The following is a 111,245-nucleotide window of genomic DNA, read 5'->3' on the forward strand; positions in this document are numbered from 1 at the left end:
GCCGACATGGTCGACGACGCCGAGCTGATGGAGCTCGTCGAGATGGAAGTGCGCGAGCTGCTGTCGAAGTACGACTTCCCGGGCGACGACACCCCGATCATCAAGGGTTCGGCGCTGAAGGCGCTGGAAGGCGACCAGTCGGAGATCGGCGTTCCGGCGATCATCCAGCTGGTGGACGCGCTGGACACCTGGATCCCGGAGCCGCAGCGCGACGTGGACAAGGCGTTCCTGATGCCGGTGGAAGACGTGTTCTCGATCTCGGGACGCGGCACGGTGGTGACCGGCCGCATCGAGCGCGGCGTGATCAAGGTGGGCGAGGAAATCGAGATCGTCGGTATCCGCCCGACCCAGAAGACCACGGTCACCGGCGTGGAGATGTTCCGCAAGCTGCTGGACCAGGGCCAGGCGGGCGACAACGCGGGTCTGCTGCTGCGCGGCACCAAGCGTGACGACGTCGAGCGCGGCCAGGTGCTGGCGAAGCCGGGTTCGATCACCCCGCACACCGAGTTCGAGGCCGAGGTGTACGTGCTGTCGAAGGACGAGGGCGGCCGCCACACGCCGTTCTTCAAGGGCTACCGCCCGCAGTTCTACTTCCGCACCACCGACATCACCGGTGCCGTGACCCTGCCGGAAGGCGTGGAGATGGTGATGCCGGGCGACAACGTGAAGATGGTGGTCCAGCTGATCAACCCGATCGCGATGGACGAGGGTCTGCGCTTCGCGATCCGCGAGGGTGGCCGTACGGTCGGCGCGGGCGTCGTCGCCAAGATCATCAAGTAAGGTCGCGTATCCCGGCGGCCTTTGGCCGTCGTGATACGGGTCGCCGTTGATCCGGTCCGCCCACGGCGGACCGGATAACGCCGACAAGGGCCATCGGCGGTACGCCGACGGCTTGTGGTGACGCCGGGCGAGTCGTTAGCGGCTCGCCGTTGGCGTCTATGAGGTTCGGAAAATCTGTACACGCCAGTAGCTCAATTGGCAGAGCAGCGGTCTCCAAAACCGCAGGTTGGGGGTTCGAGTCCCTCCTGGCGTGCCATGCAGCAACGAGGGCGATAGCCACTTGAACAGCAGGGTCGAACACACGAGGAACCAGGCTTCGGCGGGCGACATCGCCAAGTACGTGGTCGCTGCCCTGCTGCTGGTCGGCGGGCTGGTCGCGTTCTACTGGTTCGAGGGGCAGTGGCCGATGCCGCTGCGCGTGCTGGCCGTGATCGGAGGCGCGGCCGCCGCGCTGGTGGTCTTCCTGACCAGTGCCAGGGGCCTGCAGACGCGCGAATTCCTGTCCGAAGCGCGCTTCGAACTGCGCAAGGTGGTCTGGCCCACCCGCCAGGAAGCCATGCGCATGAGCTGGGTCGTCATGCTGGTCGTGGTGATCATCAGCCTGCTGCTGGCGGGCATGGACCTGGTCATCCAGTGGGCCATCCGCCTGCTGCTCGGCAACTGACGGAGGCTCTTCAAGTCGATGGAAAGCGAAATCACCAAGCGCTGGTACGTGGTACACGCCTATTCCGGCTTCGAGAAGTCGGTGGCCCAGGCGCTGCGTGACCGCATCGCGCGCATGGGTATGGAGGAGAAGTTCGGCGACGTGATGGTGCCGACCGAGGAAGTGATCGAAATGCGCTCCGGCCAGAAGCGCCGTTCCGAGCGCAAGTTCTTCCCCGGCTACGTCCTCGTCCAGATCGCGACCCGCGACGAAGGCGGGATCCCGCGGATGGACAGCGAGAGCTGGCACCTGGTCAAGGAAACCCCGAAGGTCATGGGCTTCATCGGCGGCACCGCCGCCCAGCCGCTGCCGATCCGCGACGACGAGGCCGATGCCATCCTCGCCCGCGTCCAGGAAGGTGTCGAGAAGCCGCGTCCGAAGGTCCTGTTCGAGGCCGGCCAGATGGTCAGGGTCATCGACGGCCCCTTCAACGACTTCAACGGCGTGGTCGAGGAAGTCAACTACGAGAAGAGCCGCCTGCGCGTGGCCGTGCTCATCTTCGGTCGCTCCACGCCGGTCGAGCTGGAGTTCGGGCAGGTCGAGAAGGCCTGACGCCGCGCCCCTTGGCGGGGAACCCCGGAAGCTGCTACAGTACGCGGCTTCCCGCCCGGATTCCGGGCAGAACGCACTGGCCGCCGCCCTGGCGGCCTTTGCGCGTGACGACGCGATACCGGGACGCGTGTTCATTCCCGGCCCGATGGGGAGCCTGACAGGCGTTCGCACCCGGAGAGGACAATGGCAAAGAAAGTAGTCGGTTACATCAAGCTGCAGGTCAAGGCCGGGCAGGCGAACCCGTCGCCGCCGGTGGGTCCTGCCCTCGGCCAGCGCGGCCTGAACATCATGGAGTTCTGCAAGGCGTTCAACGCCGCCACGCAGAAGCTCGAGCCGGGCCTGCCGACGCCGGTCATCATCACCGCGTACTCCGACCGCACCTTCACCTTCATCACCAAGTCGACCCCGGCCGCGGTGCTGCTGAAGAAGGCTGCCGGCGTGCAGTCCGGCTCCAAGCGCCCGAACACCGAGAAGGTGGGCAAGGTCACCCGCGCCCAGCTGGAGGAGATCGCGAAGATGAAGGAGGCCGACCTCACGGCGGCCGACCTGGACGCGGCGGTACGTACCATCGAGGGCTCCGCCCGCTCGATGGGCCTGGCGGTGGAGGGCTGAGACCATGGCACAGACCAAGCGACAGAAGAACATCAGGGCCGCGACCGTTCCGGGCAAGGCCTATGCCATTGACGAAGCGCTGAAGATCGTCAAGGACAACAGCAAGGCCAAGTTCGTCGAGGCCGTCGACGTGGCCGTGCGCCTGGGTGTCGACGCCCGCAAGTCGGACCAGCAGGTCCGCGGCTCGACCGTGCTGCCCCAGGGCACCGGCAAGAGCGTGCGCGTGGCCGTGTTCGCCCCCGCGGGCGCCAAGGCCGACGAGGCCCTGGCCGCCGGCGCCGACGCCGTGGGCATGGACGACCTGGCCGAGAAGATGCAGGCCGGCGACCTCAGCTACGACGTCGTGATCGCCACCCCGGACGCCATGCGCGTCGTCGGCAAGCTCGGCACCCTGCTCGGCCCGCGCGGCCTGATGCCCAACCCGAAGGTCGGCACCGTGTCGCCGAACCCGGGCGAGGCGGTCAAGAACGCCAAGGGCGGCCAGGTCCGCTACCGCACCGACAAGGCCGGCATCATCCACTGCACCATCGGCAAGGCCGACTTCGAGGCCGAGCGCCTGAAGGAGAACCTGCAGGCGCTTCTGGCGGACCTGGTGAAGGCCAAGCCGGCCACCGCCAAGGGCCAGTACCTGCAGAAGATCTCGGTCAGCTCGACGATGGGCCCCGGCGTCACCGTCGACCAGTCGACGCTGTCGCTCAAGTAATCAAGGTTTTGAGGGCGTCGCCGAGGGCCTCCGGGCCGGACGCGAAGCCGTCAAAGACCGCAGGCGCGGCCTGCGCGGCAACGACGACGGGCAGGGATGCTCGAACTGGCATGGAATCGCCGTCGTTGCCCGGGCAGGTCGCTTAATCCTCGAACCGCGCGAGCGGGGACGGGCCTGCGCAGATGGTTGCCGACCCTCCCAAAGATCAAGGCTTCATCGATCCAGACGGAAAACGGCCACCAACGGGATGCCGCTCGCGGCGTCCCCGGCACCGAAGGACCGGTGTCGCCCAGGACCGGTCCGGTGCGGATGCGCCTGACCGGATTGCGAAGTACGGAGGAATGCAATGGCTCTGAATCTGAACCAGAAGAAGGAAGTCGTTGCCGAACTGGCCGAGGTCGCCGCATCGGCGCACTCGCTGGTTGCCGCGGAGTACGCGGGCCTGACCGTCGAGCAGCTGACCAGCATGCGCAAGCAGGCGCGCGCCGAAGGCGTGTACCTGAAGGTCGCGAAGAACACGCTGGTCTCGCGTGCAGTTGAGAACACCGATTACGCCATCGTCCAGGACGAGCTGACCGGTCCCCTGCTGTACGCCTTCTCGAAGGAAGACCCCGGCGCCGCCGGACGCCTGATCAAGGAGTTCGCCAAGGCGAACGACAAGCTGAAGCCGCGCCTCGTGGCGATCGGCGGGCAGAAGTACCCGGGCACCCACGTGGATGTCCTGGCTTCGCTCCCGACCCGCGACCAGGCGCTGTCGATGCTGCTCAGCGTCATGGTCCAGCCCGCCACCATGCTGGTGCGCGTGCTGGCCGAGCCGGCCTCGCAGGTCGCCCGCGTCACCAACGCGGTCGGCCAGCAGAAGGCCGCCTGAGGCAACAGTTCGGTCGACAGCCGACCACAGACGTTTTCCAACATTAGATAACCAGAGGTATCGAGATGTCCCTTTCCAACGAGCAGATCATCGAAGCGATCAGCAGCAAGACCCTCGTCGAGGTGATGGAGCTGGTCAAGGCGATGGAAGAGAAGTTCGGCGTGTCCGCCGCCGCCCCGGTCGCCGTGGCCGCTGGCCCGGCCGCCGCCGCCGCTCCCGTCGAAGAGCAGACCGAGTTCAACGTCACCCTGAAGTCGGCCGGCGAGAAGAAGGTCGAGGTCATCAAGGTGGTCCGCGCGATCACCGGCCTGGGCCTGAAGGAAGCCAAGGACCTGACCGAGGCCGGTGGCCTCGTGAAGGAAGGCGCTTCGAAGGAAGACGCCGAGAAGATCAAGAAGGACCTGGAAGCGGCCGGCGCCACGGTCGAAGTCAAGTAAGCGTTGTCGCGTCGCCAGTGTGACCGGCGACCACCGGGGCTGGGGGCGAAAGCCCCCGGCCTTCGGCCGTTGTAGCGGCCTGATGTAGAACCGACACCGAGTCGGCAGTTGGAAGTGGCGGGAGAAGGCGTGCTGGTGCCGGCAATACCAGCAACTTCCAACTGGCGGTTCATCGTTCCCCCTGGGTCGCGCCACGCGCGGCCCGCAGATGCCAAAGGCGGTAGCTCCCCATGACGACGATGTATTCGTTCACCGAGAAGAAGCGCATCCGCAAGGACTTCGGCAAGCGCCGTTCGATCCTCGAAGTGCCGTTCCTGCTCGCCATCCAGGTCGACTCGTACCGCGAGTTCCTGCAGGCCGACAGGGATCCGGCGCGCCGCGAGGACCGGGGCCTGCACGCCGCCCTCAAGTCCGTGTTCCCGATCACCAGCTACAACGGCTACGCGGCGCTGGAGTACGTCGGCTACAAGCTCGGCGACCCGGTGTTCGACGAGCGCGAGTGCCGCAATCGCGGCCTCAGCTACGGCGCCCCGCTGCGCGTGACCGTGCGTCTGGTGATCTACGACCGCGAGTCGTCGTCGAAGGCCATCAAGTACGTGAAGGAGCAGGAGGTCTACATGGGCGAGATCCCGCTCATGACCGAGAACGGCACCTTCATCGTCAACGGCACCGAGCGCGTCATCGTCTCCCAGCTGCACCGCTCGCCGGGCGTGTTCTTCGACCACGACCGCGGCAAGACCCACAGCTCGGGCAAGCTGCTGTACAGCGCCCGCATCATCCCTTACCGCGGTTCCTGGCTCGACTTCGAGTTCGACCCCAAGGACGCGCTGTTCACCCGCATCGACCGCCGCCGCAAGCTGCCGGTCAGCGTGCTGCTGCGTGCGCTGGGCTACTCCAACGAGGAGATGCTCCACGAATTCTTCGAGATCAACCACTTCCACATCGATCCCGAGGAAGGCGTGCAGCTGGCGCTGGTGCCCGAGCGCCTGCGCGGCGAAACCCTGGACTTCGACCTGGCCGACGGCGACCGCGTGATCGTCGAGGCCGGGCGCCGCATCACGGCGCGCCACGTCAAGCAGCTGGTCGATTCCGGCATCGAGGCGCTGGCCGTGCCCGATGCGTACCTCGTCGGCCGCATCCTGTCGCATGACGTGGTCGACGCCGCGACGGGCGAGCTCATCGCCTCGGCCAACGACGAGATCACCGACGAGATGCTGGAGGCGCTGCGCAAGGCCGGCGTCGACCACGTGGGCACGATCTGGATCAACGACCTCGATCGCGGCCCCTACCTGTCCAACACCCTGCGCATCGACCCGACCCGGACCCAGCTCGAGGCCCTGGTCGAGATCTACCGCATGATGCGCCCCGGCGAGCCGCCGACCAAGGACGCCGCGCAGAACCTGTTCCACAACCTGTTCTTCACCTTCGAGCGCTACGACCTGTCCGCCGTGGGCCGGATGAAGTTCAACCGCCGCATCGGCCGCAAGGAGACCACGGGCGCGCCGGTGCTCTATGACGCCAAGTACTTCTCCGAGCGCAAGGACGACGATTCGGCGCGCCTGCGCGAGCAGTGCGGAGACAGCTCCGACATCCTCGACGTGCTCAAGGTGCTGACCGAGATCCGCAACGGCCGCGGGGTGGTGGACGACATCGACCACCTCGGCAACCGTCGCGTGCGTTCGGTGGGCGAGATGGCCGAGAACGTGTTCCGCGTCGGCCTGGTGCGCGTCGAGCGCGCCGTGCGCGAGCGCCTGACCATGGCCGAAGCCGATGGCCTGACCCCGCAGGAGCTGATCAACGCCAAGCCGGTCGCGGCGGCGGTGAAGGAGTTCTTCGGTTCGTCGCAGCTGTCGCAGTTCATGGACCAGAACAATCCGCTGTCCGAGGTCACCCACAAGCGCCGCGTCTCTGCGCTCGGCCCGGGCGGCCTGACCCGCGAGCGCGCGGGCTTCGAGGTGCGCGACGTCCATCCGACCCACTACGGACGCGTCTGCACGATCGAGACGCCGGAAGGCCCGAACATCGGCCTGATCAACTCCCTGGCCGTGTTCGCGCGCACCAACGACTACGGCTTCCTCGAGACGCCGTACCGCAAGGTCGTGGATGGCAAGGTCACCGACGAAGTCGAGTTCCTCTCCGCGATCGAGGAGAACGAGTACGTCATCGCGCAGGTGAACGCGCCGCAGGACGAGAAGGGCAGGCTGGACGCTCCGTTCGTCGCCTGCCGCTTCCAGGGCGAAAACCTGCTGAAGCCGCCGAGCGAGATCGACTACATGGACGTCTCGCCGATGCAGACCGTGTCGGTGGCGGCCGCGCTGGTGCCCTTCCTCGAGCACGACGACGCCAACCGCGCCCTGATGGGCGCCAACATGCAGCGCCAGGCCGTGCCGACGCTGAAGAGCGAGAAGCCGCTGGTCGGCACCGGCATCGAGCGCGCCGTGGCGCGCGACTCGGGCGTGACGGTGAATGCGCGCCGCGGCGGCGTGGTCGAGCAGATCGACGCCGGCCGCGTGGTGGTCAAGGTCTTCGACGACGAGATCTCGGGCGAGACCGACGCCGGCGTCGACATCTACAACCTGATCAAGTACACCCGCTCCAACCAGAACACCTGCATCAACCAGACCCCGCTGGTGAAGGTGGGCGACGTGGTGGCGCGCGGCGACGTGCTGGCCGACGGGCCCTCGACCGACATCGGCGAGCTGGCCCTGGGCCAGAACATGCTGGTCGCGTTCATGCCCTGGAACGGCTACAACTTCGAGGACTCGATCCTGCTGTCGGAGCGCGTCGTCAAGGAGGACCGCTACACCACGATCCACATCGAGGAGCTGACCGCGGTCGCCCGCGACACCAAGCTCGGCCCTGAGGAAATCTCGGCCGACATCCCGAACGTCTCCGAGAGCGCGCTCAACCGCCTCGACGAGTCCGGCGTGGTGTACATCGGCGCCGAGGTCCGTGCCGGCGACATCCTGGTCGGCAAGGTCACGCCCAAGGGCGAGAGCCAGCTGACCCCCGAGGAGAAGCTGCTGCGCGCGATCTTCGGCGAGAAGGCGTCCGACGTGAAGGACAGCTCGCTGCGCGTGCCGCCGGGCATGGACGGCACTGTCATCGACGTGCAGGTCTTCACCCGCGACGGCATCGAGAAGGACAAGCGCGCCAAGCAGATCGAAGAGTCCGAGATCAAGCGCGTCAAGAAGGACTTCGACGACCAGTTCCGGATCCTCGAGTCGGCGATCTACGCCCGCCTGCGCGAGCAGCTGCTGGGCAAGGTCGCCAACGGTGGCCCGGGCGTGAAGAAGGGCGACACCGTGTCCTCGCTGGTGCTCGACGGCCTGAAGAAGTCCGACTGGCTGCAGCTGCGCATGAAGGACGACGACGCCGCCGACGCGATCGAGCGCGCCGCCAAGCAGATCCAGGTGCACGAGGAGGAGTTCGAGCGCCGGTTCCAGGACAAGCGCGGCAAGATCACCCAGGGCGACGACCTCGCGCCGGGCGTGCTGAAGATGGTCAAGGTCTACCTGGCGGTGAAGCGCCGCATCCAGCCGGGCGACAAGATGGCCGGCCGCCACGGCAACAAGGGTGTGGTGTCGACCATCGTCCCGGTGGAGGACATGCCCTACATGGCCGACGGCCAGACGGTCGACATCGTCCTGAACCCGCTGGGCGTGCCGAGCCGGATGAACATCGGCCAGATCCTCGAGGTTCACCTGGGCTGGGCGGCCAAGGGCCTGGGCGAGAAGATCGACCGCATGCTGCAGGCCCAGGCCAAGGTGGCCGACCTGCGCAAGTTCCTCGACCAGATCTACAACCACGACAACAAGCTGCACGGCCAGCGCGTCGACCTCAAGCAGTTCTCCGACGGGGAGCTGTTGGAGCTGGCGCGGAACCTGACCAGCGGCGTGCCGATGGCCACCCCGGTGTTCGACGGCGCGGCGGAGGCCGAGATCAAGCACATGCTCGAGCTCGCCGACCTGCCGACCAGCGGCCAGGCGCAGCTGTACGACGGCCGCACCGGAGATGCCTTCGAGCGCAAGGTGACCGTGGGCTACATGCACATGCTGAAGCTCAACCACCTGGTCGACGACAAGATGCACGCGCGCTCGACCGGTCCGTACTCGCTCGTCACCCAGCAGCCGCTGGGCGGAAAGGCGCAGTTCGGCGGCCAGCGCTTCGGCGAGATGGAAGTCTGGGCGCTGGAAGCCTACGGCGCGGCCTACACCCTGCAGGAGATGCTGACGGTGAAGTCCGACGACGTGCAGGGCCGCAACCAGATGTACAAGAACATCGTCGACGGCGAACACGAGATGGTCGCGGGCATGCCCGAGTCCTTCAACGTGCTGGTCAAGGAAATCCGCTCGCTCGCGATCAACATGGAGCTGGAAGAGAACTGAGGACGCAGCCCGGGGCGGGCCGCGCGAGTCGCGCCCGCCACCGGTGAGCACCGCAGCCCCGTCCTCGATTCCCGATCCCGGAGAAACTCATGAAAGACCTTCTGAACCTGTTCAACCAGCAGCGCCCGACGCTCGACTTCGACGCGATCAAGATCGCGCTGGCCTCGCCCGACCTGATCCGTTCGTGGTCGTTCGGCGAAGTGAAGAAGCCCGAGACCATCAACTACCGGACCTTCAAGCCCGAGCGCGACGGCCTGTTCTGCGCCGCCATCTTCGGGCCGGTGAAGGACTACGAGTGCCTGTGCGGCAAGTACAAGCGCATGAAGCACCGCGGCGTGGTCTGCGAGAAGTGCGGCACCGAGGTCACCCTGGCCAAGGTGCGCCGCGAGCGCATGGGTCACATCGACCTGGCCAGCCCCACCGCGCACATCTGGTTCCTCAAGTCGCTGCCCTCGCGCATCGGCCTGATGCTCGACATGACCCTGCGCGACATCGAGCGCATCCTGTACTTCGAGGCCTTCGTGGTCACCGAGCCGGGCCTGACCCCGCTGGAGCGCGGCCAGCTGCTCAACGAAGAGCAGTACATGCAGATGCGCCAGGAGCACCAGGACGACTTCGACGCCGCGATGGGCGCCGAGGCCGTGTTCGATCTGCTGCGTACGATCGACCTGCAGGCCGAGATGGTGAAGCTCAAGGAGGAGATCGCCGCCACCGGCTCCGAGACCAAGCTCAAGCGCCTCACCAAGCGCATCAAGCTCGTGGAAGCGTTCATCGAGTCGGGCAACCGTCCCGAGTGGATGGTCATGACCGTGCTGCCGGTGCTGCCGCCGGACCTGCGCCCGCTGGTGCCGCTGGACGGCGGCCGCTTCGCGACTTCGGACCTGAACGACCTGTACCGCCGCGTCATCAACCGCAACAACCGCCTGCGCCGCCTGCTCGAACTCAACGCGCCCGACATCATCGTGCGCAACGAGAAGCGCATGCTGCAGGAGTCGGTGGATGCGCTGATGGACAACGGCCGTCGCGGCCGCGCCATCACCGGCACCAACAAGCGCCCGCTCAAGTCGCTGGCCGACATGATCAAGGGCAAGCAGGGCCGGTTCCGCCAGAACCTGCTCGGCAAGCGCGTCGACTATTCGGGCCGTTCGGTCATCGTGGTCGGCCCGACCCTGCGCCTGCACGAGTGCGGCCTGCCGAAGAAGATGGCCCTGGAGCTGTTCAAGCCCTTCATCTTCGCCAAGCTGCAGCGCCGCGGCCTGGCCACCACCATCAAGGCGGCCAAGAAGCTCGTCGAGCGCGAAGAGGCGGAGGTCTGGGACATCCTCGAAGAGGTGATCCGCGAGCATCCGGTGCTGCTCAACCGCGCACCGACCCTGCACCGCCTGGGCATCCAGGCGTTCGAGCCGGTGCTGATCGAGGGCAAGGCGATCCAGCTGCACCCGCTGGTCTGCACCGCGTTCAACGCCGACTTCGACGGCGACCAGATGGCCGTGCACGTCCCGCTGAGCCTCGAGGCCCAGCTGGAGGCGCGCGCGCTGATGATGTCGTCGAACAACATCCTTTCGCCCGCCAACGGCGAGCCGATCATCGTGCCCTCGCAGGACGTGGTGCTGGGCCTGTACTACATGACCCGCGCGCTGGAGAACAGCACGGGCGAAGGCATGGCCTTCGCCAACGTGGCCGAGGTCAAGCGCGCCTATGACAACAAGGCCGTGGGCCTGCACGCCAAGGTCAAGGTGCGCATCAGCGAGACGCTGATCGACGAGGCCGGGAACCGCACGGGGAAGACCTCGATCGTGGACACCACGGTCGGGCGCGCGCTGCTGGCCGAGATCCTGCCGGAGGGCCTGCCCTTCGCGCTGGCCAACACCGAACTCAACAAGAAGAACATCAGCCGCCTGATCAACTCCTGCTACCGCATGCTGGGGCTGAAGGACACGGTCGTGTTCGCCGACAAGCTGATGTACACCGGTTTCGCGTACGCCACGCGCGCCGGCGTGTCGATCGGCATCGACGACATGATCATCCCCGAGGAGAAGAAGGGCATCCTCGCCGAGGCCGAGACCGAGGTGCTGGAGATCCAGCAGCAGTACCAGTCGGGTCTGGTGACCGCGGGCGAGCGCTACAACAAGGTGGTCGACATCTGGTCGCGCACCAACGAGCGCGTCGCGCAGGCGATGATGAAGACCATCGGCACAGAGGTGGTCACCAACGCCAAGGGCGAGCAGGTCGAGCAGAAGTCGATGAACTCGGTCTACATCATGGCCGACTCGGGCGCCCGTGGTTCGCAGGCGCAGATCCGCCAGCTGGCCGGCATGCGCGGCCTGATGGCCAAGCCCGACGGCTCGATCATCGAGACCCCGATCACCTCGAACTTCCGCGAGGGCCTGAACGTCCAGCAATACTTCATCTCGACCCACGGCGCCCGAAAGGGCCTCGCGGACACCGCGCTGAAGACCGCGAACTCCGGCTACCTGACCCGCCGCCTGGTCGACGTCGCCCAGGACGTGGTGATCACCGAGACCGACTGCGGCACCCACGACGGTCTGACCATGACCCCGATCGTGGAAGGCGGTGACGTGGTCGAGCCGCTGAAGGATCGCGTGCTGGGCCGCATCGTGGCCGAGGACGTGTTCCTGCCCGGCGACGACGAGGAGCCGGTGGTGACCCGCAACACACTGCTCGACGAAGCCTGGGTGCAGAAGCTCGAGGATGCCGGCGTGCAGGCCATCCAGGTCCGCTCGACCATCACCTGCGAGTCGTCCTTCGGCGTCTGCGCGCACTGCTACGGTCGCGACCTTGGCCGCGGCCACCTGGTCAACCTCGGCGAAGCCGTGGGCGTGGTTGCCGCGCAGTCGATCGGCGAGCCCGGCACCCAGCTGACCATGCGTACGTTCCACATCGGTGGCGCGGCTTCGCGAGCGGCTGCGATCGACAACGTGACGGTGAAGACCACCGGTTCGGTCAAGTTCAACAACGTCAAGTCGGTCGCGCACTCCGACGGTCATCTGGTGGGCGTGTCGCGTTCCGGCGAGATCTCGGTGCTCGACCAGCACGGCCGCGAGCGCGAGCGCTACAAGCTGCCCTACGGTGCGACGATCAACGCCAAGGACGGAATGTCGGTCAAGGCCGGCCAGACGGTCGCCACCTGGGATCCGCACAACCACCCGATCGTGTCGGAAGTGAAGGGCGTGGTGCGCTTCGTCGACTTCGTCGACGGCATCACCGTGATCGAGAAGACCGACGAGCTGACCGGCCTGGCCTCGCGCGAGATCACCGATCCCAAGCGTCGCGGCTCGCAGGGCAAGGACCTGCGCCCGCTGATCCGCATCGTCGACGCCAAGTCCGGCGAGGACCTCAACATCCCCGGCACCGACCTTCCCGCGCAGTACCTGCTGCCGCCGCGCTCGGTGGTGAACATGCAGGACGGCGATCCGGTTGGCGTGGGCGACGTGGTCGCCAAGATCCCGCAGGAAGCCTCCAAGACCCGCGACATCACCGGCGGCCTGCCGCGCGTGGCCGACCTGTTCGAGGCCCGCAAGCCCAAGGACCCGGCGATCCTGGCCGAGAAGTCGGGCGTCGTCAGCTTCGGCAAGGACACCAAGGGCAAGCAGCGCCTGATCATCAAGGGCGTGGATGGCGACGACCACGAGGAGCTGATCCCGAAGTACCGCCAGATCATCGTGTTCGAGGGCGAGCACGTGGAGAAGGGCGAGACCGTGGTGGACGGCGAGCCGAGCCCGCAGGACATCCTGCGCCTGAAGGGTGTCGAGGAGCTGGCGTCGTACCTGACCAAGGAAATCCAGGACGTCTATCGCCTGCAGGGCGTGAAGATCAACGACAAGCACATCGAGGTGATCATTCGCCAGATGCTGCGCAAGGTGGAGATCACCGACGCCGGCGACAGCAGGTTCCTCAACGGCGAACAGGCCGAGCGCCAGCGCGTGATCGAGGAGAATGCGAAGCTCAACGCCAGGAGCGAGCTGCCGGTGCACTTCAATCCGGTGTTGCTGGGCATCACCAAGGCGTCGCTGGCGACCGAGTCGTTCATCTCCGCTGCCTCCTTCCAGGAGACCACCCGCGTGCTGACCGAGGCCGCCGTTCGCGGCACCCGCGACAGCCTGCGCGGCCTCAAGGAGAACGTCATCGTCGGCCGCCTGATCCCGGCAGGCACCGGCCTGGCGTACCATACGCAGCGCCGCAAGAACGCCTCGGGGCTGACAGAGTCCGAGATGGAGACCCTGTCCGCGGTGACCGCGGGCGAGTCCCGGGTCGCGGAAGCCGCGCCGGTCGAGGGGAGCGATGCTTCCCTGGACGGGGGCGCGGAAGGCTGATCCAAGTCAGTGACGGTCCCTCCGGGGACCGTCCCAGATCCCGAAATGAGGTGCCAGGGAGGCGCTTCGTGTTCGGCCCAGGAAGGGCGGGAAAGATGACTGCGGCCCAGGCCGCGCCCCGGACGCCGGGGTGCCGCCTGCCGGGTCCTGGGCGGCGTTGACGCTTGTCGTCGGCGCCGGCTATACTTTTCCGTCTCGGCAGGCCGGGTTGATTCCGCCTGCCTTTAGTTTTCGCGCACGGAACCTGGACGTGCGGCCGGCAGGTCCTCCCGGGCCCGCCACCGAGCCGGGCCCAGGCCCGTTACAACCCAACAGCGGGCCGCGTGCCCGGAGCAGAAGACCGACACCGATGGCAACGATCAACCAGCTTGTGCGCAAGCCGCGCAGCCCGGAAACCTACAAGAGCAACTCGCCCGCGCTGCAGAACTGCCCGCAGCGCCGCGGCGTCTGCACCCGCGTGTACACGACCACGCCGAAGAAGCCGAACTCGGCCCTGCGCAAGGTCGCCAAGGTGCGCCTGACCAACGGCTACGAGGTCATCTCCTACATCGGTGGCGAGGGCCACAACCTGCAGGAGCACTCGGTTGTGCTGATCCGTGGAGGCCGCGTCAAGGACCTGCCGGGCGTGCGTTACCACACCGTCCGCGGCTCGCTCGACGCCGCCGGCGTCGCCAAGCGCAAGCAGGCCCGTTCCAAGTACGGCGCAAAGCGTCCGAAGGGCTGATTCCGGTCCTTTCCCGCCCTTCGAACAGATACTGAAAAGGCACAAGAACAATGTCGCGTAAAGGAAACACCCCGCAGCGCTCCGTGCTGCCCGACCCGAAGCACGGCAGCGAGACCATCGCCCGCTTCATCAACATGGTGATGTACAGCGGCAAGAAGTCGGTCGCCGAGAAGATCGTGTACGGCGCCATGGACGTCATCGGCGAGAGGAATCCGAATCCGCTCGAGGTCGTCGAGAAGGCGCTCGGCAACATCTCGCCGTCGGTCGAGGTGAAGTCCCGCCGCGTCGGTGGCGCCACCTACCAGGTGCCGGTCGAGGTGCGCGCGTCCCGCCGCATGGCGCTGGCGATGCGCTGGCTGATCGACTCCGCCCGCAAGCGCGGCGAGAACAGCATGCCGCGCAAGCTCGCCGCCGAGCTGATCGACGCCTCCGAGAACCGCGGCGGCGCGATCAAGAAGCGCGAAGAGACCCATCGCATGGCCGAGGCCAACAAGGCCTTCGCCCACTACCGCTGGTAACGGCGCCCGGCCGGCGCCTGCCGCCGGCCAGATGATCGCGTAGCCGGGTGCCGCCGCAGGGCGGCATTCGGCCATCCGGAACCATTCCGCAAGTCCGCGTCAGTGGACAAAAAATACAGAGAGACCGCCGTGGCCCGCACCACTCCCATCGACCGCTACCGCAACTTCGGCATCATGGCCCACATCGATGCCGGCAAGACCACCACGTCCGAGCGCATCCTGTTCTACACCGGCAAGAGCCACAAGCTGGGAGAGACCCACGACGGTTCGGCCACCATGGACTGGATGGAGCAGGAGCAGGAGCGCGGCATCACGATCCAGTCCGCGGCCACGACCGCGTTCTGGAAGGGCATGAACAAGGATCTGCCCGAGCACCGCTTCCAACATCATCGACACCCCCGGCCACGTCGACTTCACCATCGAGGTGGAGCGCTCGCTGCGCGTGCTCGACGGCGCCGTGTTCGTGCTCTGCGCGGTCGGCGGCGTCCAGCCGCAGTCGGAGACGGTGTGGCGCCAGGCCAACAAGTACCACGTGCCGCGCATCGCGTTCGTCAACAAGATGGACCGCACCGGCGCCAACTTCTTCAAGGTCCGCGACCAGCTGAAGACCCGCCTGGGCGCGGTGGCCGTGCCGATGCAGATCCCGGTCGGGGCCGAGGACAACTTCGAGGGCGTGGTCGACCTGCTGAAGATGAAGGCGATCCACTGGGACAGCTCGAACCACGGCCTGAGCTTCGAGTACCGGGACATCCCCGCCGACCTGGTCGACCAGGCCAACGAGGCGCGCGCGTTCATGGTCGAGTCCGCCGCCGAGGCCAACGAGGCGCTGATGGACAAGTACCTCGAGTCGGGCGAGCTGACCGAGGAGGAGATCATCGACGGCCTGCGCACGCGCACCCTGGCCACCGAGATCGTGCCGATGTTCTGCGGCTCGGCGTTCAAGAACAAGGGCGTCCAGGCGATGCTCGACGGCGTCGTGAAGCTGCTGCCCTCGCCGGTGGACGTGCCGTCCGTGCGCGGCACCGACGTCGACGACGAGTCGAAGGAGCTCACCCGCGAGTCCAGCGATGACGCTCCGTTCTCGGCGCTGGCGTTCAAGATCATCACCGACCCCTTTGTCGGCTCGCTGACCTTCTTCCGCGTCTACTCCGGCAAGCTCAACGCCGGCGACCAGGTGCTGAACTCGGTCAAGGGCAAGAAGGAGCGTATCGGCCGCCTGCTGCAGATGCACTCCAACAACCGCGAAGAAATCAAGGAAGTGCTGGCCGGCGACATCGCCTCGGCCGTCGGCCTGAAGGACGTCACCACCGGTGACACGCTGTGCTCGCAGGAGCATCCGATCGTGCTCGAGCGCATGGTCTTCCCGGAGCCGGTCATCTCGATGGCCGTCGAGCCGAAGACCAAGTCCGACCAGGAGAAGATGGGCGTCGCCCTCGGCCGCCTGGCGCAGGAAGATCCCTCGTTCCGCGTCCGCACCGACGAGGAGTCCGGGCAGACCATCATCGCCGGCATGGGCGAGCTGCACCTGGACATCATCGTCGACCGCATGAAGCGCGAGTTCAACGTCGAGGCCAACGTCGGCAAGCCGCAGGTCGCGTACCGGGAGACCATCCGCAAGACGGTCAAGTCCGAAGGCAAGTTCGTCCGCCAGTCGGGCGGCAAGGGCCAGTTCGGCCACGTCTGGCTCGAGATCTCGCCGCAGGAGCCGGGTGCCGGCTACGAGTTCGAGAACGCGATCGTCGGCGGCGTGGTGCCGAAGGAGTACATCCCGGCCGTCGACAAGGGCATCCAGGAGGCGGTCGCCAACGGCATCCTCGCCGGCTATCCGATCGTGGACGTCAAGGTGAAGCTGTACGACGGTTCGTACCATGAGGTCGACTCGTCGGAAATGGCGTTCAAGATCGCCGGCTCGATGGGTTTCAAGGAGGGCTTCAGCAGGGCCAGTCCGGTGCTGCTCGAGCCGATCATGAAGGTCGAGATCGTCAGCCCCGAGGACTACCTGGGCGACGTGATGGGCGACGTGAGCCGCCGCCGCGGCATCCTCCAGGGCCAGGACGACAGCCCCTCGGGCAAGATCATCAACGCGATGATCCCGCTGGGCGAGATGTTCGGCTACGCCACCAGCCTGCGCTCGATGTCGCAGGGCCGCGCGACCTTCACCATGGAGTTCGACCATTACGCGGAAGCGCCGGCGAACATCGCCGACGAAGTGGTGAAGAAGAAGTAACCGGCGCCGGCGACGGCAACCAGACCAACCAACTTTCGAGAGACTGCAATCATGGCCAAGGGTAAGTTCGAGCGCACCAAGCCCCACGTGAACGTGGGCACGATCGGTCACGTGGACCACGGCAAGACGACGCTGACGGCGGCGCTGACGAAGATCGGTGCGGAGCGTTTCGGTGGCGAGTTCCACGCCTACGACGCGATCGACAAGGCGCCGGAAGAGAAGGCCCGCGGCATCACGATCTCGACCTCGCACGTGGAGTACGAGAGCCCGACGCGCCACTACGCGCACGTCGACTGCCCGGGCCACGCCGACTACGTCAAGAACATGATCACCGGTGCGGCGCAGATGGACGGCGCGATCCTGGTGTGCTCGGCCGCGGACGGCCCGATGCCGCAGACGCGCGAGCACATCCTGCTGGCCCGTCAGGTCGGCGTGCCGTACATCGTGGTGTTCCTGAACAAGGCCGACATGGTCGACGACGCCGAGCTGATGGAGCTCGTCGAGATGGAAGTGCGCGAGCTGCTGTCGAAGTACGACTTCCCGGGCGACGACACCCCGATCATCAAGGGTTCGGCGCTGAAGGCGCTGGAAGGCGACCAGTCGGAGATCGGCGTTCCGGCGATCATCCAGCTGGTGGACGCGCTGGACACCTGGATCCCGGAGCCGCAGCGCGACGTGGACAAGGCGTTCCTGATGCCGGTGGAAGACGTGTTCTCGATCTCGGGTCGCGGCACGGTGGTGACCGGCCGCATCGAGCGCGGCGTGATCAAGGTGGGCGAGGAAATCGAGATCGTCGGTATCCGCCCGACCCAGAAGACCACGGTCACCGGCGTGGAGATGTTCCGCAAGCTGCTGGACCAGGGCCAGGCGGGCGACAACGCGGGTCTGCTGCTGCGCGGCACCAAGCGTGACGACGTCGAGCGCGGCCAGGTGCTGGCGAAGCCGGGTTCGATCACCCCGCACACCGAGTTCGAGGCCGAGGTGTACGTGCTGTCGAAGGACGAGGGCGGCCGCCACACGCCGTTCTTCAAGGGCTACCGCCCGCAGTTCTACTTCCGTACCACCGACATCACCGGTGCCGTGACCCTGCCGGAAGGCGTGGAGATGGTGATGCCGGGCGACAACGTGAAGATGGTGGTCCAGCTGATCAACCCGATCGCGATGGACGAGGGTCTGCGCTTCGCGATCCGCGAGGGCGGCCGTACGGTCGGCGCGGGCGTCGTCGCCAAGATCATCAAGTAAGGTCGCGTATCCCCGACGGCCCCTGGCCGTCGTGATACGGGTCGCCGTTGATCCGGTCCGCCCAGGGCGGGCCGGATAACGCCGACGGGACCATCGGCCTGCGGCCGACGGTTTTTTTGCTTTTCCGGGGTTGTGCTTCGTCCTGGGAAGCCGCTATAATCGCTGACCACTTCGGCGGAACCCTTCAGGGCTTTCGCCGGAACTGCGAAATGAGGTGCAGGATGCGCCTCGTCTTCGCCAGACAGGGAACACGTCGCGCGGCAGTACCCCGGTCCCTCCCGAAGATTTTCGGGAACCCAGCGGACCAGGGGAATCGTCGCGTTCGCTTCTCCGTCTGGGCGGGCCGGGTGACCGGCCTGCCGCGTTTTTTGCAGGGAAGGTTTCCTGGGACGCAGGGTCGATGTCCCGGGAAGTCATTGAATCCAATGGGGTTCCGCGCACCCAGCCGCGGGCCTGTCGCTCTTTAAACGAAGGAATTCCGTCATGGCGGACCAAAAGATCCGGATCCGGCTGAAGGCGTTCGATCATCGACTGATCGACCGTTCGGCCAGCGAGATCGTCGAAACGGCCAAGCGGACGGGCGCCCAGGTGCGCGGCCCGATCCCCCTGCCGACCAAGATCGAGCGTTACACCATCCTGACGTCGCCGCACGTCGACAAGGATGCGCGTGACCAGTACGAAACCCGCACGCACAAGCGCGTGCTCGACATCGTCGACCCCAACGACAAGACCGTGGACGCGCTGATGAAGCTCGAGCTCGCGGCCGGCGTCGACGTCCAGATCAAGCTGACCTGAGGCCGCTGACATGACTGCGAAGAAGCATTCGCTGGGTATCGTCGGTCGCAAGGCCGGCATGAGCCGGGTGTTCACCGAGGACGGCCAGTCCATCCCGGTGACCCTGATCGAAGCCACCCCAAACCGCATCACCCAGGTGAAGACCAGCGAGACCGACGGCTACAGCGCCGTGCAGGTCGCCGTCGGCAGCAAGCGCGCCGTGCTGGTGAACAAGCCCGAGGCCGGCCATCTGGCCAAGGCCAAGGTCGAGGCGGGTCGTGGCCTTTGGGAATTCCGCGTTGCCGACGACCAGATCGGCGGCTTCGAGGTTGGCGGTGAAGTGAAGGCCGACATCTTCGAAGTGGGCCAGATGGTCGACGTCCAGGGCGTGACCAAGGGCAAGGGCTTCCAGGGCACGGTCAAGCGCTGGAACTTCAGCATGGGCGACGCGACGCACGGCAACTCGCTGTCGCACCGCACGCCGGGCTCGATCGGCCAGCGCCAGACGCCGGGCCGCGTGTTCCCGGGCAAGAAGATGGCCGGTCACATGGGTGCCGTCCGCCAGAGCACGCAGAACCTCGAGGTGGTCCGGGTCGACGCTGAGCGCGGCCTGATCGCCGTCAAGGGTGCGGTTCCGGGCGCGCCGGGCGGAGACGTGATCGTGCGTCCCGCGAGCAAGGCATAAGGAGAGATGGCGATGGAACTCTCTATCACCGGTAGCAGCAACAAGATGTCGGTCTCGGACGTGGTGTTCGGTCGCGAGTTCAACCAGGACCTGGTCCACCAGGTCGTGGTCGCGTACCGCAACGCCGGTCGTGCCGGCACCAAGGCGCAGAAGACGCGCGCGGAAGTGAACGGCACGACCAAGAAGTCGAAGAAGCAGAAGGGCGGCGGCGCGCGTCATGGCGCACTGACGGCCCCGATCTTCGTCGGTGGCGGCGTGACGTTCGCAGCCAAGCCGCGCAGCTTCGACCAGAAGGTCAACCGCAAGATGTACCGCGCGGCGATGGCGGCGATCCTGTCCGAGCTCAACCGCCAGGGCCGGCTGCAGGTCGTCGAGTCCTTCGACGTCGCAGAGACGAAGACCAGCGGCCTGGTGGCGAAGCTCAAGGGCTTCGACCTCGGAAGGCGTCCGCTGATCGTCACCGAGGATGCTTCCGAGCACCTGTACCTGTCCGCGCGCAACCTGCCCTACGTCGAGATCCGCGACGTGCAGGGCCTGGACCCGGTCTCGCTGGTCGGTGCCGACAGCGTGCTGGTCACCGCCGACGCCGTGAAGAAGATCGAGGAGTGGCTGGCATGAACGACGCCAAGCTCTATGCACTGATCCGTGCGCCGCGCGTGTCCGAGAAGACGGCGCGCCTGCAGGAAGTGTCCAACCAGTACGCGTTCGAAGTGTCGACCGATGCCACCAAGGCCGACATCAAGTTCGCGGTCGAGAAGCTGTTCGACGTCAAGGTCGAGGCCGTCAACGTGGTCAACGTGAAGGGCAAGAACAAGTCCTTCCGCAACCGTGCGGGTCGCCGCGGCGACTGGCGCAAGGCCTACGTGAAGCTGGCCGACGGCCAGTCGATCGACGTCATGAACGCCAAGGCCTGAGGAAGACCCCATGCCACTGATGAAATTCAAGCCCACCTCCGCCGGTCGCCGCAGCGCGGTCCGCGTGGTCGCTCCGGAGCTGCACAAGGGTGCGCCGTACGCGCCGCTGGTCGAGAAGCAGAGCAGGAGCGGCGGCCGCAACCACCACGGCCGGATCACCACCCGCCACATCGGCGGTGGCCACAAGCAGCACTACCGGATCATCGACTTCAAGCGCGACAAGGAAGGCATCCCGGCGCGCGTGGAGCGGATCGAGTACGACCCCAACCGCACCGCGCACATCGCGCTGCTGGTCTACGTCGACGGCGAGCGCCGCTACATCATCGCGCCGAAGGGCCTGAAGGCCGGCGACCAGGTGATCGCGGGCAACGACGCCCCGATCCGTGCCGGCAACACCCTGCCGCTGCGCAACATCCCGGTGGGTTCCACCGTGCACTGCATCGAGATGAAGCCGGGCAAGGGCGCCCAGCTCGCCCGCGCCGCCGGCGCAGGCGTGCAGCTGGTGGCCCGCGAGGGCGTCTACGCCACGCTCCGCCTGCGTTCGGGCGAGATGCGCCGCGTGCCGGCCGAATGCCGCGCGACCATCGGCGAGGTCGGCAACGTCGAACACAACCTGCAGAAGCTGGGCAAGGCGGGCGCGAAGCGCTGGCGCGGCATCAAGCCGACCGTGCGCGGCGCCGCCATGAACCCGGTCGACCACCCGCACGGCGGCGGCGAGGCCAAGGCCGGCCAGGGCAACCCGCATCCGGTCACCCCGTGGGGCGTCCCGACCAAGGGCTACAAGACCCGCCACAACAAGCGGACGCAGCAGTTCATCGTGCGCGACCGCAGGAGCTAACCGACCATGGCACGTTCACTCAAGAAGGGTCCGTTCGTCGACCACCACCTCGTCAAGAAGGTGGAAGCGGCGGGCAACACCAAGCGCCCGATCAAGACCTGGTCGCGCCGTTCGATGGTGCTGCCCGAGATGGTCGGTTTCACCATCGCCGTGCACAACGGCCGCAACCACGTTCCGGTGCTCGTCAACGAGAACATGGTCGGCCACAAGCTCGGCGAGTTCGCCATGACCAGGACCTTCAAGGGTCATGGCGGCGACAAGAAGTCGCGTTGAGGAGATGACGATGGAAGCGAAGGCAATCCTGCGCACCGCGCGCATCTCCCCGCAGAAGGCGCGCCTGGTCGCCGACCAGGTCCGTGGCCTGTCGGCCGCTCGCGCCCTCGACCTGCTGAAGTTCAGCGACAAGAAGGCCGCGCACATGATCTACAAGGTCGTGTACTCGGCCACGTCGAACGCCGAGAACAATCTCGGTGCCGACGTCGACGAGCTCAGGGTCAAGGCGATCATGGTCGACGAAGGCCCGACGCTGAAGCGCTTCATGGCGCGCGCCAAGGGCCGCGGCACGCGCATCCTCAAGCGCACCAGCCACATCACCGTCGTTGTCGGCGAGGGGAAGTAAGCATATGGGTCACAAAGTTCACCCCACCGGCATCCGCCTCGGCATCGCCAAGGACTGGAACTCGAAGTGGTACGCCGGCAAGAAGGAATACGCCGAGTACCTGGCCTCGGACCTGAAGGTCCGCGACATGCTCCGCAAGAAGCTGGCCGCGGCCGGTATCAGCCGGATCATGATCGAGCGTCCGTCGAAGTCGGCCCGCGTCACCATCCACACCGCCCGCCCGGGCGTGGTGATCGGCAAGCGCGGCGAGGACATCGAGAAGCTGCGCAAGGAAGTGAGCCAGATGATGGGCGTCCCGGCGCACATCAACGTCACCGAGGTCCGCAAGCCCGAGCTCGACGCGCAGCTGGTCGCCGAGTCGATCGCGCAGCAGCTCGAGCGCCGCATCATGTTCCGCCGCGCGATGAAGCGCGCCGTCGGCAACGCGATGCGCCTGGGCGCGCTGGGCATCAAGGTCAACGTGGCCGGCCGCCTTAACGGCGCCGAGATCGCGCGCTCGGAGTGGTATCGCGAGGGTCGCGTGCCGCTGCACACGCTGCGCGCCGACGTCGACTACGGCTTCGCCGAGGCCCGCACGACCTACGGCATCATCGGAATCAAGACCTGGATCTACAAGGGCGAGATCTTCGACTTCGCCCAGGTCGGCCAGGAGAAGCAGGACGATTCGCCGCGTGGCGAGCGTGGCGACCGCGGTGACCGCGAGCGCCCGCGTGGCCCGCGCCGTGATCGCGAGGCGAGGGACTAAGTCATGCTGCAACCCAAGCGAACCAAATACCGCAAGATGCACAAGGGCCGCAACGAAGGCCTGTCGTGGAGCGCGAACGCCGTCAGCTTCGGCGAGTACGGCCTGAAGGCCACGGCCACCGGCCAGCTGACTGCCCGCCAGATCGAAGCCGCCCGCCGTGCCATCAGCCGCCATGTGAAGCGCGGTGGCAAGATGTGGATCCGTGTCTTCCCGGACAAGCCGATCAGCAAGAAGCCGATCGAGGTCCGCATGGGCTCGGGCAAGGGCAACGTGGAGTACTGGGTGGCCCAGATCCAGCCCGGCCGCATGATCTACGAGATCGAGGGCGTCGACGAGGCGACTGCGCGCGAGGCGTTCCGCCTGGCCGCTGCCAAGCTTTCGGTCACCACCACTTTCGTGACCCGGACGGTGCGCTGATGGACATCAAGGAACTCCGCCAGAAGTCTTCGGACGAACTGAAGGCGCACCTGCTCGAGCTGCAGAAGGAGCAGTTCTCGCTGCGCATGCAGAAGGCGACCGGCCAGCTCGCCAAGACCCACGACGCCCGTCGGGTGCGCCGCGAGATCGCTCGCGTCAACACCCTCCTCGGCGCGAAGCAGTAAGGACCGGGCAGACATGACCGAAAACACCGAGAAGAAGCTGCGCACGGTCGAAGGCCGCGTCGTCAGCAACAAGATGGACAAGACCGTGACGGTGCTCGTCGAGCGCCAGGTCAAGCACGCGCTGTACGGCAAGTACATCCGCCGCTCGACCAAGCTGCACGCGCACGACGCCGACAACTCCTGCAACGAGGGCGACACCGTCCGCGTGGTGGAGATCGCGCCGATGTCCAAGACCAAGAACTGGCGCGTCGTCGAGATCGTCGCGCGCGCGGCTGAATAAGGAGGCTCCGAAATGATCCAGATGCAGAGCCACCTGGGCGTGGCCGACAACTCCGGCGCCAAGGAAGTGATGTGCATCAAGGTGCTGGGCGGCTCGAAGCGCCGTTACGCCGGCATCGGCGACATCATCAAGGTGTCCGTGAAGGACGCCATTCCGCGCGGCAAGGTCAAGAAGGGCGAGATCTACGACGCCGTCGTGGTGCGCACCCGCAAGGGCGTGCGTCGCGCCGACGGCTCGCTGATCCGCTTCGACGGCAACGCCGCCGTGCTGCTCAACAACAAGCAGGAGCCGATCGGCACCCGCATCTTCGGGCCCGTGACCCGCGAGCTGCGCTCCGAGAAGTTCATGAAGATCGTCTCGCTCGCACCCGAAGTGCTCTGAGCCCGACGAAGAGGAAAACACATGAACCGCATCAAGAAAGGTGACCGCGTGATCGTCACCGCCGGCAAGGACAAGGGCAAGCAGGGCGAAATTGTCCGGGTGCTCGGCGAGAAGGTCGTCGTGTCCAACGTCAACATCGTCAAGCGCCACACCAAGCCGAATCCCCAGGCCAACCAGCCGGGCGGCGTGATCGAGCGCGAGGCGCCGATCGATGCTTCGAACGTGATGCACTTCAACCCTGCCAGCGGCAAGGGCGAGCGCATCGGAACCAAGGTCCTCGAGGATGGACGCCGCGTACGCGTGTTCCGCTCGAGCGGTGAGGCGATCGACGCCTGAGGAATGTGAAATGACCACCCGTCTGGAAAAGTTCTACAAGGAAGAAGTGGTGCCGAAGCTCACCGAGCAGTTCGGCTACACCAATCCGATGCAGGTGCCGCGTCTGGTGAAGATCACGCTCAACATGGGCGTGGGCGAGGCCGCGGCCAACAAGAAGATCCTCGAGAACGCCACCGCCGACATGGCGAAGATCTCCGGCCAGAAGCCTCTGGTCACGAAGTCGCGCGTGTCGGTGGCCTCGTTCAAGATCCGCGACGGCTGGCCGATCGGCTGCAAGGTCACGCTGCGCCGTGCGCACATGTACGAGTTCTTCGACCGCCTGGTCAACATCGCGCTGCCGCGCGTCCGCGACTTCCGCGGCGTGTCCGGCCGCTCGTTCGACGGCCGCGGCAACTACAACATGGGCGTCAAGGAGCAGATCATCTTCCCGGAGATCGACTTCGACCAGGTCGACGCGCTGCGTGGCATGGACATCGCCATCACCACCACCGCCAAGACCAACGAGGAAGCCCGCGCCCTGCTCGAGGCGTTCCGCTTCCCGTTCCGCAACTGACCGGAAAAAGATTATGGCCAAGACCTCAATGATCAACCGCGAAGTGAAGCGCGCGAAGCTGGCGAAGAAGTATGCCGCCAGGCGCGAGGCACTGAAGAAGATCGTCAGCAGCGAGTCGGCGAGCTACGAGGAGAAGATGGACGCGGCGGTGAAGCTGCAGAAGCTTCCGCGTGACTCGTCGCCCTCGCGCCAGACCACGCGTTGCGCCCTGACCGGCCGCCCGCGCGCCGTGTACAGCAAGTTCGGCCTGGGCCGCAACAAGCTGCGCGAAGCCACCATGCGTGGCGACGTGCCCGGCCTGCGCAAGGCCAGCTGGTAACAGCGACACGCCGGCCCCGGGCCGGCTTCAACGAATTCGCAATCCCGCGGATATCGGTGCACTCAAAGGTAACAATCAATGAGCATGACTGATCCCATCGCCGATATGCTGACCCGCATGCGCAATGCGGCGGCGGTCGGCAAGCCGACGGTGAAGATGCCGTCCTCCAGGACCAAGGTGGCGATCGCCAAGGTGCTGCAGGACGAAGGCTACATCGCCGGTTCGCGCGTGACCGAGAACGGCGCCAAGGCCGAGCTCGAGATCGAGCTGAAGTACTACGAGGGCCGCCCGGTCATCGAGCGCATGCAGCGCGTCTCGCGCTCGGGCCTGCGCCAGTACCGTGGCAAGTCCGAACTGCCGAAGGTCCTCAACGGCCTCGGTATCGCCATCATCTCCACCTCGAAGGGCATCATGACCGATGCGCAGGCGCGCCAGCAGGGCGTCGGCGGCGAGGTCCTGTGCTTCGTGGCCTAAGGGAGTAAACGCAATGTCCCGAATTGCCAAGAAGCCGATCGCCCTGCCAAAGGGCGTCGAGCTGAAGATCCAGGACGGCACCATCGCCGCCAAGGGCCCGAAGGGCAGCCTGACCATGGCGATGCCGGCCGGCGTCGAGTCCCGCATCGAGGACGGCCAGGCCGTGCTGTCGCCCGCGACCCCGGCCGACATGGCGATCACCGGCACCATGCGCTCGGTCATCGCCAACATGGTCCAGGGCGTCGCCCAGGGCTTCGAGCGCAAGCTCGAGCTGGTCGGCGTCGGCTATCGCGCCGCCATGCAGGGCCAGGACCTGAACCTGTCGCTGGGCTTCTCCCATCCGGTGCTGTTCAAGGCGCCGGCGGGAATCACCATCAGCACGCCGACCCAGACCGAGATTCTGGTCGCGGGCGCCGACAAGCAGGTGGTCGGCGAGGTCGCCGCGAAGATCCGCGGCTACCGCCCGCCGGAGCCGTACAAGGGCAAGGGCGTCAAGTACGCCGGCGAGAACATCATCCGCAAGGAAGCCAAGAAGGCCTGATCAGGCCGTTCAGCTTCCGGAGAACGAGACCATGCAGAAGAAGATTGCCCGCCTGCGCCGCGCGAAGTCCACGCGTGCGCACATCCGCGAACTGGGCGTGCCGCGCCTGTCGGTGCTGCGCACCGGCCAGCACCTGTACGCCCAGGTGTTCACCGCCGACGGCTCGAAGGTGCTGGCCGCCGCCAGCACGACCCAGGCCGAGGTCGGCGAGGGCCTGAAGAACCGCAACAACATCGAGGCCGCCGCCAAGGTCGGTCGAGCGATCGCCGAGAAGGCCAGGGCCGCCGGGATCGACGCGGTTGCCTTCGACCGCTCCGGTTACAGGTATCATGGCCGCATCAAGGCCCTGGCCGACGCCGCGCGCGAAGGCGGCCTGCAGTTCTGAGCATCACCGCGACACGTTGAAAGGGCGGGGCCACGGCCCCACCCATTGCCACCTGCCGATGCGGGCTGCATCGGACGCCGACCGGCTTCTGCCCGGGACCGCGGTCCACCGGACCATCCAACAACCATAAGCGGCGACACGCCGTACATCCCTCAACAGCACAGGCAGCATCGAGATGGCAGAAGAACGCGCCCCGCGCGGTCGTGACCGCGACCGCAACCGCGAGGAAATCGACGACGGCATGATCGAGAAGCTGATCGCGGTCAACCGCGTCAGCAAGACGGTCAAGGGTGGCCGCCAGTTCACCTTCACCGCGCTGACCGTCGTCGGCGACGGCGCCGGCAAGGTCGGCTTCGGCTACGGCAAGGCCCGCGAGGTCCCGGTCGCCATCCAGAAGTCGATGGAGCAGGCCCGCCGCAACATGTCCACCGTCGAGCTCAACGGCGGCACCCTGTACCACACCGTGAAGGCCGGCCACGGCGCCGCCCGCGTGTTCATGCAGCCCGCTTCCGAGGGTACCGGCGTGATCGCCGGTGGCGCCATGCGCGCCGTCCTCGAGGCCGTGGGCGTGAAGGACGTGCTGGCCAAGGCCGTCGGTTCGCGCAACCCGATCAACCTCGTCCGCGCCACGGTCAAGGGCCTGGCCGGCATGCACTCGCCTGGCGCCATCGCCGCCAAGCGCGGCAAGAAGGTGGAGGAGATCCTCAATGGCTAAGAACGAAGCCGGCACCGGCACCGTCAAGGTGCGCCTGGTCAAGGGCCTGCGCGGCTCGCAGGCCAAGCACCGCCTGTCCGTCAAGGCCCTGGGCCTGGGCAAGCTCAACTCCGTCCGTGAACTCAAGGACAGCCCGCAGGTCCGTGGACTGATCAACAAGGTCCATTACCTGGTCAGGGTCGAGGAATAAGCATATGAAGCTCAATACTCTGCAGCCCGCACCGGGCGCCCGCACCGAGCGCGTCCGCGTCGGTCGCGGCATCGGCTCCGGCCTCGGCAAGACCGCCGGCCGCGGCCACAAGGGTTCCTTCGCCCGCTCGGGCAAGGGCAAGATCAAGGCCGGCTTCGAGGGCGGCCAGATGCCGCTGCGCAAGCGCCTGCCGAAGGTCGGCTTCCGGTCGCGCATCGCAGGCGACACCGCCGAGGTCATGCTGTACCAGCTGGACCGCCTGGAGGGCGACATCGACTTCGCCGCGCTGCGCGCCGCGAAGCTGGTGCCGGCCACGGCGAAGCGCGCCAAGATCGTGAAGAAGGGCGACGTGGCCAAGGCCATCGTGCTCAAGGGCGTCCTGGCCACGGCCGGCGCGCGCGCGGCGATCGAAGCCGCCGGCGGCAAGGTCGAGGAGTAAGCGGCGCATGGCACGCAGCGGCGGCGCAATGGGCGGCATGGCGGGGCTCGGCAAGTTCACCGAGCTGCGCCAGCGCCTGCTGTTCGTCCTCGGGGCGCTGATCGTCTACCGCATCGGCTGCTACATCCCGGTGCCGGGCGTGAACCCCGACGCCATGCTGCGGCTGATGGAGCAGCAGGAAGGCACCATCGTGGACATGTTCAACATGTTCTCCGGTGGTGCCCTCGAGCGCTTCAGCCTGTTCGCGCTGAACGTGATCCCGTACATCTCGGCCTCGATCGTCATCCAGATGCTGGTGCAGATCGTGCCGAGCCTGAAGGCCATCCAGAAGGAAGGCGAGTCCGGCCGGCGCAGGATCACCCAATGGTCGCGCATCGGCTCGATCCCGCTGGCGATTTTCCAGTCCGCCGGCATCGCGACAATGCTGCAGAGCCAGGGTGTCGCCTACACCTCGGGCATCGGCTTCATCCTGACCGCGATCGTCGCGCTGACTGCCGGCACCATGTTCCTGGTCTGGCTCGGTGAGCAGGTGACCGAGCGCGGCGTGGGCAACGGCGTGTCGCTGATCATCTTCGCGGGCATCGTGGCCGGGCTGCCGAGCGCGATCATCACCACGTTCGAGGCCGCCCGCAACGGCGACATGAGCCCGATCTCGGTGATCCTGATCGCGGTGATCGTGGTCGCCTTCACCTACTTCGTGGTGTTCGTCGAGCGTGGCCAGCGCCGGATCACGGTGAACTACGCACGCCGCCAGGGCGGCCGCAACGCGTACATGAACCAGAGCTCGTTCCTGCCGCTCAAGCTCAACATGTCGGGCGTGATCCCGGCGATCTTCGCGTCGTCGATCATCATGTTCCCGGCCACCGCCTCGACCTGGTTCAGCCAGGCCGGCTCCGCCACCTGGCTGCAGCGTGTGAGCCAGGCGCTGTCGCCGGGCGAGCCGCTCTACATCATCCTCTACGCGGGGCTGATCGCCGGCTTCACCTTCTTCTACACGGCGCTGGTCTTCAATTCCCAGGAGACGGCCGACAACCTGAAGAAGTCCGGCGCCCTGATCCCGGGCATCCGTCCGGGCAAGGCGACGGCCGACTACATCGACGGGGTGCTGACCCGGCTCACCGCCGCGGGCGCCGCCTATCTGGTGCTGGTCTGCCTGCTGCCGGAGTTCATGCGCACCGAGCTGAACGCGTCGTTCTATTTCGGCGGCACCTCGCTGCTGATCGTGGTGGTCGTGGTGATGGACTTCATCTCCCAGATCCAGGCCCACCTGATGTCGCACCAGTACGAGAGCCTTCTCAAGAAGGCCAACCTCAAGGGTGGCGCGCGCGGCCTGCCGCGCGGCTGAAGATTCAAGACGGGTTCCGCAGGCCGGTTTCGGCCTCCCGGGATCCCGGCCTGGCCGTCCCACGGCCGGGCCTTGATGGGCGACCTGTGCGGCGGTCCCGCGCGCAGGTGGTTCCCAGGTCGGTCCCGGCGCCAGAGTAGCGCCGGGCGGAGCGGCCCCCGAAAGGGGTCCGATCCAGCCGGGAGCCGTCGCCGGAGCATGGGCACACTCCCCATGCCGGGCCGGTCGGACGCCTTTGGCGGCCGCGGGCTTCCTTGGAATCCGGGATCCTGATACAATTTCTTGTTCACTGCGTCGGATGAACCCGTCCGGCCGCCAATCAGTTGGAGATCCGCGCATGGCGCGTATTGCTGGTGTCAACCTGCCTGCCCAGAAGCACGTCTGGGTCGGGCTGCAAAGCATCTACGGCATCGGCCGTACCCGTTCGAAGCTCGTCTGCGACGCCGCCGGCGTGCCCTCGAGCACGAAGATCCGCGACCTGTCGGAGCCGGAAGTCGAGCGCCTGCGCGCCGAGGTCGGCAAGTACGTGGTGGAGGGCGACCTGCGCCGCGAGATCGGTATGGCCATCAAGCGCCTGATGGACCTGGCCTGCTATCGCGGCCTTCGCCATCGTCGCGGCCTCCCGCTGCGCGGCCAGCGCACCCGGACCAATGCCCGCACCCGCAAGGGTCCGCGCAAGGCCATCAGGAAATAAGGAAACAAGATCATGGCCAAGCCGGCAGCAAAGCCGAAGAAGAAGATCAAGCGCGTCGTCACCGACGGCATCGCCCACGTCCACGCTTCGTTCAACAACACCATCGTGACCATCACCGACCGTCAGGGCAACGCGCTCTCGTGGGCGACTTCGGGGGGCGCGGGCTTCCGCGGCTCGCGCAAGTCCACCCCGTTCGCCGCCCAGGTCGCCGCCGAGAAGGCCGGCAAGGCCGCGCTCGACTACGGCGTGAAGTCGCTTGAAGTCCGCATCAAGGGCCCGGGCCCCGGCCGCGAGTCGGCCGTCCGTTCGCTCAACAACGTGGGCTACAAGATCACCAACATCATCGACGTGACGCCGATCCCGCACAACGGGTGCCGTCCGCCGAAGAAGCGTCGCGTCTAAAGGGGGCGATAAGAAATGGCTCGTTATATCGGTCCCACCTGCAAGCTCGCCCGCCGCGAAGGCACCGACCTCGGTCTGAAGTCGCCGGCCCGCGCGCTCGACTCCAAGTGCAAGCTGGAGCAGAAGCCAGGCCAGCACGGCGCCGGCACCGGCGCGCGTCGCAGCAAGCTGTCCGACTACGCCCTGCAGCTTCGCGAGAAGCAGAAGGTCAAGCGCATCTACGGCCTGCTGGAGCGCCAGTTCCGCAACTACTACAAGAAGGCCTCGACGAAGAAGGGCAACACAGGCGAGAACCTGCTGCAGCTCCTCGAGACCCGTCTGGACAACGTCGTCTACCGCATGGGCTTCGCGGTCACCCGCCCGGCCGCCCGCCAGCTGGTCTCGCACCGCGGCGTGACGGTCAACGGCAAGCCCGTGAACCTGCCTTCGTACCAGGTCAAGGCCGGCGACGCGATCGCACTGTCCGAGAAGGCCCAGAAGCAGCTCCGCGTCCAGGAAGCCCTGACCGTGTCCTCCACGATGGATCTGTCGCCCTCCTGGATCGAGGTCGACTCGAAGAAGTTCGCAGGCGTGTTCAAGGCGGTCCCCGACCGCGGAGACCTGCCCGCCGACATCAACGAAGCGCTGATCGTCGAGCTGTACTCGAAGTAATTCACCCGGCCCGCCGGCCCCCTCCGGCAGGCCCCAGGAGACACCAAACATGACGGTTACCGCCAACCAGGTCCTGCGTCCGCGTGGCCCCCAGATCGAGCGCATTACCGGCAACCGCGCCAAGGTCGTGATCGAGCCGCTCGAGCGCGGCTACGGTCATACCCTCGGCAACGCGCTGCGCCGGGTGCTGCTGTCGTCGATCCCGGGCTTCGCCATCACCGAGGTCGAGATCGACGGCGTGCTGCACGAGTACAGCACGATCGAAGGCCTGCAGGAGGACGTGCTCGAGGTCCTGCTGAACCTCAAGGACGTCGCCATCCGCATGGGCACCGGCGACAGTGCCACGCTCACCCTGGCCAAGTCCGGCCCGGGCATCGTGACCGCCGCCGACATCAAGACCGACCATAACGTCGAGGTGCTCAACGGCGGGCACGTGATCTGCCATCTCACCAAGGATGCGTCGATCAACATGCGCCTGAAGATCGAGCGCGGCTTCGGCTACCAGCCGGCCGCCGCCCGCCGCCGCCCCGACGAGGAGACCCGCGCCATCGGTCGCCTGATGCTCGATGCATCCTTCTCGCCGGTCCGCCGCGTGGCTTACGAGGTCGAGGCCGCCCGCGTCGAGCAGCGCACCGACCTGGACAAGCTGGTGCTCGACATCGAGACGAACGGCACGATCGACGCCGAGGAAGCCGTGCGCACCGCCGCCGACATCCTCACCGACCAGCTCAGCGTGTTCGGCGACTTCACCCGTCGCGAGGGCGCCGGCCAGAAGCAGCAGGCCCCGGGCGTGGATCCGGTGCTGCTGCGCCCGATCGACGACCTCGAGCTGACGGTTCGTTCGGCCAACTGCCTCAAGGCCGAGAGCATCTACTACATCGGCGACCTGATCCAGAAGACGGAAGTCGAGCTGCTCAAGACCCCGAACCTCGGCAAGAAGTCGCTCACCGAGATCAAGGAAGTGCTGGCCCAGCGTGGCCTTTCGCTCGGCATGAAGCTCGAGAACTGGCCGCCGGCCGGCGTCTCGGCGCACGGCATGCTCGGCTAAGACAAGACAGACAGGAACCAAGACCATGCGCCACCAGAAATCCGGCCGCAAGTTCAGCCGCACCAGCGCACACCGCGATGCCATGTTCACCAACATGGCCGCGTCGCTGCTCAAGCATGAGCTGATCAAGACCACACTTCCCAAGGCCAAGGAGCTCCGCCGCGTCGCCGAGCCGCTGATCACCATGGGCAAGACCGACGGCGTCGCCAATCGCCGCCTGGCCTTCTCGCGCCTGCGCGACAAGGAAGCGGTGGGCAAGCTGTTCGTCGAACTGGGCCCGCGCTACCGCGAGCGCCCGGGCGGGTACCTCCGCATCATCAAGTGCGGTTTCCGGGACGGAGACAACGCACCGATGGCGTACGTCGAGCTGGTCGATCGCCCCGAGGCGGCCGCCCAGTAAGGCCTGCGGGCTGTCCGCATGCAGGAACCCCGGCCGCCGCGCCGGGGTTTTTGCTATCTTGGCCTCCGTTTCGCGCGAGCCGGTCGATGACCCTGAACCCCCTCCGCTGGTCGTTCCGCAGCCAGTGCCTCGCAGGCTTCGCCGTCTGTGCGGCCCTGATCGGCTTCGCGATCTTCTCCCAGTTCGTCTGGGGGCTGGAGCCATGCCCGCTGTGCATCTTCCAGCGCATCGCCTTTGCGGCGGTGGGCATCGTGTTCCTGGTCGCCGGCCTGCATGCGCCGCGCGCCGCGGCGGGCAGGGTGGCGTACGGGGCGCTCGGTTTCCTTGCCGCCGCGGTGGGCATGGCCATCGCCGGGCGGCACGTGTGGATCCAGTACAACCCTCCGGAGATACCCGGATGCGGCCCGCCGCTGTCCTTCATGCGCGAGACCATGTCCACGGGCAACGTGATCCGGAAAGTCCTCACCGGAAACGGTGACTGCGGTACGATCGACTGGACCTTCCTCGGGCTGTCGATGCCGGCGTGGAGCCTGATCTGGTTCGTGCTGCTCGGCCTGTTCTTCCTGGCCGTCGGATCCAGCGTGCGCACCGGGAACGCGCGCTGACGGGCATTGCGATAGCGGCGCGGGCGGCGGATGATGACCGTCGCTGCATTGCAACAAGACGAGTCCCGATGGCCGCCAACGAACGCATTCTCCGCCCCGTGAACCTGCCCGAGAACTGGAGTCCCGGCAGCTGGCGCGAGCGCCCGGCGCTGCAGATGCCGACCTGGCCGGACGCCGGGGAACTCGCGCGCGTCCAGGAGGAACTGCGGGCGTTGCCGCCGCTGGTCACGTCCTGGGAGATCATCGCGCTGAAGCAGCAGCTGGCCGAGGCCCAGGAAGGCAAGCGTTTCCTGCTCCAGGGCGGCGACTGCGCCGAGAACTTCCTCGACTGCAACTCGGAGGTGATCTCGAATCGGCTCAAGGTGCTGCTGCAGATGAGCCTGGTGCTGGTGCATGGCCTGCGCCAGCCGGTGGTGCGGGTGGGCCGCTTCGCCGGCCAGTATGCCAAGCCGCGCTCTGCCGCCACCGAAACCCGCGGCGGCGTGACCTTGCCGAGCTACCGCGGCGACATCGTCAATGGCCCGGGGTTCAGCGCCGAGGAGCGCACCCCCGACCCCCGGCGCATGGTCAAGGCGCATGCCCGGTCGGCGATGACGATGAACTTCGTGCGGGCGCTGGTCGACGGTGGTTTCGCCGATCTGCACCACCCCGAATACTGGGATCTCGGCTGGGTGACCCACTCGCCACTGGCGCACGACTACCAGCGCATGGTCGCCAACATCGGCGAAGCGGTGCGCTTCATGGAGACGCTGTCGGGCAACGAGGTGCACAACCTCAACCGGGTCGATTTCTTCACCTCGCACGAGGCACTGCTGCTGCCCTACGAAGAGTCGCAGACGCGCCAGGTGCCCCGGCAGTGGGGCTGGTTCAACCTCAGCACGCACTTCCCGTGGATCGGCATGCGCACGGCGGCGCTCGACGGTGCCCACGCCGAGTACTTCCGCGGCATCCGCAACCCGGTGGCCGTCAAGATCGGCCCCTCGGTCGGACCGGACGAACTGCTCCGCCTGATCGACCTGCTCAACCCCGACGAGGAGCCCGGTCACCTGGGGCTGATCTGCCGCATGGGCGCCGAGAATGTGGCCACCAGGCTGCCGCCGCTGCTCGACGCGGTGAAGCGCGAGGGGCGACGCGTGCTCTGGATCTGCGATCCGATGCACGGCAACACCGAGTCGACCAGCAACGGCTACAAGACCCGGCGCTTCGACAACATCCGCAGCGAGATCGAGCAGAGCTTCGACCTGCATGCCGCGGCCGGATCGCGCCTGGGCGGCGTGCATCTGGAACTCACCGGCGAGGATGTCACCGAGTGCACGGGCGGCGCCCGCGACCTGGGGGAGGTCGACCTCGAGCGGGCCTATCGCTCCACCGTGGACCCCCGGCTCAACTACGAACAGTCGCTGGAGATCGCGATGGCGATCGTGCACAAGCAGGCGCAGTTGAGGCCCCCCGGTCAGCGTCTGATCCACGCCCGGGCGGCGCGGCAGCGCGCACGCCCGGTCCTCAGAACAGCCGCGCCTGCTCCGGTTCCTCTGGAATCCCGGTCCCGGTCAAGGCCCACTCTCCCAGCGCTTCGTAGCGTCCGCCCGGGTTGAACAGCAGCTCGAACCGTTCGACTCGCAGCGTGCCGACCGCGCAGTCGATCCCGTCCAGCCATGGCTGCGCCGGCAGGTGGCGGCCGAGATAGGCCAGGGTCACATGCGGCTGCGTCGTCACCTGCAGCGGCCTGATGCCGCAGCGGCGGATGGCGTCGCGCGTGGCATCGCAGAGGGCCTGGAGGGTCGGGCAGTCATGCGGTAGCGCGACCACCGCGCCCGAGCCCGGCCAGTACGCGACGCGCTCGATGGTGAATCCGTGCGGCGGGATGTGCCGCGCCGCGTCGGCAAGGGCGTCCGCCAGGGCCGGCGTGACCAGCGAGATCGCGTCGTAGCCGATGAAGCACAGGGTCGCGTGCCACTGGTCCGGCCGGCGCGGCTGGAGCCGCGGCGCGCCGTCCGGCCGGGCTTCCCGCAGCCGGTCCGCCAGCGTGGCCACCTGCTCCCGGCCGCCGGCATCGGGCCGCCAGCCCGGGAACAGTGCCCCGCTCACGCCGCGCGGCTGGCCCGCTTGCGCTCGACCTCGGTGCGCAGCTTCTTGCGCAGGCGGATCTGCTTCGGCGTGACCTCGACCAGTTCGTCGTCGTCGATGAACTCCAGCGCCTGTTCCAGCGAGAACCTGATCGGCGGGATCAGCCCTTCGTCGTCGTCCTTGCCGGAGGCGCGGAAGTTGGTGAGCTGCTTGCCGCGCAGCGCGTTGACGGTCAGGTCGTTGTCCTTGGAGTTGATGCCGACGATCTGGCCTTCGTAGATCTCCTCGCCCGGCTCGATGAAGAGGCGGCCGCGCTCCTGCATCGCCATCTGGGCGTAGGCCGGCGACGGGCCGGTGCCGTTGGAGATCAGCACGCCGTTGTTGCGCTGGCCGATGTCGCCCTCGGTCTTCGGGCCGTAGTGGTCGAAGACATGGAAGAGCAGGCCGGTGCCGGCGGTGAGCGTCTTGAACTCGGTCTGGAAGCCGATCAGGCCGCGCGCCGGGATGATGTAGTCGAGCCTCACCCGGCCCTTGCCATCGGGCTCCATGTTCTGCAGCTGCGCCTTGCGCTCGCCGAGGCGGCCCATCACGCCGCCCTGGTACTGCTCGTCCATGTCGACGACCAGCGCTTCGTAGGGCTCCTCGAGCACGCCGTCGACCTCGCGCACGATCACTTCCGGGCGCGACACGGCCAGCTCGTAGCCCTCGCGCCGCATGTTCTCGATCAGGATCGAGAGATGCAGCTCGCCGCGGCCGGACACCTTGAACTTGTCGGCATCCCCGGTGTCCTCGACCCGCAGCGCCACGTTGTGCGCGGTCTCGCGGGTGAGGCGGTCGCGCAGCTGGCGGCTGGTGAGGAACTTGCCGCCGGAGCGGTCCTTGACCCCGGCAAAGGGCGAATCGTTGACCTGGAACGTCATCGAGATGGTCGGCTCGTCGACGGTCAGCACCGGGAGCTGCTCGACCGCGGACGGATCGCACAGCGTGTCCGAGATGCCCAGGCCTTCGATGCCCGAGAACGCGATGATGTCGCCCGCCTGCGCCTCGGCCACCTCGACGCGTTCCAGGCCCATGAAGCCCAGCACCTGCAGCACCTTGGCGTTGCGGCGGCTGCCGTCGGCGGCGACCACGGTCACCGACTGGTTGGTCTTCACCTTGCCGCGCTGGATGCGGCCGACGCCGATCACGCCGACGTAGTTGTTGTAATCGAGCGAGGTCACGCGCATCTGGAAGGGGCCGTCCGGATCGACCGGCGGCGCCGGCACGTGCTCGCAGATGGCCTCGAACAGCGGCGTCATGTCGCCGCCGCGCACGCTGTCCTCGAGGCCGGCGTAGCCGTTGAGGCCCGACGCGTAGACCACGGGGAAATCCAGCTGCTCGTCGGTCGCGCCGAGGCGGTCGAAAAGATCGAACGTCTGGTCCAGGACCCAGCTCGGGCGCGCGCCCGGGCGGTCGACCTTGTTCACCACCACGATCGGCCGGAAGCCCATCGCGAACGCCTTCTGGGTCACGAAGCGCGTCTGGGGCATCGGTCCGTCCATCGCGTCGACCAGGACCAGCACCGAATCGACCATCGACAGCACGCGCTCGACCTCGCCGCCGAAGTCGGCGTGGCCGGGAGTGTCGACGATGTTGATGCGCCAGACCTCCCCGGTCTCCGGATGGGTCCAGCGGATCGCCGTGTTCTTCGAGAGGATGGTGATGCCGCGCTCCTTCTCGATGTCGCCGCTGTCCATCACCCGGTCGGGGACGGCCGCGCGTTCGTCCAGGGTGCCGGACGACTTGAGCAGTTGGTCGACGAGGGTGGTCTTGCCATGGTCGACATGGGCGACGATGGCGATGTTGCGGAGGCGTTCGATGGACATCGGGAAAACCGCACCTCGTGCCTTCTTGGGGCAGGGCGCGCTGGGCCTTGTTGAGGGGAGCCCGACATTATACTTGCAGGCGGCCCGCGCCAGAAGTGTTGCAAAACAGGGCCGCGGCTCCACTTCAGGTCCGTGGCCCGCGCCGCGGGCCTTCCAGCCGACCCCACCAGGAAAACCGACATGTCCCTGAACGCCGTTTTCGACACCGACCGTGGCCTGATCAAGATCGAACTCTATCCCGACAAGGCGCCGCTGACCGTGGCCAGCTTCGTGAACCTCGCCCGCAAGGGCTTCTACGACGGCCTGAACTTCCACCGCGTGATCCCCGACTTCATGATCCAGGGCGGCTGCCCGAAGGGCACCGGCACCGGCGGCCCGGGCTACCGGTTCGAGGACGAGACGGATAACGGCGTGAAGCACGAACGCGGCGTGCTGTCCATGGCCAACGCCGGCCCGGGCACCAACGGCAGCCAGTTCTTCATCACCCATGTGAAGACCGACTGGCTGGACGGCAAGCACACCGTGTTCGGCAAGGTCACCGAGGGTCTCGAGGTGGTGGACGCGGTGAAGCAGGGCGACGCCATCAAGTCGGTGAAGATCGAGGGCGACGCCGAGGCGGCGCTGGCCGCCAGGGCCGACCGCGTGGCGGAATGGAACAGGGCGATGTCGGCCTGAAGCCCGGCCCCGGCGGGGGGCGCGATGCTAGAATGCGTGGCTGCCACGCGCGCTGCGGACGGCCGTCCGCGCGCCCCCCGCCACCCACTTCCGAGGTCTCCCGAATGCCCCAGCTTGCCAAGCGCATGGGTCGTGCCAAGCCCAGCGCGATCATGGTCGTGGCCGAGACGGCCCAGCGCCTGAAGGCCGAAGGCCGCGATATCATCAGTTTCTCGATCGGCGTCCCCAATTTCCTCCCCGGGGAGCATGTCTACGCCGCGGCACGCAAGGCGCTGGAGGCCGATTCCGGGCAGTACGGCAGCAACCGCGGCGCCAACGCGCTGCTGGATGCGTTCATCGGCCACCTGGGTCGCCTGGGGCTGGAGGGTTACACCCGCAACCACTGCGCCACGGGCGTCGGCGCCAAGCACATCCTGTACAACCTGGCCGAGGCGCTGTTGGACGAGGGCGACGGCTTCGCCTTCGCGACACCGTACTGGACCAGCTACATGGACATCGCCGAGATCGTCGGCGCCGATATCCAGCTGCTGCCGTGCCCGCCCGAGCAGGACTACAAGCTCACACCCGCCCAGCTCGACGCCGCCCTGGCGAAGAAGCCGAAGCTGTTCCTGTTCAACAACCCGTCCAATCCGACGGGCATGGTGTACACGAAAGACGAGATCGCCGCCCTGGCCGACGTCATCGCGCGCCATCCCGACACCTGGGTGATCACCGACGACATCTACAACACGATGGTGTTCGACGGCGTCGGCTACCACAACTTCGTGCAGGCCCGTCCCGAGCTGCGCGAGCGCGTGATCTTCGTCGACTCGCTGTCCAAGACCTACGGCATGCCCGGATGGCGCGTCGGCCTGATGGCCGGCCCGGAGTCCGTTGCGAGGGCGGTGACGGTCATGAACTCCAACCACATCACCAGCCTGCCGGAGGTCGTGTCCGCGGCCGCCACGGCCGCGCTGTCGGGTCCGCAGGACGTGCCGGCCCAGCGCTGCGCCGAGTTCCAGGCCAAGCGCGACCAGGTCGTGGCCGCGCTCAACGCCATTCCCGGCGTGGTCTGCCCGGTGCCGCAGGGTGCTTTCTATGCCTTCCCCGACGTCAGCGTCGCGTTCGGCAAGTCGCACGAGGGGAAGGTGATCGCGAACGACGTCGATCTCTGCAATGCGCTGCTGGAAGCCAAGGGAGTCGCCTGCGTGCCGGGCTCGGCCTTCGGCGAGCCGCGGGGCCTGCGCATCAGCTACACCTGCCCGACGCCGCAGCTGGCGCCGGGGCTGGCGCGCATCCAGGAGTTCTTCGCCGAACTCGCGTGAGTCGGCCCGGCGTCCGGACCCTCGCCCGGTCCGGACGCTCGCCGCGGCTATGGGCGGCGCGCCTGCTTTCCTCCAGTCCCACGAATCCGGAGCCACCCCACATGAAGACCCCCGTCCGTGTTGCCGTCACCGGCGCCGCCGGCCAGATCGGCTATGCCCTCCTGTTCCGCATCGCCTCCGGCGAGATGCTGGGCAAGGACCAGCCCGTCATCCTGCAGCTGCTCGAGCTGCCGCTGGACAAGGCCCAGGCCGCGCTCAAGGGCGTGATGATGGAGCTCGAGGACTGCGCATTCCCGCTGCTGGCGGGCATGGTCGGCACCGACGATCCGGAGGTTGCGTTCAAGGACGCCGACATCGCGCTGCTGGTCGGTGCGCGCCCGCGCGGCCCGGGCATGGAGCGCAAGGACCTGCTGCTGGAGAACGCGAAGATCTTCACCGCCCAGGGCGCGGCCCTGAACAAGGTGGCCTCGCGCGACGTCAAGGTGCTCGTCGTCGGCAATCCGGCCAATACAAACGCGTACATCGCGATGAAGTCGGCGCCGGACCTGCCGTCGAAGAACTTCACCGCCATGCTGCGCCTGGACCACAACCGCGCGCTCAGCCAGCTGGCCGGCAAGGCCGGCGTGGCCGTGGGCGACATCGACAGGCTGGTGGTCTGGGGCAACCACAGCCCGACCATGTATCCGGACTACCGCTTCGCCACCGTCAAGGGCGAGTCGCTGAAGGACCGCATCGATGATGCCGACTGGAACGCGAACGAGTTCATCCCGCAGGTGGGCAAGCGCGGCGCGGCGATCATCGAGGCCCGCGGCCTGTCCTCGGCCGCCTCGGCCGCCAACGCCGCCATCGACCACATCCGCGACTGGGTGCTGGGTTCGAACGGCAGGTGGGTGACCATGGGCGTGCCGTCGGACGGCAGCTACGACATCCCCGAGGGCCTGATCTACGGCGTCGCCGTGACCACCGGAAACGGTGAGTACACCCGCGTCCAGGGCCTGGAGATCGACGGGTTCAGCCGCGCGGCGATGGACAGGACGCTGGCGGAGCTGGAAGAGGAGCGCGCGGGCGTCGCCCACCTGCTGGGCTGAGCGCCATGCCGCGCCCCCCGCGGGACCGGTCGCCTTGGGGGGGGCGGGGCGGCCGGCTGACACGGCCGGTTAGAATGGGCGTCCCGCACGATCCAGGCCCGACATGTCCGACATGACCTCGGCGGGCGAGCGCTTCCGCGCCGCCCTCGCAGAAGAATCCCCGCTCCAGGTGATGGGCGCCATCACCGCCTATGCCGGCCTGATGGCGAAGCGCACGGGCTACAGGGCGCTGTACCTGTCCGGTGGCGGCGTGGCCGCGAATTCCCTGGGCATGCCCGACCTGGGCATCTCGACGATGGAGGACGTGCTTGTCGACGCCCGGCGCATCGTCGAAGCCACGGGCCTGCCGCTGCTGGTCGACATCGACACCGGCTGGGGCGGAGCGTTCAACATCGCGCGCACCATCCGCAGCTTCGAGCGCGCCGGCGTCGCCGCCGTGCACATGGAGGACCAGGTCGGGCAGAAGCGCTGCGGCCATCGTCCCAACAAGGAAGTCGTGCCCCAGGGCGAGATGGTCGACCGCGTCAAGGCCGCCGTCGATGGCCGCACCGACGCCGGTTTCGTGATCATGGCGCGCACCGACGCCGCCGCGGCCGAGGGCATCGACTCCGCCATCGAGCGCGCGGTGGCCTATGTCGAGGCCGGCGCCGACATGATCTTCCCCGAAGCGATGAAGACGCTCGAGGACTACCGCAGGTTCAAGGACGCGGTGAAGGTGCCGATCCTGGCCAACCTGACCGAGTTCGGCTCGACCCCGTTCTTCACCACCGACGAGCTGCGCGGTGCCGGCGTCGACATCGCTCTCTATTGCTGCGGCGCCTACCGCGCCATGAACAAGGCGGCGCTGAACTTCTACGAGACCGTCCGCCGCGAGGGCACGCAGAAGAACATCATCGACACCCTGCAGACTCGCGCCGAGCTCTATGACTTCCTGGGCTACCACGCCTACGAGGACAAGCTCGACGAACTGTTCTCGAAGGACTGAGCGGCGGCGCACGCCGCGCCACATTGCCGCGCAGTGCGCTGCGCGCCACCACACATGCGTCAACGGAGCATTCGATGAGCGAGACCACCTCCACCCTGCCGAAGCCGAAGAAGTCGGTGGCCCTGTCCGGCACCGCCGCCGGCAACACGGCCCTGTGCAGCGTCGGCCGCAGCGGCAACGACCTGCACTACCGCGGCTACGACATCACGCAGTTCGCGACCACGGCCGAGTTCGAGGAGGTCGCCTACCTGCTGGTCCATGGCAAGCTGCCGTCGAAGGCGGAGCTGGCCGGCTACAAGGCGAAGCTGAAGTCGCTGCGCGGCATCCCGGCCAGCGTCAAGGCCGCGCTCGAGGAACTGCCTCCGTCCGCGCACCCGATGGACGTGATGCGCACCGGTGTTTCAGTGCTTGGCTGCGTGGCGCCGGAGAAGGACGACCACAACCATCCCGGTGCTCGTGACATCGCCGACAAGCTGATGGCCTCGCTCGGCTCGATGCTGATGTACTGGTACCACTACAGCCACAACGGCCGGGTCATCGACGTCGAGACCGACGATGACTCGATCGGCGGCCACTTCCTGCACCTGCTGCACGGGGAGCCGCCGCCGGAGAGCTGGGTGCGGGCGATGCACACCTCGCTGATCCTCTACGCCGAGCACGAGTTCAATGCCTCGACCTTCGCCGCGCGCGTGATCGCTGGCACCGGCAGCGACATGCATTCCTGCGTCGCAGGCGCCATCGGCGCGCTGCGCGGACCGAAGCATGGCGGCGCCAACGAGGTCGCGTTCGAGGTGCAGAAGCGATACGACACGCCCGACGAGGCCGAGGCCGACATCCGCGAGCGCGTCGGCCGCAGGGAGGTCGTGATCGGATTCGGCCACCCGGTGTATACGGTGGGCGATCCGCGCAACGGCATCATCAAGCAGGTGGCGAAGGAGCTCTCGGACGAGCGTGGCGACCGCAAGATGTACGACATCGCCGAGCGCCTGGAATCGGTGATGTGGGACATCAAGAAGATGTTCCCGAACCTCGACTGGTTCAGCGCGGTGAGCTACCACATGATGGGTGTGCCGACGGCGATGTTCACGCCGCTGTTCGTGATCGCGCGCACCAGCGGCTGGAGCGCGCACGTGATCGAACAACGCATCGACGGCAAGATCATCCGTCCGAGCGCGAACTACACTGGTCCGGAAAACCGGCCGTGGCAGCCGCTCGACGAGCGCGGCTGAGCGTCGCGACCGCAGGCAGGGCAACGGCGCCCAGGGTCGCCGTTTTTCCTTGCGGGGAGGGCGGCAGGCGGGTGGTCAGTCCAGACTTTCGGCCTTCAGCGCCGCCTGGACGCCCGGGTCCGCCTCCATCCGCGCCCCGAAGGCGGCGATGTTGTCGAGGCCGGACAGGTCGACGCCGGTCCGGTCGGCCCAGCGCAGTGTCATGTAGAAGTACGGGTCGGCGTAGCTGCGGAAACAGGCCAGCCAGTCTCGGTCCGCCAGGCGCCGGTCGGCGGTTTCCATCAGTCCGCGCACCGCGGTGAGGGCCGCCGCCTTCAGCGCGGCATGGTGCGACTCCTCGCCGCTGTAGCGCGCAGGCGCGAACATCGGCTTGAACGCCGGATGCAGGTCGGAATTGACGAAGGCGAGCCAGCGCGTGGCTTCCGCGCGCTGGCGCGGCGAGCCGTCACCGGCCAGGCGGGCCTGTGGGCGGGTATCGGCCAGGTAGCCCATGATCGCGGCATTCTGGGTGAGCACGAAATCGCCATCGACGAGGGCCGGCACAGCGCCGGCGGGGTTGATGGCCAGGAAGTCCGGCGCCTTCATCGAAGCGCCGTCGAGGACCTCGACCTCGAACGGCTCGGCTGTCCACTGCAGTGCGATGTGGACGCCGGTCGAACAGGCGCCCGGCTTGGTGTACAGCTTCATCGTGCGACTCCGCAGGAAAGGAGCCGCCATCATCCGCGCTGCCTGGCGCGCACTCAATGCGCCGGCGGCAACGCTACGTCACGACTTCGGCTTCAGTGTCTGCACGCGCAGGAAGGTGTGATCGCCGATCGTGGCCACCTGGTAGGCGTTGCGCCAGCTCGGGCTGGCGATGGCGTGCGCCAGGAAGTGGCTGGCCCCCGGCACGACCTCCCTGCGCTCGCCGTCCGGCAGCGCCCAGTTGCGCTGGGAGTCCAGCGCGATGGTCACTGCCTGCGACCAGGCTTCGGTATTGGTCAGGCGCGTGCGCGGGGAGACGATGGTGGGCGCGAACTGTTTTCGCGCGGTCACCACATCACACACCGAATCACCCCACAGGCCGCTGTCGGTACGGCGCAGGGCGACCTCGGCCACGGCGCGCTGGCCGAGGACGGACTGGTCGCGGGCCTCGAGGTACAGCGTGGTGCTCAGGCACAGGGAATCTGCGGCCTGCGGGGGCAGGACCGATGCCAGCCACAGGATCCAGGCGAGTTTCATGACGGCTCCTTGCTCCGTTGCGCCGCGCCCGCGCAGCCTTGGCCGGACCCCGATCGGGATCCGGGCCAACGCGTCGCGGCACGGCCTGGCGTGTTGGGGAGGGCGGCAGCACTCTCTGGCGCTTTGCTGCCCGGGCGCGAAGCCCGCGGACTGGCGGGTCGTGCCGGTTCCGCCGAAGGGGCGGCGGAGAAAGTGCGCGCACCTTACTGCCGGTTTTCAAAATGCCAGCTGAACAGGGGGTGCCGCCTCCTGGCCGCTCACAGCCTGGCGGCCAGCCGGCTTCCCTCGTCGATGGCGCGCTTGGCATCGAGCTCGGCCGCCAGTCCGGCGCCGCCGATCACATGCACTTCGGGACAGCGTCCGCGAAGCAGGGTGGCCAATTCCCTGCGGGATTCCTGGCCCGCGCAGACCACCACATGGTCCACTTCGAGCACACGCTGCACCCCATCCACCACGACGTGCAGGCCGGCGTCGTCGATGCGCCGGTACTCCACGCCGCCGAGCATGTGGACGCCCTTGGCCCTGAGCGTGGCGCGGTGGATCCAGCCGGTCGTCCGGCCCAGGCGCGCACCGGGGCGGCCGGGACTGCGCTGCAGCAGCCAGACTTCGCGCGCCGGCGGCCCGGGCACCGCCGGCCTCAGCCCGCCCGGCGTCGACGAGTCCGGATCCACGCCCCACTCGACCATCCAGCGCGCCGGGTCGAGGCTGGGCGAAGGTCCCTGCTGGACCAGGAACGCGGCGACGTCGAAGCCGATGCCTCCGGCGCCGATGATCGCCACTCTCGGGCCCGCGACCACGCTGCCGCGCAGCAGTTCGTCGTAGGCGACCACGCTCGGATGATCGGCGCCCTCGAGGATGAGCGGGCGCGGCACCACGCCGGTGGCGAGGACCACGGCGTCATGGTCGGCCAGCAGTCCGGGCGTCGCGTGCGTCCCGAGTCGCAACTCGACTCCGGTTTCGTCGAGGCGATTCCGGAAGTAGCGGAGGGTCTCGTCGAACTCCTCCTTGCCGGGGATCTTCCGGGCCAGATTGAATTGACCACCGATGTCCGCTGCGGCTTCGAACAGGGTGACCGCATGGCCGCGTCCCGCGGCCACCGTCGCGCAGGCCAGCCCGGCCGGTCCCGCACCGACGACGGCGATGCGTCGCGGTGTGGCCGTGCGAACGTAGGCGAGCTCGGTCTCGTGGCAGGCGCGCGGGTTGACCAGGCAGCTTGCGCGCCTGTTCTGGAAAACGTGGTCCAGGCAGGCCTGGTTGCATGCGATGCAGGTGTTGATCGCATGCGCGCGCCCGGAGGCCGCCTTCGCCACCCATTCCGGATCGGCGAGCAGCGGACGCGCCATCGACACCATGTCCGCCTGGCCGGATGCCAGGATCGACTCGGCGACGGCGGGCATGTTGATCCGGTTTGTGGCCACCAGCGGCACCGACACCTCCGGCTTCAGCCGGGCGGTGATGCCGGCAAAGGCGGCGCGCGGCACCTGGGTCGCGATGGTCGGCACCCGCGCCTCATGCCAGCCGATGCCGGTGTTGATGATGGTCGCGCCCGCGGCCTCGACCGCGCGCGCCTGGGCCACGATCGCTGGCCAGTCATTGCCGTCCTCCACCAGGTCGAGCAGGGACAGCCTGTAAATCACGATGAAGTCGGGTCCACAGGCTTCGCGGACCCTCCGCACGATCTCCACCGCGAAGCGCATCCGGTTGTCGACGCTCCCGCCCCAGCGGTCGTCGCGCCGGTTGGTGCGGGCCACGGTGAACTGGTTCAGCAGGTAGCCTTCCGAACCCATGAGTTCGACGCCGTCGTAGCCCGCCTCGCGCGCGAGCTGCGCGGACCGGGCGAAGGCCTCGATCTGGCGCCCGATGCCGCGGGCGGACAGGGCCCGGGGGCGAAAAGGGCTGATCGGTGCCTTCAGCGCCGAGGCCGACACCGACAGAGGATGGTAGGCATAGCGCCCCGCGTGCAGCAGCTGCAGGCAGATCCGCGCATCGTGGGCATGGGCCGCGGCGGTGACCTGGCGGTGCCGGGACACTTCGCCGCGGCGCGTGAGCTTGCCAGCGAACGGTTTGAGCCAACCGGACACGCTCGGCGCGAAGCCGCCGGTGACTATCAGCCCGACGCCACCGGCGGCACGTTCGGCGAAGTAGGCCGCAAGCTTGGGAAAGTCTCCGCGACGGTCCTCGAGGCCGGTGTGCATCGATCCCATGAGTACGCGGTTGCGCAGCCGGACGAACCCCAGGTCCAGCGGCGAGAGCAGGTGAGGGAAGGGCGCGTCGGCCATGGCATTCGTACCCGTATGGAGGCGTCACGATGCCAAGGTGGTGCAGCGAAATTGTTAGGCTCGTGTAACGCCGCTTTCACACCGGGCCTCCTAACCTGCGGCGCGATGACCCCGCTGAACGGTTGCCTTCCCCCGCGATGGGACCTTGCTCCGGTGGCGCGTTTCCACCCGTTTTAATGGATGGTTAACATTTTGCTGAATGTGTATCATGGCCCCGCGACAGCAGGGCCGGACCGGCCCCCGATGCCGGTTCCTGACGTTCCTGCCGCTCCCCCGATTCATTCACTGACCTCAGGAGTTAATGTAATGAAGATTCGCGTGTTGAGCACTGCCCTGCTGGCAGGCCTCGCCTTCTCGCCGGCCGCCTCCGCCCAGGAGTTCGACGACCGTTGGTATCTGACGGGTTCGGCCGGATTCAATCTCCAGGACAACGACCGCCGCACCGAAGACGTGCCCTTCGTCACCCTGGGCCTGGGCAAGTTCATCAGCCCTGTGTGGTCGGTCGATGCCGAACTGAACTACCAGAACCCCAGCATCGAAAGCAGCGTCAGCGGTGCCAACCGCAATCTGAACTGGAGCCAGTACGGCATCTCGCTGGACCTTCGCCGCCACTTCATCGCTGACGGCCGCGGCTGGAACCCCTATCTGCTGGTCGGCATCGGCTACCAGCGCAACGAGGAAGAGTACGACGCCTTCCCGAGCCCGGTCTCGCCCGGCCAGTACGAGGACGGCAACATGGCCGCCAAGCTGGGCGTCGGCCTGCAGACCGCCGTCGGCGGTCGCGCCGCGGTCCGCGCCGAAATCGCCTACCGCGCCGATTTCAACGACGACAGCTACGCCGCCAATGGCGGACCTGACTGGGCCGGCTACCCGCACAGTCAGGAAGAGAGCTCGTTCGGCGACGTGCTGGCCTCGGTGGGCGTGGTGATTCCGCTGGGTCCGGAGCCGACCGCGCCGGTGGCGCCGGCCCCGCCGCCGGCGGCGCCGAGCTGCGCCGACCTGGACAGCGACGGTGACGGCGTGAACGACTGCGACGACCGCTGCCCGGATTCGCAGCCCGGCCAGACGATCGGTCCGGACGGCTGCCCGGTGCCGGTGTCGATCGACCTGAAGGGCGTGAACTTCGACTTCGACAAGTCGACGCTGCGTCCCGACGCGGTGTCGATCCTGAACGAGGCGATCGAGATCCTGAAGCGCTATCCGGAGCTGAAGGTCGAAGTGGCCGGCCACACCGACTCGAAGGGCACCGACGCCTACAACCAGGCCCTGTCGGAGCGCCGCGCGACGGCGGTGTACGACTACCTGACCTCGAACGGCATCGACTCCTCGCGCCTGGTGGGCCCGAACGGCTACGGCGAGAGCCGCCCGATCGCGCCGAACACCAACGACGATGGTTCGGACAACCCGGACGGCCGCGCCCGCAACCGTCGCACGGAGCTGAACGTCCAGAACTGAGGACGGCGGCACACGGCAACACCACGAAGCCCGGCCCTGCGCCGGGCTTCGTGCATTCCGGGGGCTGCTACACTGCCCGCAGTGCAGGACCCGGGCGACAGGCGATGAAACGTGCAGCAAGGTGGGTGGTGGTGATGGCGGGGCTGGCTGCGCCAGGGTTCGCCGCCGCGGCGGTCGATTGCGGCAGCCTTCCACGGGGCAGTGCGTCCACCCCGCGGGTCACGGTGCTGACGCCGCTGTCCGCCGAGCTCGCGGCACCGTCGTACATGCTCGGCGCCAACAGCGGCGTGCTCGGCCATGCTTACGACGAATCCCAGACGGTCGACGAAGTGCTGCTGCGCCGGCGCATCGAAGGCTGCCGCAACGTCGCCATCGCGACCCCGGCGAGCCTGGCCGACCCGAATGATCCGGGTGCCTACAAGCCCAAGACCGAATTCGACAACACCCCCTGGCGATTCGACATGAACCAGGGCGGCCGGCGGATGACCGCCGACGAGTTCGACGCCTGGATGAAGGCCCGCGGCGTGCGCGTCGCGCGCGGAAGGGCGCCGGTCCCGGCCGTCGCCGACGGCACCGCGGCGGACTCCGCCGGCGAGGCGGTCGCGCCCGCCGAGGCTCGGCCCGCGGTCCCGACGGACAAGGATTCCGATCCGCGCTGACTCCGGTGTGACCTGGCCTGGAGCCGCGACGCCGAAGCGTCGCAGCCGCCTGGGGTTCAGCCCGCGATGACGCCCAGTTCGCGCCCGATGCGGGTGAAGGCGTCGATCGCGCGGTCCAGGTGCTCGCGCGTGTGCGCGGCCGAGAGCTGGGTGCGGATGCGCGCCTGTCCCTTCGGTACCACGGGGAAGAAGAAGCCGATCGCGTAGATGCCTTCCTCCAGGAGCCGCTCGGCGAAGCGCTGCGCCAGCGGCGCGTCGTACAGCATCACCGGGCAGATCGGATGCGTACCGGGTTTGATGTCGAAACCGGCGTCGGTCATGCGCTCGCGGAAATATGCCGTGTTCTCCGCCAGCCGCTCGCGCAGCTCGCCGGCGGCATCCAGCATCTGGAAGGCCTTCGTGCCCGCTGCCACCACGTGTGGAGGCAAGGAGTTCGAGAACAGATAGGGCCGCGAGCGCTGGCGCAGCAGTTCGATCACTTCGGCCTTCGCCGTCGTGAAGCCGCCCAGCGCGCCGCCCATCGCCTTGCCCAGGGTGCCGGTGATGATGTCGATCTTCTCCAGCACGCCCTTGACCTCGGCCGAGCCCCGGCCGGTGGCGCCGATGAAGCCGGTGGCGTGGCACTCGTCGATGTGGACCAGCGCGCCGTATTTCTCCGCCAGCGCCGTGATCTCGTCCAGCGGCGCGATGAAGCCGTCCATCGAGAACACCCCGTCGGTGGTGATCATGATGGTGCGGGCGCCGTCGGTCCTGGCCTGCTGGAGCTGCTTCTCCAGGTCGGCCATGTCGCAGTTGGCGTAGCGGTAGCGCTTCGCCTTGCACAGACGCACGCCATCGATGATCGAGGCGTGGTTGAGCGAGTCGCTGATGACCGCGTCCTCCTCGCCCAGCAGCGGTTCGAACAGGCCGCCGTTGGCGTCGAAGCAGGCGGCGTAGAGGATGGTGTCCTCCTTGCCGAAGAAGTCCGAGATCGTACGCTCCAGCTCCTTGTGCAGGTCCTGGGTGCCGCAGATGAAGCGCACCGAGGCCATGCCGAAGCCGTGGGTATCCAGCGCCTCGCGCGCCGCGGCGATGATCTCGGGATGGTCGGCGAGGCCGAGGTAGTTGTTGGCGCAGAAGTTCAGCACCCGGCGACCGCCGGTCAGCTCGATCTCGGCCGACTGCGGCGTGGTGATGACGCGCTCCGCCTTGAACAGCCCCTGGGCGCGGATGGAGTCGAGTTCTTCGGCGTAGCGCCTGGTGGGACCTGGGGTGCTGGACATGGCGGATCCTGGACTGCGGGACAGGCTGCGTATGTTAGCCGTTGCCCATGCACGGGGCCCGCGGCCTGATGCGGCGCATGGTCGCGACCGGGGGCCGTGGCTATGCTGCCCGTTCCTGACAGCGGGTGGACGATGTTCCCTGACGTATTGCCTCTGATCGCCGGCCTCGGCCTCTTCATGCTCGGCATGAAACTCCTCGAGGACGCGCTGGCCGCCCTGGCCGGTCTGCCCCTGCGCCGCTTCCTTCGCGAGCATGCCGACAGGCCGGCGCGGGGCATCCTGATCGGCACGGCGGCCACCGCGATCCTGCAGAGCAGCACCCTGGTGTCGCTGTTGGTGCTGGCCTTCGTCGGTGCCGGGATCATGCAGCTCGCCGGTGCCGTGGGCGTGATCATGGGCGCCAACCTCGGGACCACGCTGACCACCTGGCTGGTGGCCTCGCTGGGCTTCAAACTGGACCTTGCGACCTCGGCAATGGCCTTCATCGGCGTCGGTGGCGTGGGCTTTTCCCTGCTGCGCCGGGGCAGCAGGGCGCGCGAGACCGCCGGCCTGCTCCTGGGCGTCGGCCTGCTGCTCTACGGTCTGGACCTGATGAAGTCGGGCGTGGAGGCCTGGGCTTCGGCCTTCGATGTCGCGCCTTTCGCGGACTGGCCGCTGGTGCTGATGGCGCTGCTGGGCGTGGCGGTCACGGGAGCCATCCAGTCGAGCACCGCGGCGATGATGATTGCGCTGGGCGCGCTGCATGGCGGCATCGTCGACCTGCCGTCGGCGGCGGCCTTCGCCGCCGGCACCAGCGTGGGCACGACCTTCACCGCGGTGCTGGGCGCGCTGGGGGGCAGCGCGGACAAGAAGCGCGTCGCCGCCGCCCATTTCGGCTTCAATCTGTTCAAGGCGGCGCTGGCGCTGCTGATCCTGCACCCGATGCTGGCGGCGCTGGGGCGCGTTCCGGGGCTGGCGGACCCCCTTTTGCGCCTGGCGGCCTTCCACACCACCATCAACCTGGCCGGCATCGCCGTGGTGCTTCCGTTCGCCGGGCGGCTGGCGGAGTGGCTGGGACGGCGCTTCCGCGATGGCAGCGACCAGATCAACCACTACCTCCATGCGGCCGGGCACGAGGTGCCCGAGGCCGGCCTGGAGGCCGTGCGCAGGGAGGTCCGGCGCGCCCTGGGCATGACCGTCTCGCTGAATCGAGAAGCGCTGCAGATTCCGGCACCGCCTGTCGGCGAGTGGCCGGATCCGGATGCGGGGCAGGGCCGCAACGGTCGCCGCGACTTCGACGAACGCTATCGCAGGCTCAAGCGGCTGGAGGGCGAGATCGTCGAGTACGTGGCGCGCCTGCAACTGCAGGAGCTCACCCCGGAGGTCGGCAGCGGACTGTCCGCCCAGCTCGAGGCCATGCGCATGGCGGTCAGCTCGGCCAAGGCGCTCAAGGACATCCGCGGCAACCTGGTCGAGCTGCGCCTGGCGCTGCGGGCGCCGGTGGACGTGCGGCTGGAAGAGTTCGGGGGCGCGGCGACAACTCTGTACGCGGCCATCGACCGGCTCGCGCCCGGACAGCCCGAGCCGGTGCTGGTGCAGACGGTGTCGGCCCTGCGCAACCAGGTGCGCGAGGCGCGCGAGGGTGCGCTGGGCCGGCTCTACCGGGAGGCCAGCCGCGACAGCATCGGCGAGGAGGTGCTGTCGACCCTGCTCAACGTCAACCGCGCGCTGTACCTGTCCGCGCAGTCGCTGCTGCGGGCCCTGGGCCTGCATCTGCTGGCGCCGGAGACCGCGGGCGTGGTCGAGGACGCCAGCCTCGACTGAGCCCGCGCGGACCTCAGGTCCAGCTGAGCACGACCTTGCCCGACTTCCCCGACTCCATCAGGTCGAAGCCCTTCTGGAATTCGTCGGCCGGCAGCTGGTGGCTCAGCACCTTGTGCAGCGGGAAGCCCGAGAGCACCAGCTGCGTCATCTTGTACCAGGTCTCGTACATGCGGCGGCCGTAGATGCCGTGCAGGGTGAGGCCCTTGAAGATCACCCGGTCCCAGTCGATGCCCGCACCCTTGGGCAGCAGGCCGAGCAGGGCGACCTTGCCGCCGTGGTACATGCAGTCGAGCATGTCGTTGAAGGCCGCCGGGTTGCCGCTCATCTCCAGGCCGACGTCGAAACCGTCCATGTGCAGTTCGGCCATCACGTCCTTGACCGAGGTCTTGCTGACGTTGACCACGCGGGTGGCGCCCATGTCGGCGGCCAGCTTCAGGCGGAAATCGTTGACGTCGGTGACCACCACGTTGCGCGCGCCGATGTGCTTGCAGATGCCCGCGGCCATGACGCCGATGGGGCCGGCGCCGGTGATCAGCACGTCCTCGCCGACCACATCGAACTCGAGCGCGCAGTGCGCGGCATTGCCGTAGGGATCGAAGAACGCGGCCAGCTCGCTCGGGATCTGGTCGGGGATCGGCCACAGGTTGCTGGCTGGCATCGCGATGTATTCGGCGAATGCGCCGTTGCGGTTGACGCCGATGCCCACGGTGTTCGGGCACAGGTGCTGGCGTCCGGCGCGGCAGTTGCGGCAGTGGCCGCAGACGATGTGGCCCTCGGCCGAAACCCGCTGGCCGATGGAGTAGCCCGTGACCCCGGGACCCATGCCGACGATTCGGCCGACGAATTCGTGGCCGATCACCAGGCCCTGCGGAATGGTGCGCTGGGCCCATTCGTCCCAGAGGTAGATGTGCAGGTCCGTGCCGCAGATCGCGGTCTTCTCGAGGCGGATCAGGACCTCGTTGGGGCCGGGCTGCGGCACCGGCACCTCTTCCATCCAGATGCCCTTGGCCAGTTCGCGCTTGACCAGCGCCTTCATGGTGGTGGGAATGGCGGACTGCTGCGGCTGGGACATGGAATGGCTGTCGGAAGGGCGAGGCGGCCATTGTACCGCCGGCGCCGGTCACGCCCTCGTGCGTGAGCGTCGGCATTTGCGCCGGACCGCCGGCACGGCCTATCGTCGCCGGCTGTCCAGATGATGCGTGAACCCATGCGCCCGAGCCTTCCCGTCGCGATCCTCGCCGCCGCCCTCCTGCTGCCCGCCGCTGCCGCCGCCGACGAGGGGATGTGGCTGCCCTCGCAGTTGCCCGGGATCGAGGAGGCGATGCGCGGCTCGGGCTTCCAGGGCGACCCGAAGGACCTGTCGGACCTGTCGCGGCCACCGATGAGCGCCGTGGTCTCGCTGGGCGGCTGCACCGCGAGCTTCGTCTCCCCGCAGGGCCTGGTGGTGACCAACCACCACTGCGCGCATGGCGCGATCCAGCTGAACTCGACGCCGGAGAACAACCTCATCGTCAACGGCTTCAATGCCGCCACCATGGCCGACGAAGTCTCCGCCGGCCCCGGGGCGCGGGTGCTGGTGACCGACCGCTTCGAACGCATCACCGAGCGCATCCTGGCCCGCGCCCGTGGGAAGACCGGTCGCGCCTACCACGACGCCGTGGAGGCCGCCTCCAAGGCCGCCGTGGCCGAGTGCGAAGCCGAGCCCGGCTACCGCTGCAGCGTGGTCGACATGTACTACGGCACCGACTTCCACCTCATCCGGCAGTTGGAGATCCGCGACGTGCGCCTGGTCTACGCGCCGCCGGACGCGATCGGCAGCTACGGCGACGAGATCGACAACTTCATGTGGCCGCGGCACAGCGGCGACTTCACCTTCTACCGCGCCTACGTCGGGCCGGACGGCAGGCCGGCCGCGTATTCGCCGGACAACGTGCCCTTCCGGCCGGCGGCCTGGCTGACGGTGTCGACGGAGCCGCTGGCCGAGGGCGATTTCGCCATGCTCGCCGGCTACCCGGGCCGCACCTTCCGCCATCGCACCGCCGCCGAGTTTGCCGACCAGGTGGAATGGCAGCTGCCCTCGCGGGTCGAACTGATGAGCGCGCTGCTGGCCGCCGTGGAGCGCGCCACCGCCGGCGATGCCGACGCTGGAGTGCGCTATGCCGCCCAGGTGGCCAGCCTGAAGAACACGCTCAAGCGCGCCCAGGGCGAACTCGACGGCCTGCGCCGCAGCCATGCGGTCGCCGAGCGCCGTACGCAGGAGGCGGCCATGCTCGCCTGGCTCCCTTCGCAGCCGGACGCAGCCGCGATCCGCGCCGACATCGATGCCGCCGCGGAGGTGATCGCCTCCGCCCGCGGCACGCGCGAGCGCGACCAGCTGTTCGGCCTGATGCAGGCCCAGACGCAGCTGCTGCGCGGTGCCATGCAGCTGCAGCGGCTGGCGCTGGAGCGCGGCAAGCCCGATGCCGAGCGCGAGGCCGGCTACCAGCTGCGCGACGAGGCACGCATCGAGGCCGCGCTGCGCCAGGCCCAGCGTCGCTATGCCCCGGCCGTGGAGCGCGCGATCCTGGCCGAACTGCTGGCGCGCCATCGCGCACTGCCGGCGGACCAGCGCGTGCCCGAGATCGAGGCCGTCTTCGGTGCCGACGCCGCGTCCGCCGCGGCAGCACTGGAGGCCCTGTACTCGACCACGGCACTGGCCGATGAAGCGGAGCGTCTGCGCCTGCTGGCCGCCGCTCCGCCCGAGGTGCGGGCGTCCACCGACCCGCTGATGCGCGCCGCCGCCACCCTTCAGCAGGCCGCCCTGCGCTTGGAGGACGAGGACAAGGCCCGCGCCGGCGAACTGCTGCGCCTGCGCCCGGCCTACATGCGCGGCATGATCGGCCACGCGCGCAGCGAGGGGAGGGCGGTCTATCCCGATGCGAACTCCACCCTGCGCGTGAGCCACGGTCGCATCGAAAGCCTGCAGCCGCGCGACGCGGTCAGCTACGCACCGCTGACCACCGTCGAAGGCATCGTCGAGAAACACACCGGCGTCGCGCCCTTCGACGCGCCGGCGCCCCTGCTCGACGCCATCGCCCGCCGTGACTTCGGCGCCACCGTCGATCCAGGCCTGGGCACCCAGACCGTCAATTTCCTCACCAATCTCGACACCACCGGCGGCAACTCCGGCTCCCCGGTGATGGACGCGCGCGGCCGCCTGATCGGCCTGAACTTCGACAGCAACTGGGAGGCGGTCAGCGCCAGCTGGAAGTTCGATCCGCGCTACAAGCGCGCGATCCATGTCGATGCCCGCTACATGCGCTGGATCATGGCCCGCGTCTATCCCGCGCCGCAGCTGCTGCACGAGATGGGCCTGCCACTGGACGGCGCCGATCGCGCGCCGGCCGAGGCCGACGGCCGTTAGACTTCCAGCCATCCCCTACCCACCACGACCGCTCCAGGACGCAGACCCATGGGCAAGACCTTCCTTGTCGCCGCCACCGCCGCGATCGCCGCTGCCGCCGCCGCCAGTCCCGCCCACTCCGGCGAGGGCATGTGGGTGCCGCAGCAGCTTCCCGAGATCGCCCGACCGCTGAAGAAGGCCGGGCTGAAGCTCGACCCCGACCAGCTCACCGACCTGACCGGCGACCCGCTCGGCGCGGTGGTCTCGCTGGGCGGCTGCACCGCGAGCTTCGTCTCGCCACAGGGCCTGGTGGCGACCAACCACCACTGCGCCTATGGCGCGATCCAGCTCAACTCGACGCCCGAGAACAATCTGATGCGCGACGGCTTCTACGCCGCGCAGATCGGGGACGAGATCAGCGCCGGCCCCACCTCGCGCATTTTCGCGCTGGAGTCGATCGAGGACGTGACCGGCAAGGTGCAGGCTGCCGTCGCCGCGGCGCCTGACGCGCTCGGCCGGACCAATGCGCTGGACGCGATCGAGAAGTCGCTCGTCGCCGCGTGCGAGGCGGAGGAGGGCTACCGCTGCCGCCTGTACAGCTTTGCCGGTGGCAACACCTACCGCCTGTTCAGGAACCTCGAGATCCAGGACGTGCGCCTGGTCTACGCGCCGCAGGGCAGCGTCGGTGCCTATGGCGGCGAGGTCGACAACTGGATGTGGCCGCGCCACACGGGCGACTTCTCCTTCTACCGTGCCTACGTCGGCAAGGATGGCAAACCGGCGCCCTTCGCCGAGGACAACGTGCCCTACCAGCCGAAGCGCTGGCTGGAGTTCGCCGACAGGCCGCTGCGCCAGGGCGACTTCGTGATGGTCGCCGGCTACCCCGGCCGCACCGCGCGCTATGCGCTGGCCAGCGAGTTCCAGGACACGCAGGACTGGCAGTACCCGACCATCGTCCGCCACTACAAGGCGCTGCAGAAGATGGTGGCCGAGGCCGGCAAGGCCAATCCGGACATCGAGGTCAAGTACGCCAGCACCATGCGCGGCTGGGAGAACGTCTACAAGAACTACGACAGCCAGTTGGCCGGCTTCGAGCGCACCAACGCGATGGCGACCAAGCAGCAGCAGGAAGCCTCGGTGCTGGCCTGGGCCCGTGAGCAGGGCGAGGCCGGCCGGCCCGTGCTCGACGCGCACGCGCGCATCCTCGAGATCAACCAGGCCAGCCGCGCCACCCGCGACCGCGATCTCGTGTTCGGCCAGTTCAACGGTACCGGCCTGCTGTCGACCGCGATCCGCGGCTACCGCCTGGCGATCGAGCGCGAGAAGCCCGACGCCGAGCGCGAGCAGGGCTACCAGGAGCGCGACCTGCCGACCCTCCAGGGCGCGGTGCGCCAGATGGAGCGCCGCTACGTTCCGGAGATGGATCGCGGCCTGCAGCGCTATTGGCTGGACGAGTACGTGAAGCTGCCCGAGGACCAGCGCATCGAGGCCCTGGACGCCTGGCTGGGCGGCAGTGACGACAGGGCGATCGAGGATGCGCTCGAGCGGCTCGCCGGCAGCGAACTGGCCGGCGGCAGGGATGCGCGCCTCAAGTGGCTGCAGGCCGACCGCAAGACCTTCGAGTCCAGCAATGACCCCGCGATCCGCTACGCGGTGGCGGTCATGCCGACGCTGCTGGCGCTGGAACAGGAGCGCAAGGCGCGCGCCGGCGACGACCTGCTGGTGCGCCCGGTCTATCTGCAGGCGGTGGCCGACTACAAGGCGAGCAGGGGCGAGTTCGTGTACCCGGACGCCAACTCCTCGCTGCGCATCACCTTCGGCAACGTCAAGCCCTACACCAAGCTCGACGGAACGCCTCAGAAGCCGTTCACGATGCTCGAGGAGATCCCGGCCAAGGACACCGGCGAGGAGCCGTTCGACGCGCCGAAGGCCCTGCTCGACGCGGTGGCGGCCAAGCGTTACGGCGGACTCGAAGACCGACGCCTGGGGTCGGTGCCCGTGAACTTCCTCGCCGACCTGGACATCACAGGCGGCAACTCCGGTTCGCCGGTACTCGACGCGCACGGAAAGCTGGTCGGCCTGGCCTTCGACGGCAATTGGGAGTCGGTGGCCTCGAACTGGGTCTTCGATCCGGTGATGACGCGGATGATCTCGGTGGACCAGCGATACATGCGCTGGATCATGCAGGAGGTCTATCCGGCGCCGCGCGTGCTTGCCGAACTGGGGCTGGAGCCGAAGCAGTGAGGATCCTGCTGGCCCGCCACGGCGAGACCGAGTGGAATCGCGCCGGCCGCTACCAGGGCCAGGAGGACATCCCGCTCTCGGACACCGGGGTCGAGCAGGCGCTGCGGCTCGGCGAGCGACTGCGGGATCTGCGCATCGACCGCGCCGTGGCCTCGCCGCTGTCGCGCGCCCGCGACACGGCGCGGCTGGCCTTGGGCGAGGCGCGGGCCGACATGCTCGACCTCGACGAAGGGCTGATGGAAATCGCCCACGGCACCTGGGAGGGCAAGCTCGCCAGCGAGATCCGCGAGTCCGACCCCGAACGCCTCGCGGCCTGGCGCGACGCCCCGGACAGGGTGCAGATGCCCGGCGGCGAGTCGCTCGCCCAGGTCCTGGGGCGGTCGTGGCCCGCGTTCGCGAACGCCTGCGAGGGACTGGGTCCTGAGGACACCCTGCTGGTGGTCTCCCACGACGCGGTCAACCGCGTGCTCCTGTGCCGGGTGCTGGGACTGCCGCTGGATCGGCTGTGGACCTTCCGCCAGGCGCCGGCGACGCTGAACCTGCTCGAGGGGCCGGAGGCCGGCCGCCTCGAGGTGGTGCGACTCAACGACTGTGCACACCACACGCTGCTGTTCGGTGAGGCCGTGCACCGGGCGCTGTAGGCAACGCACGCCCGCTTCCGGCCGGCGGCGAAGCGCCGGCCCCGCGCATCAACGCCAGCCGGCGTCGCGCGCGGCGCGCTCGGCCTCGGCGTCGAGAGGCTCGCCTTCGATGCGCGCATCAAGTTCGGCCAGCACGGCAGCCGGCAGCGGGGTGGATGCCAGGCGCAGCTCGCCGCCCGGCGGGGTCACGGCCTCGCTGGTTACCGGCACCTGCCAGCCCGCCTCGTCCCGGCACGCAAGTCCTGCCTGCGCAGGATTCCCCGGCAGAACGAAGCTGCGGCAGTAGCGGCCGCCTGCATCGCGGAAGCTGATGCCGATCGAGACGGCGGTCGCCGCCTCCGGCGCGCTGGCCAGCCGGGTCTCCAGCGCCTCGGCGAGGTGGCCCTGCGCCTGCAGTCGCCCGCCCGCATCGGCCACCAGCGGAAGGGTCCGGTCGTCGCGCACATCGAGCCATTGCACGACCAGCACGCCGAACAGCAACGAGGCCGCCATCGCGCCCCACTCGGGCCATGACCAGCGCCGTTGCGCGCGCGTCCCGCGCCGTGCCGTGGCTGCGCGCATGCCGGTGACGCCGCCGGCCGTGGGGCCGCCGCCACGCGCGACGGCGAGCAGATGCGCGGGCACCGGTTCGTCGAGCACGTCGTCGAACGCCGCCGACAGTCGCCGGCGCAGCGCAAGGTACCGTGCCAGCTTCTCCGCCAGCCCGGGATCGGCCGCGATCACCGCCTCGACGCGCGCGGCCTCGGCCGGATCGAGTTCGCCGTCGACGTAGGCCATCAGAATTTCGTCGTCGATCTTCATCGCCTGTCCTGCCTGCATTTGCCTAGCGAAGCCCGTCGAGCATCTGCTGCAACGCTTCGCGCCCGCGCGCGAGGCGACTGGTCACGGTACCGATCGGAATGCCCAGCGCCTCCGCCGCCTCGCGGTAGGCGAGTCCTTCCACCAGCACCAGTGCGACCACCTCGCGCTGCTCCGGCGGCAGCTTCGCCATCGCCGCCTGCACCGTCATCGCCGCCGCCTGGCCCTCCATCGGCGAACTTCCGACGTGTTCGCCCGCTTCCTCGGGTGCGAACACCTGCTGTCTGCGGCCACGCGCGCGGAGTTCGTCGATCCAGGCGTTGCGGACGATGCCGAACACCCAGGCCTCCAGCGGTTCTCCCGCACGCCATTGCGGCGCCCGCGCCAGCGCGCGTTCGAGAGCGAGCTGCACGACGTCGTCGGCATCGTGCGGATCGCCGGTCAGCGAGCGTGCGAAGCGGCGCAGGCGTGGCAGCAGTTCGCACAGGAGCTCCCGCATGGGGTGGTCGGAATCGCCGTCGGTCATGGGGTATACGTCCCACGCACGGGTTTTCTTCCATGCATTGTGAGCGTCATCCTGAATGGTGCCTGTGCGCTTGCCCGTCGATGGGGACGGCATCGGCGCGGATGCTAGCATCCGCTGCCACGACCGTTTTCCGCGCGGCCCTGGCCAGTCGCGATCCAGCCTCATGCGCAATGGGAAGCATCCATTCCGGCGATCCCTGGGACTGGCGCTCGCCGCGCTGGCGCTGGCCGCGGCATCGATGGCATCCGCGCAGCGGGCTCCGCCTGTCGAGCGCGTACGGCAGGCGTTGCCGGTGCCGGCACGGGTTCACGAGCTGCCCTCCAGGCGGCCGGACGTGCTGCCGCTCCCGCAAGCCGCTGTCGACAACGCCGCCAATGGCGTGGTGCGGTCGGCCCCGACCAGGCTGGAGTTCAGGCGCCTGGTGCGCGCCCACCGCAATGTCATCGACACGGATCGGACCGGCGCGCCGGTGGTGCGCAGCGAGATCGTCGCCATCGATCCCAGCGCCGGGTCGCTGCAACGCGCGCAGTCGGCCGGCTTCACGATTGCCCGCGAGTCGGTGCTGGACGAGCTGGGCGTGCGCGTCGTCGTCCTGCGCGCAAGGGATGGCGTGGGCACTCGCGCCGCGCTGCGGCGGATACAGCGCCTCGATCCCGACGGCCAGTACGAGTACAACCATCTCTATCTCGGCTCCGCGTCGAGCGGCGGGGGAGGGCAGGCGCCGGTTTCGTCCACCGTCGCTCGCGCCGCCGGAACGCCCGGGCGCATCGGCCTGGTCGACAGCGGCGTCGATGGCAGCCATCCAGCGCTGGCCGGTGTCCAGCTGCACACCTGGGGCTGTGGGGGTCGCCGCAGGCCGGATCACCACGGCACCGCGGTCGCCTCGCTGCTGGCCGGCGACACCGGCACCGGAACCATCCCCGCCCAGGCAATGCTGTTCGCAGCGGACATCTACTGTGGCCAACCGGCCGGTGGTACCGCCACCGGCCTGGCCGAGGCCATGGCCTGGCTGGCAGGCGAACGGGTCGGAGTGATCAACCTGAGTCTTGTCGGCCCGCACAACCGCCTGCTCGAGCGGGTGGTGCGGGCCATGCACGGGCGCGGCCATGTGCTGGTCGCCGCGGTCGGCAATGACGGTCCGGCAGCACCGCCGCTGTACCCGGCCGCATACCCCGAGGTGATCGGGGTGACCGCGGTCGATGCGCGCCTGAACGTTCTGCCCGAGGCCGGGCGTGGGCCGCAGGTCGACTTCGCGGCTCCGGGTGCGGACCTGCGCGTGGCGATGCCGGGCGGCGGCTGGACCGCGGCGCGCGGTACCTCCTTCGCCGCCCCCATCGTCGCCCGCCTGGCCGCACAGCTCATGCCCGCGGCCAGCGGCGGGCGCAACGACGCCGTCCGGAGTGCGCTGGCCGAGCAGGCACGCAACCTCGGGAGCCCAGGCCGCGACAACACCTTCGGCCATGGCCTGCTGGGAACGGTTCCAGGCGTCGCGCAGGCCGATGCGCCGCAATGAACGCGACCTGACCGGGCCGGGAAGAAACCGGCAACCCCGATCGTAGTTGGACTCGAAGGCCGCGGGTGGTCCGCGGCGTCATGGAGTCCCCGACATGAACCAGAAGACCCTGCTGACGTCTGCAGTACTTGCCGCCCTGCTTGCCCTGTCCACGGCCGCGGCCCATGCCCAGGATGCCGGGGCGGGTGCCGACGCCGCGGCCGATGCCGAGGCGATCGCCCGCGCGACCGTGCCGGCCGAGCAGCTCGCCGACCGCTACGCCGGACTGGCCGGCTCGACCGAGGCCGCGGCGGACCTGGTCCACTCCCTGCGCGAGGGCGGCGAAACCGCTGCGGCGATGGGCTATGGCGAAATCAACATCACCCTCGCGATGGCCGAGTCATTGCTTGACCAGGGTTCCGCGGCCGACCTCGACACCGCCCTGGCCAGCGTGCTGGACCTGCGTGTCGACGGCATGGGCTGGGGCGAGATCGCCCGGGAGATGGGGTTCAACCTCGGCGAGCTGGTCAGCGCCCCGAGTCGTGCCCAGGCCGCGGTTCCCGGCGGCGGCAACGCCGAGGCCGGTCTGGCGACCTCCGGCGAGGGCGCCGCCAACGCCGGCAGCGCCCGTGCCGGTGCCGCCACCGCTGCCGACGCCCGCATGCGCGCCGGCATCGGTGCGGATGTCTCCTCCGAGGCGCGCGCCAATGCCAGGATCGACGCCGGTGCGCGCGGCGGCATCTCCGGCCGTCCGGAAGGGGCCGTCAAGCCGGTGCTGCCCACCCGGGCACTGCTGCCGGAGCGCCCGCTGCTGCCGGAGCGCCCGCAGCGCCCCGAGCGCCCCGAGCGCCCGCTTCGGGGTGGCCGTTGATCCGGTCCACGTGCGGATAACCCGTCCCGATAGGCGCCACGGGCGCCCATCGGTCTTCGTATTCGAATCGCGCACGCGACCCTGCGTGCGCGATCCGTTCTTCTGGACAGCCATCCACAAAGGTAGACCACATGATCCGTTCCAGCTTTCTCAGCCTCTCCCTGCTGGCGCTCGCCGGCCAGGCCCATGCCATCGATGGCTTCAGCCTCGGCGTCGGCGTCGATTACAGCAGTGGCGACTACGGCGGCGATACGACCACGGACATCCTTTCCATCCCGCTCAGCGCCCGCATCGACAGCGGCAACCTGAGCCTTCGTGCGAGCCTGCCCTGGTTGCATGTGAGCGGTGATCCGAACGTGCTGCCGACGACGGGCCGGGTCAACAATCTCAATCCGATCGGCCGGGGCCGTGGCGGGCTGGTCGGCATCCCGGGCGGCGGCGCGGACCAGCCCGCCGAACGCGGCAGCACCTCCGGTATCGGCGATCTGTCGCTTGCCGCGATCTATTCCATCCCGACCGGCGGCGCGCTCGGCGTGGACCTGGCCTTCAATGCCAAGATCGCCACTGCCGACGAGGACAAGAGCCTGGGCACCGGGGCGAACGACTACGGCGTTGCCGTCGACCTGTATCGTGATTTCGACGGCACCATGCTGTTCGGTGGCGCTGGCTACACACAGCTCGGCGACTCGGACTACATCGAGGTCGACAGCGTCCTCAGCGGCAATTTCGGCGTTGGCTGGCGCGCCGGCAGCCGTGGCCGGCTCGGCCTGATGTACGACTACCGGGAGGCCGCGTCCAGCAACTTCGACGACCGCAGCGACCTGACGGGTTTCTTCTCGGCTCCCGCCAGAAGCGGCGGCAGGTTCCAGCTCTACGTCAGCAAGGGCCTGTCCGACGGCAGCCCGGACTGGGGCGCAGGCGCCAGCTTCCTGCAATCGTTCTGACCGGATGACTTCTCCCGGGCTCCAGCACGCGAGAGCTGGAGCCCACGCGCCACCCCGTCGCCATCCCGGGGGCGATCCGCCAGACTTGCCCCATGGACCTGCAACAGTGGCTCGAGCGCATCGAGCACCAACACCCGAAGTCGATCGACATGGGCCTGGAGCGGCTGCGCGACGTCGCGGAACGCATGGGCATGGGCCGACCCGCGCGCTTCGTGGCGACCGTGGCCGGCAGCAACGGCAAGGGCTCGACGGTGGCCTTCATCGAGGCCATTGCCGCGGCCTCCGGGTTGCGCGTGGGCGCCTACACCTCGCCGCACCTGCTGGCCTACAACGAGCGCGTGCGCATCGACGGCGTCGATGCCGACGACGCCAGTCTCGTGGCGGCCTTCGAAGCCGTGGAGGTCGCGCGCGGCACGACCATGCTGACGTACTTCGAGTACGGCACCCTGGCCGCGCTGTGGCTGTTCGAGCGTGCCGGCCTGGACCTCGCCGTACTCGAGGTGGGGCTGGGCGGGCGCCTGGACGCCGTGAACCTCGTCGACCCGGACGTGGCCGTGATCACCACTGTCGACCTCGACCACCAGGACTGGCTGGGCGGGGACCGCGAGGCGATCGGTGCCGAGAAGGCCGGCATCGCCCGGGCCTGGAAGCCGCTGGTGCTGGGCGAGGACGATCCGCCCTCGAGCGTGCTCGGCCACGCCTACGCGATCGGCGCCTCCGCGATCCGCGCCGGCAGCGACTACCGCTTCGGCCGCGACGATGGGTGCGAGGGCTGGTGGTGGCGCGAGCCCGGCTTCGAGCTGTCGCTGCCGCTGCCGGGACTGGCCGCGCCGGCGCAGTTGCGCAATGCCGCGGCTGCCATCGCCGCGCTGCGCGCGCTGGACCTGGAGATCGACGACGGCGCATGGGCGCGTGGCGTTGCCGCGGCGCGGGTGCCAGGGCGCCTGCAGCGCTTCGAGCGCGGCGGCGTCGAAATACTCGTCGACGTGGGCCACAACCCGCAGGCCGCGCGTGCGCTTGCGGAGTGGCTCCTGACCGCGCCCGCCGCGCGCACGGTGGCGGTCTACGGCGCGCTCGTCGACAAGGACGCCGTGGGCGTGGTCGAGGCGATCGCGTCGTACGTGGATGCCTGGCACCTGGCCGGCACAGAGGCCGCCGGCAGTCGCGGGCGTGACGCCGACGCGCTGGCTCAGGCCCTGGCCGGTACCGCGGCGGCCGGCGCCGCGCGGCATGGCGATGTCGCCACGGCGCTTGCCGCGGCCGCGGTCGCGGCCCGGCCTGGCGGCCGCGTGCTCGCCTTCGGCTCCTTCCACGTCGCCGCCGCGGCGCTTGCCTGGCTGGCGGCCGGCGATTCAGAAGCCGGAGCCGGCGGGGCCGTATAATTCCTGCGCCTTCCGCTGCCCGAGCGCCCATGGACCCCGGACTGAAACAGCGCCTGATCGGCGCCGCGGTACTGATCGCGCTGGCCGTGATCTTCCTGCCCATGCTGGTGCAGGGGCCGGCTCCCGACAGCGGCGTATCCGACCTGTCGCTGCATGTCCCGGATGCTCCGGACGGCGAGTACGTCACCCGCGACCTGCCGCTGGTTGCGCCCGAGGCCGCCGGCTCTACCGGGCTGCTTGCCAGCGACGGACGCCTGGCGACCGTGGACACCGCCACCGCGACGCCGGAAGGCGATGCGCGGCATGCCGATGCGGCCGACCTTGCCGCGGATCCCGCGGCGGAGCCCATCGGTGCCGCCGACGTCGCCGTGCCCGATGCCGCGGAGGCCGCGGAAGTGGCCGCGCTCCCGCCGGAACCAGCGGCGCCGCCGCGTCCAATCGCTGCGGCCACCGATACCGCGCCCCGCCCGGTGGCTCCTGCGCCCGCGAAACCCGACCCCGTGGCAACCCAGACGCCCGCCCCCGCGCCGCGCCTGCCAGCGGCGACCGCCGGCGGCGACTACGCCGTGAACTTCGGCGCCTACGCCACCCGGGCCGACGCCGGCACCGTGGTCCAGCGACTGCGTGGCGAGGACCTGCCGGCCTACGTCGAGGAAACCCGCGTCGGCGGTCGCGACGCCTGGCGCGTGCGCATCGGCCCCTATGCGAGCCGCGCCGATGCCGAGACCGCACGCGTGCGCGCCGGCGCCATCGGCTCGCGCGCCACTGCGGTCGTGGTCGCCCTGGACGCCGCCGCGCCGGCATCCGGCGGCACCCCCGGCGCGTCGACCACGGCACCGGCCGCGGCGACTGCGCCCGCACCGGCGGCCGGAACCGGCTTCGCCGTCCAGCTGGGCGCCTTCGGCAGCGCCCGCGACGCCACCGCACTGCGCGACCGGCTGCGCGGCGCCGGGATCGGTGCCTTCACCGAGACCGTGCAGACTGACAGGGGCACGCTGACCCGCGTCAAGGCCGGACCCGTGGCCACGCGCGCCGAGGCCGAGCAGCTGAAGGCGCGGGTGAAGTCGGGCTTCGGCATCGACGGCCTCGTGCGCTCGCATCCCTGAACACCGCTTCCCAACTTCGCAGGATCCAGTCCCATGTGCGGCATCGTCGGCATCGTCGGAAACACTGAGGTCGCGGCCGCGCTGTACGACGGCCTGACGGTGCTGCAGCACCGCGGCCAGGACGCCGCCGGCATCGCCACCGGCAACGGCACCCGCCTGCGCGTGCACAAGGGCAACGGACTGGTACGCGACGTGTTCGATGCCGCGGCGATGGCACTGCTCGAAGGCCGCGTCGGCATCGGTCACTGCCGCTACCCGACCGCGGGCAGCGAGGGTTACGACGAGGCGCAGCCGTTCTACGTCAATTCGCCGTATGGCATCGCGCTCGCGCACAACGGCAACCTCATCAACACCGACGAACTGCGCCGAGAGGTGTTCGAGACCGACCGCCGCAACATCAACACCGAGTCCGACTCCGAGGTGCTGCTCAACGTCTTCGCGCACGAGCTCGACGGAGCGCGCGCACTGACGCCGGAAGCCGCGCTCAATGCGGTCGAGGGCGTGCACCGGCGCGCGCGCGGCGGCTACGCGGCGGTCGCGATCGTGCTTGGTCTGGGACTGGTGGCGTTCCGCGACCCGAACGGCATCCGGCCGCTGGTGCTCGGCAGGCGCGTGTCCGAGGCGGGCACCGAATACGCGGTGGCCTCGGAATCGGTGGCCCTGGACATCCTCGGCTTCGAGCGGTTGCGCGACGTCGAGCCCGGCGAGGGCATCGTGATCACCGCGCGCGGCGAACTGCATGCGCGCCAGTGCGCGGAGCCTGCCGAGCACGCACCCTGCATCTTCGAGTACGTCTACTTCGCGCGTCCGGACTCGATGATCGAGAACATTTCGGTGCACAAGGCGCGCATGCGCATGGGCGTGACCCTGGGCGAGAAGATCCTGCGCCAGCGGCCGGACCACGACATCGACGTCGTGATCCCGATCCCTGACACCTCGCGCGACGCCGCGCTGGAGATCGCCAACGTGCTCGGCGTGAAGTACCGCGAGGGCTTCATCAAGAACCGTTACGTCGGCCGCACCTTCATCATGCCGGGACAGGGCGAGCGTGCGAAATCGGTCAAACGCAAGCTCAATCCGATCCCGCTGGAGTTCCGCAACCGCGTGGTGCTGCTGGTCGACGACTCGATCGTGCGCGGCACGACCTCGAAGCAGATCGTGCAGATGGCCCGCGACGCCGGTGCGCGCAAGGTGTACCTGGCCTCGGCGGCTCCGCCCGTGCGCCATCCCAACGTCTACGGCATCGACATGCCCTCGACCGAAGAGCTGGTGGCCAACGGCCGCAGCGAAAAGGAGATCGAGGCGCTGCTCGGCTGCGACTGGCTGATCTACCAGGACCTCCCCGACCTCGAAGCCGCGGTGGCCGGGCACAAGTTCCCGGGGAAGAAGTTCGACAGCTCGTGCTTCAGCGGCGAGTACGTGACCGGTATCGAGCCGGGCTACTTCGAGCGCCTGCGCCAGCTGCGCTCCGACGAGGCGAAGAAGAAGCGCCGCGTGGGCGCCTGAGGCCACGGTGCGGGGGTCGTTGTTCGACGCCGCGCGCGCGTGCCTGGCGGCGGCCTCGCCCGAGGACAAGGTGGCGGCCACGCATGCGGCGGCGGCGGCGTTCCGCGCGGGCGACCTCGCGATCGACCCTCGCGCCCCGGCACCCGGGCCCATCCGCATGCCCGGCCGCCCGCCGCGCCCGCGCCTGGTGCATCCACGCGCACTTCCGCGCCGCGGCTTCGGCACCGGCGAGGGTCGCGCCGCCTTCATCCACGCCATCGCCCACATCGAGTTCAACGCCATCGACCTGGGCTGGGATGCGGTCTACCGCTTCCGCGGGATGCCGGGGGACTACTACGCCGACTGGGTGGCAGTGGCCGATGACGAAGCCCGTCATTTCACGATGCTGCGTGGCCGCCTGCAGGCGGCCGGCTACGACTACGGCGATTTCGATGCCCACAACGGCCTGTGGGAGATGGCGGAGAAGACCGCGCATGACGCGCTTGCACGCATGGCCCTGGTCCCGCGCGTGCTCGAGGCGCGCGGCCTGGACGTGACGCCGGGCATGATCGCGCGGCTGCGCGGGCAGGATGATGCGACCGCCGACATCCTGGAAGTGATCCTGCGCGAGGAAGTGGCCCATGTGGCCGCCGGCAGCCGCTGGTTCCGCTGGTGCTGCGAACGCGCCGGCATCGACCCCGAGCCACGCTTCCCGCGAACTGCTGGTGGAGTATGCGCGCGCCGTGCTGCACGGTCCGTTCAACGTCGATGCCCGCAGTGCCGCGGGCTTCAGCGATGGGGAGCTCGCGGCGCTGCGGCAGCTCTCGGGCTGACGCCCGCGGGGATGCGCACTGCTCAGCGCGACGCCAGCGCGTCCAGCACCATCCCGCCCGCATCCACGCGCAGCACCGAGCCCTGCTCGTACCAGTCGCCGAGCACCACCCGCGTGCGGGCGCGTCCGTCGACGTCCAGCGCATGCACCGCCGGTCGATGCGTGTGTCCATGGATCAGCAGGTCGACGTCGTGGTCACGGAAGACCGCCTCCACCGCCGTCGGCGCGACGTCGGTGATCGTCTCCATCTGCCCGGCGTCGCGCAGTTCCCCCTGCCGCGCCCGGCTGGCGGCCCGCGCCTGCCGGGCGAACGCCAGCCGCGCCTCCAGCGGCTGCGCCAGGAATTGCCGCTGCCAGCGCGGATCGCGGGTCTGCGCGCGGAACTGCTGGTAGGCGACATCATCGGTGCACAGTGTGTCGCCGTGCATCAGCAGCGCCGGCTGCCCGTACAGGTCGATCCGCGCCGGATCGGCGAGCAGCGTCATTCCCGCGCGCCGCGCGAACTCCCCGCCCAGCAGGAAGTCCCGGTTGCCGTGCATGAAGTACACCGGCACGCCGCTGTCGGCAATCGCCTTGAGCCGCTCCGCCACGAAGGTTCCGGCTTCCGACGGATCGTCGTCGCCCACCCAGGCCTCGAACAGGTCGCCGAGGATGTAGAGCGCCTCGGCGCGGCGCGCCTCTCCCTCGATGAAGTCTCCGAACAGCCGGGTGATCTCCGGCCGGTCCGGGTCGAGGTGGAGGTCTGAAACGAAGAGGGTCGCCATCCGGCGATTGTAGAACGGGCTGCTCCGGTCCACGGCGGGTTCGCGCAACGGCCGTACGCCGCGCGCCATACGCCGGGCGGCACCGGCTAAAATGCGGCCATTCCACCGCATCATCCGCCTGCATCGAGCGCCATGACCGTCCGCACCCGCTTCGCCCCCAGTCCCACCGGCTACCTGCACATCGGCGGCGCCCGAACCGCGCTGTACTGCTGGCTCGAGGCGCGCCGCCGCGGCGGGCAGTTCATCCTGCGCATCGAAGACACGGATCGCGAGCGCAGTACCCAGGCCGCCATCAACGCCATCCTCGAGGCGATGGAGTGGCTCGGCCTCGACTATGACGAAGGCCCGGTCTACCAGACCGCACGCATCGAGCGGTACCGCGAAGTCGCCGAGCAGCTCGTCGCTTCGGGCCACGCCTATTACGCCTACGAGTCGAAGGAGGAGCTCGACGCCATGCGCGAGGCGGCGATGGCCGCCGGCGGCAAGCCGCGCTACAACGGCGCCTACCGCGACCGCGGTGCGCCCTGGCGCGATGATCCCAACCGCGTGATCCGCCTGAAGAATCCGCTCGACGGCGTGGTTGCCTGGGACGACAAGGTCAAGGGCCGCATCGAGATCGCGAACGCGGAGCTCGACGACCTCGTCATCTTCCGCCCGGATGGCTACCCGACGTACAACTTCGCCGTGGTGGTGGACGACCTCGACATGGGCATCACCGACGTCGTCCGCGGCGACGACCACGTCAACAATACGCCGCGCCAGATCAACATCTACCGCGCGCTGGGTGCCGAAGTGCCGGCGTTCTCGCACCTGCCGATGATCCTCGACGAACACGGGGCCAAGCTCAGCAAGCGCACCGGCGCCGCCGACGTCATGCAGTACCGCGATGCCGGCTACCTGCCGCACGCGCTGCTCAACTACCTGGTGCGCCTGGGCTGGTCGCATGGTGACCAGGAGATCTTCTCGATCGCCGAGATGCAGCGGCTGTTCGACCTCAAGGACGTCAACGCCAAGGCCGCGCGCCTGGACATGGCCAAACTGGGCTGGCTGAACCAGCAGTACCTGAAGGAGGACCCGCCCGCGGACGTCGCGAAGCACCTCGAATGGCACCTTCGCGAAGCCGGGTACGACCTCGACGCCGGCCCCGCGCCGGCCGATGTCGTGCTCGCCCTGCGCGACCGCGTGCAGACGCTCAAGGACATGGCCGAACGCGCAGCGGTCTGGTTCCGGCCGCTCACCGAGTACGACGACAAGGCCGTGGCCAAGCACCTCGGGCCCGAGGCGAAGGCGCCGCTGGCCGAGGCTCGCCATCGCCTGGATGAACTGTCGGGATGGAGCGTGGACGCGATCGCCGACGCCCTGCAGGCCACTGCCGGAACGCTGGGCCTGGGCATGGGCAAGGTGGCGCAGCCGCTGCGCGTGGCGATCACCGGCACCCAGGTGAGCCCGGACATCGCGCATACGGTCTACCTTGCTGGCCGCGCGGAAGCGCTGAAGCGCATCGACGCGGCGATCGCGCTGATCCCCGCCTGACGCCTGACGGTGGGAGCGGCCCGGCCGCTCGTCCTGCGGGGGCGCGCGGCTTGAGTCCTTGGGCGTTGGCCACCATCATCCTTGGCATGTCCGTACATGCCTGCACCGATCCCAAGCACCACGTCCATGACAGCGCCGCCTTCGTGGCCGCGGTGGAGCGCGCCTGCCACGAGCGCGGCCTGCGGCTGACGCCGATCCGTGCCGGCGTGCTCGGGCTCATCGCCGAGGCCGAGCAGCCCATCAAGGCCTACGATCTGCTGGACCGCGTGCGCGAAGGCCAGGGGCCGGGCGCCGCCGCGCCGCCGACGGTCTACCGCGCGCTCGACTTCCTGCTCGCCAACGGCTTCATCCACAAGCTGCAGTCGGTCAACGCCTTCGTCGCCTGCCACCACCCGAGTACCGCACAGCACTCGGTGCCGTTCCTCATCTGCGATTCCTGCCACACCGCGATCGAGCTGGAGGACCGCAAGATCGTCGCCGCGCTGGACGAGCGCGCGCGCGAACTCGGCTTCCGGCCGCGCGCGCAGACGCTGGAGGTGCATGGCACCTGCGCCGCCTGCGCATCCGGCGAAGGCGGCGCGGGCCCGGACGCCTAGAACAGCACGCGCACCCCGGCGGTGACGCCGCGGCCCGGCAGCGGTGCGATGTCGTTCAGGAACGAGGTGTGCACGCGCGCTTCCTCGTCGAGCAGGTTGCTGCCGTTGAGGAACAGTTCCACCGCGCTGCCGCCGGCGGTATCCATGTGCCAGGCGACATTCGCGTGCACCAGCGTGTACCCCGGCGTCGCGAGTTCGCCTTCGGCCACGTCGTCCTGGCTCGCGTACCGCACCGCGCCGAGGCCGGCGCGCCAATCGTCGCTGGTCCAGCGCAGCTCGCCGCCGACGCGCGAGGGCGCCATCCGCGGCAGGTTGCCGTCGAGCGCCAGCTGCGCCACGTAGTCATGGCCCTGCTGGCCGTGGGGTACCGATATGTCGATCTCGCGCATGCCCTGGCCGTCGAGCTTCCCGCGCACGACGTCGCCGAAAGCACGCGCCGTCCAGGCGCCGCTGCCGTTGTCGATGAAGGTCCACTCCGCCTCCACCTCGGCACCGCTGAAACGGGCGTCAGCCTGGTTCCAGGCGCGCACCGGCAGGCCGCCGTCGATGATGCCGGTGTCGGCAAGGTAGATGAAGTCGTCGTAGCGCACGTGGTACAGCGAAGCGCCCAGCTGCAGCGGACCGCGGTGCCAGTGCAGGCCGATCTCGGCGCGGTTCGCGGTCTCGACGTCGAGACCGGCGTCGCCGAACTCGTGGCTCTGCGTCGCCACATGCACGCCGCTGGAGTACAGCTCTTCGGCGGTCGGGGAACGCTGCGCGCGGTCGAGGCCGAGCGACAGGTGCATGTCGGGGGTCAGGTCCCAGCGGGTCGCGAATGACAGGTTGGTGGTGTCGAAGTCGCGCGAGGGCCCGGCCTCGGCGACGACGTCGATGCTGTTGCGGTCATGGCGCAGGCCAAGCTCCATGCGGATGGCGCCGAAATCGCGCTCGCCGATCCAGAAGACACCGGCGTCGCGGGATTCGGAGTCGGGCACGAAGGCTTCCGCGCCCAGGGCGCCGAAGTCGCGCTGCGTCCACTGCATGCCGAAGGCGCCCTCCCAGCCGCCGAGCGGATGGTGCGCCAGCTCCAGCCGGCCTTCGATGGTGCGGTTGTCGAACACCGTGCCGACGTCGTCGCCCTCGTATTCGGTATGGGTGTAGTCGGTGTGCGCGAGCTTGGTGCGCAGGCTCCGGAACGCGCCGAAGTCGTCCAGGCCGCCCCGGAGCTCCGTGCGGCGCTGGTCCATCACCACGTGCACGCCGCCATGGCCGCTGTCTTCATGGCCGTCGCCGTCGTGACCGTCGTCATCGCCGTGGTCGTCCTCGACGTGCACGTGGCCGGGCACGCCGTAGCGTGTGTTGTAGAGGCTCTGGCCGATGCCGATGAAGCCGCGGTCGCCGACCCACGACAGGCCCAGTGCGCCGCTGTCGGTGCGCACGAAGCTGTTCGGGAGGATGCCGCGGGCATCGTCGCCGCCGTCGTCATGGCCGGGCCCATCGTGGCCGTGCGCCTCGCGCAGGACGGCGCTCTCCGCGTATCCGGGGATGTCGATGTCCCCGGTTTCGCGATGCAGCGCGTCGACATGGAACACGAAGCGGCCCGACGCCGACGTGCCATCAAGGCGGAGCATGCCGGTGCGCTCGTCGTTGACGCTGCCGGCGCGCAGCTCCGCGCGGCCCTCCAGCGGCCGCGACGTCGCGGTCTCGGGAATGCGTCCGTCGACCACGTTGACCGCACCGCCGATGGCGCCATTGCCGTAGAGCAGGGTGGCCGGACCCTTCAGCACCTCGATCTGGTTGGCGAGGAACGGTTCGATGCTCACCGCGTGGTCGACGCTGACGGTCGAAACGTCGCCGGCGGACAGGCCGTCGCTGAGCACCTGGACCCGCGCGCCTTCGAGGCCGCGGATGATCGGACGGCCGACGCCCGCGCCAAAGAACGAGGACTGCACGCCGGGCAGGCGCGACACCGTTTCGCCGATCGAGCCGGCCTTGGCCTCGTCCAGCTGTTCGCCGGCCAGGACGGCGACGGGCCGCGCCAGGTCTTCGGCGGTGCGGGCGATGGGGTTGGCGCGGACCCGGACGGAATCGAGGTCGGTGATGCCATGTCCGTGGCGGGTCCCGTCCGGCTCGGGTGCCTCCTGCGCGGCGGCGGGCATGGCGGATATTGTCGCCAGGACGGCGAGGGCCAGCGTGGCAGGGGTGGATAGGGCGCGGCGGAACAGTGTCGAGGTCTTCACGGGCATCGGCGGTGTTAGCATGGGCAAGGATTGAAATGTTATATTGTTTCAAATCGAACGCCCAGCCCAACGAAAGTCATGGCCACTTCCTGCAATCTCAATCGAGCGGATCGCGTCGGTTTCGCCGCTTCCTTCCTGTGCGCGCTGCACTGCGCGCTGCTGCCGCTGGTGTTGGCGGTGCTGCCGACGCTGGGCCTGTCCGTGGGCGGCTGGGTGGACATCGACCAGGGTGTGACCGTGTTCGCGACCCTGCTCGGGGTCGCCACACTCGCGATCGGCTTCCGCCGGCACCGCGCCTTCCGGGCTTGGGCGCTGCTGCTTCCCGGCCTGGCGCTGGTCTGGCTGGGCGCGTTCAGCCCGCTCCACGACCATGGCCTGGGGCACGCCGTGGTGATGGCCGTGGGCGGCCTGATGATCGCCGGCGCGCATCTGTTGAACCTGCGCCTGACCCACGCCGCCGCCGCTCGCGCGACGCCGTGAAACCCGCGCCCGTGCTAGGATGCGCGCCCTGTGGCGTGCAAGGGCGCGCCTGACACGAGACATCCAGGAGCATCAGAGAATGGGCAAGGGCGACCGCAAGACGGCCAAGGGCAAGCGCTACAACTCCAGCTACGGCAACGCCCGCAGCCAGGCCACCTCGAAGGCGACCGGCACGTCCGCGGCGCCGGTCGCGAAGAAGGCCGCCAAGAGCGTGGCCAAGGCCCCGGCGAAGAAGGTCGTGGCGAAGAAGACCGTCGCCAAGGAGTGACCTTGCGCCACCGGCGGTAACGCACGAAGCCCCGCGGAAAGCGGGGCTTCGTCGTTTCCGGGGAGTGGAGGGGCCGCGGATCAGCGGGCCGCTGCTCCCGCCTCGATCTCCGCCCAGACGCGCATCAGGTTGCCGCCCAGGATTTTCCGGATGGCATCGTCCGAGTGCCCGCGCGCCTGCAGGCCGGCGATGAGGTTGGGGAAATCCGCCACCGTACGCAGGCCCTCCGGCAGCGCGCCGTCTACCCCGTCGAAGTCCGAGCCGATGCCGACGTGGTCGACGCCGATCAGCTTGACCGCGTAGTCGATCTGGTCGAGCACGTCGCTGATGGGTGCCTCCACCTTCGGGTGGTCCTTGGCCCACTGATCGGCAAAGGCCTTGCGGTCCAGTGCCGGCTCGCCCGCGGCCACGCGCTCGGCGTTGCGGCGGTCGAAGGCCAGCGATTCGCGGAACCAGTCGCGGGTGTTGGCCGCGGCCTGCGGGTTCACGAAGGCGGTGCCGAACGGGATCTGCACCACGCCGCCCCTGGCCGCGATCAGCTTCGCCAGTTCGTCGCTGAGATTGCGCTCGAAGCCGGGCGTGAAGTGGCGCAGCGCCGAGTGGCTGGCGATCACCGGCACCGAGCTGAGCTCCACCGCCTGGCGCACGGCGTCGTCGGAGATGTGCGAGACGTCGACCATGATCCCGAGTCGGTTCATCTCGCCGATCACCTCGCGGCCGAAGGGGCTGAGGCCGTTCCAGCGCTTTTCCACCGTGTACGAGGAATCGGCGATGCGGTTGTTGCCGCTGTGTGCGAGCGTGATGTAGCGGATACCGCGCTTGTGGAAGAACGCCAGCTGCGACAGGTCGTCCCCGATCGGTCCGCCGTTCTCCATGCCCAGGGGCAACAGCACGCGGCCGCCTTCGCGCAGGCGCTCGACGTCGCCGGGCGAGATGAGGATGGCGAAGCGGTCGGGATGGCGCGCGACAAGGGCCTCCATCGCGTCGATCTGGGCATTGGCCGCCTGCCAGGCGCTGCCGGATTCGTCCTGCCGCGCCGAGGTGTAGATCGACATGAAGGCCACGTCCAGGCCGCCTTCGCGCGCACGCGGGTAGTCGAACTCGCGGTCCGGGGCGGCTTCGCCGAGGTCGGCCCAACTCGACACCAGCACGCCCGGGGCGTCGACGTGGGTGTCGACGATGAGTGCGTCGGCGGCCAGCGCGCGCGCGGCGTCGGTAGCCTGGGCGAGCGCGGCGGCGGGGACGGCCAAGGCCAGGGACAGGGCGATTGCGAGGGCGCGGAGACGGCTTCGGGACATGGTGTGGCTCCTTGTGGAACGGCGGGATCTCAGGCGGTCGGGGTGGCGCCAGCCACCCTGCGGCCGGCGGAATGGACCGAGACGGCCAGGTCGCCGCCCAGCCAGTAGCACAGCGCCGCGGGCTCACGCACGCGCCAGCGCACGAAATCGGCGCGCAGGCCGGGGCGCAGCCTTCCGCGATCGTCGAGGCCCAGCGCGCGCGCCGCATGCAGGGTGGCGCCGCGCAGCGCTTCGACCGGGGTCAGGCGGAAATGGGTGCAGGCCAGCTGCATCGCCTGGCGCAGCGAAAGCAGCGGCGAGGTGCCCGGGTTGCAGTCGGTGGCCACCGCCATCGGCACGCCGTGCGCGCGGAAGGCGTCGATCGGCGGCAGCGTGGTCTCGCGCAGCACGTGGAAGGCGCCGGGCAGGAGCACCGCGACCGTGCCGGCCGCCGCCATCGCGCGCACGCCGGCGTCGGACGTGTGTTCGACGTGGTCGGCGGACAGTCCGCCGAATTCCGCCACCAGCGCCGCGCCGTCGCCATCGCTGAGCTGGTCGGCGTGCAGCTTCACCGGCAGCCCCAGGGCGCGCGCGGCGTCGAACACCCGCCGGGTCTGCGCCGCGCTGAAGCCGATGCGCTCGCAGAATGCATCCACCGCGTCCACCAGTCCTTCCGCATGCAGGCGCGGCAGCCATGCGCGGACGGCGTCGATGTAGCCGTCGGCATCGCCCATGAACTCCGGCGGCAGCGCATGCGCGCCGAGGAAGGTGGTGCGGACCGGGATGCCGAGCGCGTCGCCGAGCCGGCGCGCGGTGCACAGCATCTTGCGCTCGTTGTCGAAGTCGAGGCCGTAGCCCGACTTCACTTCAAGCGTGGTCACGCCGTCCGCCACCAGCGCGCGCGCGCGCGGCAGGGACTCGGCCAGCAGCGTCCCCGCGTCGGCGGCGCGTGTGGCGCGCACGGTGGAGAGGATGCCGCCGCCGGCACGCGCGATCTCCTCGTAGCTCACGCCCGACAGCCGCTGTTCGAACTCCGCGGCGCGGTCGCCGGCGAAGACGGCGTGGGTATGGCAGTCGACCAGGCCCGGCGTCACCAGGTCCCCGCCCGCATCGGTCACCTCATCGGCGAGGTCCGCCGCTGCCCCGGGCAGCGCCGCCGCAGGGCCTGCGAAGACGATGCGGCCATCGCGCCAGCCCAGCGCGCCGTCGTCCACCAGGCCGTAACCGCCGGCATCGTCGTCGAGCGTGGCCAGGCGCGCACCGAGCAGCAGGCCGTCCCAGCGGCCAGGCGCGGTGTTCATCGGCGCGGAGCCGGCGGGAGGACGACGGTGCGGCGCGACATGGATGGCCCCGGTGCTGTGGCGACGACCCGCTAGCCTAGCGCAACGATGCCGGCCGGTGGCAGACGCACCGCCACCGGAAACGGTAGCCTGTCGCCCCCCGCCACAGGATCGTCCACCATGTCCGCACGCTCCGACGCCGCAGAGCCCATCGCCCGCCGGGTGGAGGAAGGCTGGCGGTTGCCCGGGGTCGCCAACCTGCATTCGCACGCGTTCCAGCGTGCCATGGCCGGGCTCGCGGAGCGCCAGACCCATCCCGAGGACTCCTTCTGGACGTGGCGCGAAACCATGTACCGCATGGCCGCGCGCTTCGATCCCGATTCCCTGCACGCCGTCGCCAGCCAGCTCTACGTCGAGATGCTGGAGGCCGGTTACACCACGGTCTGCGAGTTCCACTACCTGCACCATGCGCCCGACGGCCGGCCCTACGACGATCCCGCGGCGATGTCGCAGGCGCTGATCGCCGCTGCGCGGGACACCGGCATCCGCCTGACCCTGCTGCCGGTGCTGTACATGACCGGAGGTTTCGACGGCCGGCCTCTGAACGCGCGGCAGGCCCGCTTCGGCCATGACATCGACGGTTACATGCGCCTGTTCGAAGGGCTGCGCGCGGAGGAGGGCGAAACGCTCCGCGTCGGCTGCGCGCTGCACAGCCTGCGCGCGGTACCGCCCGAGGCCATGCGCGCCGTGCTGGCGGCGCTTCCGGACGACGCCCGCATCCACATCCACATCGCCGAGCAGGTCGGCGAGGTGCAGGACTGCCTCGCGCTGCGTGACCTGCGGCCCGTGGAATGGTTGCTGCAGAACGCCACGGTGGACGCGCGCTGGACCCTGGTGCACGCCACGCACCTCAACGACTGGGAGGTCGCCGGCATCGCGAAGAGCGGCGCCACCGTCGCCATCTGCCCGAGCACCGAGGCCAACCTCGGCGACGGCCTGTTCCGCCTCCGCGACTATCTGGACGCCGGCGGCGCCTGGGGCATCGGCTCGGATTCGCATATCTCGGTGTCGCCGGTGGAGGAGCTGCGCTGGCTGGAATACGGGCAGCGGGTGCTGACCCGGCGCCGCAACATCGCCGTGCATGGGGACTCGCCAAGCGTGGGCGCGACCCTGCTGCGCGGCGCATGGTCGAGCGTCGCCGGCTCCACCGGGTTCGACGGCGCCGGGGGAGATGCTGTCGTGCTCGATGCGGACGCGCCGCAGCTGGCCGGCGCCACCGCGGACGACGTCGCCGACCGCTGGATCTTCAGCGGAAACCGATCCTGCATCCGCGAAGTGCATGTCGCTGGCCGCAAGGTCGTCGCCGATGGCGTGCATGCCGGACGCGGGCCGATCCTCGCCCGCTACCGGGCAGCGATGGCGACCATCCTCGGGGCCATCGAAGGATGATCGATGCCGGCCGCGCGACGCGGCCGGCTGAAAATTTCCGCTGCCCGCTGCAACCAACCTCCTGGGACGCATCAGGAGGACAGAAGCGCGACATGGAAAACGGAGCGGCGTTCACCGCCATGGTCCAGGAGAACAGGGGGGCGCTGGTGCGCCTGGCACGGCGCTACGCCGGACCGGACGACTGGCAGGACCTGCTGCAGGAGATGCAGCTGCAGCTGTGGCGCAGCTTCGACAGCTTCGATGGACGCGCGCAGCGTTCGACCTGGCTGTACCGCGTCGCGCTCAATACCGCGCTGGGCCACGTACGCAAGCCGCGCCGTCTCCACAGTCCGCTGGACGAGGTGCCGGAGCAGGGCGACAGCGGCGATACGGAGGACGCGATCGGCGTGCTCGACCGGTTCCTCGCCATGCTCGATCCCGTGCAGCGCAGCGTCCTGATGCTCGATCTGGAAGGGCTGCCGCGGGAGCAGGTCGCCGACGTGCTTGGCCTGAGCGTCAACGCCGTGGCCGTACGCATGACCCGCCTGCGCCGGCTGTTCGAACAGCGTTTCCTGGAGGACTGACGATGGACTGGGACAGGATCAGGACCCAATGGCGCGAGGCGACGCCCTCCGCGAACCTGCTGTCGCTCCACGAGCTCCGCAGGCGCGACGGTGCGCTCTGGAAGACCGTGCGGCGGCGCGATCTCCTCGAAACCATCGCTGGCGTATTCGTGGCGATCTTCTTCGGAGCGATGACGATCGTCGCGTTGTCCAGAGGGGAATGGCTCCAGGGCGGATTCGCGCTGCTGGTGGCCGGGTGGGGGGCGGAGCTGCCGTTCCGCATGCACCGCCACCGGCGGCTCGCGCTCGAGCCGGGGCACGGACTCGACCTGCGCGCGTTCCTGGAGCGGCAGCGCGATGCAGCGCTGGTCCAGGCCCGGCTGCTCGAGCGGGTCTGGCTCTGGTACCTGGCCCCGCCCGCCATCGGCCTGGCGGGCCTGACGCTGGCACGCGACGGCCTGACCGCCGGTGCGCTGCGCTTCATCGGCGTGATGCTGGTGCTGTGCGTGGTCCTGGTCTGGGCGAATCGCTACGCGGCGCGAACGCAGTTCCGCGCCCATGCCGATGCGCTGGAGCGCCAGCTCGACGCTCTGGCCGGGGACAGCTGATTGCGGCCACACACGGCGCGGGAGCCGCGCCCACGTCATCGATCATCGACAAGGAGAGACCCATGCAGCTTCCCCTCGCTTCCATCCTCCCGCTGTGCGCGGCGCTTGCGCTCGCGGCCTCCGCCAACGCTCGTGCCGGCGATGACGCGGCGCTCGCCTCGATCGTCGACCAGCGCCTGGCCGGCGACCGCACGGGCGCCTGCATGGCGGTGGCGGTCATCGACGGCGACCGCGTTTCCCGCACGTTCCGCTGCGCGGACCCTGCCGCCGCCGCACGCATCGGTCCCGACAGTGCATTCGAGATCGGCTCGGTCAGCAAGACCATGACCTCGACCCTGCTCGCGGAGCTCGTGGCCGAAGGCAAGGTCTCGCTGGACGATCCGCTGTCCGCCTACCTGCCCGAGGGGACGAACGTCCCCGCCTTCGAAGGAAGCCCGATCCTGCTGCGGCACGTGGTCACCCACACCAGCGGCCTGCCGGCGCTGCCGGCGCGGATGGCGGTGACCGATCCCGGCGATCCCTATGCCACGCTGACCATCGACGACCTGCTGGCTTCGCTTGGCGACGTGACCCTGGCGCACGCCCCGGGAACGCGGTTCGAGTACTCGAACTTCGCTTCGATGGTGCTCTCACACGCGCTCGCCAGGCGCGCCGGCACCGACTTCGAGACGCTGATCGACGAACGCCTGTTCACGCCGCTCGGCATGGATCGGGCCTACGTGTCGCGGCGCCCCGAAGGCGTGCGCGCCGCGGGCGGCCACACCCCCAACGGCCTGCCCGCGCCCGCATGGACCATCCCGGTGGACGCCGCCGGTGTCGGCGGCGTGCGCGCCACGCTCGAAGACATGGTCCGCTACGTCCGGGCGAATCTGGATCCCGCCGCCACCCCGTTGCATGCCGCCATCGAGCTGGCGCACGCGCCGGTCAGCCGGCAGCCGCCGATGGCGATGAACTGGATGCTCATGCCGGTCGCGGGCCGCACCGTACTGGTGCACGAGGGCGGCACCGGCGGCTTCTCGTCCTTCGTGTCGGTGGACGAGGGGAAGCGGCGCGGCGTGGTGATCCTTTCCGATACCGCGTGGCACTCCATGGGCGGACTCGGCAGCCTGGGGCTGCACCTGGTCGATGCGTCGCTGCCGTTGGGCGGGCCGCGCAGGATGGCGACGCCGCCGGCGGAGCTGCTCCAGGGCCTGGCCGGCGAATACCAGCTGCAGGGCCTGATGAAGATGAGCCTCCGCCATCGCGAGGGGAAGCTGTACTTCCAGGCCGAAGGGCAGGGCGAGTACGAGCTGGGCTACGACAGCGCCGGCGACTTCTTCCCGACCGTCGCCGATGCGCTGCTCAAGCCCCGTCGACAGGCCGATGGCAGCTACGCCTTCCTCTGGGTGCAGGGCGGCGGCATGATCCCCGCCACCCGTCTGGACGCAGGCGCCGCCTCCGCGCCGGCCCTGTCCACGGCGGTGCTTGCGGACTATGCCGGCGAGTATCCGCTGGCCCCGGGCTTCGCCCTCACCGTCCGCGAGCGCGATGGGCGCCTGCATGCACAGGCCACGGGCCAGGGCGAGTTCGCGCTGGATCCGGCCGGCCCGGACCGTTTCGAGGCGGCCGCTTACGGGATCGGGATAGAGTTCAAGCGCGGTGCCGACGGCAGCGTCGCGTCACTGGACCTCCATCAGGGTGGCCGGGTGACGCACGCCGAGCGACGATGACCGGCTGAGGGGGCCGGCGTTCAGCCGAACAGGCCGGAACCCGTCGGCAAGGCCCCCTCCAGCTCCAGCAGGAACCGTTTGGTCGGCAGCCCGCCGCCGAACCCGGTCAGCGAGCCGTCCGCGCCGATGACGCGGTGGCAGGGCAGCACGATCGGCAGCGGGTTGCGGCCGTTGGCGGCGCCGACCGCGCGGGTGGCGGTCGGCCGGCCGATCTGCCGCGCAAGGTCGCGATAGCTCCAGGTGTCGCCGTAGGGAATCGCGGCGAGCGTGGTCCAGACCGTGCGCTGGAACTCGGTGCCGCGCGGCGACAGCGGGAGGTCGAAGCGCTGGCGCTTCCCGGCGAAGTATTCCTGCAGTTGCCGCTGCGCTTCGGCGAGGACGGCATTGCCGCCCTCCTGCCAGTCGTCGCCGACGTGTGCCTGGCAGGGCGGCGGGAAGTCGATCCGGAGCAGGCCGTGGTCGTCGGCGGCAAGTGTGAGCGTGCCGATCGGGGTGTCCATGCGGAGGAACGGGATGGTCATGGGCTGTCTGCCTCATGCGTCGGTGTCCGCGCGCGCTTGCGCGCGGTGGCGCGGGACTGCGCCGCTGTGGTGTGGGACGTGGACGCCATCGCGTCCTTCCAGAGGTGGATCACCGCGTAGGCGCGCCACGGCCGCCAGGCCCCGGCGCGGACGGACAGCGCCTTTGCGGTGAGCCGCGAACCATCGGCGGGCAGTGCTTTCTGCAGCACCAGGTCCTCCGAGGGGAACGCGTCCGGGTGGCCGAGCGCGCGCATCGCGATGTACTGCGCCGTCCACGGTCCGATGCCGGGCAGCGCGACCCAGTGCGCCGTGAAATCATCGAGCGTGCGTTCGGCGCGGAAATCGACGCGACCCTCGAGCAGCGCCCGGGCCATGCCACGCAGGGTGTCGGCGCGCGCACGGGTGAGGCCGATCGCCGAGAGGTCCGCATCGGCCAGCGCATCCGGCGTCGGGAACAGGTGCTCCAGTCCATCGCCGAACGCCGCAGGAAGCGGCTCGCCGTAGCGTCCTGCCAGGCGCGCGGCCAGGGTGCGGGCGGCGGCCACGCTGACCTGCTGCCCGAGCACCGCGCGCACGGCGATCTCGAAGCCGTCCCAGCCGCCGGGCAGGCGCAGGCCGGGGCGTGCCTGCAGCAGCGGGCGCAGGCGCTCGTCGTTCGAGAGCGCGTCCGCGATCGCCTGCGGATCGGCGTCGAGGTCGAGCATGCGCCGCAGCCGCTGCACGATGTCGAGCAGGCGCCCGGCCTGCGGCGCGTGAAGCTCCAGCTTCAGTGCATGTTCGCCGCCGGGCCACGCCGAGATGCGCAGCCACCCGTGCGGCGCGTCGCCGGTGCCGGCGATGACGCGCGCATAGTGCGCGTCGCCCACCGATTCCACCCCCGGCAGCGCGCGACCACGCAGGAAATCCAGCATCGCCGGGAAGTCGTACGGCGGGCGGTAGCCCAGGCGCAGCACCAGCGTGTCGCCGTCGGTCTTCGCCGCCGCGCCGGGCTGCCTGCGCAGTTCGCGCGGCGTCATCCGGTAGGCGTCCTTGAAGCTGGTGTTGAAGCGCCGAAGACTGCCGAAGCCCGCCGCCATCGCGACCTCGGTCACCGGCAGCGCGGTCTCGGTCAGCAACTGCTTGGCGAACAGCAGACGCCGCGTCCCGTGCACGCCCACGGGCGGCGCGCCGAGGCGCTCCACGAACAGCCGCCTCAGCTGGCGCTCGCCCAGGCCAACGCGCCCGGCAAGGACCGACAGCGGCGCATCCGCCAGAGCGCCCTGGTCGATCAGCGTCAGCGCCCGCGCCAGCGCCGCATCGCCGCGCCGCCAGGCGCCGTCGCCGGGCGACAGCTCGGGCCGGCAGCGCAGGCAGGGCCGGTAGCCCGCGGCCTCTGCCGCCGCGGCGCTGGCGTAGTAGGTGACCCGCTTCGCGTAGGGCGCCGGGCAGACCGGGCGGCAGTAGATCCGCGTGCTGTGCACGCCGGTGAAGAACAGGCCGTCGAAGCGCGGGTCGCGGCTGCGGCGCGCCTGGTCGCAGGTGGCGGTGGCGGGGAGGACGGCGGTGGCGGATTCGACCGGCATGGACGCAGGCTAGCACCGGCGCAGGGCCATGACTCGCCGTTTTCGGACATCCGGACCCGCGGCCACGCTAAGGCAGTTTCCGGGCGGTTTCCGGGCGGTGGCCGCCCGGGCCGTCAGGGCAGCGCGGCGGGCTCCAGCGCCGGCAGCAGCGCCGCCGGGTCCCCATCGTGATCCGCCGCCGGGATGCCCAGAAGCTGCGCCAGCAGCGGATAGACGTCCACGTTGTCGATCGGGTCGATCACCGCGCCGTTGCGGAACGCGGGGCCGCTGGCGATGAACACCGCGCGCATCGACGGCAATGCCGGGTCGTAGCCGTGCGAGCCGCGGGTGCCGCCGTTCGCGCGCGCATCGAGCATGTGCGGCAGCACCGCATCCCAGCCTTCGTCCATCTGGCAGACGATGGCGGGAATGCGCGGGTGGGTGCCGTAATGCCAGCGTGCCGGCAGCTTCTCCCGGTGCCAGCATTCGTAGTGCTCGTGGCGGCCCAGCAGGCGCGCTTCCACCTCGGCCTCGAAGCCGGGATCGGGTTGCACCTGGACCACCTGGCCGATGCTCGACAGCCGGGCCTGCGTGGTCGTCACCATGTCGCCGACCGACACCTGGTTCCCCGGCGGCACCGGCGCCATCCCGTGGTCCGAGACCAGGATGATGTTGGTCCGCGCCAGACGGTCGCCGTCCTGGAGGGTGGCGAGCAGTTGGCCGATGGCCGCGTCGATGTCGGCCAGCGCCGCGCGTGCCTCGTCCGAATCGGGCCCGTGGGTGTGGGCGGCGGTATCCACGGCGTGGAAGTACAGCGTGGACAGGCGCGGACGCGTGGCTTCGGGCTCCAGGAGCCAGCCGGCCACGGTGGCGGCGCGATCGGCGGCCGGGACGGATTCCTCGTACAGATGCCAGCGGGTGGGCCGGACGCCTTCGATCTCGGCTTCCGAGCCAGGCCAGAACATGGTGGCCGTGGGCATGCCGGCCTTTTCCGCCGCCACCCAGACCGGCTCGCCGCCCCACCACGCGCCGTTGCCCACGGCTTCGCGGTCGGAGAGGCGGAAGGTACCCAGGTCGGCGTCGCGCATGGAGTTGTGGACGATGCCGTGGCGGTCCGGGCGCAGGCCGGTGACGATGGTGTAGTGGTTGGGAAAGGTGAGGCTGGGGTAGGACGGCGTCATCCAGCGCGCGCGCACGCCCTTGGCCGCGAGGCGGGCGATGTTCGGCGAGTCGTGGGGGTTGATGCGGTCCGGGTGGAGTCCGTCCACGGAGATCAGCAGCAGCGGGTGGTGCGCTGCGTGGCTGGTCGGGAACTCCACGGGTGCCGGCGTGCCGCGGCTGGCGCAGGCGGCGAGGACGAGGATGCTGGCGAGCAGTGCGGCGAGCGATGCCGCGGATCGGGTGTGCGATGGCATGCGTGAATGATAGGCGGCAAGGATGACGCCTGTATTCGCGGACGGGATTCTGAAAGCGCCGTCGGACTCTCCCGTTCACTGTGTGAAACCGCGGATCCCGGCTGGTACGGCCCTTGAAGGGCAGGGCCTGCGGCGCTAGCGTCGACCGTGAGCGCGATGGGGACGTCGCGCCGGCCCGCAGGGAAGCGGGACGTCCGGATCTGCCAAGGAGGGCGACATGGACACAGGACATGGCAGGAGGGCCTGCATCGCGGCGCTGGTGGTGATTCCGCTTGCTGCCTGCGCCGGACCGGGCGTACGCGATTTCGGCGGGCGATGGCTGCCGGCCAATGCCTATGCCGCCACCACCCGGGCGGTTCCGCTTCACGAAGGCCACGTCTTCCAGGCCACGCCCATGGACGGAACGCTCCGCAACCTGCTCGCGCGCTGGGCCGGCGACAGCGGCAGCGAACTCGACTATCGCCATCCCTTCGATTTCACCCTGCACGCGCCGGTGGCGGAGGTGCATGCACGCGTGCTGGCCGATGCCGTGGCCCAGCTCGGTGCCGCGTTCGCGCCCCAGGGGGTGGTGATGCGGATGGAGGGCAGCCGGCTGGTCGTCGCCGCCGCGGATGGCGGGGAAGGCTAGACGGCCGGCGATATCCACCACCACCTTGCATGGATTGCAGCATGTTCGAGAAGAAGCAGCCGGGCGATGCGACCAGGGATGCGGTCGCCGCCGCGGTGGACTACGAGACCAGCATCGCCGACCTGGCGCGCCGCAGCGAGCGCCGTGCGTGGTGGGTGGCGGCCACGGCCACGGTCACCGCGGTGCTGCTTGGCGCGGGCTATGCCGGCATCATGCCGCTCAAGGAGCGCGTGCCGTTCCTGGTGATGGCCGATGCCTACAGCGGCAACGCCACCGTCGCCCGGCTCGATCCCGACTTCCGCCATCGCAGCCTGACCGCCAGCGAGGCCATCGCGCGCGCCAACGTCGCCACCTTCGTCAGCCTGCGCGAATCCTACGACGTGGCCATGATGAACCTGCGCGACTGGCGCGCCGTGCATGGCATGTCGGCGCCGGAGGTCGGGCGGGAGTACGCGTCCCTGCATGCCGCAGGAAACCCCCGCAGCCCGTACAACACCCATGGCCACAGCCGGGCCATCCGCGTGCGGATCCTGAGCATCCAGCTCATCGACGGTCCCGACGGCATGCCGGGTGGCGCCACCGTCCGGTTCCAGCGCAGCCTCTACGACAAGGCCAGCGGGGCTACCCGGCCGCTCGACGGCCGCATCGCGACGCTCGGCTTCACCTACAACCTCGCGCTGCGCATGGACGAACCCGACCGGCTCCAGAATCCACTGGGCTTCCAGGTCACCAGCTACCGGGTCGACAACGACTACGCGCCGCTGCCGCCGGCGGGGGCGGAGCCCGCGCACTTCGAGGCGGCGCTGGTGGCGGACCTGAAGCCCGGCATGTCCGCGCCGCCGGATTCCGGCGTCGTGGACGCCGAGGCGGAGGCGGAGCGATGACCATGAGCAGGACGGTACGGATGGCGGTGATCATCCTGGCCATGGTCCTGGCAGCGGGCCCGGCCGCTGCCGCGCCTGCGCCCGCGGCCAGCCGGATCGATGTCTACGACTACGTCGAGGACGGCATCTATCCGGTGCGCACCGCGCTCGGCATCACCACCCAGCTCGAACTCGATCCAGCGGAGGAGGTCCTCGACTTCAGCGCCGGATTCAGCAGCGGCTGGGACCTGATCCGTCGCGACAACGTCTTCTACCTGCGGCCGCGCGCCGCGGACGTCGACACGAACCTGCTGGTGCGCACCCGCACGCATTCCTACATCTTCGAACTGCGGGTGGTGGCCAGCGACTGGACCACCCTGGAGCAGGCCGGGCGCGCGGGCGTGCAGTACAGGATCGCGTTCCGCTATCCGGGCGATGCCGCCTTCACGCGCCCGGTGGACGAGCCGCTGGACCGCGGTCAGCGCGTGACCTTGCAGAGGGGGCGCAGCTACCACTTCGGCTATGACATCGCGGCGCGGCGCGCGCCGCCCTGGCTCGTGCCGATGAACGTGTATGACGACGGCCGCTTCACCTACCTGCGCATGGGTACCCACGCCGCGCTGCCGACCGGGACGTTCCCGTCGGTGTTCGCGCGCAGGCGTCGCGACGGCGAGGAGTTCGTCGTCAACACCACGGTCGAGGAGGGGGTGCTGGTGGTGCACGGCACCTATCCGTACCTGGTCCTGCGCCACGGCCGGGACGTGCTCGGTCTGAGGAGGAACGCGCCATGAACATGCCCGGGCACGACGAAGGCATGGCAGGCACTGGCCGCGGCCACTACGCGGCCCGTCAGTCGCCACCGGACCTCGACGCCGGCGCACCCTCGCTGCGCGCCGAGGACGCGCAGCGGCTGGACCGAAAGGCCCTGGGCTTCCTGGTGGGGATCGTTCTGCTCCTGCTGGCCGCGCTCGCGGTACTGGTGCGCACGATGGGCAAGGACGACGAGGCCGCGGCCGCGGGTCGCGAGGAGGCTGTCGTGATTCCCGAGGCGCCCAGGGTCGCTGCTCCGCCCGTGCGTGGGCCGTCGGCTCCAGCGGTGGTGGAGCCGATACCGGTGGTGAGCCTGCCCGCGCCGCCGATGCCGCGCGCAGCCCCGGAGCGCCCGCTGCCGATGGCCGCGCCCGGACCCGGCCTGGTGGAGCGGCGCAGCAGTGGCGGCGAGTCCGCGCAGCCCCGCGATGCCTACATGCAGGCGATGCTGGCCGGCCTGCCCGGCGCCGAAGCGCCTCCATCGTCCGCGCCCGCACAGGCTGCGACAGCCGCCCGGCCCGTGATGCGGCCGGAAACCCTGCTGGTCCGTGGCACCTATATCCGCTGCGTGCTGGAAACGCGGATCGTCACCGATGTGCCCGGATACACGTCGTGCATCGTCACCGAGCCGGTGTACTCGATCAACGGCCGCCGGCTGCTTCTGCCGGCGGGCTCCAGGCTGTTGGGCCGCTACGACGGCGAACCGCGGGGCCCACGGGTGGCCGTGGTCTGGGACCGGATCACGACGCCGACGGGCATCGATATCGGCATGGACAGTCCCGGCGTCGACGGGCTGGGTGGTGCCGGCCACCCGGGGCGCTACAGCGCCCACTGGGGGTCACGCATCGGCTCCGCCCTGCTGGTCAGCCTGATCGGCGACGCCTTCAAATACGCGGCTGCGGAAGCCGGGCCACAGGGCACGGTGGTCGGCGAGGGCGGCGTGGTCGTCCATTCCCCCTACGAAAGTGCGACCGCACGGACGCTGGAGCGGCTGGCCGGCCAGGCGTTGGCGACGCGCCGCGCGCCGACGGTCACCATCCACCAGGGCAGCCTGCTCAACGTCTACGTCTCGCGCGACGTCGACTTCTCCGCCGTGGTGATGCAGCTGTGATGGCCGCCGGCGGTCCCGCGGCGGTCCATGGCGGTCCGGTCCCGGTCGGCCAGGGCTTTCTCGACTACCAGTACGAAGCGCTGGGAATCCTCGGGCACATGGCATCGCCTGATGTCACCGAGATCTGCATCAACCGCCCCGGCGAGATCTGGCTCGAGACGCGCGAAGGATGGCGCAGGGAAGAGGTCCCGGGACTGAGCCTGGAGCGCGCGCGCCGCTTCTGCAATGCCGTGGTCAACGGGAGCGACACGGGACAGCGGATCACCGACGCCGAGCCCGTGGTCTCGCTGACGTTCCCGACGGGGCAGAGGGCGCAATTCGTGATTCCTCCCGCATGCGAGGCGGGCACCGTCTCGATCACGATCCGGCTGCCCTCGCGCGGGGTACGCCGGCTGGACGACTACGAGGAGCAGGGCTTTTTCTCCTCCATCCGACCTGCGGGCGTCGATGCCGACGGTGGCGGCGCCGCGGACCGCGAGCTGCTGGCCCTGCATGCCGCCGGGCGCCACGCGGAGTTCTTCCGCCGGGCGGTCCTGCTGCGCAAGAACATCGTGGTCGCCGGGGCGACCGGGAGCGGCAAGACCACGTTCATGAAGGCACTGGTCGAACACGTACCCGCGGGCGAGCGGCTGGTGACGATCGAGGACGCGCGCGAGCTGTTCATCAGCCAGCCCAATGTCGTCCATCTGCTGTACTCCAAGGGTGGCCAGGGCACCGCGAAAGTGAGCGCGAAATCGTGCATGGAAGCCTGCCTGCGGATGAAGCCCGACCGGATCATCCTGGCCGAGCTGCGCGGCGACGAGGCCTTCTACTTCATCCGCAACTGCGCATCCGGCCATCCCGGGTCGATCACGAGCTGTCACGCCGGCAGCACCTCGCAGGCCTGGGACCAGCTGGCGCTGATGGCGAAGGCGTCCGTCGAGGGCTCGGGGCTGGAGTTCGCGACCATCCGCCGCCTGCTGGCAACGACCATCGACGTGGTCGTCCACCTCGGTGCCGGGGGCGGACACCGGCATGTCAGCGGCGTCGACTTCGGCGGCAGCCTCGTCGAAGCGGCCCGTCGGGAGACGGCGCCATGATCCCCGGGCTGGAACTGATGGCCTGCCAGGACCTGGCCGTGCCCATCGAAGTGATGGAGCACGTGGTGCGGGTGGAGTCGTCGCTCAATCCGTACGCGATCGGCATCACCGGTGCCCGCCTGTCGAGGCAGCCGCGGAGCCTGGACGAGGCCGTGGCCACGGCGGCGAAGCTCGAGCGCGAGGGCTACAACTTCTCGCTGGGGCTGGCCCAGGTGAACCGCCACAACCTCGCCGCCCAGGGGCTCTCGACCTACGAGGACGCTTTCGCCGTCTGCCCCAACGTCGCGGCGGGCGCACGCATCCTCGCCGACTGCCTGGTGCGTGCGGGCGGCGATCTCGACCGGGCGCTCAGCTGCTACTACTCAGGCGACTTCACCCGCGGCTTCCGGGATGGCTATGTGCAGAAGGTGCGCCGGTCGATGGACGCCGGCGCGGAGGCGGGGCCCCCGCCGGCGACGCGTACCGGCGGCAGCGACCCCGACGCGCCCTTCATCCCCCGGGTCTCGGGACCGCGGGCACCGCCGTCTCCCTCCGCCGGCGCCGACGGCGACCCGGCCCTGGTCTTCTAGCCCGCGGCAGGACGCCGCGAACCGATCCACCCGACGCAAGGACGCACACCCATGGACACCGCCACACCAAGCAGGCCCCGCCACGATGCCTCCCCCGCCGTGCCGCGGGGGTGGCCGCCGCGCCGCTCGCCATCACCCCGCCCGCACTGCTGGCCCAGGCCTTCGGCGGAGCCGATGCCAAGGTCTGCGGCTTCTTCGACAACGTCAACGGCCTGCTCAACATGGCGTCGATCGCCGTGGTGACGATCGCGATCATCTTCGCCGGCTATCAGATCGCGTTCGCCCACAAGCGCATCTCCGACGTCGCGCCGATCCTGGTCGGCGGTCTGTTGATCGGCGCCGCCGCGCAGATCGCCCGCATGCTGCTCGGTCCGGAAGCGGGCGAATGCACGGCCATGCTTGGCGCACTCTCGACGGTGTCCCATGCATAAGGACGCGCTCTTCCGCGGCTGCACGCGGCCGGCCATGTTCCTCGGCGTGCCGTACATGCCGTTCTTCATCGGCGCCGGCGCCTGCCTGCTGCTGGCCGTCTACGTCAATCTGCTGCTGCTGGCGATGATGCCGCCGGTCGTCCTGGCCATGCGCCAGATGGCACGGCGCGACGAGATGGTCTTCCGGCTGCTCGGCCTGCGCTGGCAGGTCCGCGTCCGCGTGCGCAACCGCGTCCTGCGCGACGGCGACTGGTCGTTCGCCCCGCTGGCCGGACGTGGCGCGCGAGGTGCCCGATGATGCCCGCGATGGCTGCGATGGCGGATGCGACGGTGGCGGGTTTCGTGCCTCTGTCCAGTCATGTCGCCAGCGACGTGGTGAAAACCACCGGCGGCGATTACCTGGTCGTCTGGAGCCTGGGCGGCCTTCCCTTCGTCGGTCGCGAGGAGTGGGATCTCGAGCATCGGCACGCGACCTTCAACCGCATGCTGCAGACCCTGCGGGCGCCGGATTTCACCAACGTCGCCTTCTGGACCCACGACATCCGGGAACGGAGACACATCCGCGGCGGCGGGCGACGCTTCGCCGGCAGCTTCAACCAGTCACTGTCGGACGCCTACTTCGCATCGCTGGCGGGGAAGGAGTGTCTCCAGAACGAGCTCTACCTGACCATGATCCATCGACCGGCGGCGACGGGTCGGCGCCTCGGCGAGAGGCCCGTCGACCTCGCGCGGCTGGCGGTCGCCGAACGGCAGGCCATCGGGCGGCTCCACGAGCTGGCGGGCAGCGTCGAAGCGGTGCTCGGCGACTACTCGCCCCGGAGGCTCGGCATGTACGAACGCGACAACGGCGTCGCGTTCTCGGAACCGCTCGAGCTCTATGCCCGGATCCTCAACCGCATCGACGAGCCGGTGCCCGTGCTGGCGGCCCCCATCGCCGGCTATCTCCCGGTCAGCCGCCACACGTTCTCCGCCCGGACCGGTGATTTCGTGATCGAGACGCCGTCCGGCGAACACCACTACGGCGCCATCCTCAGCATCAAGGAGTACACCGACAACACCTGGCCGGGGATCCTCAATGGTCTGAAATACCTTGGCTTCGAATACGTGCTGACCCAGTCCTTCAGTCCGATCGGACGGCAGGACGCACTGCGCGCGCTCGACCGCACCAAGGGCATGATGGTTTCGTCGGGCGACCGGGCCGTCAGCCAGATCGCCGAACTCGACGAGGCCATGGACCAGCTCGCCTCGGGCAACTTCGTCCTCGGCGAGTACCACTTCTCGCTGGCGGTCCATGCGCCGGGACAGGAGGCGCTCGCGCGATACGTCGCCGAGGCGCGCGCCGAGCTGTCCAACGCGGGCTTCGTGTCGGCGAAGGAGGACCTGGCGGTGGCTTCTGCGTTCTACGCGCAGCTGCCCGGCAACTGGCGGTATCGCACCCGGCTGGCGAACCTCAGCTCGCTGAACTTCCTCGGCCTGTCGCCGCTGCACAACTTCGCCGCGGGCAAGCGCAGGCGCAATCCCTGGGGCGAATGCGTGACCACGCTGCAGGCGGGCAATGGCCAGCCCTACCACTTCAACTTCCATGCCACACACCCGGCCGAGGATTCTTCGGGGGAGAAGGCGCTCGGCAACACGCTGGTGATCGGCAAGTCCGGCACCGGCAAGACCGCCCTGGTCAATTTCCTGATCAGCCAGTCGCAGAAGCTGGATCCGGCACCCACCGTGTTCTTCTTCGACAAGGACCGTGGCGCCGAGATCTTCGTGCGTGCCTGCGGCGGAAACTATCTGGCGCTGGAAAATGGTCGACCCACCGGGTTCAATCCACTGCAGTGCGAGCGCACACCGGCCAATGTCCAGTTCCTCGCCGAACTGGTGAAGCTCCTCGCCGGCAAGGAGGTCTGCACCGCGCGCGAGGACGAAGACGTTTTCCGTGCGGTGGAGGGCATCCTCGACACGCCGATGCACCTGCGCAGCATGGCGAACCTTCGCAACAGCCTGCCCAACCTGGGCGACGACGGACTCCATGCCCGCCTGCGCAAGTGGACCGCCGGCAACAGCCTCGGATGGGTCTTCGACAATCCGGAGGATGCCGTCGACCTGTCGCGGGCGAACATCATCGGCTTCGACTACACCGACCTCCTCGACAACGCCGAAGTCCGGGTGCCGGTGGTGCGCTACCTGCTGCACCGGCTCGAGGGCATCATCGACGGCCGGCGCCTCGTGTACGTGATGGACGAGTTCTGGAAGATCCTCGAGGGTGGCGGCGCGCTCAAGGACTTCGCGCGCAACAAGCAGAAGACCATCCGCAAGCAGAACGGACTCGGCATCTTCGCGACCCAGAGCCCGGAAGATGCGTTGGCGAGCGACATCGCCGCGGCGCTGGTGGAGCAGACCGCGACCCTCGTGCTGCTGCCGAATCCGAACGCCAGCCGCGGGGACTACGTCGACGGCCTCCGGCTGACCGAGGCCGAGTACCGCGTGGTGGTGTCACTCGACGAGCGATCGCGCTGCTTCCTGGTCAAACAGGGCCATGCCTCGGCCGTCTGCCGGCTGGACCTGGAGGGGCTGGACGACATGCTGGCGGTGATTTCCGCGTCGACCGACAACATCGGGGTCATGCACCAGGTGATGGCCGAGCGCGCGGCTGTCCTGGGCGTGGCCCCGGACGCGCTCCGTCCGGAGGACTGGCTCGAGCGGTTCCAGGCCCGCCGGAAGGGGCGGCGGTCGGCCAGGGGCGCGGCCGGCACGAACGCCCCCGCGGAGGGCGACGGACCAGCGACCGCCCGGGGCGGCGATTGAGGGAAGGACTGCGCGACAGGCATTCGATCCAGGGAGAGGACCATGGACCACAGGAACATCGGAGGCGCATGGACGCGCCGAGGGCGGATGGCGGGACTGGCACTGGCGCTGTGCGGGGGCGTTGCGGCGGGCCCGGCGTCCGCGCAATGGGCGGTGGTGGATCTGCCGCACACGATGAAGACCGCCCTGGGCTGGGTTGCCCAGTACCAGCAGATGGCCGAGACCTACCAGCGACAGGTGGAGCAGCTCGACACTCTGGACAGGCAGTACGAGCAGGCGCTGGTGACCGGCGAAGCCTATTCCGGCGCCAGCGGGCATCGCGAACGCTTCCAGAGGCGCGACGAAGACGCCGGCCTGGCCGAACGCTGCGGCACCGGGCCGGCCAGGAATCCCGGGGCCGCGGAGCTGCGCGCGAGCTGCGCCTCGATCGTGCGCACGGGGAACCGCCGCTTCAATGCGCTGGTGGCGATGCTCGAGAGCGTCGACGCGCGCGACGGGGAGCTGCGCGCGGCCTATGCCGAGCGCGCCGGCATCCGGCCGGAGGAAGAGGGCAGACTGGCCTCCAACACCAATCGCATCCTGTCCATCCAGGGCCAGCTCCAGAACGACGTGCAGAGCGGCGAACGACTGATGGCCGCGTACGACGCCACCCTGCGCGCGCTGCGCGAAAACCACGTACGTCTGGCCAACGAGGCCCTGGACGGGTCGCCCGGCGCGGCGATCGCCCGGGGCGTGGCGCTGAAGGTCGCGCTCGGGGCCGCACGCGAGCGCGAACGGTAGGCGCGGGGTCGTGGCGATCGAAGCTGCGGCTGGCCTGGGGGTGGCGATCCTGGACCGGGTCCGGGCCCAGTCCCTGCCCGACATGGTGTTCTTCCATGAGATCAACAGCTTCCTGGACGACGAGATCACCGAGTTCGCAGGGAACCTGCTCGGGCGAGTGGTGACTGTCGCGGGCAGCGCCGCGCTGAGCCTGCTCACCCTGTGGATCCTCGTGCAGGGCTGGCGCATCGCCACGGGGCTCTCGCGCGAGCCGATGATGGCCCTGGTGGGCGACGCGCTGAAGGCCGTGCTGGTGATCGGCATCGCCACCGGCGCCGCCGCGGGTTCCGGCTCGACCTACCGCGTCCTGACCGACGGTCTCGGCGAGGCAGTGACCGGAGTCGTGACCGGCCGCGACGACGGCGGTCCGTACCGCGACATCGACCGCGCGCTGGCGCTGATGCAGGTGGCGCTGGAAGTGATCGATTCGATCGACGGCGACGGCGACCTGCTCACCGAACAGCGCAAGGCGCGTGCGATGTGGTTCGCCGGCGCCGGCCTCGGTGGACCGGCCATCATCGCCGCGGGCATGCTGCTGCTGAACAGGATCGCGGTCGCACTGATCGTGGGCCTGGGGCCGCTCTTCATCCTCTGCCTGCTGTTCCGGGCCACGCGCCCGCTGTTCAGCCGGTGGCTGCACTACGGCCTGGGCACACTGTTCTCGCTCGCGGTGCTGACGGTGATGGTGACCCTGGCCATGGACATGGTGATCGCGGTCGGCATGGCCTTCTGGGTGGCCGACTGGTTGACCGGAGCCCCGCAGGAGAGCCTCTCCTCGATGGCGATGCAGCAGGGAGGGCTGGGCCTGATCCTGACCATGCTGGTGGTCAGTGCGCCACCGATGGCGGCGATGTTCTTCAACGGCGTCCTGGGCCAGTTCTCGCCCTACAACGCGGTGGGTGCGGCGACCGGGCGCGATCATGCGCCGCCGCCCGGCTCCGGACTGCCTCCCGGAACGGTGGGGCGGGACGGCTGACCCCGGCCCGCGCCGGCCACGCCGGCCGCCCCGTCCGGGCAGCGGTTTGGGCTAGAATCCGGGCATCCTTCCCGGACCAGGTGGCCCGCGCCAACGCGCCGGCCGAGCGTGCGACATGGACACTACCTTCACCCATTGCTGAGACCCGCCCGCGGCCGATCCGGAAGGCGCCCGCGCGGCGCCTTTTTTCATGCCCAGCCGGGCCGCCGCCCCGCACGATCCAGACACCCATCGCCATGATCACGATCACGCTCCCCGACGGCAGCCGCCGCGAATTCGAAGCCCCCGTCACCGTCATGCAGGTCGCCGAATCCATCGGCCCCGGCCTGGCCAAGGCCACCGTGGCCGGCAAGGTCGATGGCCGCCAGGTCGATGCCTCCGACCTCATCGACCATGACGCCAGCCTGCAGATCCTGACCCCGAAGGACGCGGAGGGCGTGGAGATCATCCGCCATTCCTGCGCCCACCTCGTCGGCCACGCAGTCAAGCAGCTCTACCCCGACGCCAAGATGGTGATCGGCCCGGTGATCGAGGACGGTTTCTACTACGACATCTGGCGCGAGCAGCCGTTCACGCCCGACGACATGGCCGCGATCGAGGCCCGCATGCGCGAGCTGATCGACACCGAGTACGACGTCATCAAGCGCATGACCCCGCGCGACGAGGTCATCGAGACCTTCAGGGCCCGCGGCGAGGACTACAAGCTGCGCCTGATCGAGGACATGGGGCCGGAGGTCACGGCCATGGGCCTGTACCACCATCAGGAATACGTGGACATGTGCCGCGGCCCGCACGTGCCCAACACCCGCTTCCTGAAGGCCTTCAAGCTGCTGCGCACCTCCGGCGCCTACTGGCGCGGCGACGCGAAGAACGAACAGCTGCAGCGCATCTACGGCACGGCGTGGGCGGACTCGAAGCAGCTCAAGGCCTACGTCCAGCGCATCGAGGAGGCCGAGAAGCGCGACCACCGCCGCATCGGCCGGCAGCAGGAGCTGTTCCACCTGCAGGAAGAAGCGCCGGGCCTGGTGTTCTGGCACCCCAAGGGCTGGGCGCTGTGGCAGGTGGTGGAGCAGTACATGCGCGGCGTCTACCGCGGCAGCGGCTACGGCGAGGTGCGCTGCCCCCAGATCCTCGACGTGAGCCTGTGGCAGAAGTCCGGGCACTGGGACAACTACAAGGAGAACATGTTCTTCACCGAGTCCGAGAAGCGGACCTACGCGGTGAAGCCCATGAACTGCCCGGGCCACGTGCAGGTGTTCAACCAGGGCCTGCACAGCTACCGGGACCTGCCGATCCGTTACGGCGAGTTCGGCAGCTGCCACCGCAACGAGCCCTCCGGCGCGCTGCACGGCATCCTGCGCGTGCGCGGCTTCACCCAGGACGACGGCCACGTGTTCTGCACCGAGGGCCAGATCGAGTCCGAGGTCACCGCCTTCCACGCCCAGGCGATGAAGGTCTACGCCGACTTCGGCTTCGGCGAGGTGCAGGTCAAGCTGGCGCTGCGCCCGGAGTCGCGCCTGGGCGACGACGCCACCTGGGACAAGGCCGAGGCGGCGTTGCGCAGTGCGCTGTCCGCAGCCGGCGTGGAATGGCAGGAGCTGCCCGGCGAAGGTGCCTTCTACGGTCCGAAGATCGAGTACCACCTGCGGGACGCCATCGGCCGCACCTGGCAGCTGGGCACGATGCAGGTCGACTTCATGATGCCGGGCCGACTGGGCGCTGAATACGTCGACGAGCACAGCCAGAAGCGCACACCGGTGATGTTGCACCGCGCGATCGTGGGTTCCATGGAGCGCTTCATCGGCATCCTGATCGAGCACCACGCCGGCGCCTTCCCGGCCTGGCTGGCCCCGGTCCAGGCGGTGGTGATGAACATCACCGACGCCCAGGCGGACTGGGTCGCCGCTGTAGGAAAAACCCTTGTGGATCAAGGGTTCAGGGTCGAAACCGATTTGCGGAACGAGAAGATCGGCTATAAGATCCGCGAGCACACGCTGCAGCGCGTGCCGTACCTGCTCGTGGTGGGGGACCGCGAGAAGGAACAGGCTACGGTCGCCGTCCGCACGCGTGGGGGAGAGGATCTGGGTTCGATGCCGCTGGCCGATTTCACGGCGCGGATGCACTCGGAACGGGGTCCCTGAGTATCATGTAGCCCGGTGCCTGCCATGCGGCAGGCGCCGTGGGTCCCGGGGAACGGGACCCGCCAGGAAGTGCCACCCACGGAGATCGCAATATCAGTACCCCGGACAAGCAGAACCGCAGGAACCTCGAAATCCGCGTGCCGCGCGTGCGCGTGATCGGCTCGGACGGCGAAATGGTCGGCGTGCTTTCGCGCGACGAAGCCCTCGCCATGGCCCAGGAGGAAGGACTGGATCTCGTCGAGATCCAGCCAAACGCCGATCCGCCGGTCTGCAAGATCATGGACTTCGGCAAGTTCCGCTTCGAGGCGCAGAAGCGCGCGAACGAGGCCAAGAAGAAGTCCAAGCAGGTCGAGATCAAGGAAGTCAAGTTCCGTCCGGTGACCGACGAGGGCGACTACCAGATCAAGCTGCGCAAGATGCGCGAGTTCCTCGAGGACGGGGACAAGATCAAGGTCAATATCCGCTTCCGCGGCCGCGAGATGAGCCACCAGGAGCTCGGCCGCGGCATGGCCGCGCGCATCGAGGCCGACCTCGGCGAGGACATCGTGATCGAGTCCCGGCCGCGACTGGAAGGCCGCCAGATGGTCATGATGATCGCACCCAGGAAGAAGTGAGGTCGCGCGCCTCCGGCGCCTGACGCAACGCCCCCTTCCCGCGGCGGGAAGGTGCCCGAAGGGCGGCAGGGGGCGGCCTGGCCACGGATTTGCCGCCCGCCCCCTGCTCCGTGCATAATGCGCGGCTCGGTCCGCGTTCCCATTGCGCGGGCCGGTTGGACCCGCCCCGGCTCCCCAGGAGCCCGGGCCATCAGACCGGCAAGGGCAGGACGGAAAGTGTGGCGCAGCCACCGCCCGGGCCAGTAGAAGACGTACCGACAAGGACACAGCAATGCCCAAGATCAAGACGCATCGGGGCGCGGCCAAGCGCTTCCGGAAGACCGCTTCCGGCAAGTACAAGGCTGGCCACGCCAACCGCAGCCACATCCTGACCAAGAAGGCGACGAAGCGTAAGCGCAACCTCCGCCAGACGAACCACATCCCGGCGTGCGACTCCGGTCGTCTCGACCGCATGCTGCCGTATCTCTGAGGAGGACTGAACCATGGCACGAGTCAAGCGTGGCGTTCAGGCGCGCCGTCGTCACAAGAAGGTCCTCAAGCAGGCCAAGGGCTACTACAACGCGCGCCGGAAGGTTTTCCGCGTCGCCAAGCAGGCCGTCACCAAGGCCCTGCAGTACGCCTACATCGGCCGCAAGCAGAAGAAGCGCAACTTCCGCTCGCTGTGGATCACCCGCATCAACGCCGCGGCCCGCATCAACGGCCTGAGCTACAGCCGCTTCATGAACGGCCTGATGAAGGCCGGCATCACCCTCGACCGCAAGGTGCTGGCGGACATCGCCGTGCACGACGCGGCGGGTTTTGCCGCGCTGGCCGAAAAGGCGAAGGGCGCGCTCGCAGCCTGAGTCCGCCCGGCGTCGTCCCCGCCTGGCTGTAGGAGCCGCTATAGCGGCGATTACCCAAGCAGGACGACATCGCCGCGATAGCGGCTCCCACGTGGGGAAGGGCGCAAGTCCTTCCCCATGTTTCGTTTTGGCCCCGGACGATGCCCTGATGACCCAGATCGAACACATCCGCGAGCAGGCGCTCGCCGACATCGCCGCCGCGGCGACGCCCGACGCGGTCGAGGCGCTGCGCGTGTCCCTCCTCGGCAAGAGCGGCAGCGTCACCGCGCAGCTCAAGTCGCTGGGCGCGCTGCCGGCCGATCAGCGCAAGGTCGCCGGGGAGGCGATCAACCGCGCCCGCGACGCGATCGGCGGCGCGCTGGCCGCGCGCAAGGCCGAACTCGACGCCGCCGCCCTCGACGCCCGCCTGGCGTCCGAGACCGTCGACGTCACGCTGCCGGGCCGCAACGGAGACGCCGGCGGCGTGCACCCGGTCAGCCGCACCATCGAGCGCATCGCCGACATCTTCGGCCGCCTGGGCTACGAACTCGCCGACGGTCCGGAGATCGAGGACGACTGGCACAACTTCGAGGCGCTCAACTTCCCGCCGCACCACCCGGCGCGGGCCATGCACGACACCTTCTACGTCGACCCGCCGGGCGAGGGCGGCGCGCGCCGCCTGCTGCGCACCCACACCTCGGGCGTGCAGGTGCGCTACATGCAGGAGCTGCTCGCTTCCGGCGGCCAGCCGCCGCTGCGGATGATCGCGCTCGGCAAGGTCTACCGCTCCGACTCCGACCAGACCCACACGCCGATGTTCCACCAGTGCGAGGGCCTGCTGGTCGACGAGCGCGCCAGCTTCGCCGACCTCAAGGGCACGCTGGCGGAGTTCGTGCGCGCCTTCTTCGGGCGCGACTTCGAGATGCGCTTCCGCCCCAGCTACTTCCCCTTCACCGAGCCCTCGGCCGAAGTCGACATCGCCTGGACCCAGGCCGATGGCAGCACCCGCTGGCTGGAGGTGCTCGGCTGCGGCATGGTGCATCCGAAGGTGCTCGCCAACGTCGGCATCGATCCCGAGCGCTACACCGGCTTCGCCTTCGGCATGGGCGTGGAGCGTTTCGCGATGCTTCGCTACGGCGTGGACGACCTGCGCAGCTTCTTCGACAACGACCTGCGCTTCCTCAGGCAGTTCGTCTGAGGGCCAACCCGGGCCCCGAATCCAGAATCCAGGAATTTCCATGAAATTCAGCGAAAACTGGCTGCGCCAGCATGTTTCCACCGACGCCACGCGCGACCAGCTGGCGGCCACGCTGACCGCCATCGGCCTGGAGGTCGAGGAGGTCACGCCGCTGGGCGAGGCGCTCGATGGCGTGGTGGTGGCGCGCATCGTGTCGGCGGAGAAGCATCCGGAGGCGGACCGCCTGCAGGTCTGCCAGGTCGATGCCGGGGCCGTGGGCATGCTGCAGATCGTGTGCGGCGCGCCCAATGCGCGGCCCGGGCTCGTCGCGCCGCTGGCGACCATCGGCACGAAGGTCGGCGGACTGACGATCAACGCGACGAAGCTGCGCGGCGTCGCGTCCAACGGCATGCTGTGCTCGGCGAAGGAGCTCGGCATCGACGCCGACGCCTCCGGCCTGCTCGAACTGCCCGCCGACGCGCCGGTGGGTGCGCCGCTTGCCGGCTGCCTGGGCCTTCCGGACGCCACCTTCGAGCTGAAGCTCACCCCGAATCGCGCCGACTGCTTCAGCGTGCGCGGCATCGCCCACGACGTCGCCGCGGCCTGCGGCGCCACGGTGGCGGTGCTGGAGGCCGCCCCGGTGGCGGCCGCGGGCGACGCCGCGCTGGAGGTCCGCCTGGATGCCGGCGCCGCCGCGCCGCGCTACCTCGGCCGCGTGATCCAGGACGTCGATGCGACCCGCGCCACGCCGGCGTGGATGGCCGAGCGCCTGCGCCGCAGCGGCATCCGCCCCGTGTCGCTGCTGGTCGATGTCACCCAGTACGTGATGCTCGAGCTCGGCCAGCCGATGCACGCCTACGACCGCGATCTGCTCAAGGGGCCGGTGGGCGTGCGTCGCGCGCGCGCCGGTGAATCCCTGGAACTCCTCGACGGACGCCAGGCGGCGCTCGACGACGACTTCCTGGTCATCACCGATGCCGACCGCCCGGTGGGCCTGGCCGGCCTGATGGGCGGCCTCGACACCCGCGTGACCGGAACGACCCGCAGCGTGTTCCTGGAGGCCGCGCACTTCGCTCCGGCCGCGATCATCGGCCGTGGCCGCCGGCTGGGCCTGCACACCGATGCCGGCCATCGCTTCGAGCGCGGCGTGGACCCGGAGCTGCCGCGCACGGCCATCGAGTACGCCACGCGACTGATCCTGGACCTCGCCGGCGGCACGCCCGGTCCCGTGGTCGAATCCGCGCTGGCGGACGCGCTGCCGCGGCCGGCGACCATCCTCCTGCGCCGTGCGCGGCTTGCCCGCGTCCTGGGCGTGGACGTCCCGGAGGCCGAAGTCGAGCGCATCCTGCGCGCGCTGGGGCTGGGCGTGGAGGCGGCGGCGGACGGATGGACGGTCACCGCGCCGACGCGCCGCTTCGATCTCGCCATCGAGGAGGACCTGATCGAGGAGGTCGCCCGCATCCACGGCTACGACGCCGTGCCGACCACGCTGCCCGGCGGTGCCACTCGCCTGGTCGCGCCCGCCGAAGGGGAGGTGCCCGAACACCACCTGCGCCGCGCGCTGGCCGGCCGCGGCTATCTCGAGGCCATCAACTACGCCTTCGTGGATGCCGCCCTGCTGGAACGCTGGCAGGCCGACGACAAGGTGGTGCCGCTGGCCAACCCGCTGAGCGCCGAGCTGGGCGTCATGCGCCCGCGGCTGCTGCCCGGCCTGGTCGATGCGCTGGCGCGCAACGCCGCGCGCCAGCAGGGTCGCGTGCGGCTGTTCGAGCTCGGCAAGGTCTTCGCCGCGGCCGGAGACGGCCGCGCGCCGCTCGAGACTCCGCGCATCGCCGCGGTCGCCAGCGGCGATGCCTTCGCGGAGCAGTGGGGCATGCCCGCGCGCCGGGTCGACTTCCACGACCTCAAGGGCGATCTCGAAGCCTTGGCGCAGCTTTCCGGCGCGCGCCTGGACTACCGGCCCGCGGCACCGTCCTGGGCCCATCCGGGGCGGGGGGCGGAGGTGCTGAGGGATGGCGAGGTGATCGGTGCGATCGCCGAGCTGCATCCGCGCCTGCAGCAGGCGCTGGACCTGGACCATCCAGTGATCGCGTTCGAAGTCGACCTCGCGCCCCTGCGCCGGCGCGAACTGCCGCGGGCACGGCCCATGTCGAAGTTCCCGTCGGTGCGCCGCGACCTCGCCTTCATCGTCGCCGAGAGCGTGGCCTGGGCCGATCTCGAGGCCACGGCCGTGGCGGCTGCGGGCCCCGCGCTGCGCAGCCTGCGCCTGTTCGACGTCTACGCCGGGAAGGGCGTGGAAACGGGATTCAAGAGTGTCGCCATGGGCTTGATTCTGCAAGACGATTCGCGCACGCTGACCGATCGCGACGTGGATGCGGCGGTGGCCTCGGTCACCGCTGCGATGGCGGCGACGCACGGCGCGGGGATCAGGAGCTAGGGGGCTGGCATGGCGTTGACGAAGGCGGAAATGGCGGAGCGGCTCTACGAAGAGGTCGGCCTGAACAAGCGCGAAGCGAAGGAGTTCGTCGACGCCTTCTTCGACGTGCTGCGCGAAGGCCTGCAGGGCGGTCGCCAGGTCAAGCTTTCCGGCTTCGGCAACTTCGACCTGCGGCGCAAGAACGAGCGCCCGGGCCGCAACCCCAAGACGGGCGAGGAGATTCCGATCTCCGCGCGCACCGTGGTCACCTTCCGTCCCGGCCAGAAGCTGAAGGAGCGCGTCGAGGCGTATGCGGGAGGAAGCCATGCTTGATCCCGGAAGCAACCGCGAACTGCCGCCGATCCCGGCCAAGCGCTACTTCACCATCGGCGAGGTCAGCGAGCTGTGCGACGTCAAGCCGCACGTGCTGCGCTACTGGGAGACGGAATTCCCCAGCCTCAGCCCGGTCAAGCGCCGCGGCAACCGCCGCTACTACCAGCGCCACGACGTGCTGATGATCCGCCAGATCCGCGGCCTGCTGTACGAGCAGGGTTACACCATCGGCGGCGCCCGCCTCCGCCTGGAGGGCGAGGACGCGAAGCAGGAATCGGCGCTCAGCACCCAGATCATCCGCCAGGTGCGGATGGAACTGGAGGAAGTCCTGCAGTTGCTGCGCCGGTAGCATGCGGCCTGGGATATAATTCTCCGACCGGGGTATAGCGCAGCCTGGTAGCGCACTTGTCTGGGGGACAAGTGGTCGTCGGTTCGAATCCGGCTACCCCGACCACTCTTTCGAAGCCCGCTCGATGCGGGCTTCGTGCTTTTCCGCCGCCCTGCTGGCGGACGACGGGCCGCTCGAAGCGCCGCGTGCGAGCGGCTACGCGATCGAGTCGCCCTGAGGCGCGTCGGCAGCGGCAGCGACCACGAGGCGGTTGCGGCCACGCCGCTTGGCTTCGTACAGCGCGTCATCGGCCGCCTGGATCCAGTCCTCGATCCGACCGTGGTCGGGGCGGGCTTCCGCCAGGCCGATGCTCACCGAAAGGGAGAGGCCGGGTGCCTGCTGCAGCTCGATGGCCTGGACCGCGGCACGGTAGGCTTCGGCCAGCCGCGCAGCTTCGGCCATCGTGGTATCGGGAAACACCACGGCGAATTCGTCGCCACCGTAGCGGCCGGCGGCGTCGCCCGGACGCAGCGTCCGCAGGAGCAGCGCGCCCGCTGCACGCAGCAGGGCATCCCCGGCCAGGTGTCCGTGGCCGTCGTTGACCTGTTTGAACCCGTCCACGTCCACCAGGGCCAGTACGGCGGGAGCGGCGTCCGCACGGGCGCGTTCCAGCAACCGGGCCGCCTCCCGCTCCCAGTGTCCGCGCAGCGCGAGTCCGGTGACCACGTCGGTCTGCGCGAGCCGGCCGAGCGCCTCGTTCTTCAGGATCAGCTTGCGCAGCAGCTGCACGCGCTGGAGGCTGACCATCATCGTGTGCACCAGGAGCATCGGCAGGCTGGCCAGGATCACCGGGATGCTGCTGGCGGGTTCGAAGACGAAGCCGGCGGCGAGGCCTGCGACAAGCAGTGCGGCCAGCGCCGGGAGCACGCTGCGCCGGAGCAGCCCCGGCACGTCGCTGTTGATCTTGTCGGCGGCGGGCAGCGCCAGCAGCAGCACGCTGGGCAACAGGTTGAAGTGCAGCAACGGGACCCACGCGGCGGCCAGCACCGAATCGAAGACCAGGTTGCGCTGCTCGGCCTCGAAGGGTGAGCCGCTGCGCCGGGCAAGCCACCAGGCGATGTGGGGCCACGCGAATCCCGTGGCCAGGCAGAACGCCCAGCGCAGCGGGCCGGCACCCTGTTCGACCAGCACTGCGGCGATCGCCAGCGCGCCGAAGGCCATGCCGGCCGTGCGGTAGCGCCAGATGACCCGGGGAAGTGCGTCGCGGGTATGCGCTGAAGCGAATGCACCCTTCCCCGGTGCCGTCGGGGCCATTCCGTCCGCCCCTCCCCCGGGCTGCTGCATGCGTTCCCCCGCGGTCCGGATGTCCGGTTCAGCCGGCGGCGGCGTTGCGTGGGGCGGCCGCAAGCGGCTGCGCCAGTGCCGGCCAGCGCGCCAGCACCGAGGCGCGGATCCCCGCAGCGTCGATGCCGGCCTCGGCCAGCAGGTCCTCGCGGCTGGCGTGGTGCTGGAAGGCGTCGGGCAGGCCCAGATGGAGCACCGGCAGCAGCACCCCCTCGGCGGCCAGCAGTTCCGACACGCCCGAGCCGGCGCCGCCCATGACCACGTTGTCCTCGATGGTCACGAAGCCCTCGTGCGTGCGCGCCAGCTCCAGCACCAGGTCGCGGTCGAGCGGCTTCACGAAGCGCATGTTGACCAGGGTCAGGCCGAGTTCCTCGGCCACGGCCGCGGCGGCCGGCACGGTGGCGCCGAAGGCCAGCAGCGCGATGCGCGCGCCTTCGCGCCGGAGTTGAGCCTTGCCGATCGGCAGCGTTTCCAGGCCCGGATCGATCGCGACGCCGGGTCCGCTGCCGCGCGGGTAGCGCACCGCGGCCGGACCCTGGAACCTGAAGCCGGTGGACAGCATCTGCCGGCACTCGTTCTCGTCGGCTGGCGCCATGACCACCATGTTCGGTACGCAGCGCAGGTAGCTGAGGTCGAGGTTGCCGGCATGGGTGGCGCCGTCGGGGCCGACCACGCCGCCTCGGTCGATCGCGAAGAGCACGTCCAGGTTCTGGATCGCCACGTCATGCACCAGCTGGTCATAGCCGCGCTGGAGGAAAGTGGAATAGATCGCCACCACCGGCTTCGCGCCCTCGCAGGCCATGCCGGCGGCCAGCGTCACCGCGTGCTGCTCGGCGATGGCCACGTCGAAGTAGCGCTCCGGATACTCCTGGCTGAAACGGACCAGGCCGGAGCCCTCGCGCATGGCCGGGGTGATGCCCATCAGCTTCGGCTCGGACGCGGCCATGTCGCACAGCCAGTCGCCGAAGATGTCGGTGTAGGTCGGTTTCTTCGCCGCGCCCGGCTTTGCCACCACGCCCTGGTCGGGGTCGAAGGGCGAGACGGCGTGGTAGCCGATCTGGTCGCCCTCGGCGCGCTCGTAACCCTTGCCCTTGGTGGTGATGAGGTGCAGCAGCTGCGGCCCCTTCATCCCGCGCAGCAGTTTCAGCGCCGAGACCAGGGCCTTCATGTCGTGGCCGTCGATCGGGCCGGTGTAGTGGAAGCCCATTTCCTCGAACAGCGTGGACGGCAGCAGCATGCCCTTCCAATGCTCCTCCCAGCGGCGCACGAAGCGCGCCGGGGGCTTGTTCCTGTCGCCCAGGAGCTTCTTGCCGCCTTCGCGCAGGGCATTGAGCGTATGGCTGCCGGTGGCGCGGCCGAGCATCCGGGTGAGTCCGCCGACGTTCTCGCTGATCGACATCCGGTTGTCGTTGAGGATCACCAGCAGGTTGGGCTCGGGCTCCATGCCGCCGGCGTGGTTGAGCGCCTCGTAGGCCATGCCCGCGGTCATGGCACCGTCGCCGATCACCGCCACCACCTGGCGATCGTTGCCGCCGCGGGCGTTGGCGATGGCCATGCCCAGCGCGGCGGAGATGCTGGTCGAGGAGTGGCCGACGCCGAAGGTGTCGTACTCGCTCTCCTCGCGCTTGGGGAATGGCGCCACGCCGTCCTTCTGCTTGACCGTGTGGATGGTGTCGCGGCGGCCGGTGAGGATCTTGTGCGGATAGGCCTGGTGGCCGACGTCCCAGACGATGCGGTCGCGCGGGGTGTCGTACAGGTAGTGCAGGGCGGTGGTCAGTTCGACCACCCCGAGGCCGGCGCCGAAGTGGCCGCCGCTGCGGCCCACGGATTCGATCAGGTAGGCGCGCAGTTCGTCGGCGATGGCGGGCAGTTCCGCCTCGTCGAACTCGCGCAGGCGGGCCGGATTGTCGATGCGCGCAAGGCGCGGATGGCGCGTGGAGTCGATCATGCGCGCATTGTAGGCCGCCCCGGCGTACTGCGGCGCATGTAAGCACGCCGGCGGGCGGGAGCGCGCCCCGTTCAGCGATTTCGCAGGCGCCCCAGCAGGCCCCGCGCCTTCGCGGGTTCCTCCGGCGTGGACGGCGTCTCGGGAACGGGTTCGGCGAACCCGGTGGCGAGGTTGGCATTGATGAAGTCGGCGACGTCGGCCTCCGGTACGCCGCTGGCGGCGGCGATTTCGCCGACCGTGGCCGGGCCCTTCATCATCTGGGTGGCAATGCGGAAGTGGCGCGGATATTCGCGTTCGGTCTGCGGCCACTTGTGGAGCTGGAAGCGGTCATCGGGTTCGAAGCCGGGCAGCAGTTCGCCGCCCCCGGCCAGCAGGCCGCCGAACCAGCGCAGGCGCGAGAGCGGCTGTGCGGGTCCGGCCTCCGCCGCCTCGCGGGCCCAGGCCGTGGCGTCCAGGGGCTCGAAGTCGGACGCCTCGACGGCGCCTTCGAAACAGGCCGCGAGCGACTTCAGCGTGGCCGGACCGTGCCAGCTCTCGGCGCCGGTGTCGATGAGCAGGGTCGGAGCGCCGCCACGGGCGTAGCGGACCTGGCCGTGCAGCACGCCGGGTTCCAGCCACGCGGCGAGCGTGCGCTCGGTGACCGCGGGCGGCGCCGGCTCGGGTTCGGGCAGGGGCTCGGCGGGCGCGTCGATGCCGGCATCCTCGACCGTCGCGGTTTCCTGCTGCGGCGTGTCGTCCGCCTGCAGTGTGACGCCGGCATCGCGCGCGATGCCGGTCAGCAGCTCGACCAACTGTCCGGTATCGAACGGGCGCCCCAGCCTGTAGTCGGTCTGGGCGCGCGATGCGGAAGTCAGGCCGATGACCTGGCGCCCGGCCGCGTGCAGCCGCAGCCAGCTCATCGGGCCGTACATGCTGTCCATGTCGACCACGACATGGACGGCATCGGCATCGGGCACCAGCGACCAGCGCCCGCCGAGACGCGCGTTGGCATCGGCGAACGTGGCCTTGAAGGCGGCTTCGGTAGCGGGATCCATGCCGGTCAGGCCGAGGGTCAACGACATCTGCGGTATTCCCCGACGGTGTGAACCCGTCGAGTGTCAGGGAGTGGGCCACGGCCGTCAACGCGCTCCGCCGTCGGCGGCCCCCGGCGTCAGTGCCGGCGCCGCTTCGGCAGCTGGCTGGACAGGAAGGCCATCTGGTCGGCCAGGATGTTCCGGTTGGAGAGGATCAGGTGCTCGATCCAGCTCGGGCGGTAGGGCACCGCGAGCAGCGGCATGGACGCCTGTGCCGGTGTCCGGCCGCCCTTGCGCGAGTTGCAGGCGAAGCAGGCGGCGACCACGTTTTCCCAGGTGTCGACTCCGCCGCGCGACACCGGATGCACGTGATCGCGGGTCAGATGCTGGCGCGGAAACGATTCTCCGCAGTACATGCACAGGTGCTGGTCGCGCGCGAACAGGGCGCTGTTGGTCAGCGCCGGCGTGGGGTCGACGGCGCGCGAGCGCGCATGGCCGCGCGCGGCCACGATCGGATGCAGTTCGACCAGGCTGCGCGCGCCGGTAGCGCGGCTGGTGCCGCCGCGAACGGCCAGGCAGGGTTCGCCGAGGGTCCATGCCACCGCGTCGCGCACGTAGAGGCAGGTGGCTTCCTGCCAGCTCATCCAGTCGAGCGCGCGACCATGGGCGTCGAGTGCCAGCAGGCGCACTCGACCCAGCGCCGGAACCCCCGTCCCGGCCACCTGCCGGGGTGCCGGTCGTGCCTGGGGTTCCATGCCGCTGACGAGGCGAAGCCGCGCTCTGTCGGGTTCCATGGGAACAGCAGTTTATACGCTCCAGGCGACAGCGTGGGTAGCCCGTCGGCTCAGCCGTCGAAGTGCCCGGCCTCGAGCGCCATCAGCGGCGTGGCGCCGGCGCGGATCGCCGCGGCGTGGGCGAGTGTGCGCGGCAGGATCCTCGCGAAGTAGAAGCGGGCGGTCTCGCGCTTGGCCTCCCTGAAGGCGGCGGACCGCCCGGACGCGCGTGCGGCCACGCTGGCTCGGAGCCACCAGTAGGCGAGCACCACATAGCCGGAATAGAAGAGGTAGTCGAACGCAGCCGCACCGAGCTCGTCAGGGTTCGAGGCCGCGCTGCCGAGGACGCCCCTCGTCAGCTCCGACCATTCCGTGCACTTCGCGCGCAGCGTGGCGACGTCGGCGGCGATGTGGGAATCGCTTTCGTTCGCGGCGCAGAACGCCTCCACCTCGGCGAGGAACAGCTTCAGGCCGGCCGCCTGGGAGGTCGCGGTCTTGCGCCCCATCAGGTCCATCGCCTGGATGCCGGTCGTACCCTCGTACAGCGTGGTGATGCGGGCGTCGCGAGCCAGCTGCTCCATGCCGTGTTCGACGATGTAGCCGTGGCCGCCGAAGCATTGCAGCGCGTTGTACGTGTTCTCGATGCCCCACTCGGTCTGGCAGGCCTTGGAAATCGGCGTCAGGAAGCTGACCAGGGTCTCGGCGCGCTCGCGTTCGTCAGGGTCATGCGCATGCACGACGACGTCGAGCAGGCTGCCGGCGTGCAGGGCCAGCATGCGGCTGCCCTCGGTCAGCGCCTTGATCGACAGCAGCATGCGCCGCACGTCGGGGTGGACGATGATCGGGTCGGCCGGTTTCTCCGGAAACTTCGGGCCGGTCAGCGACCGCGACTGCAGGCGCTCGCGCGCGTAGCGCAGCGCGTTCTGGTACGCACGCTCGGACAGGCCGATGCCCTGCAGGCCGACGCCCAGACGCGCGGAGTTCATCATGGTGAACATCGCCCGCAGTCCGCCGTGCGCCTTGCCGACCAGCCAGCCTTCGGCGCCGTCGAAGTTCATCACGCAGGTGGCCGATCCCTTGATGCCCATCTTGTGCTCGATCGAGCCGCAGCGCACCGCGTTGCGCTCGCCCACGGTACCGTCGCGTGCGACCTTGAACTTCGGCACGACGAACAGCGAGATCCCCTTCGCGCCCGGCGGCGCGTCGGGCAGCCTGGCCAGCACCAGGTGGATGATGTTGTCGGTGAAGTCGTGCTCGCCGGCGGTGATGAAGATCTTGGTGCCGGTGATCGCGTAGTCGCCCTCGCCGCGCGGTTCTGCGCGCGTGCGCAGCAGGCCGAGGTCGGTGCCGCAGTGCGGTTCGGTCAGGCACATGGTCCCGGTCCAGCGGCCCTCGAGCAGGGGCCGGAGGAAGACTTCGCGCTGCCAGTCCTCGCCGTGCTGGCGCAGGGCCTCGACCGCGCCGTGCGAGAGCAGGGGGAAGTTGCCCCAGGCGAGGTTGGCGCCGTTGATCATCTCGCTCACCGCAGTGCCGACGGCGTGCGGCAGGCCCTGCCCGCCGTATTCGGGCGCCGCGGTGAGGCCGGGCCATCCGGCCTCGACGTACTGCGCATAGGCCGCCTTGAACCCCGTGGGCGTGGAGACGTCGCCCGTGGTGGGGTCGTGGCGGCAGCCCTGCTGGTCGCCCACGGAGTTCAGCGGCGCGAGTACGCCGGAAGTGAAGCGTGCGGCCTCCTCCAGCACGGCGTCGACCACCTCGGGGCTGGCGTCGCCGAACCCGAGGCGTGCGAACTGCGACGGCGCGTCGAGCACGTCGTCGAGGACGAAGCGGATGTCGTCGAGCGGTGCGGTGTACTGGCTCATGTGCGGGCGGGTCCTGTATGGGGGCGTCGGGCGCGCGTCAGCGCAGCACGCCGGGAAGGCCGGGAGCGGGGCTGAGGGCGCTGCTGCGCTTCACCTTCCAGGTGCGCGCCGCGCCCTTGTCGGCCGGGGCCGCCTCGATGCTGCCCTCGAACCCGTAGTCGACGCGGCGGCCGGCGGCGAGCGCGTCGGCAAGCAACATCCGCGCGTTCGCGGCCGGCTCCATCGCGACCGCGATCACGTCGGCCGTTTCGGGTCCGATCTCCAGGTCCGGGCGATGCTGCAGCGTGCCCGCAGGCTGTCCGCCGACGGTGAGCTCGAGGGTCACCGCGTCGAAGCGCATCGGAATGCTGCTGTAGTTCTGCAGGCGCAGGTCGACCGACCAGCTGCCGTCGGCCTGCACGGTGAGCTGCTGGATGCTTGCCGCAGGCTGCGAGATCCTGCGCACCGGGCCGCCGGAGCAGGCTGCTAGAAGGGCTGCGAGCGGAAGCGCGAGGAAGAGGATTCGACGACCCATGGATGGCTCCGGGTTGGGTTGCGCCGAGCATACCACCGGCTCGATACGGTGGCGGATGGTCAGGGGTCGAGCTGCAGCCTGACCCCCAGCGCCGCGGTTTCCGCCGGCTCGCCGGCGAGGTCGGCCTGCAGCAGCGGGCGTTCGTCCAGCCAACGGGCAGGCAGGGACAGCAGCAGCGTGTCGTCGCTGGCGCGGATCCCGAGGCCGGGGATGGCGGGGTCGTCGTGGCCGCGATGCAGGAGCACCGCGAGCCGCAGCAGGCCCGACAGCCTCCGCGCCGCCGGCAGCAGGCGGTCGGGCAGGGCCTCGAACACGTTCCGCGGCACCTTGCGCCGGTGCGCGCGCACCAGGGCAGCGAGGAACTGCTGTTCCTGGCGGGAGAAGCCGGCGATGTCGGAGTGGGCGAGGACGTAGGCGCCGTGCAGCTGGTACTGGCTGTGGGCGATGGTCAGTCCGAGTTCGTGCAGGCGCGCGGCCCAGGACAGCATCATCCGGTCGTCCGGCGTCAGCTGCCAGGCCGCCGCCACCTGGTCGAACAGCGCCAACGCGCTGGACTCCACGCGCAGGGCCTGGGCGCGATCGATGCCGTAGCGCTGGACCAGCGCGTCCACCGAAGCCTCGCGCGGGTCCTGGTCGCCGGCACGACCGACCATGTCGTACAGCACTCCCTCCCGCAGCGCGGCCTTGCTGACCACCATCCGCTGCAGCTCCAGGCTGGTGAAGGCGGCTTCCAGCACCAGCAGTCCGCCGGCGATGATCGGCCGGCGCTCGTCGGACAGCCCCGGCAGGCGGATGTCGTCGATGTGGCCGGCGCGCAACAGTTCGTCGCGCACGAACGGCAGCGCTTCGGCGGTGACCGCGCCCTTGGTCAGCTTCATGGCCGCGCAGATCTCGCCGATCGCCTTGTTGGTGCCGGAGGCCCCGATGGCCTCCTGCCAGCCCAGGCTGCGGTAGGTGGCGGCGAACTGCTGGAACTCCACCGAGGCTTCGATGAGCGCGTCGCGCCATCGCTTTCGCGACAGCCGGCCGTTGCCGAAGAAACGCAGGGTGGTCGCCACCGCGCCGAGCTGCATGCTCTCGCGCTCGAGGGTCTCGAAGCCGCGGCCGATGATGCATTCGGTCGATCCGCCGCCGATGTCGATCACCAGGCGGCGATGGCCGGGCCTGGGCGGCTGCGCGTGGGCCACGCCGAGGTAGACCAGGCGCGCCTCCTCGCGTCCCGACACCACCTCGATGGCATGGCCGAGCGCCGTTTCGGCCGGCATCAGGAAGGCCTGCGGCGCATGCAGCCGGCGCACGGTGTTGGTGGCCACCGCGCGGACGCGGTGCGGCGGGATGTCGCGGATGCGCTGGCCGAAGCGGGACAGGCAGGCCAGCGCCCGCTGGCGGACGTCCGGCAGCAGTCCGCCGCGCCCGTCCAGGCCTTCGGCCATGCGCACGGTCTCGCGCAGGCGGTCGACGACGCGCAGCTGGCCCAGGGTGTAGCGGGCCACGACCATGTGGTAGCTGTTCGAGCCGAGGTCGATCGCGGCCAGCATGTCGCCGTCGACCAGCGGCTGGCTCTGCGACGCGGCAGGCGCGGACAAGGTCCTCATCCGCAGATCGACGCGAGCAGCGAGGCCTGGGCCGAGTGTGGTGCCTCGCCCTCGGCCGGAGCGAGCGCGCGGTAGCTGCCGTCGGAATGCAGCTCCCAGGCGCCGGTGTTGTCGGCGAGGTAGGTCTCGAGCGCCTCCGCGCGCACGCGCGCGGCGACCGCCGGGTCGAGGATCGGGAAACAGGTCTCGACGCGCCGCAGCAGGTTGCGCTCCAGCCAGTCGGCGCTGGAACACCAGGTCTCGGGCGCGCCATCGTTCGCGAACCAGTACACGCGGCTGTGCTCGAGGAAGCGGCCGACGATCGAGCGCACGCGGATGTTGTCGGACACCCCCGGCACCCCCGGTCTCAGCGTGCACGCTCCGCGGACGATGAGATCGATGCGCACGCCGGCCTGGGAGGCGGCGTACAGCGCGCGCACCACCTGCGGCTCGTTGAGGGCGTTCATCCTGGCGATGATCCGCGCCGGGCGGCCCGCGGTGGCGAACTGGGCCTCGCGCCGGATGCGCGACAGCACGCCGTCGTGCATGGTGAACGGCGACTGCAGCACGCGCTTCAGGCGGGTCGCCGGCGCAAGCCCCGAGATCTGCTGGAAGATCTGGTGCACGTCGCTGCTGATGTCGGTGTCGGCGGTCAGCAGGCCGAGGTCGGTGTAGGCGCGCGCGGTGCCGCTGTGGTAGTTGCCGGTGCCCATGTGCACGTAGCGGCGCAGGCGACGGCCCTCGCGGCGCACCACCAGCAGCATCTTGGCGTGGGTCTTGTATCCGACCACGCCATAGACCACCTGCACTCCGGCATCCTGCAGGCGGTCCGCGAGGCCGAGGTTGGCCTCCTCGTCGAAGCGCGCCCGCAGTTCGACCACCACGGTCACGTCCTTGCCGTTGCGCGCGGCCTGCACGAGGTGCTCGACGATCGGCGAATCGCGGCCGGTGCGGTACAGGGTCTGCTTGATCGCCAGCACGTCCGGATCGGCGGCGGCCTGCTTGAGCAGTTCCAGCACCGGGGTGAAGGCGTCGAAGGGGTGGTGGAGCAGGATGTCGCGCTCGGCGATGCGGTCGAACATCGCGTCGCTGCCTGGCAGCTGCCGCGGCTGGAACGGTGGGAACTTGAGCTCCGGACGGTCGACGTCGTTGTAGACGTGGATCACGCGGTTGAGGTTGACCGGTCCGTTGATGCGGTAGACGGCGTTCGCCGGCAGGTCGAAGTTGCGCAGAAGCTCCGTGACGATCGGTTCCGGGCAGTCGGCGGCGATCTCCAGCCGCATCGCGCGCAGGTAGCCGCGCCCGACCAGCTCGTCGCGCAGCGCCAGGGCCAGGTTCTCGACCTCGTCCTCGTCCAGGATCAGCTCCGAGTTGCGGGTGACGCGGAACTGGTAGGCGCCCTGGACCTTCATCCCCGGGAACAGGTCCTCGACGAACTCGGACAGCATCGCCGACAGGAACACGAAGTCGTGCTCACCG

At 69.3% G+C, this 111,245-nt stretch carries 108 protein-coding genes, 2 tRNA genes and 3 pseudogenes (2 of these 113 running past the window's edge); 89 read left to right on the forward strand and 24 right to left on the reverse strand.

What is annotated here, in order from left to right; genetic code table 11:
* The 43 genes and pseudogenes from tuf (FPZ22_RS10655) to FPZ22_RS10865 all read left to right on the forward strand — a co-directional run.
* Nucleotides 1-780: the 3' portion of an elongation factor Tu gene (tuf, locus tag FPZ22_RS10655; RefSeq protein WP_144892832.1), read on the forward strand. 411 nt of this gene lie to the left of the window's left edge; the window shows 780 of its 1,191 coding nt (coding positions 412-1,191); its start codon lies off the left edge, out of view; its stop codon occupies nucleotides 778-780.
* A 180-nt stretch (nucleotides 781-960) separates the two neighbouring features.
* A tRNA-Trp gene (locus FPZ22_RS10660) sits at nucleotides 961-1,036 on the forward strand.
* Between the two features lie 24 nt (nucleotides 1,037-1,060).
* Nucleotides 1,061-1,444 (forward strand): preprotein translocase subunit SecE, encoded by a 384-nt coding sequence (secE, locus tag FPZ22_RS10665; RefSeq protein WP_144892834.1) that lies wholly within the window; start codon nucleotides 1,061-1,063, stop codon nucleotides 1,442-1,444.
* A gap of 18 nt (nucleotides 1,445-1,462) precedes the next feature.
* Nucleotides 1,463-2,035, forward strand: a complete 573-nt coding sequence (nusG, locus tag FPZ22_RS10670; RefSeq protein WP_144892836.1) for a transcription termination/antitermination protein NusG — start codon at nucleotides 1,463-1,465, stop codon at nucleotides 2,033-2,035.
* Between the two features lie 183 nt (nucleotides 2,036-2,218).
* Entirely contained in the window at nucleotides 2,219-2,647 is a 429-nt protein-coding gene (gene rplK / locus FPZ22_RS10675) for a 50S ribosomal protein L11 (protein ID WP_144892837.1), read from the forward strand.
* Nucleotides 2,648-2,651: 4 nt separating this feature from the next.
* Nucleotides 2,652-3,350: a 50S ribosomal protein L1 gene (rplA, locus tag FPZ22_RS10680; RefSeq protein ID WP_144892839.1), complete on the forward strand. Its 699-nt coding sequence runs from the start codon at nucleotides 2,652-2,654 to the stop codon at nucleotides 3,348-3,350.
* Nucleotides 3,351-3,696: 346 nt separating this feature from the next.
* Nucleotides 3,697-4,221: a 50S ribosomal protein L10 gene (gene rplJ / locus FPZ22_RS10685; protein WP_144892841.1), complete on the forward strand. Its 525-nt coding sequence runs from the start codon at nucleotides 3,697-3,699 to the stop codon at nucleotides 4,219-4,221.
* A gap of 65 nt (nucleotides 4,222-4,286) precedes the next feature.
* The gene (rplL, locus tag FPZ22_RS10690; RefSeq protein WP_144892843.1) at nucleotides 4,287-4,658 is read left to right on the forward strand and encodes a 50S ribosomal protein L7/L12; all 372 of its coding nucleotides are present in this window, start codon (nucleotides 4,287-4,289) and stop codon (nucleotides 4,656-4,658) included.
* A 230-nt stretch (nucleotides 4,659-4,888) separates the two neighbouring features.
* On the forward strand, nucleotides 4,889-9,046 hold the full coding sequence (gene rpoB / locus FPZ22_RS10695; protein WP_144892845.1) for a DNA-directed RNA polymerase subunit beta: 4,158 nt from the start codon (nucleotides 4,889-4,891) through the stop codon (nucleotides 9,044-9,046).
* A gap of 89 nt (nucleotides 9,047-9,135) precedes the next feature.
* Nucleotides 9,136-13,380, forward strand: coding sequence for a DNA-directed RNA polymerase subunit beta' (rpoC, locus tag FPZ22_RS10700; protein ID WP_144892847.1), 4,245 nt, complete (start codon nucleotides 9,136-9,138; stop codon nucleotides 13,378-13,380).
* A gap of 349 nt (nucleotides 13,381-13,729) precedes the next feature.
* Nucleotides 13,730-14,104 (forward strand): 30S ribosomal protein S12, encoded by a 375-nt coding sequence (gene rpsL / locus FPZ22_RS10705; RefSeq protein ID WP_144892849.1) that lies wholly within the window; start codon nucleotides 13,730-13,732, stop codon nucleotides 14,102-14,104.
* A gap of 50 nt (nucleotides 14,105-14,154) precedes the next feature.
* Nucleotides 14,155-14,622: a 30S ribosomal protein S7 gene (gene rpsG / locus FPZ22_RS10710; protein ID WP_144892851.1), complete on the forward strand. Its 468-nt coding sequence runs from the start codon at nucleotides 14,155-14,157 to the stop codon at nucleotides 14,620-14,622.
* Between the two features lie 129 nt (nucleotides 14,623-14,751).
* Nucleotides 14,752-16,849 (forward strand): annotated as a pseudogene (gene fusA / locus FPZ22_RS10715) (elongation factor G).
* Between the two features lie 51 nt (nucleotides 16,850-16,900).
* On the forward strand, nucleotides 16,901-18,091 hold the full coding sequence (tuf, locus tag FPZ22_RS10720) for an elongation factor Tu (protein ID WP_144892832.1): 1,191 nt from the start codon (nucleotides 16,901-16,903) through the stop codon (nucleotides 18,089-18,091).
* Between the two features lie 483 nt (nucleotides 18,092-18,574).
* Nucleotides 18,575-18,886 (forward strand): 30S ribosomal protein S10, encoded by a 312-nt coding sequence (gene rpsJ, locus FPZ22_RS10725; RefSeq protein ID WP_024891232.1) that lies wholly within the window; start codon nucleotides 18,575-18,577, stop codon nucleotides 18,884-18,886.
* A 10-nt stretch (nucleotides 18,887-18,896) separates the two neighbouring features.
* Nucleotides 18,897-19,550: a 50S ribosomal protein L3 gene (gene rplC / locus FPZ22_RS10730; RefSeq protein WP_144892853.1), complete on the forward strand. Its 654-nt coding sequence runs from the start codon at nucleotides 18,897-18,899 to the stop codon at nucleotides 19,548-19,550.
* A gap of 12 nt (nucleotides 19,551-19,562) precedes the next feature.
* Nucleotides 19,563-20,168, forward strand: coding sequence for a 50S ribosomal protein L4 (gene rplD, locus FPZ22_RS10735; RefSeq protein ID WP_144892855.1), 606 nt, complete (start codon nucleotides 19,563-19,565; stop codon nucleotides 20,166-20,168).
* Nucleotides 20,165-20,464, forward strand: coding sequence for a 50S ribosomal protein L23 (rplW, locus tag FPZ22_RS10740; protein ID WP_144892857.1), 300 nt, complete (start codon nucleotides 20,165-20,167; stop codon nucleotides 20,462-20,464). The genes rplD and rplW overlap by 4 nt, the downstream gene beginning before the upstream one ends.
* Before the next feature lie 10 nt (nucleotides 20,465-20,474).
* Nucleotides 20,475-21,302 carry a 50S ribosomal protein L2 gene (gene rplB / locus FPZ22_RS10745; RefSeq protein WP_144892859.1) on the forward strand — a complete coding sequence of 276 codons (828 nt, stop codon included), beginning with the start codon at nucleotides 20,475-20,477 and terminating at the stop codon, nucleotides 21,300-21,302.
* Between the two features lie 6 nt (nucleotides 21,303-21,308).
* On the forward strand, nucleotides 21,309-21,575 hold the full coding sequence (rpsS, locus tag FPZ22_RS10750) for a 30S ribosomal protein S19 (protein WP_144892861.1): 267 nt from the start codon (nucleotides 21,309-21,311) through the stop codon (nucleotides 21,573-21,575).
* Nucleotides 21,576-21,585: 10 nt separating this feature from the next.
* Nucleotides 21,586-21,921: a 50S ribosomal protein L22 gene (gene rplV / locus FPZ22_RS10755; protein ID WP_144892863.1), complete on the forward strand. Its 336-nt coding sequence runs from the start codon at nucleotides 21,586-21,588 to the stop codon at nucleotides 21,919-21,921.
* Nucleotides 21,922-21,925: 4 nt separating this feature from the next.
* Nucleotides 21,926-22,666: a 30S ribosomal protein S3 gene (gene rpsC / locus FPZ22_RS10760; protein WP_144892865.1), complete on the forward strand. Its 741-nt coding sequence runs from the start codon at nucleotides 21,926-21,928 to the stop codon at nucleotides 22,664-22,666.
* A 3-nt stretch (nucleotides 22,667-22,669) separates the two neighbouring features.
* Nucleotides 22,670-23,083: a 50S ribosomal protein L16 gene (rplP, locus tag FPZ22_RS10765; protein WP_144892867.1), complete on the forward strand. Its 414-nt coding sequence runs from the start codon at nucleotides 22,670-22,672 to the stop codon at nucleotides 23,081-23,083.
* A complete protein-coding gene (gene rpmC / locus FPZ22_RS10770; protein ID WP_133000743.1) occupies nucleotides 23,083-23,268 on the forward strand; it encodes a 50S ribosomal protein L29 in 186 nt (61 codons plus the stop codon). The genes rplP and rpmC overlap by 1 nt, the downstream gene beginning before the upstream one ends.
* A 13-nt stretch (nucleotides 23,269-23,281) precedes the next feature.
* Nucleotides 23,282-23,548 (forward strand): 30S ribosomal protein S17, encoded by a 267-nt coding sequence (rpsQ, locus tag FPZ22_RS10775; RefSeq protein ID WP_144892869.1) that lies wholly within the window; start codon nucleotides 23,282-23,284, stop codon nucleotides 23,546-23,548.
* Between the two features lie 12 nt (nucleotides 23,549-23,560).
* On the forward strand, nucleotides 23,561-23,929 hold the full coding sequence (gene rplN / locus FPZ22_RS10780; protein ID WP_144892871.1) for a 50S ribosomal protein L14: 369 nt from the start codon (nucleotides 23,561-23,563) through the stop codon (nucleotides 23,927-23,929).
* Between the two features lie 21 nt (nucleotides 23,930-23,950).
* A complete protein-coding gene (gene rplX / locus FPZ22_RS10785) occupies nucleotides 23,951-24,265 on the forward strand; it encodes a 50S ribosomal protein L24 (protein WP_144892873.1) in 315 nt (104 codons plus the stop codon).
* Between the two features lie 10 nt (nucleotides 24,266-24,275).
* Nucleotides 24,276-24,818, forward strand: coding sequence for a 50S ribosomal protein L5 (gene rplE, locus FPZ22_RS10790; RefSeq protein WP_144892875.1), 543 nt, complete (start codon nucleotides 24,276-24,278; stop codon nucleotides 24,816-24,818).
* Between the two features lie 13 nt (nucleotides 24,819-24,831).
* Nucleotides 24,832-25,137: a 30S ribosomal protein S14 gene (rpsN, locus tag FPZ22_RS10795; protein ID WP_144892877.1), complete on the forward strand. Its 306-nt coding sequence runs from the start codon at nucleotides 24,832-24,834 to the stop codon at nucleotides 25,135-25,137.
* 78 nt (nucleotides 25,138-25,215) lie between these two features.
* On the forward strand, nucleotides 25,216-25,611 hold the full coding sequence (gene rpsH / locus FPZ22_RS10800; protein ID WP_144892879.1) for a 30S ribosomal protein S8: 396 nt from the start codon (nucleotides 25,216-25,218) through the stop codon (nucleotides 25,609-25,611).
* Between the two features lie 13 nt (nucleotides 25,612-25,624).
* Nucleotides 25,625-26,152, forward strand: coding sequence for a 50S ribosomal protein L6 (rplF, locus tag FPZ22_RS10805; protein WP_144892881.1), 528 nt, complete (start codon nucleotides 25,625-25,627; stop codon nucleotides 26,150-26,152).
* Nucleotides 26,153-26,183: 31 nt separating this feature from the next.
* Nucleotides 26,184-26,537 carry a 50S ribosomal protein L18 gene (gene rplR, locus FPZ22_RS10810; RefSeq protein ID WP_144892883.1) on the forward strand — a complete coding sequence of 118 codons (354 nt, stop codon included), beginning with the start codon at nucleotides 26,184-26,186 and terminating at the stop codon, nucleotides 26,535-26,537.
* 175 nt (nucleotides 26,538-26,712) lie between these two features.
* Nucleotides 26,713-27,252, forward strand: a complete 540-nt coding sequence (gene rpsE, locus FPZ22_RS10815) for a 30S ribosomal protein S5 (protein ID WP_144892885.1) — start codon at nucleotides 26,713-26,715, stop codon at nucleotides 27,250-27,252.
* Complete coding sequence (gene rpmD / locus FPZ22_RS10820) at nucleotides 27,245-27,442, forward strand: 50S ribosomal protein L30 (RefSeq protein WP_144892887.1); 198 nt, start codon at nucleotides 27,245-27,247, stop codon at nucleotides 27,440-27,442. The genes rpsE and rpmD overlap by 8 nt, the downstream gene beginning before the upstream one ends.
* A 4-nt stretch (nucleotides 27,443-27,446) precedes the next feature.
* Complete coding sequence (gene rplO / locus FPZ22_RS10825) at nucleotides 27,447-27,881, forward strand: 50S ribosomal protein L15 (protein ID WP_144892889.1); 435 nt, start codon at nucleotides 27,447-27,449, stop codon at nucleotides 27,879-27,881.
* 7 nt (nucleotides 27,882-27,888) lie between these two features.
* Nucleotides 27,889-29,226, forward strand: coding sequence for a preprotein translocase subunit SecY (secY, locus tag FPZ22_RS10830; RefSeq protein WP_144892891.1), 1,338 nt, complete (start codon nucleotides 27,889-27,891; stop codon nucleotides 29,224-29,226).
* 337 nt (nucleotides 29,227-29,563) lie between these two features.
* The gene (rpsM, locus tag FPZ22_RS10835) at nucleotides 29,564-29,920 is read left to right on the forward strand and encodes a 30S ribosomal protein S13 (protein ID WP_144892893.1); all 357 of its coding nucleotides are present in this window, start codon (nucleotides 29,564-29,566) and stop codon (nucleotides 29,918-29,920) included.
* A gap of 12 nt (nucleotides 29,921-29,932) precedes the next feature.
* Nucleotides 29,933-30,322: a 30S ribosomal protein S11 gene (gene rpsK, locus FPZ22_RS10840; RefSeq protein ID WP_144892895.1), complete on the forward strand. Its 390-nt coding sequence runs from the start codon at nucleotides 29,933-29,935 to the stop codon at nucleotides 30,320-30,322.
* A 15-nt stretch (nucleotides 30,323-30,337) separates the two neighbouring features.
* On the forward strand, nucleotides 30,338-30,973 hold the full coding sequence (rpsD, locus tag FPZ22_RS10845; RefSeq protein WP_144892897.1) for a 30S ribosomal protein S4: 636 nt from the start codon (nucleotides 30,338-30,340) through the stop codon (nucleotides 30,971-30,973).
* Nucleotides 30,974-31,022: 49 nt separating this feature from the next.
* On the forward strand, nucleotides 31,023-32,021 hold the full coding sequence (locus FPZ22_RS10850; protein ID WP_144892899.1) for a DNA-directed RNA polymerase subunit alpha: 999 nt from the start codon (nucleotides 31,023-31,025) through the stop codon (nucleotides 32,019-32,021).
* A gap of 25 nt (nucleotides 32,022-32,046) precedes the next feature.
* Entirely contained in the window at nucleotides 32,047-32,421 is a 375-nt protein-coding gene (gene rplQ, locus FPZ22_RS10855) for a 50S ribosomal protein L17 (protein WP_144892901.1), read from the forward strand.
* 92 nt (nucleotides 32,422-32,513) lie between these two features.
* Complete coding sequence (locus tag FPZ22_RS10860) at nucleotides 32,514-33,026, forward strand: disulfide bond formation protein B (protein WP_144894134.1); 513 nt, start codon at nucleotides 32,514-32,516, stop codon at nucleotides 33,024-33,026.
* Nucleotides 33,027-33,094: 68 nt separating this feature from the next.
* Nucleotides 33,095-34,468: pseudogene (locus FPZ22_RS10865) on the forward strand (class II 3-deoxy-7-phosphoheptulonate synthase); the annotation flags it as partial.
* Between the two features lie 61 nt (nucleotides 34,469-34,529).
* On the opposite strand, the gene FPZ22_RS10870 reads toward FPZ22_RS10865, so the two are convergent.
* Nucleotides 34,530-35,114, reverse strand: coding sequence for a 2'-5' RNA ligase family protein (locus tag FPZ22_RS10870; protein ID WP_144892905.1), 585 nt, complete (start codon nucleotides 35,112-35,114; stop codon nucleotides 34,530-34,532).
* Complete coding sequence (typA, locus tag FPZ22_RS10875; RefSeq protein ID WP_144892908.1) at nucleotides 35,111-36,958, reverse strand: translational GTPase TypA; 1,848 nt, start codon at nucleotides 36,956-36,958, stop codon at nucleotides 35,111-35,113. The genes FPZ22_RS10870 and typA overlap by 4 nt, the downstream gene beginning before the upstream one ends.
* Nucleotides 36,959-37,138: 180 nt before the next feature.
* On the opposite strand from typA, the gene FPZ22_RS10880 reads away from it, so the two are divergent.
* The 5 genes from FPZ22_RS10880 to prpC all read left to right on the forward strand — a co-directional run bounded on the left by FPZ22_RS10880 (nucleotide 37,139) and on the right by prpC (nucleotide 42,239).
* Entirely contained in the window at nucleotides 37,139-37,633 is a 495-nt protein-coding gene (locus FPZ22_RS10880) for a peptidylprolyl isomerase (RefSeq protein ID WP_144892910.1), read from the forward strand.
* A 104-nt stretch (nucleotides 37,634-37,737) separates the two neighbouring features.
* Entirely contained in the window at nucleotides 37,738-38,937 is a 1,200-nt protein-coding gene (locus FPZ22_RS10885; RefSeq protein WP_144892912.1) for a pyridoxal phosphate-dependent aminotransferase, read from the forward strand.
* Nucleotides 38,938-39,038: 101 nt separating this feature from the next.
* Nucleotides 39,039-40,025, forward strand: a complete 987-nt coding sequence (locus FPZ22_RS10890) for a malate dehydrogenase (protein WP_144892914.1) — start codon at nucleotides 39,039-39,041, stop codon at nucleotides 40,023-40,025.
* A gap of 103 nt (nucleotides 40,026-40,128) precedes the next feature.
* Nucleotides 40,129-41,010, forward strand: coding sequence for a methylisocitrate lyase (gene prpB, locus FPZ22_RS10895; RefSeq protein ID WP_144892916.1), 882 nt, complete (start codon nucleotides 40,129-40,131; stop codon nucleotides 41,008-41,010).
* Nucleotides 41,011-41,084: 74 nt separating this feature from the next.
* Nucleotides 41,085-42,239: a bifunctional 2-methylcitrate synthase/citrate synthase gene (gene prpC, locus FPZ22_RS10900; RefSeq protein WP_144892919.1), complete on the forward strand. Its 1,155-nt coding sequence runs from the start codon at nucleotides 41,085-41,087 to the stop codon at nucleotides 42,237-42,239.
* 75 nt (nucleotides 42,240-42,314) lie between these two features.
* On the opposite strand, the gene FPZ22_RS10905 is transcribed toward prpC, so the two are convergent.
* From FPZ22_RS10905 to FPZ22_RS10915, 3 genes are all read right to left on the reverse strand, one after another.
* Nucleotides 42,315-42,926 carry a glutathione S-transferase family protein gene (locus FPZ22_RS10905; RefSeq protein WP_144892921.1) on the reverse strand — a complete coding sequence of 204 codons (612 nt, stop codon included), beginning with the start codon at nucleotides 42,924-42,926 and terminating at the stop codon, nucleotides 42,315-42,317.
* A gap of 78 nt (nucleotides 42,927-43,004) precedes the next feature.
* Nucleotides 43,005-43,460 carry a cell wall hydrolase gene (locus tag FPZ22_RS10910; protein WP_144892923.1) on the reverse strand — a complete coding sequence of 152 codons (456 nt, stop codon included), beginning with the start codon at nucleotides 43,458-43,460 and terminating at the stop codon, nucleotides 43,005-43,007.
* Nucleotides 43,461-43,717: 257 nt separating this feature from the next.
* Complete coding sequence (locus FPZ22_RS10915; protein WP_144892925.1) at nucleotides 43,718-45,739, reverse strand: NADPH-dependent 2,4-dienoyl-CoA reductase; 2,022 nt, start codon at nucleotides 45,737-45,739, stop codon at nucleotides 43,718-43,720.
* 306 nt (nucleotides 45,740-46,045) lie between these two features.
* On the opposite strand from FPZ22_RS10915, the gene FPZ22_RS10920 reads away from it, so the two are divergent.
* On the forward strand, nucleotides 46,046-47,194 hold the full coding sequence (locus FPZ22_RS10920) for an OmpA family protein (RefSeq protein WP_144892927.1): 1,149 nt from the start codon (nucleotides 46,046-46,048) through the stop codon (nucleotides 47,192-47,194).
* A gap of 104 nt (nucleotides 47,195-47,298) precedes the next feature.
* Complete coding sequence (locus FPZ22_RS10925) at nucleotides 47,299-47,853, forward strand: hypothetical protein (RefSeq protein ID WP_210412664.1); 555 nt, start codon at nucleotides 47,299-47,301, stop codon at nucleotides 47,851-47,853.
* 56 nt (nucleotides 47,854-47,909) lie between these two features.
* On the opposite strand, the gene kbl is transcribed toward FPZ22_RS10925, so the two are convergent.
* Nucleotides 47,910-49,115: a glycine C-acetyltransferase gene (gene kbl, locus FPZ22_RS10930; protein WP_144892929.1), complete on the reverse strand. Its 1,206-nt coding sequence runs from the start codon at nucleotides 49,113-49,115 to the stop codon at nucleotides 47,910-47,912.
* 186 nt (nucleotides 49,116-49,301) lie between these two features.
* On the opposite strand from kbl, the gene FPZ22_RS10935 reads away from it, so the two are divergent.
* Nucleotides 49,302-50,918 carry a Na/Pi cotransporter family protein gene (locus tag FPZ22_RS10935; RefSeq protein WP_168198986.1) on the forward strand — a complete coding sequence of 539 codons (1,617 nt, stop codon included), beginning with the start codon at nucleotides 49,302-49,304 and terminating at the stop codon, nucleotides 50,916-50,918.
* Nucleotides 50,919-50,931: 13 nt separating this feature from the next.
* Here FPZ22_RS10935 and tdh read toward each other — a convergent pair whose 3' ends face one another.
* Nucleotides 50,932-51,966 (reverse strand): L-threonine 3-dehydrogenase, encoded by a 1,035-nt coding sequence (gene tdh, locus FPZ22_RS10940; RefSeq protein WP_210412748.1) that lies wholly within the window; start codon nucleotides 51,964-51,966, stop codon nucleotides 50,932-50,934.
* A 144-nt stretch (nucleotides 51,967-52,110) separates the two neighbouring features.
* Here tdh and FPZ22_RS10945 point away from each other — a divergent pair, with 144 nt between their 5' ends.
* Genes FPZ22_RS10945 through FPZ22_RS10955 form a run of 3 tightly spaced genes read left to right on the forward strand, consistent with a single transcriptional unit; the run spans nucleotide 52,111 to nucleotide 57,185 of the window.
* A complete protein-coding gene (locus FPZ22_RS10945; protein ID WP_246120695.1) occupies nucleotides 52,111-54,321 on the forward strand; it encodes a S46 family peptidase in 2,211 nt (736 codons plus the stop codon).
* Nucleotides 54,322-54,369: 48 nt separating this feature from the next.
* Nucleotides 54,370-56,544, forward strand: a complete 2,175-nt coding sequence (locus tag FPZ22_RS10950; RefSeq protein ID WP_425463003.1) for a S46 family peptidase — start codon at nucleotides 54,370-54,372, stop codon at nucleotides 56,542-56,544.
* Nucleotides 56,541-57,185, forward strand: coding sequence for a histidine phosphatase family protein (locus FPZ22_RS10955; protein WP_144892933.1), 645 nt, complete (start codon nucleotides 56,541-56,543; stop codon nucleotides 57,183-57,185). The genes FPZ22_RS10950 and FPZ22_RS10955 overlap by 4 nt, the downstream gene beginning before the upstream one ends.
* A gap of 48 nt (nucleotides 57,186-57,233) precedes the next feature.
* On the opposite strand, the gene FPZ22_RS10960 is transcribed toward FPZ22_RS10955, so the two are convergent.
* On the reverse strand, nucleotides 57,234-57,986 hold the full coding sequence (locus tag FPZ22_RS10960) for an anti-sigma factor family protein (protein WP_144892935.1): 753 nt from the start codon (nucleotides 57,984-57,986) through the stop codon (nucleotides 57,234-57,236).
* Nucleotides 57,987-58,008: 22 nt separating this feature from the next.
* Nucleotides 58,009-58,509 carry an RNA polymerase sigma factor gene (locus FPZ22_RS10965; RefSeq protein ID WP_425463004.1) on the reverse strand — a complete coding sequence of 167 codons (501 nt, stop codon included), beginning with the start codon at nucleotides 58,507-58,509 and terminating at the stop codon, nucleotides 58,009-58,011.
* Between the two features lie 163 nt (nucleotides 58,510-58,672).
* On the opposite strand from FPZ22_RS10965, the gene FPZ22_RS14115 reads away from it, so the two are divergent.
* From FPZ22_RS14115 to FPZ22_RS11000, 7 genes and pseudogenes are all read left to right on the forward strand, one after another.
* Nucleotides 58,673-60,022, forward strand: a complete 1,350-nt coding sequence (locus FPZ22_RS14115; protein ID WP_246120696.1) for a S8 family serine peptidase — start codon at nucleotides 58,673-58,675, stop codon at nucleotides 60,020-60,022.
* Nucleotides 60,023-60,116: 94 nt separating this feature from the next.
* A complete protein-coding gene (locus tag FPZ22_RS10975) occupies nucleotides 60,117-60,872 on the forward strand; it encodes a hypothetical protein (protein ID WP_144892937.1) in 756 nt (251 codons plus the stop codon).
* Nucleotides 60,873-61,003: 131 nt separating this feature from the next.
* Entirely contained in the window at nucleotides 61,004-61,816 is an 813-nt protein-coding gene (locus FPZ22_RS10980) for a DUF3187 family protein (RefSeq protein WP_144892939.1), read from the forward strand.
* A 92-nt stretch (nucleotides 61,817-61,908) separates the two neighbouring features.
* Complete coding sequence (folC, locus tag FPZ22_RS10985) at nucleotides 61,909-63,198, forward strand: bifunctional tetrahydrofolate synthase/dihydrofolate synthase (RefSeq protein ID WP_144892941.1); 1,290 nt, start codon at nucleotides 61,909-61,911, stop codon at nucleotides 63,196-63,198.
* Between the two features lie 29 nt (nucleotides 63,199-63,227).
* Nucleotides 63,228-64,304, forward strand: a complete 1,077-nt coding sequence (locus FPZ22_RS10990) for an SPOR domain-containing protein (protein ID WP_144892943.1) — start codon at nucleotides 63,228-63,230, stop codon at nucleotides 64,302-64,304.
* Nucleotides 64,305-64,337: 33 nt separating this feature from the next.
* A complete protein-coding gene (gene purF, locus FPZ22_RS10995; RefSeq protein ID WP_144892945.1) occupies nucleotides 64,338-65,810 on the forward strand; it encodes an amidophosphoribosyltransferase in 1,473 nt (490 codons plus the stop codon).
* A gap of 7 nt (nucleotides 65,811-65,817) precedes the next feature.
* Nucleotides 65,818-66,622, forward strand: a pseudogene (locus FPZ22_RS11000) (ferritin-like domain-containing protein).
* A gap of 22 nt (nucleotides 66,623-66,644) precedes the next feature.
* Here the strand turns inward: FPZ22_RS11000 and lpxH are convergent.
* Nucleotides 66,645-67,385, reverse strand: a complete 741-nt coding sequence (lpxH, locus tag FPZ22_RS11005) for a UDP-2,3-diacylglucosamine diphosphatase (protein ID WP_144892947.1) — start codon at nucleotides 67,383-67,385, stop codon at nucleotides 66,645-66,647.
* A 132-nt stretch (nucleotides 67,386-67,517) separates the two neighbouring features.
* Between lpxH and gltX the strand changes: the two genes are divergently transcribed.
* Together gltX and FPZ22_RS11015 are read left to right on the forward strand one after the other, a co-directional pair.
* A complete protein-coding gene (gltX, locus tag FPZ22_RS11010) occupies nucleotides 67,518-68,918 on the forward strand; it encodes a glutamate--tRNA ligase (RefSeq protein ID WP_144892949.1) in 1,401 nt (466 codons plus the stop codon).
* A gap of 86 nt (nucleotides 68,919-69,004) precedes the next feature.
* A complete protein-coding gene (locus FPZ22_RS11015; RefSeq protein ID WP_144892951.1) occupies nucleotides 69,005-69,514 on the forward strand; it encodes a transcriptional repressor in 510 nt (169 codons plus the stop codon).
* Here FPZ22_RS11015 and FPZ22_RS11020 read toward each other — a convergent pair.
* Nucleotides 69,511-71,652 carry a TonB-dependent receptor gene (locus FPZ22_RS11020; protein WP_246120697.1) on the reverse strand — a complete coding sequence of 714 codons (2,142 nt, stop codon included), beginning with the start codon at nucleotides 71,650-71,652 and terminating at the stop codon, nucleotides 69,511-69,513. The two genes, FPZ22_RS11015 and FPZ22_RS11020, sit on opposite strands and share 4 nt — an antisense overlap.
* A gap of 159 nt (nucleotides 71,653-71,811) precedes the next feature.
* Between FPZ22_RS11020 and FPZ22_RS11025 the strand changes: the two genes are divergently transcribed.
* Together FPZ22_RS11025 and FPZ22_RS11030 are read left to right on the forward strand one after the other, a co-directional pair.
* Nucleotides 71,812-72,213 (forward strand): MerC domain-containing protein, encoded by a 402-nt coding sequence (locus FPZ22_RS11025; RefSeq protein ID WP_144892955.1) that lies wholly within the window; start codon nucleotides 71,812-71,814, stop codon nucleotides 72,211-72,213.
* 79 nt (nucleotides 72,214-72,292) lie between these two features.
* Complete coding sequence (locus FPZ22_RS11030) at nucleotides 72,293-72,481, forward strand: 30S ribosomal protein THX (protein ID WP_144892957.1); 189 nt, start codon at nucleotides 72,293-72,295, stop codon at nucleotides 72,479-72,481.
* A gap of 80 nt (nucleotides 72,482-72,561) precedes the next feature.
* Here the strand turns inward: FPZ22_RS11030 and FPZ22_RS11035 are convergent, their stop codons facing one another.
* Together FPZ22_RS11035 and hutI are read right to left on the reverse strand one after the other, a co-directional pair.
* Nucleotides 72,562-73,779, reverse strand: a complete 1,218-nt coding sequence (locus FPZ22_RS11035) for a dipeptidase (protein ID WP_144892959.1) — start codon at nucleotides 73,777-73,779, stop codon at nucleotides 72,562-72,564.
* A 29-nt stretch (nucleotides 73,780-73,808) separates the two neighbouring features.
* The gene (gene hutI / locus FPZ22_RS11040) at nucleotides 73,809-75,059 is read right to left on the reverse strand and encodes an imidazolonepropionase (RefSeq protein WP_144892961.1); all 1,251 of its coding nucleotides are present in this window, start codon (nucleotides 75,057-75,059) and stop codon (nucleotides 73,809-73,811) included.
* A gap of 159 nt (nucleotides 75,060-75,218) precedes the next feature.
* Here hutI and FPZ22_RS11045 point away from each other — a divergent pair, with 159 nt between their 5' ends.
* From FPZ22_RS11045 to FPZ22_RS11055, 4 genes are all read left to right on the forward strand, one after another.
* Nucleotides 75,219-76,487, forward strand: a complete 1,269-nt coding sequence (locus tag FPZ22_RS11045) for a formimidoylglutamate deiminase (protein WP_246120698.1) — start codon at nucleotides 75,219-75,221, stop codon at nucleotides 76,485-76,487.
* Between the two features lie 92 nt (nucleotides 76,488-76,579).
* Nucleotides 76,580-77,050, forward strand: a complete 471-nt coding sequence (locus FPZ22_RS11050; protein ID WP_168198987.1) for an RNA polymerase sigma factor — start codon at nucleotides 76,580-76,582, stop codon at nucleotides 77,048-77,050.
* Nucleotides 77,051-77,052: 2 nt separating this feature from the next.
* Nucleotides 77,053-77,637, forward strand: a complete 585-nt coding sequence (locus FPZ22_RS13680) for a hypothetical protein (RefSeq protein WP_168198988.1) — start codon at nucleotides 77,053-77,055, stop codon at nucleotides 77,635-77,637.
* Nucleotides 77,638-77,699: 62 nt separating this feature from the next.
* The gene (locus FPZ22_RS11055) at nucleotides 77,700-79,346 is read left to right on the forward strand and encodes a serine hydrolase (protein WP_168198989.1); all 1,647 of its coding nucleotides are present in this window, start codon (nucleotides 77,700-77,702) and stop codon (nucleotides 79,344-79,346) included.
* A gap of 20 nt (nucleotides 79,347-79,366) precedes the next feature.
* Here FPZ22_RS11055 and FPZ22_RS11060 read toward each other — a convergent pair whose 3' ends face one another.
* From FPZ22_RS11060 to FPZ22_RS11070, 3 genes are all read right to left on the reverse strand, one after another.
* Entirely contained in the window at nucleotides 79,367-79,867 is a 501-nt protein-coding gene (locus FPZ22_RS11060) for a methylated-DNA--[protein]-cysteine S-methyltransferase (protein WP_144892969.1), read from the reverse strand.
* Entirely contained in the window at nucleotides 79,864-81,429 is a 1,566-nt protein-coding gene (locus FPZ22_RS11065; RefSeq protein ID WP_144892971.1) for a DNA-3-methyladenine glycosylase 2 family protein, read from the reverse strand. Before FPZ22_RS11065 ends, FPZ22_RS11060 begins: the two co-directional genes overlap by 4 nt.
* A gap of 113 nt (nucleotides 81,430-81,542) precedes the next feature.
* The gene (locus FPZ22_RS11070) at nucleotides 81,543-82,823 is read right to left on the reverse strand and encodes an alkaline phosphatase family protein (RefSeq protein ID WP_144892973.1); all 1,281 of its coding nucleotides are present in this window, start codon (nucleotides 82,821-82,823) and stop codon (nucleotides 81,543-81,545) included.
* A 217-nt stretch (nucleotides 82,824-83,040) separates the two neighbouring features.
* Between FPZ22_RS11070 and FPZ22_RS13685 the strand changes: the two genes are divergently transcribed.
* From FPZ22_RS13685 to FPZ22_RS11165, 20 genes are all read left to right on the forward strand, one after another.
* The gene (locus FPZ22_RS13685; RefSeq protein WP_168198990.1) at nucleotides 83,041-83,451 is read left to right on the forward strand and encodes a hypothetical protein; all 411 of its coding nucleotides are present in this window, start codon (nucleotides 83,041-83,043) and stop codon (nucleotides 83,449-83,451) included.
* Between the two features lie 41 nt (nucleotides 83,452-83,492).
* Complete coding sequence (locus FPZ22_RS13690; protein WP_168198991.1) at nucleotides 83,493-84,335, forward strand: VirB8 family type IV secretion system protein; 843 nt, start codon at nucleotides 83,493-83,495, stop codon at nucleotides 84,333-84,335.
* A gap of 2 nt (nucleotides 84,336-84,337) precedes the next feature.
* Entirely contained in the window at nucleotides 84,338-85,105 is a 768-nt protein-coding gene (locus FPZ22_RS11080) for a TrbG/VirB9 family P-type conjugative transfer protein (protein ID WP_144892977.1), read from the forward strand.
* The gene (locus FPZ22_RS11085; protein ID WP_144892979.1) at nucleotides 85,102-86,235 is read left to right on the forward strand and encodes a TrbI/VirB10 family protein; all 1,134 of its coding nucleotides are present in this window, start codon (nucleotides 85,102-85,104) and stop codon (nucleotides 86,233-86,235) included. Before FPZ22_RS11080 ends, FPZ22_RS11085 begins: the two co-directional genes overlap by 4 nt.
* The gene (gene virB11, locus FPZ22_RS11090) at nucleotides 86,235-87,314 is read left to right on the forward strand and encodes a P-type DNA transfer ATPase VirB11 (RefSeq protein WP_144892981.1); all 1,080 of its coding nucleotides are present in this window, start codon (nucleotides 86,235-86,237) and stop codon (nucleotides 87,312-87,314) included. Before FPZ22_RS11085 ends, virB11 begins: the two co-directional genes overlap by 1 nt.
* On the forward strand, nucleotides 87,311-87,883 hold the full coding sequence (locus FPZ22_RS11095; RefSeq protein ID WP_144892983.1) for a lytic transglycosylase domain-containing protein: 573 nt from the start codon (nucleotides 87,311-87,313) through the stop codon (nucleotides 87,881-87,883). Before virB11 ends, FPZ22_RS11095 begins: the two co-directional genes overlap by 4 nt.
* 110 nt (nucleotides 87,884-87,993) lie before the next feature.
* Nucleotides 87,994-88,314 carry a TrbC/VirB2 family protein gene (locus tag FPZ22_RS11100; protein WP_144892985.1) on the forward strand — a complete coding sequence of 107 codons (321 nt, stop codon included), beginning with the start codon at nucleotides 87,994-87,996 and terminating at the stop codon, nucleotides 88,312-88,314.
* A complete protein-coding gene (locus tag FPZ22_RS11105; RefSeq protein WP_144892987.1) occupies nucleotides 88,307-88,612 on the forward strand; it encodes a VirB3 family type IV secretion system protein in 306 nt (101 codons plus the stop codon). Before FPZ22_RS11100 ends, FPZ22_RS11105 begins: the two co-directional genes overlap by 8 nt.
* A gap of 17 nt (nucleotides 88,613-88,629) precedes the next feature.
* The gene (locus FPZ22_RS11110; RefSeq protein WP_144894146.1) at nucleotides 88,630-91,113 is read left to right on the forward strand and encodes a VirB4 family type IV secretion/conjugal transfer ATPase; all 2,484 of its coding nucleotides are present in this window, start codon (nucleotides 88,630-88,632) and stop codon (nucleotides 91,111-91,113) included.
* 42 nt (nucleotides 91,114-91,155) lie between these two features.
* A complete protein-coding gene (locus FPZ22_RS11115) occupies nucleotides 91,156-91,893 on the forward strand; it encodes a hypothetical protein (protein ID WP_144892989.1) in 738 nt (245 codons plus the stop codon).
* 10 nt (nucleotides 91,894-91,903) lie between these two features.
* A complete protein-coding gene (locus FPZ22_RS11120; protein ID WP_144892991.1) occupies nucleotides 91,904-92,908 on the forward strand; it encodes a TrbL/VirB6 family protein in 1,005 nt (334 codons plus the stop codon).
* A gap of 236 nt (nucleotides 92,909-93,144) precedes the next feature.
* Nucleotides 93,145-95,049 carry a threonine--tRNA ligase gene (gene thrS / locus FPZ22_RS11125; protein WP_144892993.1) on the forward strand — a complete coding sequence of 635 codons (1,905 nt, stop codon included), beginning with the start codon at nucleotides 93,145-93,147 and terminating at the stop codon, nucleotides 95,047-95,049.
* Nucleotides 95,050-95,141: 92 nt separating this feature from the next.
* Nucleotides 95,142-95,663 (forward strand): translation initiation factor IF-3, encoded by a 522-nt coding sequence (gene infC / locus FPZ22_RS11130; RefSeq protein WP_210412750.1) that lies wholly within the window; start codon nucleotides 95,142-95,144, stop codon nucleotides 95,661-95,663.
* Between the two features lie 271 nt (nucleotides 95,664-95,934).
* Nucleotides 95,935-96,132: a 50S ribosomal protein L35 gene (rpmI, locus tag FPZ22_RS11135; protein WP_055249161.1), complete on the forward strand. Its 198-nt coding sequence runs from the start codon at nucleotides 95,935-95,937 to the stop codon at nucleotides 96,130-96,132.
* 13 nt (nucleotides 96,133-96,145) lie between these two features.
* Entirely contained in the window at nucleotides 96,146-96,505 is a 360-nt protein-coding gene (gene rplT, locus FPZ22_RS11140; RefSeq protein ID WP_132985197.1) for a 50S ribosomal protein L20, read from the forward strand.
* Between the two features lie 148 nt (nucleotides 96,506-96,653).
* Entirely contained in the window at nucleotides 96,654-97,682 is a 1,029-nt protein-coding gene (gene pheS / locus FPZ22_RS11145; protein ID WP_144892996.1) for a phenylalanine--tRNA ligase subunit alpha, read from the forward strand.
* A 40-nt stretch (nucleotides 97,683-97,722) separates the two neighbouring features.
* Nucleotides 97,723-100,098 (forward strand): phenylalanine--tRNA ligase subunit beta, encoded by a 2,376-nt coding sequence (pheT, locus tag FPZ22_RS11150; protein WP_144892998.1) that lies wholly within the window; start codon nucleotides 97,723-97,725, stop codon nucleotides 100,096-100,098.
* A 9-nt stretch (nucleotides 100,099-100,107) separates the two neighbouring features.
* Nucleotides 100,108-100,410 (forward strand): integration host factor subunit alpha, encoded by a 303-nt coding sequence (locus FPZ22_RS11155; protein ID WP_144893000.1) that lies wholly within the window; start codon nucleotides 100,108-100,110, stop codon nucleotides 100,408-100,410.
* Nucleotides 100,403-100,759, forward strand: coding sequence for a MerR family transcriptional regulator (locus tag FPZ22_RS11160; RefSeq protein WP_144893002.1), 357 nt, complete (start codon nucleotides 100,403-100,405; stop codon nucleotides 100,757-100,759). The genes FPZ22_RS11155 and FPZ22_RS11160 overlap by 8 nt, the downstream gene beginning before the upstream one ends.
* A gap of 28 nt (nucleotides 100,760-100,787) precedes the next feature.
* A tRNA-Pro gene (locus FPZ22_RS11165) sits at nucleotides 100,788-100,864 on the forward strand.
* 90 nt (nucleotides 100,865-100,954) lie between these two features.
* On the opposite strand, the gene FPZ22_RS11170 is transcribed toward FPZ22_RS11165, so the two are convergent.
* The 8 genes from FPZ22_RS11170 to ppk1 all read right to left on the reverse strand — a co-directional run.
* Nucleotides 100,955-102,052, reverse strand: coding sequence for a sensor domain-containing diguanylate cyclase (locus FPZ22_RS11170; RefSeq protein ID WP_168198992.1), 1,098 nt, complete (start codon nucleotides 102,050-102,052; stop codon nucleotides 100,955-100,957).
* A 58-nt stretch (nucleotides 102,053-102,110) separates the two neighbouring features.
* Complete coding sequence (dxs, locus tag FPZ22_RS11175; protein ID WP_144893006.1) at nucleotides 102,111-104,030, reverse strand: 1-deoxy-D-xylulose-5-phosphate synthase; 1,920 nt, start codon at nucleotides 104,028-104,030, stop codon at nucleotides 102,111-102,113.
* 71 nt (nucleotides 104,031-104,101) lie between these two features.
* Nucleotides 104,102-105,091, reverse strand: a complete 990-nt coding sequence (locus tag FPZ22_RS11180; protein WP_144893008.1) for a TrmB family transcriptional regulator — start codon at nucleotides 105,089-105,091, stop codon at nucleotides 104,102-104,104.
* 89 nt (nucleotides 105,092-105,180) lie between these two features.
* A complete protein-coding gene (locus FPZ22_RS11185) occupies nucleotides 105,181-105,798 on the reverse strand; it encodes an HNH endonuclease (RefSeq protein WP_425463046.1) in 618 nt (205 codons plus the stop codon).
* A gap of 89 nt (nucleotides 105,799-105,887) precedes the next feature.
* Nucleotides 105,888-107,678 carry an acyl-CoA dehydrogenase C-terminal domain-containing protein gene (locus tag FPZ22_RS11190; RefSeq protein ID WP_144893012.1) on the reverse strand — a complete coding sequence of 597 codons (1,791 nt, stop codon included), beginning with the start codon at nucleotides 107,676-107,678 and terminating at the stop codon, nucleotides 105,888-105,890.
* A gap of 37 nt (nucleotides 107,679-107,715) precedes the next feature.
* A complete protein-coding gene (locus FPZ22_RS11195; protein ID WP_144893014.1) occupies nucleotides 107,716-108,192 on the reverse strand; it encodes an LEA/WHy family protein in 477 nt (158 codons plus the stop codon).
* Between the two features lie 59 nt (nucleotides 108,193-108,251).
* Nucleotides 108,252-109,730 carry a Ppx/GppA phosphatase family protein gene (locus FPZ22_RS11200; RefSeq protein WP_246121080.1) on the reverse strand — a complete coding sequence of 493 codons (1,479 nt, stop codon included), beginning with the start codon at nucleotides 109,728-109,730 and terminating at the stop codon, nucleotides 108,252-108,254.
* Between the two features lie 53 nt (nucleotides 109,731-109,783).
* On the reverse strand, nucleotides 109,784-111,245 hold the 3' portion of the coding sequence (ppk1, locus tag FPZ22_RS11205; RefSeq protein ID WP_144894148.1) for a polyphosphate kinase 1. Its footprint extends 668 nt past the window's final position; 1,462 of the gene's 2,130 nt are visible here — the last part of the coding sequence; its start codon lies beyond the right edge, outside the window; the stop codon is at nucleotides 109,784-109,786.

The organism is Luteimonas granuli (assembly GCF_007795095.1).
Taxonomy (GTDB): domain Bacteria; phylum Pseudomonadota; class Gammaproteobacteria; order Xanthomonadales; family Xanthomonadaceae; genus Luteimonas; species Luteimonas granuli.

Excerpts from the sequence above, each read along its gene's own strand:
- nusG (WP_144892836.1), top strand. The coding sequence starts at position 1,463 with ATGGAAAGCGAAATCACCAAGCGCTGGTACGTGGTACACGCCTATTCC.
- rplK (WP_144892837.1), top strand. The coding sequence starts at position 2,219 with ATGGCAAAGAAAGTAGTCGGTTACATCAAGCTGCAGGTCAAGGCCGGG.
- rplA (WP_144892839.1), top strand. The coding sequence starts at position 2,652 with ATGGCACAGACCAAGCGACAGAAGAACATCAGGGCCGCGACCGTTCCG.
- rplJ (WP_144892841.1), top strand. The coding sequence starts at position 3,697 with ATGGCTCTGAATCTGAACCAGAAGAAGGAAGTCGTTGCCGAACTGGCC.
- rplL (WP_144892843.1), top strand. The coding sequence starts at position 4,287 with ATGTCCCTTTCCAACGAGCAGATCATCGAAGCGATCAGCAGCAAGACC.
- rpoB (WP_144892845.1), top strand. The coding sequence starts at position 4,889 with ATGACGACGATGTATTCGTTCACCGAGAAGAAGCGCATCCGCAAGGAC.
- rpoC (WP_144892847.1), top strand. The coding sequence starts at position 9,136 with ATGAAAGACCTTCTGAACCTGTTCAACCAGCAGCGCCCGACGCTCGAC.
- rpsL (WP_144892849.1), top strand. The coding sequence starts at position 13,730 with ATGGCAACGATCAACCAGCTTGTGCGCAAGCCGCGCAGCCCGGAAACC.
- rpsG (WP_144892851.1), top strand. The coding sequence starts at position 14,155 with ATGTCGCGTAAAGGAAACACCCCGCAGCGCTCCGTGCTGCCCGACCCG.
- tuf (WP_144892832.1), top strand. The coding sequence starts at position 16,901 with ATGGCCAAGGGTAAGTTCGAGCGCACCAAGCCCCACGTGAACGTGGGC.
- rpsJ (WP_024891232.1), top strand. The coding sequence starts at position 18,575 with ATGGCGGACCAAAAGATCCGGATCCGGCTGAAGGCGTTCGATCATCGA.
- rplC (WP_144892853.1), top strand. The coding sequence starts at position 18,897 with ATGACTGCGAAGAAGCATTCGCTGGGTATCGTCGGTCGCAAGGCCGGC.
- rplD (WP_144892855.1), top strand. The coding sequence starts at position 19,563 with ATGGAACTCTCTATCACCGGTAGCAGCAACAAGATGTCGGTCTCGGAC.
- rplW (WP_144892857.1), top strand. The coding sequence starts at position 20,165 with ATGAACGACGCCAAGCTCTATGCACTGATCCGTGCGCCGCGCGTGTCC.
- rplB (WP_144892859.1), top strand. The coding sequence starts at position 20,475 with ATGCCACTGATGAAATTCAAGCCCACCTCCGCCGGTCGCCGCAGCGCG.
- rpsS (WP_144892861.1), top strand. The coding sequence starts at position 21,309 with ATGGCACGTTCACTCAAGAAGGGTCCGTTCGTCGACCACCACCTCGTC.
- rplV (WP_144892863.1), top strand. The coding sequence starts at position 21,586 with ATGGAAGCGAAGGCAATCCTGCGCACCGCGCGCATCTCCCCGCAGAAG.
- rpsC (WP_144892865.1), top strand. The coding sequence starts at position 21,926 with ATGGGTCACAAAGTTCACCCCACCGGCATCCGCCTCGGCATCGCCAAG.
- rplP (WP_144892867.1), top strand. The coding sequence starts at position 22,670 with ATGCTGCAACCCAAGCGAACCAAATACCGCAAGATGCACAAGGGCCGC.
- rpmC (WP_133000743.1), top strand. The coding sequence starts at position 23,083 with ATGGACATCAAGGAACTCCGCCAGAAGTCTTCGGACGAACTGAAGGCG.
- rpsQ (WP_144892869.1), top strand. The coding sequence starts at position 23,282 with ATGACCGAAAACACCGAGAAGAAGCTGCGCACGGTCGAAGGCCGCGTC.
- rplN (WP_144892871.1), top strand. The coding sequence starts at position 23,561 with ATGATCCAGATGCAGAGCCACCTGGGCGTGGCCGACAACTCCGGCGCC.
- rplX (WP_144892873.1), top strand. The coding sequence starts at position 23,951 with ATGAACCGCATCAAGAAAGGTGACCGCGTGATCGTCACCGCCGGCAAG.
- rplE (WP_144892875.1), top strand. The coding sequence starts at position 24,276 with ATGACCACCCGTCTGGAAAAGTTCTACAAGGAAGAAGTGGTGCCGAAG.
- rpsN (WP_144892877.1), top strand. The coding sequence starts at position 24,832 with ATGGCCAAGACCTCAATGATCAACCGCGAAGTGAAGCGCGCGAAGCTG.
- rpsH (WP_144892879.1), top strand. The coding sequence starts at position 25,216 with ATGAGCATGACTGATCCCATCGCCGATATGCTGACCCGCATGCGCAAT.
- rplF (WP_144892881.1), top strand. The coding sequence starts at position 25,625 with ATGTCCCGAATTGCCAAGAAGCCGATCGCCCTGCCAAAGGGCGTCGAG.
- rplR (WP_144892883.1), top strand. The coding sequence starts at position 26,184 with ATGCAGAAGAAGATTGCCCGCCTGCGCCGCGCGAAGTCCACGCGTGCG.
- rpsE (WP_144892885.1), top strand. The coding sequence starts at position 26,713 with ATGGCAGAAGAACGCGCCCCGCGCGGTCGTGACCGCGACCGCAACCGC.
- rpmD (WP_144892887.1), top strand. The coding sequence starts at position 27,245 with ATGGCTAAGAACGAAGCCGGCACCGGCACCGTCAAGGTGCGCCTGGTC.
- rplO (WP_144892889.1), top strand. The coding sequence starts at position 27,447 with ATGAAGCTCAATACTCTGCAGCCCGCACCGGGCGCCCGCACCGAGCGC.
- secY (WP_144892891.1), top strand. The coding sequence starts at position 27,889 with ATGGCACGCAGCGGCGGCGCAATGGGCGGCATGGCGGGGCTCGGCAAG.
- rpsM (WP_144892893.1), top strand. The coding sequence starts at position 29,564 with ATGGCGCGTATTGCTGGTGTCAACCTGCCTGCCCAGAAGCACGTCTGG.
- rpsK (WP_144892895.1), top strand. The coding sequence starts at position 29,933 with ATGGCCAAGCCGGCAGCAAAGCCGAAGAAGAAGATCAAGCGCGTCGTC.
- rpsD (WP_144892897.1), top strand. The coding sequence starts at position 30,338 with ATGGCTCGTTATATCGGTCCCACCTGCAAGCTCGCCCGCCGCGAAGGC.
- FPZ22_RS10850 (WP_144892899.1), top strand. The coding sequence starts at position 31,023 with ATGACGGTTACCGCCAACCAGGTCCTGCGTCCGCGTGGCCCCCAGATC.
- rplQ (WP_144892901.1), top strand. The coding sequence starts at position 32,047 with ATGCGCCACCAGAAATCCGGCCGCAAGTTCAGCCGCACCAGCGCACAC.
- typA (WP_144892908.1), bottom strand. The coding sequence starts at position 36,958 with ATGTCCATCGAACGCCTCCGCAACATCGCCATCGTCGCCCATGTCGAC.
- FPZ22_RS10880 (WP_144892910.1), top strand. The coding sequence starts at position 37,139 with ATGTCCCTGAACGCCGTTTTCGACACCGACCGTGGCCTGATCAAGATC.
- FPZ22_RS10885 (WP_144892912.1), top strand. The coding sequence starts at position 37,738 with ATGCCCCAGCTTGCCAAGCGCATGGGTCGTGCCAAGCCCAGCGCGATC.
- FPZ22_RS10890 (WP_144892914.1), top strand. The coding sequence starts at position 39,039 with ATGAAGACCCCCGTCCGTGTTGCCGTCACCGGCGCCGCCGGCCAGATC.
- prpB (WP_144892916.1), top strand. The coding sequence starts at position 40,129 with ATGTCCGACATGACCTCGGCGGGCGAGCGCTTCCGCGCCGCCCTCGCA.
- prpC (WP_144892919.1), top strand. The coding sequence starts at position 41,085 with ATGAGCGAGACCACCTCCACCCTGCCGAAGCCGAAGAAGTCGGTGGCC.
- FPZ22_RS10905 (WP_144892921.1), bottom strand. The coding sequence starts at position 42,926 with ATGAAGCTGTACACCAAGCCGGGCGCCTGTTCGACCGGCGTCCACATC.
- FPZ22_RS10910 (WP_144892923.1), bottom strand. The coding sequence starts at position 43,460 with ATGAAACTCGCCTGGATCCTGTGGCTGGCATCGGTCCTGCCCCCGCAG.
- FPZ22_RS10915 (WP_144892925.1), bottom strand. The coding sequence starts at position 45,739 with ATGGCCGACGCGCCCTTCCCTCACCTGCTCTCGCCGCTGGACCTGGGG.
- FPZ22_RS10920 (WP_144892927.1), top strand. The coding sequence starts at position 46,046 with ATGAAGATTCGCGTGTTGAGCACTGCCCTGCTGGCAGGCCTCGCCTTC.
- FPZ22_RS10925 (WP_210412664.1), top strand. The coding sequence starts at position 47,299 with ATGAAACGTGCAGCAAGGTGGGTGGTGGTGATGGCGGGGCTGGCTGCG.
- kbl (WP_144892929.1), bottom strand. The coding sequence starts at position 49,115 with ATGTCCAGCACCCCAGGTCCCACCAGGCGCTACGCCGAAGAACTCGAC.
- FPZ22_RS10935 (WP_168198986.1), top strand. The coding sequence starts at position 49,302 with ATGAAACTCCTCGAGGACGCGCTGGCCGCCCTGGCCGGTCTGCCCCTG.
- FPZ22_RS10945 (WP_246120695.1), top strand. The coding sequence starts at position 52,111 with ATGATGCGTGAACCCATGCGCCCGAGCCTTCCCGTCGCGATCCTCGCC.
- FPZ22_RS10950 (WP_425463003.1), top strand. The coding sequence starts at position 54,370 with ATGGGCAAGACCTTCCTTGTCGCCGCCACCGCCGCGATCGCCGCTGCC.
- FPZ22_RS10960 (WP_144892935.1), bottom strand. The coding sequence starts at position 57,986 with ATGAAGATCGACGACGAAATTCTGATGGCCTACGTCGACGGCGAACTC.
- FPZ22_RS10965 (WP_425463004.1), bottom strand. The coding sequence starts at position 58,509 with ATGACCGACGGCGATTCCGACCACCCCATGCGGGAGCTCCTGTGCGAA.
- FPZ22_RS14115 (WP_246120696.1), top strand. The coding sequence starts at position 58,673 with ATGCGCAATGGGAAGCATCCATTCCGGCGATCCCTGGGACTGGCGCTC.
- FPZ22_RS10975 (WP_144892937.1), top strand. The coding sequence starts at position 60,117 with ATGAACCAGAAGACCCTGCTGACGTCTGCAGTACTTGCCGCCCTGCTT.
- FPZ22_RS10980 (WP_144892939.1), top strand. The coding sequence starts at position 61,004 with ATGATCCGTTCCAGCTTTCTCAGCCTCTCCCTGCTGGCGCTCGCCGGC.
- folC (WP_144892941.1), top strand. The coding sequence starts at position 61,909 with ATGGACCTGCAACAGTGGCTCGAGCGCATCGAGCACCAACACCCGAAG.
- FPZ22_RS10990 (WP_144892943.1), top strand. The coding sequence starts at position 63,228 with ATGGACCCCGGACTGAAACAGCGCCTGATCGGCGCCGCGGTACTGATC.
- purF (WP_144892945.1), top strand. The coding sequence starts at position 64,338 with ATGTGCGGCATCGTCGGCATCGTCGGAAACACTGAGGTCGCGGCCGCG.
- lpxH (WP_144892947.1), bottom strand. The coding sequence starts at position 67,385 with ATGGCGACCCTCTTCGTTTCAGACCTCCACCTCGACCCGGACCGGCCG.
- gltX (WP_144892949.1), top strand. The coding sequence starts at position 67,518 with ATGACCGTCCGCACCCGCTTCGCCCCCAGTCCCACCGGCTACCTGCAC.
- FPZ22_RS11015 (WP_144892951.1), top strand. The coding sequence starts at position 69,005 with ATGTCCGTACATGCCTGCACCGATCCCAAGCACCACGTCCATGACAGC.
- FPZ22_RS11020 (WP_246120697.1), bottom strand. The coding sequence starts at position 71,652 with ATGCCCGCCGCCGCGCAGGAGGCACCCGAGCCGGACGGGACCCGCCAC.
- FPZ22_RS11025 (WP_144892955.1), top strand. The coding sequence starts at position 71,812 with ATGGCCACTTCCTGCAATCTCAATCGAGCGGATCGCGTCGGTTTCGCC.
- FPZ22_RS11030 (WP_144892957.1), top strand. The coding sequence starts at position 72,293 with ATGGGCAAGGGCGACCGCAAGACGGCCAAGGGCAAGCGCTACAACTCC.
- FPZ22_RS11035 (WP_144892959.1), bottom strand. The coding sequence starts at position 73,779 with ATGTCCCGAAGCCGTCTCCGCGCCCTCGCAATCGCCCTGTCCCTGGCC.
- hutI (WP_144892961.1), bottom strand. The coding sequence starts at position 75,059 with ATGAACACCGCGCCTGGCCGCTGGGACGGCCTGCTGCTCGGTGCGCGC.
- FPZ22_RS11045 (WP_246120698.1), top strand. The coding sequence starts at position 75,219 with ATGTCCGCACGCTCCGACGCCGCAGAGCCCATCGCCCGCCGGGTGGAG.
- FPZ22_RS11050 (WP_168198987.1), top strand. The coding sequence starts at position 76,580 with ATGGAAAACGGAGCGGCGTTCACCGCCATGGTCCAGGAGAACAGGGGG.
- FPZ22_RS13680 (WP_168198988.1), top strand. The coding sequence starts at position 77,053 with ATGGACTGGGACAGGATCAGGACCCAATGGCGCGAGGCGACGCCCTCC.
- FPZ22_RS11055 (WP_168198989.1), top strand. The coding sequence starts at position 77,700 with ATGCAGCTTCCCCTCGCTTCCATCCTCCCGCTGTGCGCGGCGCTTGCG.
- FPZ22_RS11060 (WP_144892969.1), bottom strand. The coding sequence starts at position 79,867 with ATGACCATCCCGTTCCTCCGCATGGACACCCCGATCGGCACGCTCACA.
- FPZ22_RS11065 (WP_144892971.1), bottom strand. The coding sequence starts at position 81,429 with ATGCCGGTCGAATCCGCCACCGCCGTCCTCCCCGCCACCGCCACCTGC.
- FPZ22_RS11070 (WP_144892973.1), bottom strand. The coding sequence starts at position 82,823 with ATGCCATCGCACACCCGATCCGCGGCATCGCTCGCCGCACTGCTCGCC.
- FPZ22_RS13685 (WP_168198990.1), top strand. The coding sequence starts at position 83,041 with ATGGACACAGGACATGGCAGGAGGGCCTGCATCGCGGCGCTGGTGGTG.
- FPZ22_RS13690 (WP_168198991.1), top strand. The coding sequence starts at position 83,493 with ATGTTCGAGAAGAAGCAGCCGGGCGATGCGACCAGGGATGCGGTCGCC.
- FPZ22_RS11080 (WP_144892977.1), top strand. The coding sequence starts at position 84,338 with ATGAGCAGGACGGTACGGATGGCGGTGATCATCCTGGCCATGGTCCTG.
- FPZ22_RS11085 (WP_144892979.1), top strand. The coding sequence starts at position 85,102 with ATGAACATGCCCGGGCACGACGAAGGCATGGCAGGCACTGGCCGCGGC.
- virB11 (WP_144892981.1), top strand. The coding sequence starts at position 86,235 with ATGGCCGCCGGCGGTCCCGCGGCGGTCCATGGCGGTCCGGTCCCGGTC.
- FPZ22_RS11095 (WP_144892983.1), top strand. The coding sequence starts at position 87,311 with ATGATCCCCGGGCTGGAACTGATGGCCTGCCAGGACCTGGCCGTGCCC.
- FPZ22_RS11105 (WP_144892987.1), top strand. The coding sequence starts at position 88,307 with ATGCATAAGGACGCGCTCTTCCGCGGCTGCACGCGGCCGGCCATGTTC.
- FPZ22_RS11110 (WP_144894146.1), top strand. The coding sequence starts at position 88,630 with ATGGCGGATGCGACGGTGGCGGGTTTCGTGCCTCTGTCCAGTCATGTC.
- FPZ22_RS11115 (WP_144892989.1), top strand. The coding sequence starts at position 91,156 with ATGGACCACAGGAACATCGGAGGCGCATGGACGCGCCGAGGGCGGATG.
- thrS (WP_144892993.1), top strand. The coding sequence starts at position 93,145 with ATGATCACGATCACGCTCCCCGACGGCAGCCGCCGCGAATTCGAAGCC.
- rpmI (WP_055249161.1), top strand. The coding sequence starts at position 95,935 with ATGCCCAAGATCAAGACGCATCGGGGCGCGGCCAAGCGCTTCCGGAAG.
- rplT (WP_132985197.1), top strand. The coding sequence starts at position 96,146 with ATGGCACGAGTCAAGCGTGGCGTTCAGGCGCGCCGTCGTCACAAGAAG.
- pheS (WP_144892996.1), top strand. The coding sequence starts at position 96,654 with ATGACCCAGATCGAACACATCCGCGAGCAGGCGCTCGCCGACATCGCC.
- pheT (WP_144892998.1), top strand. The coding sequence starts at position 97,723 with ATGAAATTCAGCGAAAACTGGCTGCGCCAGCATGTTTCCACCGACGCC.
- FPZ22_RS11155 (WP_144893000.1), top strand. The coding sequence starts at position 100,108 with ATGGCGTTGACGAAGGCGGAAATGGCGGAGCGGCTCTACGAAGAGGTC.
- FPZ22_RS11160 (WP_144893002.1), top strand. The coding sequence starts at position 100,403 with ATGCTTGATCCCGGAAGCAACCGCGAACTGCCGCCGATCCCGGCCAAG.
- FPZ22_RS11170 (WP_168198992.1), bottom strand. The coding sequence starts at position 102,052 with ATGGCCCCGACGGCACCGGGGAAGGGTGCATTCGCTTCAGCGCATACC.
- dxs (WP_144893006.1), bottom strand. The coding sequence starts at position 104,030 with ATGATCGACTCCACGCGCCATCCGCGCCTTGCGCGCATCGACAATCCG.
- FPZ22_RS11180 (WP_144893008.1), bottom strand. The coding sequence starts at position 105,091 with ATGTCGTTGACCCTCGGCCTGACCGGCATGGATCCCGCTACCGAAGCC.
- FPZ22_RS11185 (WP_425463046.1), bottom strand. The coding sequence starts at position 105,798 with ATGGAACCCCAGGCACGACCGGCACCCCGGCAGGTGGCCGGGACGGGG.
- FPZ22_RS11190 (WP_144893012.1), bottom strand. The coding sequence starts at position 107,678 with ATGAGCCAGTACACCGCACCGCTCGACGACATCCGCTTCGTCCTCGAC.
- FPZ22_RS11195 (WP_144893014.1), bottom strand. The coding sequence starts at position 108,192 with ATGGGTCGTCGAATCCTCTTCCTCGCGCTTCCGCTCGCAGCCCTTCTA.
- FPZ22_RS11200 (WP_246121080.1), bottom strand. The coding sequence starts at position 109,730 with ATGCTGGCCGCGATCGACCTCGGCTCGAACAGCTACCACATGGTCGTG.